The organism is Glaciecola sp. 1036 (assembly GCF_050306235.1).
GTDB lineage: Bacteria > Pseudomonadota > Gammaproteobacteria > Enterobacterales > Alteromonadaceae > Glaciecola.
The window spans coordinates 115,344-230,686 of record NZ_JBLWFH010000001.1; the positions used below are offsets into that span (position 1 = coordinate 115,344).

Annotated in this window: 110 protein-coding genes (2 of these 110 cut by a window edge); 48 read left to right on the top strand and 62 right to left on the bottom strand. The window is 39.5% G+C overall.

Translation table 11 applies throughout. From position 1 onward, the window contains the following. The 3 genes in view from purC to dapA are tightly spaced (at most 15 nt apart) and all read right to left on the bottom strand, a layout consistent with a single transcriptional unit that may run on beyond the window. On the bottom strand, positions 1–552 hold the 5' portion of the coding sequence (gene purC / locus ACNKW3_RS00545; protein ID WP_427397331.1) for a phosphoribosylaminoimidazolesuccinocarboxamide synthase. 171 nt of this gene lie to the left of the window's left edge; 552 of the gene's 723 nt are visible here — the first part of the coding sequence; its start codon is at positions 550–552; the stop codon falls past the left edge of the window. Between the two features lie 15 nt (positions 553–567). After that, positions 568–1,671, bottom strand: a complete 1,104-nt coding sequence (bamC, locus tag ACNKW3_RS00550; protein ID WP_427397332.1) for an outer membrane protein assembly factor BamC — start codon at positions 1,669–1,671, stop codon at positions 568–570. A 4-nt stretch (positions 1,672–1,675) separates the two neighbouring features. Beyond that, positions 1,676–2,554 (bottom strand): 4-hydroxy-tetrahydrodipicolinate synthase, encoded by an 879-nt coding sequence (gene dapA, locus ACNKW3_RS00555; RefSeq protein ID WP_427397333.1) that lies wholly within the window; start codon positions 2,552–2,554, stop codon positions 1,676–1,678. A 149-nt stretch (positions 2,555–2,703) separates the two neighbouring features. On the opposite strand from dapA, the gene ACNKW3_RS00560 reads away from it, so the two are divergent. Both ACNKW3_RS00560 and bcp read left to right on the top strand, forming a co-directional pair. Beyond that, entirely contained in the window at positions 2,704–3,258 is a 555-nt protein-coding gene (locus ACNKW3_RS00560) for a glycine cleavage system protein R (protein ID WP_427397334.1), read from the top strand. After that, positions 3,236–3,697 (top strand): thioredoxin-dependent thiol peroxidase, encoded by a 462-nt coding sequence (gene bcp, locus ACNKW3_RS00565; protein ID WP_427397335.1) that lies wholly within the window; start codon positions 3,236–3,238, stop codon positions 3,695–3,697. The genes ACNKW3_RS00560 and bcp overlap by 23 nt, the downstream gene beginning before the upstream one ends. Before the next feature lie 54 nt (positions 3,698–3,751). On the opposite strand, the gene ACNKW3_RS00570 is transcribed toward bcp, so the two are convergent. After that, the gene (locus tag ACNKW3_RS00570; RefSeq protein WP_427397336.1) at positions 3,752–4,819 is read right to left on the bottom strand and encodes an AI-2E family transporter; all 1,068 of its coding nucleotides are present in this window, start codon (positions 4,817–4,819) and stop codon (positions 3,752–3,754) included. Between the two features lie 157 nt (positions 4,820–4,976). Here ACNKW3_RS00570 and ACNKW3_RS00575 point away from each other — a divergent pair, with 157 nt between their 5' ends. Continuing rightward, a complete protein-coding gene (locus ACNKW3_RS00575; protein WP_427397337.1) occupies positions 4,977–6,440 on the top strand; it encodes a M48 family metalloprotease in 1,464 nt (487 codons plus the stop codon). Here ACNKW3_RS00575 and ACNKW3_RS00580 read toward each other — a convergent pair. Further along, positions 6,418–6,903, bottom strand: a complete 486-nt coding sequence (locus ACNKW3_RS00580) for a TlpA family protein disulfide reductase (protein ID WP_427397338.1) — start codon at positions 6,901–6,903, stop codon at positions 6,418–6,420. The two genes, ACNKW3_RS00575 and ACNKW3_RS00580, sit on opposite strands and share 23 nt — an antisense overlap. A gap of 33 nt (positions 6,904–6,936) precedes the next feature. On the opposite strand from ACNKW3_RS00580, the gene arsC reads away from it, so the two are divergent. From arsC to ACNKW3_RS00600, 4 genes are read left to right on the top strand one after another with little or no spacing between them, the layout of a single operon-like run. Next, positions 6,937–7,302 (top strand): arsenate reductase (glutaredoxin), encoded by a 366-nt coding sequence (arsC, locus tag ACNKW3_RS00585; protein ID WP_427397339.1) that lies wholly within the window; start codon positions 6,937–6,939, stop codon positions 7,300–7,302. Continuing rightward, positions 7,302–7,892, top strand: coding sequence for an NAD(P)H:quinone oxidoreductase (wrbA, locus tag ACNKW3_RS00590; RefSeq protein ID WP_427397340.1), 591 nt, complete (start codon positions 7,302–7,304; stop codon positions 7,890–7,892). The genes arsC and wrbA overlap by 1 nt, the downstream gene beginning before the upstream one ends. Beyond that, a complete protein-coding gene (locus ACNKW3_RS00595; RefSeq protein WP_427397341.1) occupies positions 7,889–8,320 on the top strand; it encodes a DUF2069 domain-containing protein in 432 nt (143 codons plus the stop codon). Before wrbA ends, ACNKW3_RS00595 begins: the two co-directional genes overlap by 4 nt. A gap of 2 nt (positions 8,321–8,322) precedes the next feature. Continuing rightward, entirely contained in the window at positions 8,323–10,242 is a 1,920-nt protein-coding gene (locus tag ACNKW3_RS00600) for a hypothetical protein (RefSeq protein WP_427397342.1), read from the top strand. Here ACNKW3_RS00600 and hda read toward each other — a convergent pair. Both hda and ACNKW3_RS00610 read right to left on the bottom strand, forming a co-directional pair. Then, positions 10,232–10,921, bottom strand: coding sequence for a DnaA regulatory inactivator Hda (gene hda, locus ACNKW3_RS00605; protein ID WP_427397701.1), 690 nt, complete (start codon positions 10,919–10,921; stop codon positions 10,232–10,234). The two genes, ACNKW3_RS00600 and hda, sit on opposite strands and share 11 nt — an antisense overlap. Positions 10,922–10,931: 10 nt before the next feature. After that, on the bottom strand, positions 10,932–12,176 hold the full coding sequence (locus tag ACNKW3_RS00610; RefSeq protein ID WP_427397343.1) for a DUF2066 domain-containing protein: 1,245 nt from the start codon (positions 12,174–12,176) through the stop codon (positions 10,932–10,934). A gap of 146 nt (positions 12,177–12,322) precedes the next feature. On the opposite strand from ACNKW3_RS00610, the gene purM reads away from it, so the two are divergent. The 4 genes from purM to fadE all read left to right on the top strand — a co-directional run bounded on the left by purM (position 12,323) and on the right by fadE (position 17,285). Beyond that, positions 12,323–13,360: a phosphoribosylformylglycinamidine cyclo-ligase gene (gene purM / locus ACNKW3_RS00615; RefSeq protein ID WP_427397344.1), complete on the top strand. Its 1,038-nt coding sequence runs from the start codon at positions 12,323–12,325 to the stop codon at positions 13,358–13,360. Next, on the top strand, positions 13,360–14,031 hold the full coding sequence (purN, locus tag ACNKW3_RS00620; protein WP_427397345.1) for a phosphoribosylglycinamide formyltransferase: 672 nt from the start codon (positions 13,360–13,362) through the stop codon (positions 14,029–14,031). The genes purM and purN overlap by 1 nt, the downstream gene beginning before the upstream one ends. Further along, entirely contained in the window at positions 13,997–14,701 is a 705-nt protein-coding gene (locus ACNKW3_RS00625) for a DUF3108 domain-containing protein (protein WP_427397346.1), read from the top strand. The genes purN and ACNKW3_RS00625 overlap by 35 nt, the downstream gene beginning before the upstream one ends. A 118-nt stretch (positions 14,702–14,819) precedes the next feature. Next, complete coding sequence (gene fadE, locus ACNKW3_RS00630) at positions 14,820–17,285, top strand: acyl-CoA dehydrogenase FadE (RefSeq protein WP_427397347.1); 2,466 nt, start codon at positions 14,820–14,822, stop codon at positions 17,283–17,285. Between the two features lie 29 nt (positions 17,286–17,314). On the opposite strand, the gene add is transcribed toward fadE, so the two are convergent. Both add and ACNKW3_RS00640 read right to left on the bottom strand, forming a co-directional pair. Further along, positions 17,315–18,319 (bottom strand): adenosine deaminase, encoded by a 1,005-nt coding sequence (gene add / locus ACNKW3_RS00635; protein ID WP_427397348.1) that lies wholly within the window; start codon positions 18,317–18,319, stop codon positions 17,315–17,317. Between the two features lie 2 nt (positions 18,320–18,321). Then, positions 18,322–18,957, bottom strand: coding sequence for a response regulator transcription factor (locus tag ACNKW3_RS00640; RefSeq protein WP_427397349.1), 636 nt, complete (start codon positions 18,955–18,957; stop codon positions 18,322–18,324). Between the two features lie 196 nt (positions 18,958–19,153). Between ACNKW3_RS00640 and cmoA the strand changes: the two genes are divergently transcribed. From cmoA to ACNKW3_RS00670, 6 genes are all read left to right on the top strand, one after another. Beyond that, complete coding sequence (cmoA, locus tag ACNKW3_RS00645; RefSeq protein WP_427397350.1) at positions 19,154–19,900, top strand: carboxy-S-adenosyl-L-methionine synthase CmoA; 747 nt, start codon at positions 19,154–19,156, stop codon at positions 19,898–19,900. Positions 19,901–19,925: 25 nt separating this feature from the next. After that, positions 19,926–20,900: a tRNA 5-methoxyuridine(34)/uridine 5-oxyacetic acid(34) synthase CmoB gene (cmoB, locus tag ACNKW3_RS00650; protein ID WP_427397351.1), complete on the top strand. Its 975-nt coding sequence runs from the start codon at positions 19,926–19,928 to the stop codon at positions 20,898–20,900. Positions 20,901–21,021: 121 nt separating this feature from the next. Next, the gene (locus ACNKW3_RS00655; protein WP_427397352.1) at positions 21,022–21,933 is read left to right on the top strand and encodes a kinase; all 912 of its coding nucleotides are present in this window, start codon (positions 21,022–21,024) and stop codon (positions 21,931–21,933) included. After that, positions 21,918–22,775 carry an HAD-IIB family hydrolase gene (locus ACNKW3_RS00660; protein WP_427397353.1) on the top strand — a complete coding sequence of 286 codons (858 nt, stop codon included), beginning with the start codon at positions 21,918–21,920 and terminating at the stop codon, positions 22,773–22,775. The genes ACNKW3_RS00655 and ACNKW3_RS00660 overlap by 16 nt, the downstream gene beginning before the upstream one ends. Next, positions 22,776–24,002, top strand: coding sequence for a glycosyl transferase (locus ACNKW3_RS00665; RefSeq protein WP_427397354.1), 1,227 nt, complete (start codon positions 22,776–22,778; stop codon positions 24,000–24,002). A 3-nt stretch (positions 24,003–24,005) separates the two neighbouring features. Continuing rightward, positions 24,006–25,796 carry a sugar phosphorylase gene (locus tag ACNKW3_RS00670; protein ID WP_427397355.1) on the top strand — a complete coding sequence of 597 codons (1,791 nt, stop codon included), beginning with the start codon at positions 24,006–24,008 and terminating at the stop codon, positions 25,794–25,796. An 11-nt stretch (positions 25,797–25,807) separates the two neighbouring features. Here ACNKW3_RS00670 and ACNKW3_RS00675 read toward each other — a convergent pair whose 3' ends face one another. Together ACNKW3_RS00675 and ACNKW3_RS00680 are read right to left on the bottom strand one after the other, a co-directional pair. After that, positions 25,808–26,602 carry a DUF2189 domain-containing protein gene (locus tag ACNKW3_RS00675; RefSeq protein ID WP_427397356.1) on the bottom strand — a complete coding sequence of 265 codons (795 nt, stop codon included), beginning with the start codon at positions 26,600–26,602 and terminating at the stop codon, positions 25,808–25,810. A gap of 138 nt (positions 26,603–26,740) precedes the next feature. Further along, on the bottom strand, positions 26,741–27,271 hold the full coding sequence (locus ACNKW3_RS00680) for a hypothetical protein (protein ID WP_427397357.1): 531 nt from the start codon (positions 27,269–27,271) through the stop codon (positions 26,741–26,743). Between the two features lie 158 nt (positions 27,272–27,429). Between ACNKW3_RS00680 and ACNKW3_RS00685 the strand changes: the two genes are divergently transcribed. The 6 genes from ACNKW3_RS00685 (at position 27,430) to ACNKW3_RS00710 (ending at position 32,703) form a co-directional block, all read left to right on the top strand. Further along, positions 27,430–28,653: a pyridoxal phosphate-dependent aminotransferase gene (locus ACNKW3_RS00685; protein ID WP_427397358.1), complete on the top strand. Its 1,224-nt coding sequence runs from the start codon at positions 27,430–27,432 to the stop codon at positions 28,651–28,653. Next, complete coding sequence (gene yfbR / locus ACNKW3_RS00690) at positions 28,653–29,252, top strand: 5'-deoxynucleotidase (protein ID WP_427397359.1); 600 nt, start codon at positions 28,653–28,655, stop codon at positions 29,250–29,252. The genes ACNKW3_RS00685 and yfbR overlap by 1 nt, the downstream gene beginning before the upstream one ends. A gap of 9 nt (positions 29,253–29,261) precedes the next feature. Then, entirely contained in the window at positions 29,262–30,578 is a 1,317-nt protein-coding gene (locus tag ACNKW3_RS00695; protein ID WP_427397360.1) for an anti-phage deoxyguanosine triphosphatase, read from the top strand. 54 nt (positions 30,579–30,632) lie between these two features. After that, the gene (gene msrP, locus ACNKW3_RS00700; protein ID WP_427397361.1) at positions 30,633–31,652 is read left to right on the top strand and encodes a protein-methionine-sulfoxide reductase catalytic subunit MsrP; all 1,020 of its coding nucleotides are present in this window, start codon (positions 30,633–30,635) and stop codon (positions 31,650–31,652) included. Continuing rightward, positions 31,652–32,281 (top strand): protein-methionine-sulfoxide reductase heme-binding subunit MsrQ, encoded by a 630-nt coding sequence (locus ACNKW3_RS00705; protein ID WP_427397362.1) that lies wholly within the window; start codon positions 31,652–31,654, stop codon positions 32,279–32,281. The genes msrP and ACNKW3_RS00705 overlap by 1 nt, the downstream gene beginning before the upstream one ends. Before the next feature lie 68 nt (positions 32,282–32,349). After that, on the top strand, positions 32,350–32,703 hold the full coding sequence (locus ACNKW3_RS00710; protein WP_427397363.1) for a hypothetical protein: 354 nt from the start codon (positions 32,350–32,352) through the stop codon (positions 32,701–32,703). Here the strand turns inward: ACNKW3_RS00710 and ACNKW3_RS00715 are convergent. The 14 genes from ACNKW3_RS00715 to yceD all read right to left on the bottom strand — a co-directional run bounded on the left by ACNKW3_RS00715 (position 32,700) and on the right by yceD (position 43,625). After that, entirely contained in the window at positions 32,700–33,296 is a 597-nt protein-coding gene (locus ACNKW3_RS00715) for a pyridoxamine 5'-phosphate oxidase family protein (RefSeq protein WP_427397364.1), read from the bottom strand. The genes ACNKW3_RS00710 and ACNKW3_RS00715 overlap by 4 nt on opposite strands. Beyond that, positions 33,293–34,066, bottom strand: a complete 774-nt coding sequence (locus ACNKW3_RS00720; protein ID WP_427397365.1) for a TatD family hydrolase — start codon at positions 34,064–34,066, stop codon at positions 33,293–33,295. Before ACNKW3_RS00720 ends, ACNKW3_RS00715 begins: the two co-directional genes overlap by 4 nt. 43 nt (positions 34,067–34,109) lie before the next feature. After that, on the bottom strand, positions 34,110–35,030 hold the full coding sequence (locus tag ACNKW3_RS00725; protein ID WP_427397366.1) for an AAA family ATPase: 921 nt from the start codon (positions 35,028–35,030) through the stop codon (positions 34,110–34,112). Between the two features lies 1 nt (position 35,031). Further along, positions 35,032–35,649: a dTMP kinase gene (tmk, locus tag ACNKW3_RS00730; protein ID WP_427397367.1), complete on the bottom strand. Its 618-nt coding sequence runs from the start codon at positions 35,647–35,649 to the stop codon at positions 35,032–35,034. Then, entirely contained in the window at positions 35,649–36,674 is a 1,026-nt protein-coding gene (gene mltG / locus ACNKW3_RS00735; protein WP_427397368.1) for an endolytic transglycosylase MltG, read from the bottom strand. Before mltG ends, tmk begins: the two co-directional genes overlap by 1 nt. Next, positions 36,675–37,496: an aminodeoxychorismate lyase gene (gene pabC, locus ACNKW3_RS00740; RefSeq protein WP_427397369.1), complete on the bottom strand. Its 822-nt coding sequence runs from the start codon at positions 37,494–37,496 to the stop codon at positions 36,675–36,677. A 16-nt stretch (positions 37,497–37,512) separates the two neighbouring features. Next, entirely contained in the window at positions 37,513–38,757 is a 1,245-nt protein-coding gene (fabF, locus tag ACNKW3_RS00745; RefSeq protein ID WP_427397370.1) for a beta-ketoacyl-ACP synthase II, read from the bottom strand. 86 nt (positions 38,758–38,843) lie between these two features. Beyond that, positions 38,844–39,083, bottom strand: coding sequence for an acyl carrier protein (acpP, locus tag ACNKW3_RS00750; RefSeq protein WP_427397371.1), 240 nt, complete (start codon positions 39,081–39,083; stop codon positions 38,844–38,846). A gap of 169 nt (positions 39,084–39,252) precedes the next feature. Beyond that, entirely contained in the window at positions 39,253–39,990 is a 738-nt protein-coding gene (fabG, locus tag ACNKW3_RS00755; RefSeq protein ID WP_427397372.1) for a 3-oxoacyl-ACP reductase FabG, read from the bottom strand. Between the two features lie 20 nt (positions 39,991–40,010). Continuing rightward, the gene (gene fabD, locus ACNKW3_RS00760; protein WP_427397373.1) at positions 40,011–40,910 is read right to left on the bottom strand and encodes an ACP S-malonyltransferase; all 900 of its coding nucleotides are present in this window, start codon (positions 40,908–40,910) and stop codon (positions 40,011–40,013) included. Positions 40,911–40,927: 17 nt separating this feature from the next. Then, a complete protein-coding gene (locus ACNKW3_RS00765; protein WP_427397374.1) occupies positions 40,928–41,887 on the bottom strand; it encodes a beta-ketoacyl-ACP synthase III in 960 nt (319 codons plus the stop codon). Between the two features lie 3 nt (positions 41,888–41,890). Continuing rightward, complete coding sequence (gene plsX, locus ACNKW3_RS00770; protein ID WP_427397375.1) at positions 41,891–42,913, bottom strand: phosphate acyltransferase PlsX; 1,023 nt, start codon at positions 42,911–42,913, stop codon at positions 41,891–41,893. A 10-nt stretch (positions 42,914–42,923) separates the two neighbouring features. Then, on the bottom strand, positions 42,924–43,094 hold the full coding sequence (gene rpmF, locus ACNKW3_RS00775) for a 50S ribosomal protein L32 (protein WP_427397376.1): 171 nt from the start codon (positions 43,092–43,094) through the stop codon (positions 42,924–42,926). A 9-nt stretch (positions 43,095–43,103) separates the two neighbouring features. Next, positions 43,104–43,625, bottom strand: coding sequence for a 23S rRNA accumulation protein YceD (gene yceD, locus ACNKW3_RS00780; RefSeq protein WP_427397377.1), 522 nt, complete (start codon positions 43,623–43,625; stop codon positions 43,104–43,106). A 63-nt stretch (positions 43,626–43,688) separates the two neighbouring features. Here yceD and ACNKW3_RS00785 point away from each other — a divergent pair, with 63 nt between their 5' ends. Further along, positions 43,689–44,282 (top strand): Maf family protein, encoded by a 594-nt coding sequence (locus ACNKW3_RS00785; RefSeq protein WP_427397378.1) that lies wholly within the window; start codon positions 43,689–43,691, stop codon positions 44,280–44,282. Between the two features lie 691 nt (positions 44,283–44,973). Here the strand turns inward: ACNKW3_RS00785 and ACNKW3_RS00790 are convergent. The 9 genes from ACNKW3_RS00790 to ACNKW3_RS00830 all read right to left on the bottom strand — a co-directional run bounded on the left by ACNKW3_RS00790 (position 44,974) and on the right by ACNKW3_RS00830 (position 55,844). Then, complete coding sequence (locus tag ACNKW3_RS00790; RefSeq protein ID WP_427397379.1) at positions 44,974–46,203, bottom strand: nucleoside recognition domain-containing protein; 1,230 nt, start codon at positions 46,201–46,203, stop codon at positions 44,974–44,976. Between the two features lie 75 nt (positions 46,204–46,278). Beyond that, a complete protein-coding gene (locus tag ACNKW3_RS00795; protein WP_427397380.1) occupies positions 46,279–47,394 on the bottom strand; it encodes a pyridoxal-phosphate-dependent aminotransferase family protein in 1,116 nt (371 codons plus the stop codon). Between the two features lie 489 nt (positions 47,395–47,883). After that, on the bottom strand, positions 47,884–48,402 hold the full coding sequence (locus tag ACNKW3_RS00800; protein WP_427397381.1) for a gamma carbonic anhydrase family protein: 519 nt from the start codon (positions 48,400–48,402) through the stop codon (positions 47,884–47,886). A 1-nt stretch (position 48,403) separates the two neighbouring features. Next, positions 48,404–49,264, bottom strand: a complete 861-nt coding sequence (locus tag ACNKW3_RS00805) for an acyl-CoA thioesterase (RefSeq protein WP_427397382.1) — start codon at positions 49,262–49,264, stop codon at positions 48,404–48,406. A 72-nt stretch (positions 49,265–49,336) separates the two neighbouring features. Further along, the gene (locus tag ACNKW3_RS00810) at positions 49,337–51,163 is read right to left on the bottom strand and encodes a protein kinase domain-containing protein (RefSeq protein WP_427397383.1); all 1,827 of its coding nucleotides are present in this window, start codon (positions 51,161–51,163) and stop codon (positions 49,337–49,339) included. 6 nt (positions 51,164–51,169) lie between these two features. After that, positions 51,170–51,967 (bottom strand): 23S rRNA (adenine(2030)-N(6))-methyltransferase RlmJ, encoded by a 798-nt coding sequence (gene rlmJ / locus ACNKW3_RS00815; RefSeq protein WP_427397384.1) that lies wholly within the window; start codon positions 51,965–51,967, stop codon positions 51,170–51,172. A gap of 98 nt (positions 51,968–52,065) precedes the next feature. After that, the gene (locus tag ACNKW3_RS00820; RefSeq protein ID WP_427397702.1) at positions 52,066–53,670 is read right to left on the bottom strand and encodes a dihydrolipoyllysine-residue acetyltransferase; all 1,605 of its coding nucleotides are present in this window, start codon (positions 53,668–53,670) and stop codon (positions 52,066–52,068) included. Positions 53,671–53,679: 9 nt separating this feature from the next. Then, positions 53,680–54,657, bottom strand: a complete 978-nt coding sequence (locus ACNKW3_RS00825) for an alpha-ketoacid dehydrogenase subunit beta (RefSeq protein WP_427397385.1) — start codon at positions 54,655–54,657, stop codon at positions 53,680–53,682. Beyond that, positions 54,657–55,844: a thiamine pyrophosphate-dependent dehydrogenase E1 component subunit alpha gene (locus ACNKW3_RS00830; RefSeq protein WP_427397386.1), complete on the bottom strand. Its 1,188-nt coding sequence runs from the start codon at positions 55,842–55,844 to the stop codon at positions 54,657–54,659. Before ACNKW3_RS00830 ends, ACNKW3_RS00825 begins: the two co-directional genes overlap by 1 nt. 342 nt (positions 55,845–56,186) lie before the next feature. Between ACNKW3_RS00830 and ACNKW3_RS00835 the strand changes: the two genes are divergently transcribed. Next, the gene (locus tag ACNKW3_RS00835; RefSeq protein WP_427397387.1) at positions 56,187–60,353 is read left to right on the top strand and encodes a S8 family serine peptidase; all 4,167 of its coding nucleotides are present in this window, start codon (positions 56,187–56,189) and stop codon (positions 60,351–60,353) included. Here ACNKW3_RS00835 and ACNKW3_RS00840 read toward each other — a convergent pair. The 4 genes from ACNKW3_RS00840 to ACNKW3_RS00855 form a co-directional block, all read right to left on the bottom strand. Continuing rightward, a complete protein-coding gene (locus ACNKW3_RS00840) occupies positions 60,316–61,695 on the bottom strand; it encodes an MATE family efflux transporter (RefSeq protein ID WP_427397703.1) in 1,380 nt (459 codons plus the stop codon). The genes ACNKW3_RS00835 and ACNKW3_RS00840 overlap by 38 nt on opposite strands. Positions 61,696–61,817: 122 nt before the next feature. Next, positions 61,818–62,996, bottom strand: coding sequence for a vWA domain-containing protein (locus tag ACNKW3_RS00845; RefSeq protein WP_427397388.1), 1,179 nt, complete (start codon positions 62,994–62,996; stop codon positions 61,818–61,820). Next, positions 62,997–63,833: an AAA family ATPase gene (locus ACNKW3_RS00850; protein ID WP_427397389.1), complete on the bottom strand. Its 837-nt coding sequence runs from the start codon at positions 63,831–63,833 to the stop codon at positions 62,997–62,999. Positions 63,834–63,987: 154 nt separating this feature from the next. Continuing rightward, positions 63,988–64,113: a hypothetical protein gene (locus tag ACNKW3_RS00855; RefSeq protein ID WP_427397390.1), complete on the bottom strand. Its 126-nt coding sequence runs from the start codon at positions 64,111–64,113 to the stop codon at positions 63,988–63,990. Positions 64,114–64,214: 101 nt separating this feature from the next. Between ACNKW3_RS00855 and cysK the strand changes: the two genes are divergently transcribed. Together cysK and ACNKW3_RS00865 are read left to right on the top strand one after the other, a co-directional pair. Beyond that, positions 64,215–65,183: a cysteine synthase A gene (gene cysK, locus ACNKW3_RS00860; RefSeq protein ID WP_427397391.1), complete on the top strand. Its 969-nt coding sequence runs from the start codon at positions 64,215–64,217 to the stop codon at positions 65,181–65,183. Positions 65,184–65,288: 105 nt separating this feature from the next. Further along, complete coding sequence (locus ACNKW3_RS00865; RefSeq protein ID WP_427397392.1) at positions 65,289–65,741, top strand: hypothetical protein; 453 nt, start codon at positions 65,289–65,291, stop codon at positions 65,739–65,741. Here ACNKW3_RS00865 and ggt read toward each other — a convergent pair. Together ggt and ACNKW3_RS00875 are read right to left on the bottom strand one after the other, a co-directional pair. Beyond that, on the bottom strand, positions 65,735–67,468 hold the full coding sequence (ggt, locus tag ACNKW3_RS00870; protein ID WP_427397393.1) for a gamma-glutamyltransferase: 1,734 nt from the start codon (positions 67,466–67,468) through the stop codon (positions 65,735–65,737). The genes ACNKW3_RS00865 and ggt overlap by 7 nt on opposite strands. 13 nt (positions 67,469–67,481) lie before the next feature. Beyond that, a complete protein-coding gene (locus ACNKW3_RS00875; RefSeq protein WP_427397394.1) occupies positions 67,482–68,243 on the bottom strand; it encodes an enoyl-CoA hydratase in 762 nt (253 codons plus the stop codon). Positions 68,244–68,350: 107 nt separating this feature from the next. On the opposite strand from ACNKW3_RS00875, the gene rrtA reads away from it, so the two are divergent. After that, the gene (rrtA, locus tag ACNKW3_RS00880) at positions 68,351–68,908 is read left to right on the top strand and encodes a rhombosortase (RefSeq protein ID WP_427397395.1); all 558 of its coding nucleotides are present in this window, start codon (positions 68,351–68,353) and stop codon (positions 68,906–68,908) included. Between the two features lie 37 nt (positions 68,909–68,945). Then, positions 68,946–70,253 carry a hypothetical protein gene (locus tag ACNKW3_RS00885; RefSeq protein WP_427397396.1) on the top strand — a complete coding sequence of 436 codons (1,308 nt, stop codon included), beginning with the start codon at positions 68,946–68,948 and terminating at the stop codon, positions 70,251–70,253. Between the two features lie 31 nt (positions 70,254–70,284). Here the strand turns inward: ACNKW3_RS00885 and ACNKW3_RS00890 are convergent, their stop codons facing one another. After that, complete coding sequence (locus tag ACNKW3_RS00890) at positions 70,285–72,777, bottom strand: prolyl oligopeptidase family serine peptidase (RefSeq protein ID WP_427397397.1); 2,493 nt, start codon at positions 72,775–72,777, stop codon at positions 70,285–70,287. Positions 72,778–72,900: 123 nt separating this feature from the next. On the opposite strand from ACNKW3_RS00890, the gene ACNKW3_RS00895 reads away from it, so the two are divergent. Beyond that, the gene (locus tag ACNKW3_RS00895; RefSeq protein ID WP_427397398.1) at positions 72,901–73,446 is read left to right on the top strand and encodes a glutathione peroxidase; all 546 of its coding nucleotides are present in this window, start codon (positions 72,901–72,903) and stop codon (positions 73,444–73,446) included. Positions 73,447–73,541: 95 nt separating this feature from the next. Here the strand turns inward: ACNKW3_RS00895 and ACNKW3_RS00900 are convergent, their stop codons facing one another. Then, complete coding sequence (locus tag ACNKW3_RS00900; protein ID WP_427397399.1) at positions 73,542–74,153, bottom strand: FMN-dependent NADH-azoreductase; 612 nt, start codon at positions 74,151–74,153, stop codon at positions 73,542–73,544. Between the two features lie 118 nt (positions 74,154–74,271). After that, on the bottom strand, positions 74,272–75,510 hold the full coding sequence (locus ACNKW3_RS00905; RefSeq protein WP_427397400.1) for a cystathionine gamma-synthase family protein: 1,239 nt from the start codon (positions 75,508–75,510) through the stop codon (positions 74,272–74,274). Positions 75,511–75,624: 114 nt separating this feature from the next. On the opposite strand from ACNKW3_RS00905, the gene ACNKW3_RS00910 reads away from it, so the two are divergent. Together ACNKW3_RS00910 and ACNKW3_RS00915 are read left to right on the top strand one after the other, a co-directional pair. Further along, entirely contained in the window at positions 75,625–76,392 is a 768-nt protein-coding gene (locus ACNKW3_RS00910; RefSeq protein ID WP_427397401.1) for an NRDE family protein, read from the top strand. Positions 76,393–76,496: 104 nt separating this feature from the next. Continuing rightward, positions 76,497–77,687, top strand: a complete 1,191-nt coding sequence (locus ACNKW3_RS00915) for an aromatic amino acid transaminase (protein WP_427397402.1) — start codon at positions 76,497–76,499, stop codon at positions 77,685–77,687. A gap of 51 nt (positions 77,688–77,738) precedes the next feature. On the opposite strand, the gene ACNKW3_RS00920 is transcribed toward ACNKW3_RS00915, so the two are convergent. After that, positions 77,739–78,083 (bottom strand): carboxymuconolactone decarboxylase family protein, encoded by a 345-nt coding sequence (locus tag ACNKW3_RS00920; protein WP_427397403.1) that lies wholly within the window; start codon positions 78,081–78,083, stop codon positions 77,739–77,741. Between the two features lie 240 nt (positions 78,084–78,323). Here ACNKW3_RS00920 and ACNKW3_RS00925 point away from each other — a divergent pair, with 240 nt between their 5' ends. Then, positions 78,324–78,851, top strand: coding sequence for a rhodanese-like domain-containing protein (locus tag ACNKW3_RS00925; protein WP_427397404.1), 528 nt, complete (start codon positions 78,324–78,326; stop codon positions 78,849–78,851). A gap of 124 nt (positions 78,852–78,975) precedes the next feature. Next, positions 78,976–80,670 carry a GNAT family N-acyltransferase gene (locus ACNKW3_RS00930; protein ID WP_427397405.1) on the top strand — a complete coding sequence of 565 codons (1,695 nt, stop codon included), beginning with the start codon at positions 78,976–78,978 and terminating at the stop codon, positions 80,668–80,670. Between the two features lie 29 nt (positions 80,671–80,699). Here the strand turns inward: ACNKW3_RS00930 and ACNKW3_RS00935 are convergent, their stop codons facing one another. From ACNKW3_RS00935 to ACNKW3_RS00950, 4 genes are read right to left on the bottom strand one after another with little or no spacing between them, the layout of a single operon-like run. Continuing rightward, entirely contained in the window at positions 80,700–81,461 is a 762-nt protein-coding gene (locus ACNKW3_RS00935) for an SDR family oxidoreductase (protein ID WP_427397406.1), read from the bottom strand. 12 nt (positions 81,462–81,473) lie between these two features. After that, a complete protein-coding gene (locus ACNKW3_RS00940) occupies positions 81,474–82,241 on the bottom strand; it encodes an SDR family NAD(P)-dependent oxidoreductase (protein ID WP_427397407.1) in 768 nt (255 codons plus the stop codon). Next, positions 82,241–83,245 carry an NADP-dependent oxidoreductase gene (locus ACNKW3_RS00945; protein WP_427397408.1) on the bottom strand — a complete coding sequence of 335 codons (1,005 nt, stop codon included), beginning with the start codon at positions 83,243–83,245 and terminating at the stop codon, positions 82,241–82,243. The genes ACNKW3_RS00940 and ACNKW3_RS00945 overlap by 1 nt, the downstream gene beginning before the upstream one ends. A gap of 11 nt (positions 83,246–83,256) precedes the next feature. Next, positions 83,257–85,065, bottom strand: a complete 1,809-nt coding sequence (locus ACNKW3_RS00950) for an acyl-CoA dehydrogenase (RefSeq protein ID WP_427397409.1) — start codon at positions 85,063–85,065, stop codon at positions 83,257–83,259. 163 nt (positions 85,066–85,228) lie between these two features. On the opposite strand from ACNKW3_RS00950, the gene ACNKW3_RS00955 reads away from it, so the two are divergent. From ACNKW3_RS00955 to ACNKW3_RS00965, 3 genes are all read left to right on the top strand, one after another. Next, positions 85,229–86,230 carry a GlxA family transcriptional regulator gene (locus ACNKW3_RS00955; protein ID WP_427397410.1) on the top strand — a complete coding sequence of 334 codons (1,002 nt, stop codon included), beginning with the start codon at positions 85,229–85,231 and terminating at the stop codon, positions 86,228–86,230. Between the two features lie 85 nt (positions 86,231–86,315). Then, positions 86,316–88,574, top strand: coding sequence for a TonB-dependent receptor (locus ACNKW3_RS00960; protein WP_427397411.1), 2,259 nt, complete (start codon positions 86,316–86,318; stop codon positions 88,572–88,574). 78 nt (positions 88,575–88,652) lie between these two features. Beyond that, on the top strand, positions 88,653–89,558 hold the full coding sequence (locus tag ACNKW3_RS00965) for a DMT family transporter (RefSeq protein WP_427397412.1): 906 nt from the start codon (positions 88,653–88,655) through the stop codon (positions 89,556–89,558). Between the two features lie 53 nt (positions 89,559–89,611). Here the strand turns inward: ACNKW3_RS00965 and ACNKW3_RS00970 are convergent, their stop codons facing one another. The 3 genes from ACNKW3_RS00970 to ACNKW3_RS00980 all read right to left on the bottom strand — a co-directional run bounded on the left by ACNKW3_RS00970 (position 89,612) and on the right by ACNKW3_RS00980 (position 94,596). Then, positions 89,612–92,779 carry an efflux RND transporter permease subunit gene (locus tag ACNKW3_RS00970; RefSeq protein ID WP_427397413.1) on the bottom strand — a complete coding sequence of 1,056 codons (3,168 nt, stop codon included), beginning with the start codon at positions 92,777–92,779 and terminating at the stop codon, positions 89,612–89,614. Continuing rightward, positions 92,776–93,954 (bottom strand): efflux RND transporter periplasmic adaptor subunit, encoded by a 1,179-nt coding sequence (locus ACNKW3_RS00975; protein ID WP_427397414.1) that lies wholly within the window; start codon positions 93,952–93,954, stop codon positions 92,776–92,778. The genes ACNKW3_RS00970 and ACNKW3_RS00975 overlap by 4 nt, the downstream gene beginning before the upstream one ends. 180 nt (positions 93,955–94,134) lie before the next feature. After that, positions 94,135–94,596, bottom strand: a complete 462-nt coding sequence (locus tag ACNKW3_RS00980) for an Lrp/AsnC family transcriptional regulator (protein ID WP_427397415.1) — start codon at positions 94,594–94,596, stop codon at positions 94,135–94,137. 132 nt (positions 94,597–94,728) lie between these two features. On the opposite strand from ACNKW3_RS00980, the gene ACNKW3_RS00985 reads away from it, so the two are divergent. From ACNKW3_RS00985 to ACNKW3_RS00995, 3 genes are all read left to right on the top strand, one after another. Then, a complete protein-coding gene (locus ACNKW3_RS00985; RefSeq protein WP_427397416.1) occupies positions 94,729–95,469 on the top strand; it encodes a tryptophan 2,3-dioxygenase family protein in 741 nt (246 codons plus the stop codon). Next, positions 95,466–96,578 carry an aminotransferase class V-fold PLP-dependent enzyme gene (locus ACNKW3_RS00990; protein WP_427397417.1) on the top strand — a complete coding sequence of 371 codons (1,113 nt, stop codon included), beginning with the start codon at positions 95,466–95,468 and terminating at the stop codon, positions 96,576–96,578. The genes ACNKW3_RS00985 and ACNKW3_RS00990 overlap by 4 nt, the downstream gene beginning before the upstream one ends. 331 nt (positions 96,579–96,909) lie before the next feature. After that, positions 96,910–97,911 carry a GGDEF domain-containing protein gene (locus ACNKW3_RS00995; protein WP_427397418.1) on the top strand — a complete coding sequence of 334 codons (1,002 nt, stop codon included), beginning with the start codon at positions 96,910–96,912 and terminating at the stop codon, positions 97,909–97,911. A gap of 28 nt (positions 97,912–97,939) precedes the next feature. Here the strand turns inward: ACNKW3_RS00995 and ACNKW3_RS01000 are convergent, their stop codons facing one another. Then, a complete protein-coding gene (locus tag ACNKW3_RS01000; protein WP_427397419.1) occupies positions 97,940–98,866 on the bottom strand; it encodes an electron transfer flavoprotein subunit alpha/FixB family protein in 927 nt (308 codons plus the stop codon). Continuing rightward, positions 98,867–99,616: an electron transfer flavoprotein subunit beta/FixA family protein gene (locus tag ACNKW3_RS01005; RefSeq protein ID WP_427397420.1), complete on the bottom strand. Its 750-nt coding sequence runs from the start codon at positions 99,614–99,616 to the stop codon at positions 98,867–98,869. A gap of 330 nt (positions 99,617–99,946) precedes the next feature. Between ACNKW3_RS01005 and ACNKW3_RS01010 the strand changes: the two genes are divergently transcribed. From ACNKW3_RS01010 to ACNKW3_RS01030, 5 genes are all read left to right on the top strand, one after another. Next, positions 99,947–101,590, top strand: a complete 1,644-nt coding sequence (locus ACNKW3_RS01010) for an electron transfer flavoprotein-ubiquinone oxidoreductase (RefSeq protein ID WP_427397421.1) — start codon at positions 99,947–99,949, stop codon at positions 101,588–101,590. A gap of 8 nt (positions 101,591–101,598) precedes the next feature. Continuing rightward, the gene (locus ACNKW3_RS01015) at positions 101,599–102,396 is read left to right on the top strand and encodes an alpha/beta fold hydrolase (protein ID WP_427397422.1); all 798 of its coding nucleotides are present in this window, start codon (positions 101,599–101,601) and stop codon (positions 102,394–102,396) included. Positions 102,397–102,482: 86 nt separating this feature from the next. Continuing rightward, positions 102,483–102,692: a DUF2788 domain-containing protein gene (locus ACNKW3_RS01020; protein WP_427397423.1), complete on the top strand. Its 210-nt coding sequence runs from the start codon at positions 102,483–102,485 to the stop codon at positions 102,690–102,692. 24 nt (positions 102,693–102,716) lie between these two features. Continuing rightward, positions 102,717–103,241, top strand: a complete 525-nt coding sequence (fldA, locus tag ACNKW3_RS01025; protein ID WP_427397424.1) for a flavodoxin FldA — start codon at positions 102,717–102,719, stop codon at positions 103,239–103,241. Positions 103,242–103,482: 241 nt separating this feature from the next. Further along, on the top strand, positions 103,483–106,335 hold the full coding sequence (locus ACNKW3_RS01030; protein ID WP_427397425.1) for a M14 family metallopeptidase: 2,853 nt from the start codon (positions 103,483–103,485) through the stop codon (positions 106,333–106,335). Positions 106,336–106,387: 52 nt separating this feature from the next. Here the strand turns inward: ACNKW3_RS01030 and ACNKW3_RS01035 are convergent, their stop codons facing one another. From ACNKW3_RS01035 to ACNKW3_RS01055, 5 genes are all read right to left on the bottom strand, one after another. Beyond that, positions 106,388–106,771 carry a DUF3291 domain-containing protein gene (locus tag ACNKW3_RS01035; RefSeq protein WP_427397426.1) on the bottom strand — a complete coding sequence of 128 codons (384 nt, stop codon included), beginning with the start codon at positions 106,769–106,771 and terminating at the stop codon, positions 106,388–106,390. A 104-nt stretch (positions 106,772–106,875) separates the two neighbouring features. Further along, a complete protein-coding gene (locus ACNKW3_RS01040) occupies positions 106,876–107,280 on the bottom strand; it encodes a GFA family protein (protein WP_427397427.1) in 405 nt (134 codons plus the stop codon). Positions 107,281–107,401: 121 nt separating this feature from the next. Further along, positions 107,402–107,800 carry a MotA/TolQ/ExbB proton channel family protein gene (locus ACNKW3_RS01045; protein WP_427397428.1) on the bottom strand — a complete coding sequence of 133 codons (399 nt, stop codon included), beginning with the start codon at positions 107,798–107,800 and terminating at the stop codon, positions 107,402–107,404. A 205-nt stretch (positions 107,801–108,005) separates the two neighbouring features. After that, positions 108,006–108,275, bottom strand: coding sequence for a hypothetical protein (locus ACNKW3_RS01050; RefSeq protein WP_427397429.1), 270 nt, complete (start codon positions 108,273–108,275; stop codon positions 108,006–108,008). A gap of 256 nt (positions 108,276–108,531) precedes the next feature. Next, a complete protein-coding gene (locus tag ACNKW3_RS01055) occupies positions 108,532–110,412 on the bottom strand; it encodes a methyl-accepting chemotaxis protein (RefSeq protein ID WP_427397704.1) in 1,881 nt (626 codons plus the stop codon). Between the two features lie 251 nt (positions 110,413–110,663). On the opposite strand from ACNKW3_RS01055, the gene fur reads away from it, so the two are divergent. Then, complete coding sequence (gene fur, locus ACNKW3_RS01060) at positions 110,664–111,089, top strand: ferric iron uptake transcriptional regulator (protein WP_427397430.1); 426 nt, start codon at positions 110,664–110,666, stop codon at positions 111,087–111,089. 25 nt (positions 111,090–111,114) lie between these two features. Here fur and ACNKW3_RS01065 read toward each other — a convergent pair whose 3' ends face one another. The 4 genes from ACNKW3_RS01065 to ACNKW3_RS01080 are packed head-to-tail and all read right to left on the bottom strand — an operon-like array spanning position 111,115 to position 114,368. Further along, on the bottom strand, positions 111,115–111,978 hold the full coding sequence (locus tag ACNKW3_RS01065) for an aminotransferase class IV (protein ID WP_427397431.1): 864 nt from the start codon (positions 111,976–111,978) through the stop codon (positions 111,115–111,117). 12 nt (positions 111,979–111,990) lie between these two features. Then, complete coding sequence (locus ACNKW3_RS01070; RefSeq protein ID WP_427397432.1) at positions 111,991–112,962, bottom strand: biotin-dependent carboxyltransferase family protein; 972 nt, start codon at positions 112,960–112,962, stop codon at positions 111,991–111,993. Continuing rightward, on the bottom strand, positions 112,949–113,647 hold the full coding sequence (locus ACNKW3_RS01075; RefSeq protein ID WP_427397433.1) for a 5-oxoprolinase subunit B family protein: 699 nt from the start codon (positions 113,645–113,647) through the stop codon (positions 112,949–112,951). The genes ACNKW3_RS01070 and ACNKW3_RS01075 overlap by 14 nt, the downstream gene beginning before the upstream one ends. Continuing rightward, positions 113,637–114,368 (bottom strand): 5-oxoprolinase subunit PxpA, encoded by a 732-nt coding sequence (locus ACNKW3_RS01080; RefSeq protein ID WP_427397434.1) that lies wholly within the window; start codon positions 114,366–114,368, stop codon positions 113,637–113,639. The genes ACNKW3_RS01075 and ACNKW3_RS01080 overlap by 11 nt, the downstream gene beginning before the upstream one ends. Positions 114,369–114,448: 80 nt before the next feature. Here ACNKW3_RS01080 and ACNKW3_RS01085 point away from each other — a divergent pair, with 80 nt between their 5' ends. After that, complete coding sequence (locus tag ACNKW3_RS01085; RefSeq protein ID WP_427397435.1) at positions 114,449–115,285, top strand: CvfB family protein; 837 nt, start codon at positions 114,449–114,451, stop codon at positions 115,283–115,285. Beyond that, positions 115,285–115,343, top strand: the 5' end (the start) of a protein-coding gene (locus tag ACNKW3_RS01090; RefSeq protein WP_427397436.1) for an OsmC family protein. The gene runs 343 nt beyond the window's last position; the window shows 59 of its 402 coding nt (coding positions 1–59); its start codon is at positions 115,285–115,287; its stop codon lies off the right edge, out of view. The genes ACNKW3_RS01085 and ACNKW3_RS01090 overlap by 1 nt, the downstream gene beginning before the upstream one ends.

The following is a 115,343-nucleotide window of genomic DNA, read 5'->3' on the forward strand; positions in this document are numbered from 1 at the left end:
ACCAAACTCTAACTTGTAATCAACCAGCAACATTCCGCCAGATTTAAACAATGGTGAAAGCACATTATTAACTTCAAATGTAAGTGCCTTCATTTGATCAATTTGCGCCTGAGTTGCCCAGTTGAAGGCAATAGCATGACTTTCATTGACCATGGGATCGTGCAATGCATCATTTTTAAAAAAGAATTCAAAAGTAGGTGGTGATAAAACAGTCCCCTCTTCTACTCCTAGACGCCTACAGAGTGAACCAGCAGCATAGTTTCTCACTACACATTCTAACGGAATCATTTTTAACTTTTTAACTAATGATTCTGTATCAGATAACAAGCTTTCTACCTGGGTTTTGATCCCCGCAGCTTCTAACTTTTGCATAATGAAATGATTAAACTTATTATTCACTTCACCTTTGCGATCCAACTGCTCAATTTTTTCACCGTCAAATGCCGAAGTATCATTTCTGAATTCGAGGATTAGTTTGTCATCTTGATCAGTTGTGTAAACAGTTTTAGCCTTACCGCGGTATAACTCACTGACTTTATTTACATTTTGCATTAATGCTTTCCCGAATTAAATATCTAAATCATTAGCCGCCATGTATTCTGAAAATACTGCGTACACTGATTGTGCTAGTTCTTCAGAAAATGCGTTATTATCAGAATCTTTGAAAGTTACTATGGTTTTGTTATCAGAAGATTCGACTGAAAGTCTGTAGTCATCTTCTTCTAAATCCAATTCATCACTGCCGAAAAAGCTTGAAAACCAAGATTCATCCGGCCCATTGTATTTGACGAACATTATGCCTGAGGATTGATCCAAATCGACCACATCAAAATTCATTTTACGTAATACTAGCTGTAATCTAGGCCAAGCATTAGCATATTCAGCGTCAATAACATAAATGGGTTCACCGTCTTCACTTACTTTAAATTCAGAAGCAAAGCCTTCTCTAATTAAATTAATACGCTGATTTCGTTCTAAACGAATTCCAAAATCGTATTCTGCAATTATATAGTTTAAGAAGTTGACTTCATCATTACGGGTATCTAAAGGATCTCTATTTACTAAAATTGAATTACCTTTTTCATCTAAATACTCGACTAATTCAGATTTTAACGCTGCTGTTCTCCCATGAGGCGCCATTTCTAGACTTAGTTTGAAGCGTTTAGCGTGCTCAATATATTCATCTGAAATACTGTACCAGCTACTTTCAATTTCTTTCTTATCAACTACCCAATCAGTAATAAGGGTGTTGTTTTCCTTATCAAACTCTTCCACGCCAATTTGATTAAGCTCTAAATACGCGAGTACAGTGTCCCAAATAGTTTTATCTAAAGATTCATTATCATTGATTTGATCGAATAATACCTTAGCGTCTCTACTTCCCTCTTCTACGTGAGAACCAGCAACTAGAGGAATCACTAAGCGAGGAGACTGTACACTTACTTCCGGACCGATCAATGGTTTTCCTGAAGCACTACTTTCGAGTGTAGGTATAGCATATTGAGTGCTGCTTTCGGGTGCATCGAGTTCTTGAGGAACTTCTAATGTACTTTGAAGTGATTTTTCAAGGTAATCAAATTCACCTGAAGCCTGTTTTCTTGATTGCGATGTTGAACACGCGCTAAGCGCTGACATAGTCAATAAGACTACTAGGACCTTGTGGTTTTGCATTTTATTATATTAATCCTAATTTCGATAATCTTTGTTCGATTACATTTTGCGTAGATAGTTCAGGTTGAACCATAGGTAATCGTAATACTGGTGATGACATCAAGCCCATTTTATATAATGCCCACTTAGGAACAACTGGGTTTGGCTCAATAAACAAATCATGATGTAAGCCAGCTATTTCGTCATCCACAGCCTTGGCTTTATCAAACTCACCCGCTAGAGATAACTTACACATAGTTGCCATTTTATCAGGTACAATGTTTGCCGTCACTGAAATAACGCCATCGCCACCTTGGCACATAAAGCTGCAACCTGTAGCATCATCACCACTTAACAATAAGAAGTCTTTGCCTAGAGCTGCCCTTTCTTCATGTAAACGAGCCAAATTACCAGTAGCATCCTTGAGCCCAACAATATTTTGATGCTTAGCTAAACTTACAACGGTTTCTGTTTTCATATCTGCAACCGTTCTTCCTGGTACATTATACAACAGTAAAGGTAAGTCTGTGGCATCAGCAATTGCATTAAAGTGTGCAATCATTCCAGTTTGTTGAGGCTTATTATAATAAGGGACAACGCTCAAAAATCCGGCTATAGGCAAATGCTCCATCTGCTTAGATAGATAAATTGCTTCATCTGTAGCATTGGCACCATTACCCGCTAAAACAGGCACAGCTCCGGCTGTGTAGTCAGTAATTTGTTTAACAACATCTATGTGCTCTTCCATCGGAAGCGTAGCAGACTCGCCGGTAGTACCAACGGCAACTATCCCATCGGTTCCATTTTCGATATGAAACTCTACAAGTTTTTGTAAACTAGCGTTGTCGATTGTCCCGTCTTCAAGCATTGGCGTGACGAGCGCAACATAACTACCTTTAAACATAGATACTCCCAAATTGTTATGGCGCAATAGTAGTGTTCTAAATTCACAAAAACAAGCATAAAGAATGCTATTTAGTGATAACATATTAAATTATCGACTTTCACCAGATGAATACTGCAGTTTCACCCAGAAGTTAGGATCATTTTTGTATGCAGCAAGAACTCATTATTAACGTATTAGGCACACATAAACTGAACGTGTTGAGTGTTATTGCCAGTTGTATTAATGACAATCATTGTAATATTTTAGATTCTCGGCACGCAATTTATGGAGAAGATTTTTCCATCAGCTTAATAGTCAATGGTGAAGGTTCAAGTATTAATCGCTTAGAAGTAGCTGTGTCAAAATTATGCATGGACCACCAGTTGCTTTGTATGATGAAGCGCACCAAGGGACACGTTAGCCAAAATTTAGAAAAGATGATTTTGTTAAAATTTTCAGGGCAGGATGCCGCTGGAGTTATTCAAAAAGTCACGCACCTTATGACAAAAAATAATGTATCAATCAGTGCATTACGCCAAAAAACGGAACAAAAGGCGCAAAACACTACATTGCAATGTAAAATGGTTTTGTCTGCACCATCTGATCTAGATCTCATTGTTTTCGATACTAAGGTCAAAGATTTACTGAACAGTCTGGGATTGTCCGGACAAATTAGCCATCAAATTACAAAGGAAGACAATGAATACATTGAAAGCTGGTGATAAAGCGCCCGCATTTACCCTAAATGATCAAACTGGCCAGCCGGTTAGCCTATCGGATTTTTCAGGTAAAAAAGTACTGGTTTATTTTTATCCAAAAGCGATGACGCCTGGATGTACAGTGCAAGCACAAGGTCTACGAGACATAGCAGCTGAATTAGACGCTAAAAATACTGTTGTACTCGGCATAAGTCCAGATGCGGTAAAACGATTAGAAAAATTCTATGAAAAAGAATCACTTAATTTTTCATTACTATCGGATGAAGACCATGCTGTAGCTGACGCTTTTGGTGTCTGGGGACTCAAGAAATTTATGGGCAAAGAATACGATGGAATTCATCGTATAAGTTTTCTAATCGATGAAAACGGCACCATCGAAACTGTATTTAACAAGTTTAAAACCAAAGAGCATCATCAAGTGGTGTTAGAAGCGCTAGCCTAGCCAAATTGTTGAAGTAAGTGCACTGTCAACTTTAATGAAAGTGCACTTGTTATTTTACGCTTGAGAGGTATAAATTTCAGGGGAAGACCATGCTGTGATCAGTGCCTTGACCAAGGTTGCCAAAGGAATTGCAAAGAAAACGCCCCAAAACCCCCATAGCCCACCAAAAAGCAAGACCGCAATAATTATATAGAGAGGATGTAAACTTACCGCTTCTGAAAATAAAAGAGGTACCAATAAATTTCCATCTAATGCTTGAATAACCAAATACACTACCATCAACCAACCAAATTCAGCGCTTAGGCCGAATTGAAATAAGCCCACAATGGCAACAGGAACAGTCACTGCGGCTGCGCCAATAAAGGGTATCAGCACAGATAATCCAACCAAGACCCCAAGTAGCACAGCAAATCTTAATTCCAATATTGAAAAAGCAATAGTCGTTACTGTACCGACAATGAGAATTTCAATGACCTTACCTCTGATATAATTTGCAATCTGAGTATTCATTTCTTCACCCACTTGGGTTATTAATCTGCGCTCTTTAGGAAGTATGCGGCTAATCCCATCAACGAAGGTTTGCTTATCACTCAGCATGAAAAAAACCATCAAGGGGACAAGTATCATATAAATAAACAGCGCCGCAACAGTCCCTAAAGAACTGAAAGATACCGACACTATAGTTTCTCCAAAATCTACTAGCTTTTCATTAATTCCAGCCATTGCGGAATTAATGTAGGAAACTTCAATAGTATTGGGATATTTTTCTGGCAAGCTGGCTATCCACTGTTGAGCAGAGTCCCATATCACTGGGATCTCCTTAGCGAGATTAACACTTTGCTTTGAAATAACAGGTAATAAACTCACTGTGGTAATGAAGCATATAAAGAAAAACACTACGATTACAAAGGTCGTTGACAATACCCTACCAACCCCTAAATTTTGCAACTTAGTTACCGGAACGTCCAATAAATATGCAATCACAACTGCTACCAAAACTGGCATCAGAATATTTCCCAATAAATACATCATGAGCGCACTGAACAGTATCAATAGAAGCAACATTAATGCATTAGGATCTGAGAACTTTCTTTTATACCAATCGCCTAACACGGTAAACATTAATTATAAAACCCTGTATGATAAAATTTCGTATAACCTATTCTAAGCTATTTTTTTGTATCCGGACCAAACTTATTGGTTATATTTTGAAACTAATTGATAGCTTCCTATGTCTTTAATATATAAAACAATGATAATGCGCTTTTTGGAATTCTTGATGTCAAAGCCACTTTTCAAAATATGGACTGGTACAATTTTGAGCTTACTGGCATTTGCTAGCTTGGCACAAATTAGTCACAACAATAAAAATCAGCTACCAGAAATTGGTGTAGTGGCCTCTGATGCTCTCACTATTGATAAAGAAAAAATCCTTGGCGATGCCATTATGCGTCAACTTCGAGGTCAGGCGCCCTTACTGAATGATCCAGTGTTGCAAGAATACATCCAAGACATTGGAAACCGGCTTGTGGTCAATGCCGATAATACTCGCTTCCCGTTTACTTTTTTCATAATTAATAATCCAGTATTAAATGCATTTGCTTTTTACGGCGGGCACATAGGCGTACATTCTGGTTTAATTACAAAAGCAGAATCAGAAAGTGAGTTAGCATCCGTATTATCTCACGAGATAGCCCACGTTACGCAAAGACATTTAGCGCGCAGAGCGCAATCCCAGCAAAGAAGTGGTCCATTACAAATTGCTACCTTAATCGGCAGCATCTTAGTTGCCTTGGCAGATGCAGAAGCAGGAATGGCAGCTATTTCAGCGTCAATGGCGGGAAATCAACAAGCACAGATTAACTTCACTCGTCAGAATGAACAAGAAGCCGACAATATTGGCATAAATATTTTGTATCGTGCTGGCTTTGACCCAGAGGGTGCCCCGGCGTTTTTTGGTCGATTGGCCGAACAAAATAGAGGTAGTTCAAACGAATTAGCATTCTTGAGAACTCACCCTCTGCCTAATGACCGAGTCGCAGAAACGGTTACCCGTGCACGCGCTTATGGCAAGCGGAATCTTCCACCTAGTCTCCCTTTCCTATTAGCAAGAGCGAGAATTGATGCACGTTATTTGCTAAACCCAGACTACGCCATCGCTCGCTATCAACAACAGGTAAAATCAAATACAGGGGTTTATTTATCAGCCGCTCAATATGGTTTAGCCATTGCCTTATTTGAAGACGAGCAATATACAGCTTCTGAAACTTTAGTCACAACACTGCTATCTCAGGATAGCGAAAATCTATTTTATTTAGATTTATTGACTGATATTTATCTAAAACAAAACAATCCAACGAAATCAATAAACTTGCTTACGCCATTATGGCAATTTAAACCTCAAAATCGAGTATTGGCGCTTAATCTAGCGAACGCGCATTTGGAGGCTGAAAATTACGGTACTAGCATTCAAATTTTACGAGACCTACTTTTGGTCCACGAAAATGACATTGTTGCTTATCAACTGTTAAATGATGCTTACCAAAGAACGCAAAATAAAAAAGATGCGCATATTACACAAGCGCAAATTTATTCGCTTATTTCAGCTTATCCTCTGGCAATCAATGAATTGCAGTTTGCCTATAATTTTGCTGAAGGTGATGTGTTAGAGCGCCAGAGAATTAAAGGCCTGATAGAGAAAATGAGGATGGCTCAAGAGTCTATTCAGCGTTTGAGTATATAGCTTTATCTTGATTGATACTGTCAATCAAGGATTGCGCCGTCTGTTCTCCAAATAATTTGCCGGCGACACTCCCATCGGGTCTAATGACAAAGGTGGCGGGCAAGTATTGGGGCTTTTCAAACGGAAAAGCTGTTTTGACTTCGGCAACTAGCGGAAATGCCATATTATATTTTTGTTTAATGCTAGACAGTTTTTGTTCGCTAAGAGTATCGTAACTTACTGCAAAAAGGTGCACGTCAGATTGCTTTTGGTTTTGAAATAAAACTAATTCAGGTACCTCTTTTAAACAAGGCGCGCACCATTCTGCAAAGTAATTTACAATGACATAATCGCCTGTAAAGTCATCGAACGAATATTTTTTATTATCTAATGTACGAAAATCGTACGCTTGAGTTGAATATATGAAAAATCCCGTAGATAAGGCTACAATTCCAACAAAAAATAAAAGAGCACGCGACTTCATGTTATTTAACCCCTTTTTCCAGTGGAGAAAATAATGCCTAAATTCACACTGTTACACAACCCAAGATGTTCGAAAAGCAGACAAGCCTTACAAATTGTCGAAGAGAAAAATCATCCTTTAGAGGTGATCGAGTATTTAAAATCGCCATTAACTGAGGCTCAATTAAACGTTCTTTACACTACCTTAGGCGTTGATACGGCTCTGGAAATGATACGTCCTAAAGAAAAAGAATTTATTGAGGCTAAACTCTCCAAAAGCTCGTCTGATGAAGAAGTAATTGCAGCTGTTGCTAAATTTCCTAAATTACTCGAGCGTCCTATTTTAATAAAAGGTAGTCTCGACAAAATAGAAGATGCCATAATAGGTAGACCACCAGAAAACGTACTGGATCTGTTTTAATGACAAATATTTTGGTGTTATATTTTAGCCGTCATGGTGGTACTCAAACGCTGGCATTAGAAATCGCCAAAGGTATTGAATCAACAGGCGCTAGTGCAAATATTCGAACAGTACCTAAAGTATCTTCCGAAATCGAAAAAGTCGCCAGTGAAATACCTAGCGAAGGGTTTCCTTATGTAAGTAAACAAGATTTAGTTACCTGTGATGGTTTAGCTTTAGGCTGCCCAACGCATTTTGGTAACATGCCAGCGGCCATGAAGTACTTTTGGGATAGTACCAGCGACCTTTGGATGAAAGGTGCCTTGGTTGATAAACCCGCTTGTGTTTTTACTAGCACTTCGAGTATGCATGGTGGTCAAGAAAGCACGCTATTGAGTATGATGTTGCCGTTATTTCATCATGGGATGTGTTTAATTGGCCTTCCCTATTCACTTCCAGAATTACATGAAACTCGCACTGGTGGTTCGCCTTACGGTGTTTCTCATCTTGCTAATGATACTGGTAAACTATCAAACGACGAGCAGAAACTAGCGTTTGCTATGGGCAAACGACTGTCTGAGTGGGCATCAAAAAATGGAGTAACAAAATGACCCCTATGTCTGACAAAGTTAAAAGGTTTAGATGGTTAGCTTTAACTTCTCATTTTTTACTTTTACTCTGGATGAGTATTTGGTATTACCTTTTAGATGCTGGTAACGACTACAGTGCTGGATTCATTTTTGTTTTGTTTATTCTGCCTTTACTTTTACCTCTAAAAGGCATAATAGCTGCAAAGCCCTACACTCATGCATGGGCCTGCTTTATCGTGTTATGGTATTTTTTACACGCAATTACCACCTTGTATGCTGAACCGGAGCAAAGACTTTGGGCCACAATAGAGTTAATTTTAGCAAGTGCCATGTTTGCTGGTTGCAGCTTGTTTGCTAGACATCGAGGTCAAGAGTTAGGAACCGGCCTACAAAAATTGAGTAAAGTCATGAAGGACGAAAAAGCCTATTTCGAGCGTAAAGGTAACTAAAAATGCGAATATTATTTGTTTTTATTGGTCTTTTAATGCTTTCTGCATGCGGTGGATCAGGAAACACAGATAATAATCCGCAACCGGCCCCTACACCGCCGTCAATTGGGGAAATTTCTCCGCTTTTCGTGAGTAACGGCATTCAGGTCTATGGACAGCAAGACGCAGTAATTGGCGAGACCGTGGGATTTGTTTTAATAGACGAAAATAACCAAAATTTTTCTGTAGATTGGACCCAAATTTCGGGACCAACATTGGATATTCTAGCAAATAATTCTAAAACTATAGGTGTCACACCGTCGCAAGCAGGAAATTATTTGTTCAGGGCCAATATCCAGAGAAGCAATGCAAGTCTAGCTATTGACATCAATTTTACCGTTTCCAATCAAAGCAGCGCTTCTGCTAGCGTTATGCTAGACCATGCAGTGACAGAATTAGGCAATGTCAGCTTGCACGTTCACAACGCGGAAAATCTTCAATTACAGAGTATTGAATGGACGCAATTGGCAGGACCGCTTATAAGTGAACTTACAGAACAAGACGATTTTTTGTTTTTTGAAGCGCCAGAAGTTACAGAGGACACTTTGCTCGTATTTGAAATGTCAGCTACCTATAATAATGGATCTCAGGCTTCTGATCTGGTTTTTGTTTTAATTCAAAATACCAATTTCGATAGAAATGGTCTGTTTTATAGTAATGGTTACTTTGTTACTCAAGATATGCATGCTTACAATTCCGACAGCCCGCATAAACAAGCACTTGAATCCTGCGTTTATAATAATCAAATTCCGGCAACGCCAACATGCACCTTTGCTGATTTACCGCTCATTGGTACACAAACTACAACCCCCACAGTGGAGGATATACTTGATCGTACATTAGTTTCCCATGACTGGATGGGTGACAGATTTCGTCAATATTTAGAAGGATCTGTTGCTGGTCAAGACATGTTAAACCTTCTCAGAGGCGTGACAGCAATTGTTATCTCTTATGATGTTAGACCATCATTTTATTGGAGTGCAACCGGCGCTATCTACTTAGATGCAAATAATTTTTGGATGTCAGCTTCAGAAAGAGACACCTTAAATGATCAACCTGACTATCGCAGTGACTTTGGAAGTGATCTGCAATTTTCAATATTTTGGCGCTATGTAAAAAATAACGCATATTACCCACTCAATGTATACCCTAAGAACAACCGAGGACCTCGGACTTTTTATGATTTAGAGGCCAGCATTTCTTGGCTGATGTATCACGAGCTAGCCCATGCCAATGACTTTTTTCCTCCCAACAGTTGGAGCAACATGGACCCTAGCACCACGCCATTAGCCTATTTTCGCGCAAATGGCACTAATTCCGATATCTTAAATGACCAGTACCCGTTAACTTCCAGTGAAATGCATGCTCTTGCAGACGTTAGGTTTGGAGGTGAGTCGGCGACCAATCAACAAAGGAATTATACCGCAGCAAATGTGCGTGACTTTTTTGAACCTGACATAGCACCATCATTTTATGCTTATTACACAGAAAGAGAGGATTTCGCGACCCTTTTTGAACGTTTTATTATGTTACATCGATTAGGTGCCGCAGCAGATTTAGGTATTTTAGCGAATCAAAACAATAATAATTACCAAGTTACTTGGGGGCAGCGAAACCGTATTAGTCATCCAAGTTTGGCTGCGCGCACTATATTTGCAGTTGAAAAAGTCTACCCAGAATTGGGAGATGTGACCTCACTCTTGAACAACCTACCTTCCCCAAAAGCATTCTCATTCGGTAGTCCATGGTTTGAAACCTTACAACTTGATCAAACATCAAATGGGTTTGAGTTCAATGAAATGCCTCTGGATGAACGAAAGATGCGGTTGTTGCAACAGCAAAATTATCCCCATCATGGTATCCAGTTAAAGATTAAAGACTAAGGGTTTGCTTAACAAAAGGTATGGTGAGCTTTCGCTGATCTTGTAAAGACGCTTTGTCTAATTGCTCGATTGCATCAACAAGAGAGTTCATGTCTCTGGCGTGCCTTTTGAGCAGGTAATTGACAACATCATCGGATATTTCTAGGCCTTTATTTTTTACCAACAATTTTACTGTTTTTGCTTTTTCAGGTTCACTTAGTTCCTGCACCATGAATGTAGTCCCCCAAGTAAGTCGAGATGCCAAGTCTGGAAGGGAAAACTGACTAGAAGCTACGCTTGTACTAGATGAAAAAATAAGGGTCTTATTACCTAATTCACGACATTTATTTATAAAATCAAAAACACCGACTTCCCAATTTCTATGACCTGCAATTGCATCAACGTTATCCATGCAGATTAAATTACAAGAAATAGCCATTTCGAGCACTTCGGGAGGAAAGTTTAAAAGTTCAGCAAAATCTATATATTGGTTACTTATTTTATGCTTTTCAGCTAACGCGCAGGTCGCCAGCAACAAATGGGTTTTCCCAAGACCATGACTACCATGAATAAAAAGCATTTGGTTATTAATGCCCTTATGAATAGTTGCTAGTTCTTTCAAAGAAGACACTAGGTGAGCATTATCTCCCATAATAAAGGTTTCAAATCGACGTTCAGTTAAGGGGGATACAGGTAACACTAATTGCAATTTAACGATTCCAGAAAAAAGAGATTGTTTGTAGATCGTTTTCTTGAGAAAGATCTCTTGTTAGGCGTTGGTCAATTTCAATCAGCGTCAGAAATTTATCTAATTGATCTACCATGTCAATTTCAAAAATTGCTTTATCAACATTCTGTTGCTTTAAATGCGCCGAACGGACTATTGGCATGGACGAAAATATCTCTTGAACTTCATGTAAAGACTGAAGCGATTTGATATTACTAATTTGAATAATAATGCGTTGGCTTTCTTGAGTGTCAGTGCCAACCACTGCGAATTGTCTGGCCAGTTTGTCTGCAAATTTATGTATTAATTCGGCAGTAACTTCATTTTCAGTGGTCCCGTAAATTCGTCCGACATCGGTTTTAGTATCTTCAATGATGGCATAATTTAAAAATAGACTGGCACCCTCTGGAATTTCAATTTCTTTTATTGCTGCCGTGTTTTCTTCTATCGCATTATCAGATTCTGTGTCTTCAATTGAGTCGAAGGTTTCATCAAGTTGTTCAATTTGATTTTGTACTTCATCAATGACTTCTATTTCTTCAGGATCAATTGGTTGCTCTGCAGAAGCTGTTTGGTTAAGGGCATCCAAGTCAACTTCTGACAGGTCATCTCGTATAGGATTTATTGAAGCACTAATAATAAAGTCTGCGTTATATCTAAAAGACTGAGATTTAATCTTATTAATATTTTGCGTCCAAATATCAAATGCATCTAGAGCCAAGGTGTCTTCTAAATCACCTATCGGCAAATATATTTCAACTCCCCTACTTTGCGCCGTGTTTTTAATAGTATTAGCTAGGCCTTTGCCTGAATTTTGTGAAACCGATTCAATATTCTTATTAATATTACTGGCTAGCCATATAACAGCATTTGGTCTTAATTCGGACCAAACTGGCAGACCAGAGACTTTGAGCAGTTGAATTATTTTTTCCTGATTAAATCTAGCTTCAAAAAACGCGAAATCTTGCTCTTGTCCATACCGGCTAGTAATTAAATATTGTTCGTAATTTTTGATGGCACGCTTAATCACGTCAGCCTCGACAATATTTCTATCCCCTGATATTTTAACAAATACCTGCGATAAAGCAGCTTGACCTAGAGTGACTTGGCGTCCGCGATTTTGCTCAGTAATCTCCACTCTCGCTGTATTTACGCGGACTTGAGCAAATACATTAGAAATTACAAACAATAAAGAGGCAATGAGTACAAGCTTTTCAATCAATCGCACGCTTTTTATTTCTCCTTTTCATACACCTATACATTTTCAGTTATTTTTAACTAATTTGCACCCCAAATTTTAACGCTAAGTTTAGGTGTCAATTTTCTTTGCTTACTGGTAAAATTTCGCCGCATTTTTGTTAGGGGAAAAAGTTAGTGACTGAAAATAAGACATCATTAAGTTATAAAGATGCGGGCGTCGATATTGACGCTGGCAATCAGTTAGTTGACAAGATTAAATCTGTCACTAAACGAACTCATCGCCCCGAGGTTCGGGGGAATCTTGGTGGGTTTGGCGCTTTGTGCGCATTACCTGAAAAATACAAAAAACCTTTGCTTGTATCTGGCACTGACGGTGTGGGTACTAAATTGCGATTAGCTATGGACATGGAGCAACACGCAGGTATTGGCATTGACCTTGTAGCCATGTGTGTAAACGACCTCATAGTTCAAGGTGCAGAGCCTTTATTTTTCTTAGACTATTACGCCACTGGAAAATTAGATGTAGACAAAGCAGTTGAAGTGGTAAGTGGAATTGGTAAAGGCTGTGAAATGTCTAATTGTGCATTAATTGGTGGGGAAACCGCTGAAATGCCTGGCATGTATCATGGCAGCGATTATGACGTAGCAGGTTTCTGTGTTGGTGTGGTTGAATCCGATGAAGTTATCGACGGTTCGAACGTTTCCGTTGGCAATAAAATTATTGCTTTAGGATCGTCGGGACCACACTCTAACGGCTATTCGTTAATTCGAAAAATTATTGAAGTTGCCAAGGTTGATCTAGAAGCAGATTTAGAAGGCAAACCGGTAAAAGAACACTTATTAGAACCTACACGCATTTACGTGAAGAGCGTTCTAGCACTATTAGAATCACACAAAGTCAATGCCATTTCACATATTACAGGTGGCGGATTCTGGGAAAATATTCCTCGTGTATTACCCGAGCATTTATGTGCGCAAATTGACAAAACATCTTGGCAATGGCCAGCTATTTTCAGCTTACTACAGGATGCTGGTAATGTGACTACTCATGAAATGTATCGCACTTTTAACTGTGGTGTGGGCATGGTGTTGTTAGTCGATCAAGATATAGCTGATAGCTGTGTAGATATACTTAGTTCCCTTGGCGAAAAGGCATGGATTATAGGTTCTGTAGTAGAAAACACTGACAACAAACAGGTTACTATAGATTAATGTCTAAAAAGAAAGTTGTCCTGTTAATTTCAGGTAATGGCAGCAATGCTCAAGCGATTATAGATGCTTGTGCTGAAGGTAAAATAAACGCGGACGTTGTTGCTGTCATTTCGAATAAACCAGATGCTTTTGGTCTTGAAAGAGCCGAGTCAGCGAATATACCCGCAATCTTAATTGATCATAAGACATTTAATGATAGACAGGCTTTTGATCAAGCATTAAAAGATAAAATCCTTTCTTACTCACCTGATCTTGTAGTATTAGCGGGCTTTATGCGCATTTTAACCGCAGACTTTGTAAATGCATTTAACGGCAAAATGCTGAATATACATCCCTCTTTATTACCCAAATACCCTGGCCTTCATACCCATAAAAGAGCCCTAGAAAATGGCGATCAATATCACGGCGTCAGCGTGCATTTTGTGACCGATGAACTTGATGGCGGTCCAATTGTCTTACAATCTCGTATTGAGGTACTATCAAACGACACTGAGACATCCTTGGCGCAAAGAGTTGCGCAAAATGAATGGATTATTTACCCTCTCGTTGTCTCTTGGTTTTGTGCCGAAAGATTAAAGATGCAAGAAAATAGCGCATTATTAGACAACAAGAAGCTGTCAAAGACTGGATTACAATATGAAGATTTCGATAATACTGAGTTTAGTACTTAGTTTTCTAATAGTAGCAGTACAGGCTAACGCAGACGAAAATAGAGAATTAAAAACATTCTCGGCTAAGTACACTGCTTATCACGATGAAGACGATGTAGGTCAAGCAAGCTTGAATTTATTCAAAATTGCTGAGGATACTTACAAAGTCGTCTATGACTCTAAAGTATCAAAATTTTTCTTATCAGATAAACGTCACGAAGAAAGCGTTTTTCAGGTGGAAGGCGATAAGTTAATTCCGCAAACTTATGAATATTTACGCACAGGCACTGGCAGAAACAAAAGTTTGTCAGTCAGTTTTGATGCAGAAAGACAAAAAATATTTATTGATGACAAAGAAACCTATGACTGGCAAGGTGAATTAGATAATCAATTGTTTAGAATTGACCTATCTACTCAGTTAGCAAACAAAGTTACCGACCTTAGATACGATTTTATCAACTATCGCGGCGAAAAACGATTTTATGACCTGCAAGTGCTCGACACTGAGACGTTACAATTACCTTATGGTCAAATCGAAGCCACCAAGGTACGCATCAATCGTGAAACCAATAAACGCCTCACCTACGCTTGGTTTGCCCCTTCTCTGGGCTACACCTTAGTTCGACTTCAACAGTTTAAAGAAGGCAAAGAACAGGGCGACATTCAACTTTCTGAATTTTATACAAACTAAATTTCATCCCTAACGTAAATATTTTAGGTGAAAATTAAAGCTTCATTTTTCACCTATACTTGAATTTTTACTAGAATCGTTTTATGTTTACGCATCTGGTCTGACCTTTGGAGTCATTATGTCCGAATTATTTTGGGTACTTTTTATTTTATTAACTATTGGCGTTGTTACTTATCAACGTTATGCTTTGCAATCTTCAGTCGCAATAGTCGGCGTTGCATTATTTATCGCTACTCTATTTGGCGATCTTGGCATCTTCAGCTGGATCCTGTTTTTAGCGGTTTCAGTTCCCCTACTTTACGAACCCATTCGTAAAGACATCATTTCAAAACGATTGCTCGCTTTCTATAAAAAAGTTTCTCCTGAAATGTCATCTACAGAACAAGAAGCAATAGACGCTGGCACCGTTTGGTGGGATGGTGAACTATTCAGTGGGAAACCCGATTGGCAACAATTGCATGGGGTTGCAAAACCGAAATTAAGCGCAGAAGAAAAAGCCTTTTTAGAAGGTCCCTGTGAAGAAGTTTGTTCAATGGTCAATGAATGGCAGATTAATCACGTCGACGCCGATTTGCCGGAAGAAATTTGGGAATATGTGAAAAAACACAAATTCTTCGCCATGATTATTGAAAAGAAATATGGCGGTTTAGCGTTTTCTGCCTATGCACAGCGCTGTGTACTACAGAAATTAGCCGGTGTAAGCGCCGTTTTATCAAGTACTGTTGGCGTGCCTAATTCATTAGGTCCTGGAGAATTGCTACAACATTACGGCACTAAAGAGCAACAAGACTATTATTTACCCCGCTTAGCTGAAGGTAAAGAGGTTCCCTGTTTTGCATTAACCAGCCCAGAAGCTGGTTCAGACGCTGGTGCCATTCCTGATAAAGGCGTTATTTGTAAAGGCACATTCGACGGTGAAGAAGTGATAGGCATGTCACTAACTTTCAATAAGCGCTACATTACCCTAGCTCCTGTTGCGACTGTTGTTGGCTTAGCGTTTAAGCTGTTCGACCCAGAAGGCTTATTAGGCGATAAAAAAGATCTCGGCATTACTTGTGCTCTAATTCCAAGAGATACCAAAGGACTAGAAATTGGTCGCCGTCACTTTCCTTTGAACACACCATTTCAAAACGGTCCCTTAAAAGGTGAAAATATTTTTGTACCTTTGAGTTATATCATTGGTGGCGAGAAAATGGCAGGCAAAGGCTGGCGAATGCTAATGGAATGCTTGTCAGTTGGTCGCTGCATCACCCTTCCGTCTTCAGCCGCAGGCGGCGTTAAGCAGTTGGCTTTGGCAACTGGTGCATATTCGCGTATCAGAAGACAGTTCCGTTTACCCATAGGGCAAATGGAAGGCGTAGAAGAAATGCTTGCTAAAATTGGTGGCAATGCCTACATGATGGACGCAGTTACCTCTTTATCCACCGCTGGTGTGGATTTAGGACAAAAGCCGTCGGTGATTAGTGCAATTTGTAAATATCACTTAACCGAAAAAATGCGTGATTGCGTGAACGCTTCTATGGACGTGCACGGCGGCAAAGGCATATGTCTAGGTCCTAATAACTATCTTGGCCGAGCTTATCAAGGCACACCTATTTCCATTACTGTGGAAGGTGCAAACATACTAACTCGGAATATGATGATATTTGGCCAAGGTGCTATGCGCTGTCACCCTTATGTATTAAGTGAAATTAAGGCCGCAGCACTAGAAGACAAAAACGATCAATTATCATCTTTCGATAAAGCGGTTTGGGGTCATATTGGCTTTGCCGTTAGTAATACTGTGCGGTCGCTATGGTTTAGTTTAACTGGCAATCGTTTTAGTCGAGCGCCTTTCAATGACGAAACGGCTAAATATTACCGAGCATTGCAAGGCTATTCTGCAAACCTTGCGTTGATGACTGATATTTCAATGGGCGCTTTAGGTGGTAGTCTAAAACGCAGAGAGCGTTTATCCGCTCGATTAGGTGATGTGTTAAGTCACTTGTATCTTACCTCAGCAACGCTAAAACGCTTTGATGAAGAAGGTAGATTACACGAAGATTTACCTATGCTGCGCTGGGCAATGCAAGACAGTTTACATAAAATTGATATTGCAATAGATGACTTTATTCGCAACTTCCCAGTGGCCGGCATCCGATTTGTTTTACGCGCCATCGTTATGCCGTTTGGCAAACGATACGATAAACCTAGCGACGACGTGGAACACGAAATAGCGCATATTTTGCAGACGCCATCTAGCGCTAGAGATCGCTTAGGTTACGGCCAATACTTTGGTAATTTATTCGGTGATTTAGAATCCACGCTACGCAATGTAATAGCAGTGGAACCAATATTCGACAAAGTATGTAAGTCGCTTGGTGAAAAATTGCCAATGACTGAATTGGATAAACTAGCAGACAAGGCTTTGGCCGCAAATCTTATTTCAGATGAAGATGCTCAGTTATTAAAAGACACTGAAGCTGGACGTCTTAGAACGATAAATGTCGATGATTTTGATGACAAAGAGTTGATTGCGGCAACTAGCGCGAAAGCAAAACCTAAAAGAGCAAGTACGCGCAAGAAATCCGAAAAAGCAGCTTAGCTAAGATAAACAATTGGATAAAAGCCGAATTATAAATTTCTTAATTCGGCTTTTTTTATAAGTTCGATTTTTTCTTGTGATGAAATATATGCTTGGGCTAAGGCATTTTTTTGTAATTGCGTTAGTTGATTTTCAGATAAACCCAAGGTAGTTTTCGCAAGTTCAAATTCACTTGTCAATGTCACATTAGACACCCCAGGATCATCTGTGTGCAAACTGACTTCAATACCTGCTGATAAAAATTCTTTTACTGGGTGAGTAGCAATATCAATCCAGGTTCCAGTTTGATAATTAGAGGTAATGCAAGACTCAATGCCAATCTGATTTTCTGCCAGATATCCCATCAGTTTTTTATCTTGAATGGCTTTTACCCCGTGCCCTATTCTACTTGCCCCTAATAACTTAATTGCATCCCAAACGCTTTCAGGACCAGCGGCTTCTCCGGCATGAATAGTTGCTTTCAAGCCTTTGTCATGGACTCTCTTGAAATGTGATTGGAATAAGTTTGCAGGAAATCCCGCTTCATCACCGGCCAGATCGACAGCAACAAAATGCTGTGCTGAATCTAAAATCGCATCAAGCTCTTTATTACAATTTTCTACACCGAAGGTGCGGCTTAAAATTCCGATTAAATTTACTTTTACATCAAATTTATGCGTAGCATCTCGTACGCCAGCAATTACCTGTTCAATCACTTCGTGCATATTTAAATGATGGGGTTGAGCCATATAAAAGGGAGAAAATCTGAGTTCGACATAATCTAAGCCCTCAGAATATGCATCCTCTACGTTTTCCCAAGCTATGCGATAACAATTTTTAGGGGATTGTAAAATTGAAATGCCATAATCTAATTTTTTAAGAAATGCCAATAGATCACTGGTTTTATCTTCAATATAAACGAGCTTTTCTATTTGTTCGGGGGAATATTTGGCAAAAGCAGTCCCTTGCTCTTTCGCGAGTTCTAATATTGTGGACGGCCTGACGTTGCCATCAAGGTGACGGTGTAACTCTATTCGGGGTAAATAGGCATTCAAGATCAATCCAATTGAAGCTTTTCAATAGCGACTAAAATTTGTGTTCGCGATTTCACATTTAAGCGCTTAAATATCATGCTGATATGTGCTTTAATTGTTGCTTCAGTAACGTTCAGTTGATCCGCGATTTGCTTATTCATCATCCCCTGCTTGATATATCTAAGCACTTGAAATTGCTTAGGTGTAAGTTCTCTCACCATTTGTGCAACTTTCATAGTGTTGTTATCAACATCAACTAATTTCGATTGAATTTCATCGGGAATCCACTTTTCACCGTCTAAGACTGTTTTTACTGCAACGATTAAATCTGATGTTGGAGTTGTTTTAGGAATAAAGGCATCTGCACCAAATTCCAACACCTGCGAAATAACATCGATTGAATCAGAAGCCGATACAACAGCCACTGGTAAATTAGGATAACTTTCTTTAATTCTTAAAAGACCGTAATAATTTTCACATCCCGGCATATTCAAATCCAATAAAACAAGATTGAGTCTTCTGTTATTACGGATTACACTTAGCGTAGACGAAAACGAGTCAGATTCGAGGTAAACAACACGATCGAATTCAGTCTGAAGTGCGGCTTTTAATGCTTCTCTATAAAGGGGATGATCATCTGCAATTAAAAATTTAAGCATAATGACTACTTCTTCCTATTGTCCATGCTGAAATTCCAACTCGTCAGGAACTTATCAGCCCAAAATTCAGCGTTTTTTATTGTTATAATAGTATTAAATTTTATTCCCGACGATTTGATTGTAATCAGTTTAGCTTTACTATGAAAGTAGCTTTTAGTTTGGAATTACTAAAAATCTAAATTTTAAGAAAATTTTTATGAAAAACATAGGTAAAAACCCCGAAAAAGATCAGCTTTTTGCTGCTCAACGCGAAAATATCGCACCATTTAGCTTTGATCAAAACGTTGCTGACGTTTTTCCCGATATGATCAATAGGTCTGTTCCAGGATACCAAAAGATAATTTCAACCATTCCTGAAATTATAGCTTCCCATTTGAAAAACACATCGATAATTTACGATATTGGATGCTCATTGGGAGCAACCTCTTTGGCCATTGCAAAAAGATTTAATCAATCATCAATACAAATTAAAGCATTAGATTATTCAGAAGCTATGGTTGAACGCTGTAAAAAGAATATTTCTGCTTGGAATTTTAATCATCATATTGAAGTCATTTATGCTGATGTAACAAAAGTTACAATAGCGCCCTGTGATGCAATAATCATGAATTTTACTTTGCAATTTATCTCTCCAAATTTACGTCAAGATGTGATCGACAAATTATATAGCGCTTTAAATCCGGGAGGTATACTAGTCGTAAGTGAAAAACTTTCGTTCAAGGATACTTTAGTAAACAACAAGCTAATAGAAATTCATCATGAATTTAAACGTCAAAATGGTTATTCTGATCTAGAAATAAGCCAAAAGCGCACAGCTCTTGAAAATGTAATGATTACAGATAATCAAGATGGTCATTACGCACGCTTCAAGCAGGCAGGATTTTCTCATTATGCAAGCTGGTACCAAAATTTAAATTTTGCATCCATGTTTGCAATAAAATAAACATAAAAAAGGCTGACGAATTACTGTGAATTTTGATCAATGGACAACTGATTTTTATAAAGCAATTTTAAATACGCCTTTGCAAAAACATTTAGCAGCTTTTGTTGAATTAGCTCAAGAATGGCAGTCGGCGACGCATCACGACAAACAAAAAGTTTGGCAAAAACAAATTTTAAAACTCCCTTCTTCTATACCTTTTAAAACTGAAATTGGAAATACCATTCAGATTGGCGATGAAGAAACTTTGACCGTCAATGAAAAGAAAAAGATCAGCGCTATATTGCAGCAATTTATGCCATGGCGAAAAGGACCATTTAACTTTTTTGGTGTTCAAATAGACACGGAATGGCGCTCAGATTGGAAATGGCAAAGAGTCTTGCCACATATTCAATCATTGGCAAACAAGCGTGTCCTTGATGTTGGTTGTGGGAGTGGTTACCACCTTTGGCGTATGCATCAAGAGCAAGCAGAACAAGTCATAGGAATAGACCCAACCACTTTATTTTTCTACCAATTTCATTGTGTAAAGCGTTACCTACCAAATGCCAACGTACATTTTTTGCCATTAGGAATAGAACAGTTACCCGCTACCAAAGCATTTGATACCCTTTTTTCTATGGGCGTGCTGTATCACCGATTAGATCCTCTGCTATTTTTAAAACAACTTAAGCAGCAGTTAGTCAAAGGGGGCGAGCTAGTATTAGAGACCTTAGTTATTGCAGGTGATGACCAGACGGTTCTACTGCCAAGTGACAGATATGCGCAAATGGGCAATGTGTATTTCATTCCAAGTAGTTTAGCTATGATAAAGTGGTTACAGAAAGTTGGTTTTTCCAATGTCAGGCTAGTAGATGAAAATGATACTACTATCGAAGAACAACGAACGACTGAATGGATGCCAAACCATTCGCTAATAGACTTTTTAGATCCTCAAGATCATAAGAAAACCATTGAGGGTTATCCAGCGCCAAGAAGAGCCACTTTTATTGCGACAGCCTAATTATGTTGTCCGTTTGAATTGTGAATTGGATTTCTGGCACGATATCTGTAGTTGTTAACCTAAAAAGACAAAACAATAGCTTGAAATAGTTGTATATGAAGCCGCAAGAGGTAAAAGCTGAATGCAGCAAGATGAGCAAGATTCAATATTGGCGCAGTTTAAAGAGCAGTTTACGTCAGAACACAAACTTACTAACAGTTACTGGCAAAGCGCACTAAAATGGTTCAAACCACTCGCTGATGACATTATTTCGCACCATAAAAAGGCGAAAAGACCACTATTTGTGGGCGTAAATGGTGCTCAAGGTTCGGGAAAATCAACATTAACTGATTTTCTCGTTGGCTATTTCAATCAAGTCCAAAAAGTATCAAGCGTTGGCTTTTCCATCGACGATTTTTATTTCAGTAAAGAGATACGCGCTGCCTTAAGTGAACAAGTTCACCCTCTGCTTCACACTCGCGGAGTACCAGGAACTCATAATGCAGTAATGTTAAATAAAGTATTAAATAAACTAGCCTTAGGGCAAAGTTGCATCATACCCAAATTTGATAAAGCGAATGACGATTTATATCCAGAAGAAGATTGGACGCCAATAGAAGAACCTAAAGATATTATTGTATTTGAAGGATGGTGTGTGGGTAGTAAATCCGCCGAAAATGATACCTTATCTGTTGCCGTCAATCCGCTCGAAACTGAACATGATCCTGACGGTAGTTGGCGTGGCTATGTGAATCAACAACTGTTACAAAAGTACGAGCCTATTTTTGCACGGCTCGATTTACTCGTAATGTTAAAAGCACCTAGTTTTAATACCGTGTACTCGTGGCGTTTAGAACAAGAGCACAAGCTCAAACAAAAATTAGCGGCTTCTGGTATTACAGGCAACATTGGTATGACGGATGAAGAAATAAAAACCTTTATCCAGTATTACCAACGTATCACTGAGCATAATTTACATTATTTACCGGCTGATTGTGATTATGTGTTTTCGCTGGATGAGAAAAGAAGTATTACTCAATGTATAAAAAAATAACAAAAAATAAAATCCCACTAATATTTACAGATATGGATGGGACACTACTCGATCATTTTAGTTATTCGTTTGACGCCGCTAAACCTTGTATTAGTGCTTTACAGTCTTTGAATATCCCTATTATTCCAAACACCAGTAAAACGTCTAGTGAAGTGAAACAGTTGATGACGGAGATAGGTTTAAAAGGGCCTTTAATAGTAGAAAATGGCGCAGCCGTACTCATGCCAATTGACTTTTTACCCAAAAAACCCAAAGGCGCTGTCTGGGAAGGTGGACACTGGGTTAAGAGCTTTGCCAACAAACGGCAACATTTTAAAGCTATGATAGACAAATTAAGTAAAGAGTTTGATGGCGAATTTGAAACCTTTTCATCTATGTCTATCAATCGTATCATGGAAGTTACCGGATTAAGCCAAGAAAATGCGACCTTGGCATCAACGCGTGAATTTGGTGAGCCTGTTAATTGGTTAGGCAGTGAGGAGCGAAGAGAAGAATTTATCAATCGGCTCAATGCAATGGGCGCAAAACCTGTATTAGGAGGAAGGTTTCTCCATATCTGCGGAAATTGTAGCAAAGGAAGAGCGTTGAAATGGTTAACCAGCGAATATCAACGCCAGTTTCCAGAAACAAAAGTAACAAGCGTAGCATTAGGAGATGGCCCCAACGATATTGCAATGCTAGAAGTTGCTGATTACGCCGTAATTGTCGCGTCGCCAGTGAATCCGCCGCCTATATTACAAAGAACAAATAGAACAATAAACACACAACATCATGGTCCAGAAGGCTGGACTGAAGCACTTGAATATTTAATTCCAAGGCTTGTTGAAAAAGAGGAAAGCTAAATGGCTGATTTTTACCAAAATGGTATTGTAACTACACTGCATAATTTGGAATCTCGCGGTATTGATGATTTAGAACATGAATTAGTGAAATTTTCGAAACACCGCCCTCTCGGTCTAATTCTCCCTTCTCTTTTTTCTGAATTAGAAGGTGATGCATTACCTTCAATTATTAAACAAATAAAAGACGTCCCCTATTTAAATCAGATTGTAATAGGCTTAGACAGAGCCGATGAAAGCCAATATAAACACGCACTTAAATTTTTCGGCGAATTGCAACAACCGCACAGAGTACTTTGGAACGATGGTCCTCGATTAAAAGCTCTTGACGAAGAACTTCAACATTTGGGCGTTGCACCGACGGAAATGGGTAAAGGACGAAACGTTTGGTATTGTATGGGCTACGTATTAGCAGCAGGTAAAGTAGAAAGTGTTGCTTTGCATGACTGTGACATAGTTACTTATGATAGATCACTACTGGCTAGGCTTATCTATCCAGTAGCAAATCCGCAGTTTAACTACGAGTTTTGCAAAGGGTTTTACGCGCGAATTGCCGACGGCAAGATTAACGGTAGAGTCTCCCGTTTATTAGTTACACCTCTGCTTAGAGCGCTTAAAAATACCGTTGGAAACAGTGATTATTTAGAGTTTATGGACAGTTTCCGTTACCCTCTGGCAGGTGAATTTTCGTTCCGAAAAGATGTATTAAACGATATTCGAATTCCAAGTGATTGGGGATTAGAAATTGGCGTATTGTCTGAAATGCACAGAAATTATTCTCATAATCGCCTGTGTCAGGCAGACATAGCGCATATCTATGATCATAAACATCAAGATTTGTCGTTGAATAATGATCAAGGTGGTTTATCAAAGATGTCAATTGACATTACCAAAGCTTTGTTTAGAAAATTAGCGACTCAGGGCACTATATTTACCACAGAAACCTTTAGAAGTATTAAGGCCGCCTATTTTAGAATTGCTTTAGATTTTATCGAAACCTATCACAACGACGCTGTAATGAATGGACTATCTGTAGATATTCATTCAGAAGAAAAAGCAGTAGAAATGTTTGCACAGAATATAATGAAAGCGGGCACAAGCTTTCTAGAAAATCCTATGGAAACGCCTTTTATACCAAGTTGGAACCGCGTAATCAGTGCTAAACCTGATGTACTGTCCTGCTTGAAGGAGGCCGTTGAATTAGACGTGGAAGAATTTTCGGGAAGCTAATACATGCAAGAAGAATTTGACAACCTTGTTGATAAAATCGTTCGACATTTAGAGTTTATCTACGCTGAAGTAGAGCTCGAAAAAGACTACCTGACAGTGGCTAAAGAACTGTTAGATGCCATGCGTTTGACCCCGGTTAACATGCAAACCCCTACCCCACATAGTAACTTGTGGGATGAAAAAGATGTGGTGTTAATCACATACGGTGACAGCGTATATGAACCCGCTCCAGAATTGGTAGAGGCTCCTTTACGGCCACCTCTGAAAACGCTTTCATCGTTTTTACATAAATATTGTATTAACGCTATCAGTCATGTTCATGTGTTGCCCTTTTTTCCCTACAGTTCAGATGATGGATTTTCGGTAATTGATTATTCAACGGTGAATCAAGGTTTAGGAGATTGGTCACATATTGAGAGTATATCTTCTGACTTTGGTTTAATGGCTGACCTTGTTATCAATCATTGTTCGTCAAGAAGCGCTTGGTTTCAGCAGTTTATTAATGATCAACCGCCAGGTAACAAGTACTTTTATACCGCGTCTCCTGATGAAGATTTATCCATGGTGACTCGACCTAGAACCTCTCCTTTATTAAGAGAAACTAAAACTCCTGACGATGTAAAACACGTGTGGTGTACCTTCAGTCATGACCAGGTCGATTTCGACTTTTCAAATCCAGACGTGTTAGTGGCTTTCGCGAAAATTATTCGCCTCTATATGGACAAGGGTACCAAGATATTTAGATTCGATGCTATCGCCTTTCTTTGGAAAAAACTGAATACCAGTTGTATTAACTTACCAGAGACACATGAAGCAGTACGTTTATTACGCACACTCATCGAATATGCTGATAATAAAGTATTGATCATTACTGAAACGAACATCCCCAACAGAGAAAATCTGACCTATTTCGGTAATGCCAACGAAGCCCATGGTATATACAACTTCTCTTTACCGCCTTTATTGGTAAACACACTTTTAACCGGCAACTGTACCTATCTTAAAAATTGGATGATGAGTATGCCGCCGGCTCAAAACGGTACCTTCTATTTCAACTTTATTGCGTCTCATGATGGAATAGGACTGCGCCCCGCAGAAGGCTTATTAGATGAAAGTGAAATTCGACAACTCACTGACTGCGTTTTAGATTTTGGCGGAAAAATTTCGTGGCGTACCTTGCCTGATGGCACGCAAAAACCTTATGAAATGAACATAGCACTCATTGATGCCCTGAAAGGTACGATTCATGGTGAAGATGAATGGCAATTGGAGCGATTTATTTGTGCTCACGCTATAATGTTCGGTTTAGAAGGTATTCCGGGTCTATACATCCATAGTTTACTTGGCACCACCAATGATTACGAGCGTGTTTCTAATACAGGCCAGAATCGAGGTATTAATCGCCATAGATGGGAATATCCACTACTAAAAAGTGCCCTTGATAATGTGAATACCATTCATCACAGAGTGTTAACTAAACTCACTCAATTATTGCATTTACGTCGTGCTCAACGAGCTTTCCATCCGAATGCAATTCAATTTACTTTGCAACTAGGTGAAAAGGTCTTTGGATATTGGCGTCAGTCGTTGGATAGAAAACAAAGTATTTTCTGTATTTCGAATATCACTACTGAAGAAATTGCGATTAACCTTTCAGACATTAACCTTATTGGCACAGATGATTGGATAGACCTTATTACCCAAGAAACGGTTTCAGTTGATCAAGTTTGTTTAAACCTACAACCGTACCAGACTATGTGGATATCCAACGTATTTGAGAAAAAGAGCGCATAAGCGCTCTTTTTTCATTCAAATTTTCTTTCTCTCTTGGTTTCTATGGTATCTATATAACCATGCCAAGAAGCGTAACCAATAATTGGCATTATGACTAAAAACGCCACAAAGTAAGTCACAAAGCCCAACAGAACCGAAAAGGATATGACTAAAGCCCAAACAAACATGGGTAACTTATTTTGCCAAACCGCGTTCATACTGGTTAATATCGCAGTAGCGATATCCACTTTTCTCTCAAGAAGAATCGGCTGTGTAAATGCGCTGATAAAAAATACCACTGTAGTGAAGGCTATACCTACTAATGTTCCAACAATGAGAAATGGCCATAGGTTAGCGAGGTTCGGATCTAGATAGCTTGGATAGAGCGCATGAATAATAGACGCAACTCTCAACCAAAATATCATCAGAATCATTAATATTAAGCCAAAGCCCCACTCGTTAACCGCATTACGTGACATTGCTTTTAACGAATGGCGAAAACTTGGCTTTTTACCTTTTTCAAATTGCCAAGATACATCGTACAAACCGGCAGCCAAATATGGGCCAATTAACATAAAGCACACCATGGCAGGAAAGATAACTAGATACCAAGCTGTACTTTTTACAAGAAAATAGATAGACAGTGGTAACAGGGTGAAAATTAAACCGTAGGCTAAACTAATCATCTTAGCATTTATAAAATCGTTGATCGCTAAGGATATCCACTTAAAACAACTTAAGGTGTCCAGTTCTTTACTCGGGATAACGCGAGCTATATTACTTTGAGTAATCGCATTTTCGCTGGCGTGTTCAATTTTTTCTGACATTGCATTCCCCTTTTAAAATTGCTCATAGAAACCACATAAAAAGAAAAAACACGTATTCTTCTATCTAATACTAGGAAACAGATTAAAAGAGGTCAAAATTTGCACATAGTTTAACAACAAATTTTTTGACAGAAATTATTACCTAAGCGGATAGTCAGCAGGTAACCAAGAGATTCTTTCGTCATAATGTTTGTTTAAAAATGTATTCAATTCGCTAAAACTTGTTATATCAATGCAGATACCGGCTATCATTTCCGCTACAAATCGGTGGCAGTTTTGACGAATAAGGTGGTAATCAAATAAACTGTATAAATGGGATTGCGCACGATTTGAAGCCGTCGTATTTGCTAATGCTACCCCATAATCGTTGCAAGCAACATAAATAGTCGAGCCTGTTCTGTTATCCAAAAAGCGACTAGGACTAATGCACCTGACTAAGCCATTACCATTGAGTTCGTAAATATTACCGTCGACCCATATACCGGTGTGATCTAATACCCCGTAAACCCCGCAGCAAACCACTGAACCATCGGCGGGTTCAACTTTATCCGACTGGTCTCCTGGCATTCCTTTTACAATATTCTTTTGTTTTAAATAGGCAATATTTGCCTTGTCTGAGGCATAAAGACCTAAAACAGCGGCTCCAAGCCAAATCAAGGGGGCTGGCATAAAACTCTCCAAGCAAATAACTTAGTACAATGACTATATCAAATAAAAATATATCAAATCTTAAAAAAGTGTTTCAAAACCTGTCATCTATCCCTTAACAGGATGCCACTTATAGATTACTCTTAGCCCACAATTTTCATTTTTAGTTCAGAATCTCAATGCGCGAAATAAAACAGTCGAAAAAATTACACAATGTTGACTACGATATCCGAGGGCCAATTTTAGAGCAGGCCAACAAAATGGAAGAAGCCGGAGAGCGCATTTTAAAACTCAATATAGGAAACCCTGCCCCCTTTGGTTTTGAAGCGCCAGATGACATATTAAAAGATGTGATTCATCAGTTACCTACTGCCCAAGGCTATTGTGAGTCCCAAGGCATTTACAGTGCTCGAGTAGCGGTAATGCAGTATTACCAACAACGAGGTATTACCAACATCAATATAGACGATGTATTTTTAGGCAATGGTGTCAGTGAGCTTATAACAATGTCTATGCAGGCCTTGTTAAATCAGGGTGATCAGGTGCTAATTCCAAGCCCAGACTATCCGCTTTGGACAGCTTCAGTTAATTTGTCATCCGGACAAGCGGTTCATTATCGTTGTGACGAATCGTCTGACTGGTTTCCAGACCTTGATGACATTAAAAAGAAAATCACCCCCCAAACTAAAGCCATTGTTTTAATTAACCCTAACAATCCAACAGGTGCAGTTTACAGCAAAGAACTCTTACTTGATGTTGCGGAAATAGCCAGACAAAACGATCTCATCATATTTAGTGACGAGATTTACGACAAGATACTCTACGATGGCGTTCAACATCATAGCATTGCCGCCCTCGCTCAAGACCTATTCTGCGTTACCATGGGCGGTCTATCAAAGAATTATCGCGTTGCTGGATTTAGATCCGGATGGATGCTGGTGAGTGGTAATAAAAAAATCGCCAAAGACTACATTGAAGGTCTCACCTTTTTATCCAGCATGCGCCTTTGTGCTAACGTACCGAGTCAACATGCCATTCAAACCGCACTTGGCGGCTATCAAAGTATCAATGACTTGGTTAAACCTGAAGGACGCTTATGCAGACAGCGTGATGTCGCTTGGGAAGGCTTAAATGCCATTGATGGTATCAGTTGTGTTAAACCCAAAGGTGCCCTCTATTGTTTTGCCAAAGTTGATACTGATAAGTTTTCAGTAGAAAACGATGAAGCATTAATCCTTGAGATTTTGCGTGACCAGAAAATTCTTCTGATGCATGGTAGCGCCTTCAATTTACGAGAAGGCTGCTATTTTAGACTGGTATTTTTACCCCACGAATATGTACTTATACCGGCTTTAGAGCAAATTAAATCATTTTTTGACCACTATAGAGGAACTTCAAAATAATGAAATCCAGTCCGTTTTTAGCTTGGATTTTACGTATGCCCTTGATCAAACGTTGGGCATTAATGCACGCAGTAAAACGCGAGAATGTAGCTGAACACAGTCACCAAGTTGCTGTTATAGCGCATTTACTCGCGGTGATAAGAAATACCTATTGCAATGGTGATTTAAATCCGGAAAGAGCGGCAACTATTGCACTTTATCACGAGGTTTCAGAGACCAAGTTGCAGGATATAAATCACGTCACTAAATATCACAACCCAGATCTGACCAGAGAATTTAAAAAAATTGAAGAAATGGCAGAAAAGGAATGTCTGGAAACCCTTCCCTCAGAGTTGCAAGACGTTTTTAGCGGTTTGTTAGTGCAAAAAAATGTAGACGCTGAATATAAGCAGATAGTAAAAGCCGCCGATTTAATTTCTGCGTATTTAAAAGCCTGTGACGAATTAAACTTTCAGAACAATGAATTTAGTCAAGTAAAACCCAGACTTCAAAAGATGATTGAAGATTTTAAAAATGACATGCCGGAAATAGAAATTTTTATGCGGCTATTCGCTGAAAAGTGTTTTGCTAACGTCGATCAATTGTCGGAAACTCACTAGGTTTAATACATGGATGCATGGCAAGCAAGGAAATTAGTAAGAAGTAAACAACAAGATGGCGATATTCGTACCCCATTCCAACGAGATAAAGCCAGAATTATGCATGCAGCTTCGTTTCGAAGACTGCAAGCAAAAACACAGGTTGTGGGTGTTGGCATAAGCGACTTCTATAGAACTCGCTTGACCCATTCCCTAGAAACTGCGCAAATTGGAACAGGCATAGTTGCCCATTTGCGAACCGTACAATCTGAATTATCAAATCAGCTAAATTTAGATGAATACCTGATCGAAACCATTTGTTTAGCTCACGACATTGGACATCCGCCTTTTGGTCATGGCGGAGAGGTCGCATTGCATTATATGATGTCAGAAAATGGCGGTTTTGAAGGCAATGGGCAAACGTTTAGAATTTTAACTACGCTGGAGTCATACTCAGAAGATGATGGCATGAATCTCGCCAGCCGCTCACTGCTAGGCGTATTAAAATATCCTCAATACCTCGATAACTTAATGCAGGATATACAATATCCGGATAAACCCGCACGATTTGCCAAGGTAAATACTGAACAATGGATTCCCCCCAAAGGCATCTTTAGATGCGATCAATTAGCTTTTGATTGGGTATTATCGCCCCTAAGCAGTGACGATAAAAATACATTTATGTCAACTGCAAAAAACGCGAACAATATCCCTAAAACACAATTTAAGTCGGTAGATTGTTCAATCATGGAGCTTGCTGATGATATTGCTTATGCAATTCATGACCTAGAAGATGCTGTAGTCATGTCGTTAATTGACCAAATGAAATACCACAACGAAGTGACCAATCAATTAAAAACCCTGGATATTCCCCTTTTCAATCAACATGCAGCAGAGATTGAAAACAAAATATTCAGCGGCAAAACTTATCCATTAAAAAGTGCCATAGGTGCCCTTGTTAACTTGTTCATCACCGCTATTAGACTCAAAACATTAAATAGGTTTAATGAGCCTCTTTTGAACCATAACGCGTATTTACCTGACAACTATGCATTGGCTTTGAATATATTCAAACACTTCGTATTTAAGCATGTGATTCGAAAACCTGAAATTCAGATTCTAGAATTCAAAGGCCAGCAAATGATTATGGAAATGTTTGAAGTGTTTGCCAATGAACCTACCCGTCTATTACCAGAAAATACTGCAAGACGGTGGCAACTAGCCGATGGAAGCCATATGCAAATGCGAGTGATTGCAGATTATATTTCAGGCATGACAGATGAATACGCTAATCGCGTTTACGCCAATTTATTTTTGCCAAAATCACATAGAATAACAGATAGATGATTTGAAATTTTAATCTCAATTGGCGGTTCTATTATTAAAAAGGGGTAAACATCCATGCTAATAAAAACCAAAAAACCACATGAGATTTCCGAGCATTACGTCACTGATGAATCTTTGGTGACCCAAGAGAACGTTTGGCAAGAACGACGAAGTTTGCTAAAAAAATTAGGTTATATGGGTGCTATGACTGCTCTAGCGACTAGCGCGCATGCTGGCCCGTTTGATTGGTTTAAAAAAGAAGCTAAAGAAGTATTTAAGCGTCGCCCATTAGCCTCAAAAAACACCTTAACCAGCAAAGACAAATTAACTGAAGAATTAGTTGCTACTGCCTACAATAACTTTTATGAATTTGGTACTGATAAATCAGATCCTGTCACTCATTCCCAATCATTTCAAGTTGATCCTTGGCAGATTAAAATTGATGGGTTAGTTGAAAAGCCTATTACTTTAAACTACGAAGATATTTTTAATTTATTCCCACTCGAAGAGCGCATATACAGACTGAGATGCGTTGAAACCTGGTCCATGGTAATTCCTTGGATAGGTTTTCCATTAGCAGCCTTACTGAAAAAAGTTAAACCACTTAGCAGTGCTAAATATGTGGCATTTGAAACCTTACATTCGCCAAGCCAAATGCGCGGACAGCGGAATCGATTTCTTGGCGGCGGCATTGATTACCCTTATGTTGAAGGTTTAAGAATTGATGAAGCAATGCATGATTTAACCTTGCTAAGTGTAGGATTATACGGTCAAACTTTACCGCCACAAAATGGCGCACCTATTCGTTTAGTTGTCCCATGGAAATATGGATTTAAAAGCATTAAGTCCATAGTAAAAATAAAATTAACGGATAAGCAACCCCCAACCACATGGAATATATTGGCATCCAATGAATATGGATTCTATGCCAATGTAAATCCAAACGTTGCTCATCCAAGATGGAGTCAAGCTCGAGAAAGACGAATTTTAGGCACAGGTCTAAATGATCAAAAACGCATAGATACTCAACTTTTCAATGGATACACAGAGGTAGCTGAGTTGTATAAAGATATGGATCTTCGAAAATATTACTAATGATCAAAGCGAAGCGTTTAAAACCAATTAGAATTGCCAATTTTTGGATTAGCCTTACTCGGTATTGCATTCATGGAATAAGCCTCATTTGGTTAATCTACGCCTATTACAGTGCATTAACTGGAAGGGTAAATGGCGATCCAGTGGAGTTCTTAACTAACTTCAGTGGTATTGGCACCCTTAATCTGTTGTTGCTAACCTTAATTGTGTCCCCCCTTGCCCGCACATTAAAATTTGGACAACTGGTAATTTTACGTAAAACCTTAGGCGTTTATGCCGCTATTTACGCACTTTTTCATTTTTATATCTACATAGCTTATGAATTGGAATTTGAATGGTTATTGATCGCAAACGAAATTATTGAACGACCTTATATTACAGTGGGTTTCGTCTCTCTTTTGCTTTTATCTGCACTTTTGATCACATCGTTTACTTTTTTAAAAAGAAAAATGGGAACCCGCTGGCAAAAATTGCATAACTGGATTTATGTGGCCTGCATCCTTGGCTGCGTGCATTTTTTATGGTCTGTAAAGTCAGATATCAGTGAACCTATCATCTACAGTTTTCTATTTTTAATTCTCTTACTAACAGAACACCGTCGACAAAAATTTAAAAAATTATTGAAATAATACTTGCATGTTTATTTATACAGTATTACTGTATATTAAAACAGCATGTATAACTAACCAGGTGCTCTATGACTTTTTTAAATAACTTACATACTACCAATAGTTTCCAAGCAGAGAATGCAGTTCCTTTGTATAACGCTGTTAAAAGTGTAAGTTCAAGCAAAAAGGGTTGGTGGTGTAACCTATCTGAATCTATAAAGCTTACTACGCAATATCCTTATTTATTAAAAGTTAAACGTCGAAACCTCTCCCAGTATGCGACGATTTGTGCGCTTTTGAAGCAAGGTACTTGTGATAAGATTTTTTTTGACTGTGATTTAGACAACCAGCAAGCAGAGTTTTTAGGTAAATTACAAAAGCAAAGCGGCACCCAACTCATTCATGCTAAATTGGCAATGCAATTTAACAGAGCAATCGCTTAAGCTATTACTCTGGAACTTGTCCAATTAGCGTCATCAAATCGATAAAAAATTCGAGTATGAGGCTGGGTTTTTAAATCTAGATAGTCTACAAAAACTGGACAAAGTCTCAGTACTGCAAAGTTAGCAGGAATAACATTGTAGTCGACATCAGGATTTGTCAGCTTTTCATTAGAAGCTTTGTCATCAAATGGAATGCCTGGTGTATGCGAATAAAAAGGCGTTTTAGCAGTATCCGATAGTTTTTCCCACATTTGCCTGACTAGGTCCAGTTGATCCAAGTTTTCAACGGACAAAATTTCAGCGCTAACAGATATACGAAATTGTTCTCTAGTTTTTGTAAAATACCATGCAACTTGAGCATTTGCTGAATGTGTAAGTTCGGATACTTTTGAACTGCGAAGGTCGGTTACCACAAACAAGTTATTGCTATGCTCTTCAAAGCCTCTAAACACCACTGTTCGTAATTGCGGAAGTCCAATTGCACTTACCGTAGCCAGTTGAAAATAGTTGGCTTCTTTTATGTTTTCACTTACACGCAGGCTGCGCTCAAGTGCTTGTCTCCATCTTGGAATACTTACTGTTTCTGCGGTCATATTCTGGGCACTCTTGAAAATAATCGATAGAAATTTTCTTTTGTGGCATTAGCTACTTCATCCACACTAATTCCACGAAGGTCCGCTATAAATTCAGCTACCCGAACAACGTATTGAGGCTCATTCTTCTTACCGCGATGAGGCGCAGGTGCTAACCAAGGGCTATCAGTTTCAATTAATAGCCTATCAAGGGGAATTTGTTTTACAGTTTGTTGCAAATCCTTCGCTGAATTAAAGGTTACAATGCCGGAAATGCTAATGTATAGCCCCATCTTTAGCGCTTTTTGAGCCATATCAAGAGATTCGGTAAAACAATGCAACACTGCACCTGTTTTTGTATCGTAATGATCAGACAAAATTTGTAGCGTATCGTCTTGGGCTGCTCTAGTGTGAATGATCAATGGTTTGTTAACTTGATTCGCTACTTTGATGTGATCAATAAAAGATTGCTGCTGTACTAACTTTGTTTCTTCGCTGTAGTGGTAATCCAATCCAGTTTCCCCAACCGCAATTACATCATCACGGCTTGCATGGGATAACAAGGTGTCATAGTCACAAGCGTCCTCTTGATGCAAAGGATGCACACCACAAGACATAGACACATTATTAAAGTTTGATACTGCCTCTCGCATTTTTTCGAATTCACGAACAGAAACCGCGACGCATAACATATGCTCGACTTTGTTTAACCTTGCGCGCTCGATAATGGCTTCAATGTCTTTTACTTCATCGCTTATTCGATCTAAATGACAGTGTGAATCAACAAACACTCATAAACTCCTTGGGGGATTGATTGACTTGAGGATGTATTTATTACAATACAAAGGATAAGTTAGATTTAAAAGACCCCATCAAATAACTTATTAACAATTGTTTATTGGTGCCTGTTTGTTTAAGTTTTTGTTTAGCTACATTCAATTCTGTTTCTATCCATTGGGCTATTGAACGAGCGTTTTGCGAAGTCTGAGGTTGTTTAATAGATTCTATTTGTTTTTCTAACAGTAATGCGAACAACCAATCTACTACCTGACTAGGGTATTCCTTATATTTTTTTGCCAATTCATCAGTCGAAAGCGCGTTATCCTTTATGGCATTTAAATCTTCCATAAAACCTTGAAAACTGGGCTCTTTATTCACCTTAGCATTAAGATATTTTAACGGCGAATTGCCATAGGCTTTCAATTCGAGTTCGCTTGGCGCCGCTTCTGATTGGGAACTAATATAATTTACACTTTGCGCATAATCAGGCATTGCAATAACATGCTTTTCGCAGCGACTTTTGATGGTCGGTAAAAGAAGATGAGCAGCCTGAGAAGTCATAATTAAAAACGTATTGTTAGTTGGCTCTTCTAGGGTTTTTAAAAAGGCATTGGCCGCGGCCTCGGTCATCAGATCTATATTGGGAACCAGGACCACTTTATTACCGCTTAACTGCGCAGTATTGTTGATTTTTTCTATGGCAGATCGCACCAAATCGACGCCGATTTGTGTTTTGTCACTGACAATTAAATGAAAATCCGGATGAGATTCTGCAGCGATTAAATTGCAACCTTTACAGCTTCCACAAGGTCTTGGACCATCATTAATACATAATAAAGCATGGGCCAGCTCAAACGCCAATTCATCTATGCCCACACCACTTTCTCCATGCAGTAAAATAGCATGATGTAATTTGTGTGAATGAATTCTTTTTTCTAACTCATTAAATTTACTGATTAACCATGGATATAGCATTTTAATCAATCCATCTTGCCAGTGTGGCTACAACATCAGAATGTACTTTTTGCATTTCTTGTTCAGCATTTATCAGCTGTGAATTTTCTATAGTATTGAGCTGATTTTGGTATTCTTGGCGTGCTCTTTGAAAAAACGCCATTCCAGATTGTTCAATTCTATCTAATTCGCCTCTACCTCTTGCTCTAGTTAACCCTACTTCAGGAGAAACATCCAAATATAAGGTAAAGTCTGGATTAAAATTGCCTAGCGTTAAATTTTTCAATTGATGTAAATAATCTAATGGGATTTGTCGACCTCCACCTTGATACGCCAATGTGGAAAGATTATGACGGTCACCAATTACCCAAGTCCCTTGTTCTAAGGCAGGTTTAATCACATTTTCAACTAGCTGGCAACGCGCAGCGTACATGAGTAACAGTTCGGTTTTTTCATTCACTTTTTCTGACCAGTTATGTTTAACGCAATCCCGTATGGCTTCAGCCATAGGGGTTCCCCCAGGCTCTCTGGTCTGAATACAATTTAAACCCCTTTGTTGTAGAAAATTGGATATAGTGGCAATAACGCTGGATTTACCTGCACCTTCTAAGCCTTCAACAACAATAAACTTCCCTTGCATTAATTCCCCTTGTTTAATTGATATTGTCTAACAGCTTGCTCGTGTTCTGCTAAGGTTTCTGAAAATTGATGTGTTCCATCACCTTTGGAGACAAAATAGATATAATCTGTTATTTCAGGGTTCAATGCGGCCACAATTGACGCTCTTGATGGCATTGCTATTGGCGTAATAGGTAACCCTTTAATTCTGTATGTGTTATAAGGTGTAGTGGTACGCAAATGCTTTCTTGTGATATTACCGTCAAAAGCATCTCCTATGCCGTAAATAACGGTAGGATCCGTCTGTAAACGCATGTTAGATTCAAGTCTATTAGTGAACACACCTGCTATTACCCCTCTTTCACTAGCTACGGCTGTTTCTTTTTCAATTATCGAAGCTAAAATCAAACCCTCATAAACCGTAGTGATAGGAATATCAGGAAATCTCTGTTGCCAAGCATCTTCTAAAAACACAGCCATACTTTGATGTGCTCTTTGCACTATACTAGTGGCTGAATCTTGATAAGAATATTGATAAGTATCGGGTAACAAACAACCCTCTAACGATAAATGAGGGTTCTCGCAAAAAGCTTGTAATTCTAATGATTGATATAAATTTTCAAGCGCAGGTAAATCATTCTTTAATGAAGATACATTACTGATTTGTTGATACCACTGTTTAAGTGTCAGCCCTTCTACCAAAGTGATATAGAATTTTTCCGTATCACCTTTGTTTAATTTATCGAGTAATTGGTAAATGCTTAAACCTTGATCAAATTGGTAATATCCTTTTTTCACACTCGCTTTTTCTGGATTCAGTTTTAACCAAATCTTAAACAAAAGCAGATTGAAATCATCTTCACTAGCGACAGGTAGACTTGCCACTATAGTTGTCACAGTGTCGCCAGAATCTACCTTTAATTGCATATTTTCAGCTAAGGCAAATTCAAGTTGCTGGTGAGCTTTTTGGTAAACAAAAATGCCGCCTAATAATGCTATTAGGCAAATAACCAACAAAGAAATGACTACTAGCTTTAGTTTGGTCACTTATTCCACCAAGGTTTTTAGAATGAGACTTCTAATTTTATGACAAGGTTCTACATTCAACGAGTATACGCTATTTGAAGCAACTATTTGAGACACAACCTGTACTATATTTACCGCGTTAGTTAAAAACATGGATTGGACTGCGATTAATTCTGATTCATAGTGAATAGATTCTGCCACACTAATCCCCGCTGCTTGCAAACAACCCAGCACATAGTTACGCATAACCCCTTCAACACCTTGTTTATCTAACTTTGGCGTATACCATTGATTATCAATTTGATAGAAAACATTTGAGGCTGTAGCTTCGATTAAATGGGATGAATAATTAAACATCAATAAATCATCTAGCCCTTTACTTGTTCCCACAAGCTCATTTTTAGCCAGAATCTGTTCTAGTCTATTGTTGTGTTTTATTCCTGCCAATAAGGGTTGTTCGGCTAAACGTGTTTGCGCAAAGCCTAGTATAACTTCAACCTCTCTAACTGAAGTGGCATAACTATAAATGTAAACTTGTGGCTGTGTAATGTCTGGTACTTGATAGCCCCTACCACCTTGCCCCCTGGAGATAACTACTTTAATTATCGCCGAAGCCCCCCCCTGGGAAGCGGCTGACTCAATGTTAGACTTAATTTCATCCCAGTTATTCACTGGAATAAATAAACGTAGACAAGCATCTTGAAGCCTTTTTAGGTGTGCTTGTAACAATAAAGGTTTGTGATTGTTAGAAAGTATGGTGGTGAAGCAGCCATCGCCGTAAAAAAATGAGCGATCCTGGCTGCTTATATTGTCAGGTAGAATGAAGACCTGAGCTTTAGACATTTTGTTTTAACCAAATTTAATCAGGTTGACGTTTAAACAATAATGAACCATTTGTGCCGCCAAAGCCAAAAGAATTACATAACGCATATTCTCCTGACATGTTCGCCGCTTTATGTGGTACAAAATCTAGGTCACAACCTTCACCTGGATTATCTAAATTAATGGTGGGTGGAGCAATTTGGTCACGCAATGCTAAGATAGTAAATATTGCTTCTACTGAGCCAGCTGCACCCAATAAATGACCTGTCATAGATTTGGTTGAGCTTACTTTTAATTTACTAGCATGTTGTTCAAATATGCTTTTAACTGCCGCAACTTCGGCAATATCACCAGCAGGAGTAGAAGTACCGTGTGCATTTATGTATACGATGTCTTGTTTATCTACTTTAGCATCATTAATAGCGTTTAACATGGCAGCTGCTGCACCTTCACCGTCTTCAGGAGGTGAAGTCATGTGATATGCGTCACCGCTCATTCCAAAGCCAACTAATTCAGCGTATATAGTAGCGCCCCTTGCTTTTGCGGCCTCGTATTCTTCAAGCATTACAACGCCTGCGCCTTCTCCCATTACAAAGCCATCGCGATCTTTATCCCATGGCCGGCTGGCTTGTTGTGGTGAATCATTGCGAGTAGATAATGCACGAGCAGAACCAAATCCAGCTACGGCTAATGGTGTAATGCTTGATTCAGCTCCGCCAGCTAACATAGCGTCAGCATCACCATAAGCGATTGTACGTGCGGCAATACCAATATTATGTACACCTGTGGTACAGGCAGTAACAACGTTTAAATTTGGACCTTTAAGTCCCGTCATAATCGACAAGAAGCCCGAAATCATGTTTGTAATAGTGGAAGGTACAAAAAATGGAGATACGCGCTTAGGACCGCTATTTAGTAATTTGGTGTGATTTTCTTCGATTAAAGTCAAACCACCAATGCCAGATCCTATAGTTACGCCTACTCGTCCCGCATTTTGTGCGGTTATTTCTAACCCTGAATCTTCTAGCGCCTGCATTCCCGCGGCAATTCCTAATTGGATAAATCTATCCATTTTTTTGGTTTCTTTTTTAGGAATGTATTGTTCAACATTAAAATCGTCTACTTGCCCTGCAAATTTGGTGTTGTAGCCTTCAGTGTCAAATCTTGTTATCAGATCTATGCCACTTTTTCCTTGCAATATCCCTTGCCAAGTCGAGTCAACAGTATTGCCCAATGGGGATATAAGTCCTAAGCCAGTAACCACTACGCGACGTTTCGTCACTTTAGCCTCCAGAAATACGAAAATTTAATTGAAGTAGGATAAACTAAAAAACGGCTCGTATAGAGCCGTTTTTTTTAATAGATTGATTACGCGTCTTGGTTAGCGTTGATGTAGTCAATAGCTGATTGAACAGTAGTGATTTTCTCTGCTTCTTCATCAGGAATTTCAGTATCGAACTCTTCTTCCAACGCCATTACTAATTCGACGGTGTCTAAAGAATCAGCACCTAAATCATCAACGAACGAGGCTTCAGATTTAACTTCGTCTTCTTTTACGCCTAATTGTTCAACGATGATCTTTTTTACGCGTTCTTCGATATTACTCATAATTACAGGTTTCCTTAACATACCTTATTTTTAAAATTATCGTGTGTAGTTTATTTTGCTAATCCCAGCCTTGCAAGTCTAACGCTAAATTAAACCGGTGGTCAAACCACAATATAAGACAAAAAGCGCAAAATTACACCAATTTGTTGCTATTTTTAGCAACAAACCATTAACTCATGTGCATACCGCCGTTCACATGGAGAGTTTCTCCGGTGATATAGGCAGCAGAATCTGAACATAAAAACGCCACTGCAGCCGCTATTTCTTTAGGATCACCTAAACGATTAGCTGGAATATCTTTAAATATAGCTTCTTTTTGTTCATCAGTAAGCGCTTTTGTCATATCGGTGTCGATAAACCCAGGCGCAACCACATTCACTGTTATGCCTCTGGATGCAATTTCACGGGCCATCGACTTACTAAACCCTATAACGCCAGCTTTTGCTGCAGCATAGTTTGCTTGTCCAGGGTTGCCTGTTGAGCCTACCACTGACCCCACATTTACAATACGCCCATGTTTCTTTTTCATCATGCCACGTAAAACCGCTTTCGAAAGTTTAAATATAGACGTGAGATTGGTTGATAAAATGTCATCCCACTCTTCATCTTTCATGCGCATTAGCAAGTTGTCACGGGTAATACCAGCATTGTTAATCAGAATGTCAGGAGTACCAAATTTTTCGGTAACTTCAGCTAACACCGACTTAATTGATTCATCGTCAGTGACATTTAACGCTAAACCTGTGCCATGTTCACCAATATATTCAGCGATGGCATTTGCTCCATTTTCTGTTGTAGCAGTGCCAATAACTGTAGCGCCTAAGGCGATTAATTGTTCGCTAATTGCTTTTCCAATACCACGGCTAGCACCTGTGACTAAAGCAACTTTTCCAGTAAGATCCAACATTGTTTTTCCAAATTTCTTTTTTAATTAAATGAAGATAATTCAAGTGATTTATTGATGCGTTTATTTAAACCAGTCAGTACCTTACCAGGTCCAACTTCAACAATCTTGGTTACCCCTTGTGCTGACAATGACTCTACTGTCTCCGTCCATCTAACAGGCATATAGAGTTGTCTTACTAGCGCATCTTGTATGCTTTCTGGGCTTTCGCAAATCGCCACATCCACATTGTTTATCACGGGAATACTCGGCGAGTGCCATTCAATGGACGCCAGTTTCTCGGCTAATTGTTCGGCTGCTGGCTTCATCAACATACAATGCGATGGAACACTTACCGCTAAAGGTAGAGCACGTTTGGCGCCTTTTTCTTTTAGCTGAGCGCCTGCAGTTTCTACCGCAGCCTTATTCCCTGCTATTACCACCTGACCAGGAGAATTAAAGTTTACAGCTGCAACTACTTCGCCAGTAGATGATTGTACTTCTGCACAAGTCTGTTTGATAACGTCATCATCAAGTCCGATAATGGCATACATTGCCCCAACACCTGCAGGAACAGCTTGTTGCATAAACTGCCCTCTCAGTTCAACCAGTTTAACGGCATCAGACAGTGTTAATACCTTTGCAGCGACTAGCGCGGTATACTCACCTAAACTATGACCAGCAAGAAAGTCAGGCGTGGCATTTTCTAATGTAAACACTTCATAAGCGGCAATACTTGCTGTTAGCAATGCCGGCTGGGTAATTTGTGTTTGATTCAATTTGTCTTCTGGGCCAGATTGACAAAGATCCCATAAATCATAGCCTAAAGCTTCACTTGCTAATGCAAATGTCTCTTGCACAATAGGATGTGTTTCTGCCAAACCGGATAACATACCTAATGATTGTGACCCTTGACCAGGGAAAACACACGCAAACTTACTCATATCTAAACCTTTTTATTTTAATATTTTACCAGTGCAGATGCCCAAGCGAACCCACCGCCAAAAGCTTCAAGTAACAAGTGTTGACCTCGTTTAATTCTACCATCTCTTATGGCAGCATCGAGTGCAGTAGGTACTGTTGCGGCTGAGGTATTGCCATATTTTTCTAGTGTAATGACCACTTGATCCAATGACATGTTCAACTTTTTCGCAACCGCTTTAATTATTCTAAAATTGGCTTGATGAGGAACCAGCCAATCTATATCAGATTTTTCAAGATTATTAGCTGTTAACGTTTGCTCAACAATTTCACTTAGTTTCGTGACAGCGACTTTAAATACTTCATTGCCTTTCATGACGCCCCAGTTTTCATGCACAGAAGCTTCATCTCCACGAGTTGGGTTACCCACATAAAGTAAATCTTTATAGGATCCTGCTGCATTAATATGGGTCGACAAGATGCCAGGTTCTTCACTCGCTTCGATAATTGTAGCGCCAGCACCATCACCAAACAAAATCACCATACTGCGATCTGCTGGGTCGATTAGTCGTGATAAGCAGTCAGTTCCAATAACTAAAACACGTTTTGCAATGCCACTTTTTACGTATTGATCAGCCACACTTAATGCATAACAATAACCAGCACAAGCCGCAGCCACATCAAATGCGGGAATATTGTCAACGCCCAATATATTCTGGATTTCACAGGCTGTCGAAGGTAACGCGTAACGCCCACTAGTAGTGGCACAAACTATCATGTCTATATCTGACGCTTTTAAACCCGCAGCTTCCAAAGCTTTTTTACTGGCTTGGGCACCCATGGTTGCAGCAGTTTCGTCTGCGCCTATGATTCGTCTTTCTTTTATACCTGTGCGGTCTGTAATCCATTCATCGGAGGTGTCCACCATCAGCTCTAAATCAGCATTTGTACGAACTTCTGAAGGGTAATAACTTCCCGTACCAATAAAGCGTGAAAACATTAATTAATGCTCCAATAGTTCTTGTTCTATTTTTGTTTTTATCCTGCTGGGAACCGACAATTCGATTTCAGAAAAGGCTTGTTTAATAGCAAAATAACAAGCATCTGAGGTCGCGTTCCCGTGACTTTTTATCACTATTCCGCGCAATCCTATCAGACTAGCACCATTATACTGGTCGGGGTTCATTCGTTGATATAAATTCTTTAACAGTGGCAACATTAATTTGCCTAATATTCGCGCAATAAAGGTTTGTTTAGTCAGCTGTTTTATTTCATGCACTACTAATTTGGCAATACCTTCACTGGCTTTTAACGCAATATTTCCGGTAAAACCGTCAGTCACCACAACGTCGACATCGCCAGCGAAAATATCATCACCTTCGACATACCCCACGTAGTTAAGATTCTGGCAACCTTTCAACAAAACGTCGGCATGCTTTATTACCGAGTTTCCTTTGATATCTTCCTCACCAACATTAAGCAAAGCGACCTTAGGATTCTCTACATCTTCACAGGATTGCTTTAATACAGCACCCATTACTGCATATTGCAATAAGTTTTCTGCATCACAATTAATCGAGGCCCCAAGGTCCAGCAACAGTACCTTTTTTTGTTGCATAGTAGGGAGTGAAGATACCAAAGCTGGACGAGAAATACCGGGTAAGGTTTTTAACACATAATACGCCATGGCCATTAACGCACCTGTGTTGCCGCAGCTTACACAACCGTCTGCTTGTTCTGAATTAACTAAATCCAGAGCTACTCGCATAGTTGAGTTTGTCATTTTGCGCAGAGCTGTTGCAGGTTTCATTTCCATATCAACGACTTGATCGCTAATTCTGGACATCAGTCTGTCGTGATATTCTTGAGGAATTTCATTGAATAAATTGTCTGCGGCTTCTTGAGTTGCGCAAACTATAAAAGATAACTGGGGATTTTCAGACAGCATTCGTCTGACAGCAGAAGAAAAAACATGGGGGCCGCGATCGCCCCCCATGATATCTAACGCTATTGTGACTTTAGACAACGCTTATGCCTTATTTGGCAATAACTTTTTTACCTTTGTAAAAACCATCAGCTGTCACGTGGTGACGGCGATGTGTTTCGCCAGAGGTTGAATCAACAGATAAAGTTTCTGCTGTTAACGCGTCGTGAGAGCGGCGCATGCCACGCTTTGCTCTAGTCTTACGATTTTGTTGTACCGCCATAGGTTACTCCTAATCTCGCTTAAGCTCTTTTAGAACCGCAAATGGGTTTTCACGCTCTTGTTCCGATGGAATTTCACCAAACTGCATATCTTGACTTTTCACTTTGCAATCTTCTTCTGCATGAAGCGCTACAATAGGTAAAGCCAGAATCAGTTCATCCTCCAACATTTGGAGTAGGTCAATTTCTCCGTGGTCATTAACCTCAATCGGTTCATAGGCGTCTGGAAGTAATTCAGCCTGCTCATCCCCCTGCACGGGGCTGAAGCAAAATTCAACCTCAATTTCTTGAGAGAATCCTTCATTACAACGCTGACAAATTAATTCAACTGTTACTTCAGCATTTCCTTGGAAGTAAGTAAGACCCTGCGCGTCTTTTGCAAACTCAACATTCACTAGGATATCTGACACAATTGACGCTACCGAGTCACTCAACCTTGGCATATCTGTAGCAACATACACGCCCTTATAACTGGAGCGTTTCTGTGCACTTTTATACGGATCTAGTACCTTTGGTAGTTTTACATTTGTCATAGCGCGCGCATAATATAGTGTTAACAGGCAAGAGTCAAAGATTTTAACTAAGTATTGGGTAATATGTCGCGTAAAATAATTCTAGGATCATCATCATCTTACAGAGCAAGCTTACTAAAACAATTGGGGGTAGAATTTGAACAACATTCGCCCGATATTGATGAGAGTAAACTGGAGGGAGAGACGCCGCGAGAAATGGCAACTCGATTATCAACCCATAAAGCCTTAAAACTACAACCTCTCTACCCTAATCATATAATTATCACTTCAGATCAAGTGGCCTATATTGCTGATAAAAAGAAATTTTTAAGCAAACCAGGTACTATAGATAATGCCATTGAGCAACTAACCTTATGCAGCGGAGCATTTGTTGATTTTTATACCGGACTTTGCATCCTGCCGTCCAATTTGCCAGAAGAAATGCGAGTAGAAGTGGTTAAATATCGCGTTAAATTTAGGTCACTTTCACAGCAAGAAATAAAAGGTTATGTTAAAAAGGAAAAACCGCTAAATTGTGCAGGGAGTTTTATGGTGGAAAATTTAGGCATTCACTTATTCGAGTCAATGGAAGGTAACGACTACAATGCGCTAATAGGCCTGCCGCTGATTGCATTGTCCAAACATTTAAGAGACTTCGGCATTAATCCTTTGCTTTAGAATAATCAGCTACTTGAAGTTTGTTATGGAAAAATTCAATTTTGAAGTAACGCCTAATGTACCTTGTTTTATTTAAAATCTGATCCCCATCAAATGCTTTATTATGTATATCAATCGCACAATTAAGCGGGCTAAGTTTCGCAAGCAATAGACGAGAACCGGTTGCCCTGTCTGTATTCACCCCATCGAACGATGAGAGTCCGATTGTAACTTGTTAGGATTCGTTGAAGCTTCGCATTGCCTTATAAAGTATTATAGTCATTAGGATCGCAAACAAATTTATGATAATGCTCACATCATAAATGGACCAAGTAACATTAAAACTGAACCCTAACGTAAGAGAAAACCCATAATTGGGAGTTTCGAATCCAAACATCTGAATAATATAAATCCAAAATGCGAATTTGATGAACCTAAAACTACCTTTGTGGATTTTATAAGCGACTAAGAGATTGATTAAATTTCTAAAGGTATTAGCAAAGCTAATAGCCAACCCACAAGTTCCATATCTGCTATTTGAGAAATATATAGATACAAACCACTTAGAGTTATTACTCCAAGAACACTTGAGGTTATCAATGCGATTATTGCAAACCGAGTGTACTTATTTTGAACCATTCCCTTTACTTCCAATGTGTGAGAAATCCAATGATTTTATAATCTACACGTCTACTTATGCCCACAAATACCATTAACCAAAGAACCAGTAAGAAACTAAGATAGCGGCAGTAATTCCGGCGAGATCGGCAACTAAACAGCATCCAACGGCATATCGACTATGTTTAACCCCTACTGCACCTAAATATACTGCTAACACATAGAAAGTGGTTTCTGTAGAGCCTTGTAAAACTGACGCCAATCGGCCTGCGAATGAATCAGCGCCATGGAATTGCATGGTTTCTATCATCAACGCTCTGGCACCACTACCACTCAGCGGCTTCATTAAAGCATTAGGTAAAGCGTCGACAAAACGGGTATCCATACCTAGATGGGCAACTACAAAACTAATACCATCAGTTGCCATTTCCATAACGCCACTTGCCCGTAACATGGCGATAGCTACTAACATAGCGAGTAAATAAGGAATAATTGAAATTGCAACGTCAAATCCTTGTTTTGCGCCTTCTACAAATAATTCATAGGTATTTTGTTTTTTTCTGTACCCCGCCACGAGCACAATTACGACAAAACTAAAGAGCGCGCAATTGGCAATCAGACTGGACTGCACTGATAGCTCCTGTGCTGCAAGACTTGAAAAATATAAAATTACCGTCGCCAGCAAACTAAAAATAATAACTAAGTAAGCCAGTATTATTCGATTGAATATGTTTATACCTTGCACTACGCAAGTAAAGATGAGACCAACAAGAGTTGATGCACTTGTTGCAAGTAAAATAGGAATAAATACATCTGTAGGGGATGCAGCCCCCTGCTCTGCTCGATATAAAAATACCGCGATAGGAAATAACGTGACTGAAGATGTATTCAGTACTAAGAACAGGATCTGCGCATTAGTTAAAGTGTCTTTAGTAGGGGTTAACGACTGCATATCTTGCATGGCTTTTATGCCAAAAGGCGTAGCCGCATTATCTAAGCCTAAAATATTGGCCGACATATTCATGGTTATGCTGCCAATTGCAGGATGATCTTTCGGGATCTCTGGCATTATGCGAGTGAGGAAAGGCGCTAACACTTTAGAAAATTTAGCAATTAAGCCAGAGTTTTCTGCGACCTTAAATATTCCGAGCCAAAACGCTAACAGACCAATAAGGCCAAGTGCAATTTCAACACTGGTTTTTGCCATGTCTGTAACAGCTTGCATAACGACCTCGAAATTTCCGAGATCGCCATTTACAAAGACGCTGTAACAAGTCGCTATAAAAGCGCTAAGAATAAATCCTAGCCAAATTTTATGTAACATTTGCCCTCTTTTCTAATTGTTTTAGGCGGACAGATGATTCGAGTTTACGGCAATATTACATAAAATTACAGTGCTTTACCGATTAAGTACGGTTTTTAAACTGGATACGCAATAGTCTACATTTTTTTGGTGACAACCACTGCCCATTAAACCGATTCGCCATACTTTTCCGGCGAGTTCACCTAAGCCTGCGCCTATTTCCAAGTTAAATTCATTAAGCAAACGTTGTCTGACGGCTGCATCATCCACGCCATCTGGAATATTAATAGCGTTTAATTGTGGTAAACGCGCATCCTCAGCCACGGCAAAGCTAAGACCAATGTCTTCAAGTCCTGTTTTAAGTTGCTGATGAAAATGCATATGTCGTTGCCAAGCGACTTCTAAGGTCTCTTGTTGCAACATGAGTAAACTTTCATGCAAAGCATAAATACTGTTGACTGGCGCAGTGTGATGATATGCACGTTTAGCGCCGGCACCCCAATATCCTAAAATAAGGTTTAGATCCAAGAACCAACTAGTCACCTTGCTTTTTCGATTGGTAATTTTATCTAACGCCGCCTGACTAAAAGATACAGGGGCAAGTCCTGGCACGCAGGATAAACACTTTTGAGTACCAGAATAAATAGCATCTATTTGCCATTCATCGACTAGCAAAGGAACGCCGCCTAAACTTGTTACAGCATCAACTATAGTTAAACACTCATACTGTTTTGCAATTTCACAAAGGGTTTTAGCATCGTTTAACACACCAGTGGAGGTTTCTGCGTGTACAAAGGCAACAATTTTTGTATCAGGGTTTGCTTTTAACGCTTGTTCTAACTTTTCTGGTGTTGTTTGAGCACCCCAAGCATCTTGAATATGAATAACGTCGGCGCCGAATCGCTCAGCATTTTCTTTCATTCTGCCACCAAACACCCCGTTTTGGCAGATAATGACTTTATCACCCGGTTCAACTAGATTCACAAAGGTCGATTCCATACCAGCAGAACCCGGTGCAGAAATCGGCATTGTCAGTCTATTATTGGTTTGCAGTGCGTATTGTAGTAATTCTTTGACCTCGTCCATAAGCTGAACAAAGGCTGGATCTAAATGGCCAATAGTAGGTCGACCCAATGCACTCAACACTCTGGGAGAAACATCTGAAGGACCTGGTCCCATTAAAGTACGAGTAGGAGGAATAAAAGATGCCATAACAAGTGCCCTTTTAAAAAGCGATTAATTAAATTGTCATCTTGCTAATGTACTATATAAATGAAGTGATAAGGAAAATGTCAGGCATTTTTTTTGTGAATGCCAATTGTGGATAACTTGTGAGTATTCTGTGGTTGGACTTGTATAAACTGTGCACAACTTTTCACTCAAGTTTTTGATTAATAAGTAATTTGCAAAATCAATCCCAGGTGGGTAAAGTGGTAAATATATGAATAGGAAAATTATTTTTAAAAATCACTTTAAATTTCTGCGAATTATGAGCTATTATGTAAGACCGGATTCTATTCGGTCTAATGCTTCTCCCAAGAGACATTAACGAACGATGTTATGATTATCTCGTGAAATTTTGGTCAACTGCTTTTTTAATTCATATGTTCGGAATTTTCAGTTAGCGCACGGCTCAGTAATGAGCCATTCCCCTAAGCCTGGAACATTTGTTCCGGGCCTTTTTCTTTTTAGACGTTAGAATTATTGTAATTCGAGATTCTCAAGAAAGTGTGCGGCATTTTCGCAGTAATGTTGCGCTGATTCTTCAAGCATTTTTGCTTTATCTTTATCTAATGTTTTTACGACTTTTCCAGGTGAACCCATTACCACAGAATAGTCTGGAATTTCAGCGCCTTCTGTTACCAGAGCATTAGCGCCAATAATGCAATAGCGCCCTATTTTAGCACCGTTAAGTACCACAGAATTTATCCCAATTAAGCTGTAGTCGCCAATAGTGCAGCCATGCAACATTACTTTATGTCCCACGGTAACACCTTTACCTATGCTCATTGGATAACCGTAGTCTGTGTGTAGCACACTTAAATCTTGAATATTAGTGTCTTCTTGAATATCGATTAATTCATTATCCCCACGAATAACCGTATTAAACCAAACACTGACACCTTTATGCAGTTTCACATTACCAATCACATGAGCACCAGGCGCTATGTATACAGAACTATGAGCTTCAACGCTCTTATCAGCTAATTTATACATCATCTTATTCTACTATCCTCACGAGACCTTCTTGCACCGCAGTCGCTACTAGTTGTCCATTTTGATCTAAAATTTTACCTTGCACTATGGCTCTGCCGTTGCCGCTAAAAGAACTTTCAATTTGATACATCATCCATTCGTCAAATTTAAAAGGTTTATGGAACCACATTGCATGATCAATGGTTGCCATGCGCAAACGCTTATCATAGGTTGCTAAACCATGTGCTAGCAATGATGTGCTCAAAAAGTGATAGTCAGACGCATAAGCTAGACTTGCTTGATTAATTGCCAACGAATCAGGCAAAGGATCTCTAGATTTTAGCCAGATTTTTCTAACTGGATCACTCTCTTGGGCGTCAAACCAATTATTTTCACCAATAGTGCGTATGTCTACCGGCTTATGGTATTCCAGTGCCTTACGCACTCGTTCTGAGATTTTAGTACTTTGCTTCTCGTACTCAATTAAATCTTGAGACACTTCTTCGGGCGGTGGCACTTCAGGCATTAGAGCAAACTGGTGAGTTAACTTACTTTCTTCAGGCTTTTGAAACGAAGCCGTCATGTAAAATATTGTGCGACCATTTTGAATTGCACGAATCCGTCTGGCTGAGAAGCTACGTCCATCACGAACATTTTCCACATCATAAACCACTGATTTTCCAGCGTCTCCGGGAAGCAAAAAATACGAATGGAAGGAATGGATAACTCTATCATCAGGCACTGTTTGATAAGCGGCCATTACTGATTGTCCCAATACTTGACCACCATACAAAGCCCTAAAGCCTAAATCCCAGCTATTACCTCGATACAGATTGTGCTCTAAAGACTCAAGGTCAAAAAGAGAAGAAAGTTTAACGTTTGCCAATGTTTCCTCTGATAGATGATTTATTCTTCATATGCATAGAATATCGTAAATTGTTCCCTAAGCGAAAAAAGTTTATCCATTATAAGGATTCTTAGGGTAAAACTTCGTTGGTTGTGATACCTGATGGCTAAAAAAGCGCGTGTCTTTATAAGGAAGTTTCATAAAACCGGAGATACCTAATCCTTCGATAGTAGGCACTAGGGATATAATTTTAGCAAGTAGACTTTTGAATAGATTTTCTTTTGTGTGATCGAGCAAAGTATAGTAATTGTGAATTTTTAAATGATTAGGCAAGGCTTCAAAAATAATGCAGCCTGTATGATGAATACTGTTCAATTCTTTTATGCAGTTTAGCATTTGGGTCGGCAATTTCAGTAGTTCGTCAGGATCTTCACCATCTTCAAAGTAGCTGTGCATGCGGCTTTCGTCTTCTGGAATTGATACTTTACTCATATCGTAGGGAATTGTGGTCTTGCCTGTAGGTTCAAAGGTTTGATTTTCATCATCTCTTTCAAAATGTAGGGTATTTTTGGCATTAAACATACAACATTTAAAAATACCCGTTCGATGAATAGCTCGCGCTAGCAAAATCACATTATCAACTGAACGGTCGAAGGATACTTGCAGTTCGGGATCATACAGCTTTAAGCTTGAATCGACATAGATCCCTTCCGCCTGCCAACGAATAGCTAGACCACCTACAACCGGGAATTTTCCAAGCCTACTCACCGATGAAATAAAGGCTTTTTCAGTGTCTCCCATGCCTTGTAGATAATTTTTATAATAACGTTCAAATTGTGCATCATCTATGTAATTTAATTCCTCTTCATTCACCCCTTCTTGCTGACGCAAAAATGATTTTCGAGAGCTATAAACTACGGTTTCTATGTCTTTAGTTTGCTGACTAATCCAAGTAGGTAATAAACAAACTTTCTTTTCATCGAAGATGGCTTTAAACACTATTCGCTTAAAATAGTGATAATTTTTAATTAAATAATCGCCCGCTTGTTCTCTTGTTTCTCGCTCATCACTCATTAGGGCTTGTAAGCACTCGGCTAGAGCTTGAGGTAATCCCAAAGATAATGGCGATATAGCCTTGCTACCAAAACGGCATGATTGGCCAGAAGCTAAAGCATAAAGAGTACTGGCTAAACCTTGCTCATCAAATCTAGGGGACGACAGTGCACCATTCAACTGATCTTCACCAATAAAATAAACATCACCAAGGCGAGCGTTGGTTTGATGAAGATCCCCTGACATCAAATCCATCACGTTGTCACCTACATACTGATTATTTGCATCAACTTGGGCAAATACGCAACTTCCCCAATCGATCAATGACAACTTTTCTTGGCTTTCATCCCAAACCAAATTAGAGGGTTTTATATCTCCATGCACAATGGGTTTAGCTTTATGATTGAATTGATTTTCACGCAGGGCCACTAGAATGTCACACAATTGAACGAGGATTTTAACTATTGTATGCGCTGGCAAAGGGCCTTTTTTAAGTGAATATTGTTCTAAGTCTATACCTTGCGCTCGTCCCATGACTAAAATTGACTGTCTGTTTACCCGCTGAAACTCTATCATTTTGGGCACGTTAGGGTGATTAACCTGAGACAGCATAAAAGCTTCTTCTTCCAGGCGATCCTGAATATGTTGTGGCAGGGTTATTTTAGAAAATTTAAACACATGGGCTTGTCCAGTAGGCGAAACACCTGAAAATGCAAAGCCAAAGGCGCCTTTACCAATTAATTCAACATCTGAATAACCCAGTTTAATTAGTTGTCGTTCGCATAATTGAAACCAGTCTTTAAGTTTCTTAGCATCTTTATGGGATAACAGATAAACAGATTGATCATCTGGAATGTAAAAATGCTTTAACTGGACTTTCGTCATGGATAGTTAAGCCGCAGTTCTATGCCAAACCAATTTGGATAAACCTTGGCCATTTTCGACTACGTTTTTATCTAGGATTGCCAGCATTTGTTCGAGATTATCAGCCAATTGATATGGCGGATTGATGATTAACACACCAGATCCATACATGCCGGCATTACATTCAGCCGGCGTGTTCAGAAGCTCTATACTAAAGGTTGGCTGATTATGAAAACTGGTCAATTCATCTACCATGGCTTGTGACAATCCAGCTTTAGCCACTGACACAACGTCTGAATTTTTATCAATGCGTTTATCTGCCAAAAGAGGATACCAGATCAAAAAAATGCCATTGGGCCACTTCTTGATTGCTGAAAATATAGCTTTTTCAACAGCGCCGTATTCGGTGGCATTTTCATAAGGGGGATCAATTAACACCAATCCTCTACGCGGCGTTGGCGGCATAAGCGCTGCTAGAGCTTCAAATCCATCTCTTTGATGAATATGAGCGTCGCGTTGGGCAAAGTTACGCAACTCTTGCACCATCTTTTGTGCTAATTCATTTAAGTGGACAGTATCTTGAGGTCTTTTTTTAGCCAACAATACTGCAGGTGAACCTGGATACAAACCCTGATTGACATAAGACTCAACTATATTTATATAATCATCTAACAAACTGGATTGCCCTTTCAAGGCCAATGTTTTCTTAAACGCTAACTCGTCTCGTTTAGCAATCACATCTTGATCCGTTAAAGAATAAGTGCCTTCTCCCGCGTGGGTATCAAGCATGAAAAAAGGTTTATCTTTTTCATGCAGTTTATTCAAAACAGCCAGCAAACATAAATGCTTGAGCACGTCCGCATGATTGCCTGCATGAAATTTGTGTTGATAACTTAGCAACTTATACTCACTATTGAGAAGACTTAGCGTAAGTTTATCAACATTTTTTCTGGCTGACTAAGGTAATCCATCCAAAGGTTATTGAACTTGACCATTGTCGCCCCATCAATAACCCTATGATCACCCGACCAACTTAGGTGCATGATATGTTTGGCTACCACTTTATCTTGCTCATCAAATCTCGGTAATTTTTGTGTTTTACCCAAAGCCACTATTGCAACGTCGGGTTTATTGATTATAGGCGTAGCTGTCATACCGCCAATAGCACCAATATTACTGATGCTAATGCTCCCACCTGATAATGCTTGATTACTGAGCTTCCCATCTCTTGCATCATTGATAATTTGGTTTAACTCAATGGCAATTTGTTTGATGGATTTTTCTTGGACGTTTTTTATATTAGGGACAAGTAGACCTATTTTAGAGTCAACTGCCAAACCAATATTATGGCTTGCTAAATAAGTGATTTCAGTTTCTTCTTCGTTTAATCTGGCGTTTATTTGCGGATATTGCGTCAATGCCAAAGATAATGCTTTGATAAAGAAAGGCATAAAACTCAGTTTAATATTTTCTCTTTCAAATTCTGGTTTTAATTTCTCTCTTAACTGTATCAATGCATCCATTTCCAATTCATCAGTAACAGTAAAGTGAGGGATACTGTAAACACTGGCTTTCATTTTTTTGGCCATTGCCGCCAATACGCCTTTTACCGGAATCACTTTATCTTCAGTTGAAGCTTCAGAAGAAGGGCTAGCAACCTTTTGAGTTGGTTGGTTAATTTGTTCTTTTTCAGTTGAGCTATTCGGTAAATTTTCGTTATGAATTACATCTTGTTTTAAAATACGGCCTTTTTTACCGCTGCCCGAAATGTCTGATAGGTTAATTCCTTGTTCTTTAGCTAAACGCCTAACCGCAGGACTTGCGATAGGTTTAGTAGAGTTTACTGGAGGCTCAAAGGCTTCTCCTTGCTTGTTGGATGAAACACTATCAATTCTTGATTGAGTGGTATTTCTATCATTAGCAGAGGATTGAGCGGGTGCTTGGGTGTTGTCACTAGAATCAACGCCGCGCAAGTCAAATAAAGGTGCATCGACTTTCGCGATATCACCTTGCTTATAATAAAGTTTATCGATTACCCCAGCGTGTTTTGCCGGAATTTCAACAACAGCTTTATCTGTCATTACTTCGACTACTACTTGATCTTCCAATACTTCGTCGTTTTCCGCTACATGCCACTTTACAATTTCACATTCAACGATGCCTTCGCCTATGTCAGGCAATATAAAGGTTTCAACGTTACTGCTTGCGGCTATATTGGCTTCCACTGCTTTACTGTTATCCTGAGCTGGCTGATTTTCAGTTCGCTCTTCGGTATTGCTAACAGATGAAGTATCAGTTTCCATGGCAAACAATGGGGCATGCACCTTTGCAATGTCACCTTCTTGATAATAAAGTTTTTTCACTACACCATCGTGCATTGCTGGAATTTCCACTGTTGCTTTATCCGTCATAACTTCAGCTACTGGTTGATCTTCTACTATTTGATCTCCTTCGCTCACTAGCCATTTCAGGAGTTCACATTCCACAATGCCTTCGCCGATATCGGGTAGAATAAAGTCTTGGTTCATCATATTCTCCTAATAATCCATTGTCCGACGAATTGCTTCATAGGTTTTTAAATGATCTGGCATGTATTCTTTTTCATGAGCAAGAGGATAAGGAGTATCTAAGCCTGTCACCCTTGCTATGGGCGCTTCTAGATACAAAAAGCATTCTTGTTGAATAGTTGCCGCAATTTCACTGGCGAAACCACCTGTCATTGGCGCTTCATGATTAATCAATAATCGACCTGTTTTAAACACTGATTGACAAACCGTTTCCACATCCCAAGGAAGAATACTTTGCAAATCGATAACTTCGCATGAAATCCCATCTTGTTCTGCCATTGACGCTGCTTTTTCGATGACTTCTACTTGAGCTCCCCAAGCCAAAAGCGTAATGTCAGAACCCGTTTTTACCACATCAGCTTTCCCTAAAGGTAAGGTATATTCTTCTTCAGGCACATCTCCTACTGCCGCTCTATAAAGTCTTTTAGGCTCCATAAATAATACCGGGTTAGGATCTTCGATAGAGGACAGTAAAAGCCCTTTCGCTTGATAGGGATTACGCGGAATAACCACTTTTAATCCAGGTACATGAGCAAAAAATGCTTCTGGTGATTGGCTGTGATAATGCCCGCCAGCGATTCCGCCGCCATAAGGCGTACGAATCGTGAGTGAACCACAACTAAACTGGCCACCGGATCTGTATCTAAATTTGGCGGTTTCATTCACAATTTGATCGAATGCGGGAAAAATATAATCGGCAAATTGAATTTCAGCAATTGCATAAGATCCCTGTGAGGCTAAGCCATTCGCAAAACCAATAATTCCTTGCTCAGTTAAAGGCGTATTAAAACAGCGTGATTTGCCAAATTTTTCTTGTAGATTCGAGGTTGCTCTAAAAACGCCACCAAAATGTCCTACATCTTCGCCAAACACCATAGCCGAAGGATGTTTTTGCATACTTAAAATTAATGCGTTATTGATCGCCTGTAACAAATTCATTTTTGCCATTATTTGTTACTCCCTGCAGTTTTAGGATAAGCCTCTGGGTATTTCTTGATATGGCTTTTTAATTCTTTTAACTGTTTTTCTAAATGCCAAGGCGGAGTATCGTAAACGTCGTTAATGATTTCATCTATCTCACAGATAGAAATTTTCTCTGCTACTTTTAAAGCGGCTAAGATTTCTTCTCTAGTTTTAGTTTTATAAGCTTCTAAAGCCTCTTTATCTAACCAATTCTTTTCTTGCATCCAAGTTTCAAAGCGAACAATGGGATCCCGTTCTGCCCATTTTTGTTCTTCTTCTTTGCTTCTGTAGCCGCTAGGATCATCAGAGGTCGAATGGGCGGATAATCTATAGGTCATTGCCTCAACCAACACGGGACAATTTTCTTCTAATGCAATCTTACGAGCTTGAGCTGTTGCCGAATACACAGCCAACACGTCATTGCCATCAACCCTTATAGTTTTAACACCATAACCAATCCCTCTCGAAGCTATGCCATCACCGGCAAACTGTTCGTCTGCTGGTGTTGAAATTGCGTAGCCGTTATTTCTGCAAAAGAAAACGCAGGGGCAATTCAGTACTGCAGCCATATTTAACCCAGCATGAAAGTCGCCTTCAGATGCTGCGCCTTCGCCAAAAAAGCAAATAGTTATTGCCGATTGTCCGGCCATTTTTTGCCCATAGGCATAACCTGCAGCTTGCGGAATTTGAGTGCCTAGGGGTGAAGACACTGTCATAAAGTTGAGTGCTTTATCACCGTAATGAATAGGCATTTGACGACCTTTGTTGGGATCGTCTTTATTACTAAACATTTGATTCATAAACTGCTGTGTTGTGTAGCCTCTATAGACTAGAGCGCCCTGCTCTCGATATTGCGACATGATCATATCTTGAGGTTCTAATGCTGCTGCGGAAGCTACAGTAGCTGCTTCTTCTCCAAGCGAGGCTAGATAAAAACTGATTCTACCTTGACGTTGAGCGCCGATCATACGGTCATCCAATAATCGCGTGTAATGCATACTGTTCAGTATTTTTTGTGCTGTATCACGATCAAAAAACTTCACTTTTTTGGGATTAATTTCAACTCCCTGTTCGTTTAACAGTTGCAACATTGGAATTTCTAAAAGTCCATTTTCAATAACACTGACGTTATGAGAAATTTTGACGTTAGAAAGATGGTTTCTATTTTGCATTAGCGTCTCTTAGTAACATGCTTGGTAAATAAATTGTCATCTTATTTACGTTTCATTTACATGTAATAGTAGTAGAGAAGTCCATATTTGGTTTTGCTAAATTTAGAAAGAGGATACACATTTTGGTGATGATTATTTCAATTACCTCAACCCAATTAGGATACTTGTCCTATTTATCGTTTTTTTGTATTGAAATTATTACATTTTCATAAAAAATTTAATTCACCAGATTCAAATTTCAAGGAAACTTTGCAACTTGTGTTAGTCTTAGTCGTAATTAATTAATCTTTTAAGAACCCGTTGCCGTTTGGCAACAATTTAGAGGGTCGGAGACCAATTTAAATGAAATATTTAGCTCTAATGGTGAGTGTTGCTCTAGCATCGACCAATGTTGAGGGTAAAATTAATGAACATGCATCCACAAACTTGGTGTTAAACGCCAACTCAGATCAAAAAACTCGGGTTATCAGGTCATTCCCAAATACGGAAAAAGCCACCAACCGAAATGTCACCTTTGAATATGAAGCCGAACTTAAAAATGGCGATTATATTTATATAATCGAATTGGAAGACGCTCCTGTTGCCGCAAACCAAAATATGGCCCAGTATTTGGGTAATAGACAAGCGGGCCAACAAAGAAATCAAGCTCAAATAAAATCTTATGTTGCTAAGCTGGAACAACAGCAACAGGTTTTAATCACTAATATTGCAAAACAAACTAATAGCCACAAAGTTGTTGCACAATATCATTATGCCCTTAATGGTATCGCAGTTCGAATGTCCCAAGAGGACGCAGCAAAGGTTGCGAAATTGGCTGGTGTTAAAAGTATTTCAAGAGATAAGATATATAAAAAGGATACCGACAGAGGCCCTGAGTTAGTTGGTGCACCTGCACTTTGGCAAGGCCAGGTTCCGTCACTTTTAGCTAATCAAGGTGAAGGAGTTGTTATCGGAGTAATAGATTCTGGTATCAATACTGACCACCCGTCTTTTGCGGAAATTAGTGGTGATGGCTACACACATACAAACCCTCTAGGTAGCGGGAATTATTTAGGAGATTGCGTCAGTGATGCTGATTTATGTAATGCAAAACTCATTGGCGTATATAGTTATCCCGATATAACTGATGCTTACGCCGACACAGATGTATTTCCACCTAATCTTCCTCAAAATGGAGAAGATTACGATGGTCATGGAAGCCATGTTGCGTCTACGGCCGCTGGTAACGTGTTGTTAGATGTAGCTGAAACGTTTCCAGAATCTGGCGCAGAAGAAAGTGATGGTGTTACCACCGAATTTACCTTTTCGCGTATCAGTGGCGTAGCACCAAGAGCCAATATTGTCTCATACCAGATCTGTTATCCAGGCTCAGAATCAGATGGCGATACCTATAACAGTTGTCCGGGGTCTGCCATTATTAAGGGTATTGATTCGGCAATTGCAGACCAAGTCGATGTTATCAACTACTCTATTAGCGGTGGTGGTAATCCATGGAATAGTTCAACTGAACGCGCATTCTTAAATGCAAATAACATAGGAATATATGTCGCCACATCTGCCGGAAATAGCGGTCCTAATCCATCGTCCAGTGAAAAAAATGCCCCATGGTATACCTCAGTAGCAGCAAGTGAACATGGTCGCCAAAATGCTTTTGTCAAAGAGTTAAACAACTTTACAGGTGGAAATTCAACGCCCCCGGTTACAAGTGGTCAAAGTAATTCTGGCAGTATTCGCGCCCCAATTGTTTATGCGGGTGACTTTGCAAATCCAAATGATCCTAACAATGATTCAGCGCAGTGTTTAGAGCCATTTCCAGCCAACACCTTTAGCGGTCAAATTGTGGTTTGCGACCGCGGCGAAATTGCTCGAGTAGACAAAGCGATTAATGTTGACGCAGGTGGTGCTGGTGGTTTTGTGCTGGCAAATGTTGATGGCGGAGATACATTTTTAGCCAACGACCAGTACGTCATACCTGGGATACACATTAAAGCGGCTGATGGAAACATCTTAAAGCAATGGTTAGCTTCTGGAGCTAACCATATGGCGACAATTACCTCTTCAACACGTAACCAAGCTATCGATCAGGATAGAGTTGATATTATTGCTTCCTTCTCATCCAGAGGTCCAAATGCAACCAATAGTACGTTAACTCCTACCCTGGCCGCTCCTGGTGTAGATATCTACGCTGCTTATGCTGATCAACAGTTTGGTCATGATGGGCACGAACCTGCCGCTGGCGATTTCAGTTATTTGCAAGGCACGTCGATGGCAAGTCCTCACGTTGCTGGTGCCGCCGCACTATTGAGCTCAATTCATCCAACTTGGACACCAGATCAAATTCGCTCAGCTTTATCAATGACAGCAAATTCGTCTATGCGTGCAAATGATGAAACAACGGATGCTGACTATTTTGATATGGGAGCAGGTCGAATTAGAGTAGATTTGGCTGCTCAGGTGGGTCTAGTATTAAATGAAACCTATACAAATTATTTAAACGCTAATCCTTCTTCAGGCGGAGAACCTAAAGCACTTAATATTCCTAGCATAACCGATGATGAATGTTTAGGTATTTGTACTTGGAGTCGAACTTTCACTGCCACTCAAGATGGTAGCTGGACGGTAAATTCCCAAGCATTTGATCCTGATCTCAACATCACGGTTTCGCCAACGTCTTTTGATATATTGGCAGGTCAAACACAAACCGTAACAGTTACAATTGATAGTTTAGCGACGACTAAAACAGAATATGTATTTGGCCAATTAACACTCAGTGCCAGTAATAGTCCTGACCTTAATCTACCTATTTCAATTTTATCAAGTCTTGGGGATGTGCCTACTGAAGTAAATTTCAGCGCATCTCGCTTAAATGACATGTATGTAATTGAAGATTTGGAAACTTTCTCATTAGCTGAATTTTATGCAACACCTTTTAGCTTAACCAAAGCGACAGTAGTTACAGGTGACATTGCGGAAGATACTGATAACAGTGATTATTTAGATGATTTGGACGATGGTGTTACAGTGACAGCCGTTGAAGTACCAGCAAATGCGAAACGCATCATTGCTAAAACAGTGGCTTCTACAGCGCCAGATCTAGATCTATTTTTGTTGTATGATGCAAACAATGACGGTTTCTTATCCAGTTCTGAAGAATTAGCCAGCAGCTTGAGTTCTAATCAATTTGAAGAAGTGATGGTTAATTTCCCTGAAGCTGGCACCTACTATGTTGTGGTGCAAAGTTTCTCCGGTTCAAATGCTGCTACTGATAGCTACGAAATGCACTATGCCGTAGTGACCGATCAAAATGACGGGAACTTACAAGTGGATGCGCCTAGCAGCGTGACTGAAAACACCCCATTTTCTATTGATTTACTCTATGATTTAGCTGAGGCAGAAGAAGGCGACGTGTTCTACGGCGCAGTTGGATTGTCGAACAATGAAACGAATCCAGATAAATTGGGCATGATAGATGTCAATTTAACGCTTTCCACCTTTGATACAAAAATTGATGGTACTCCGACTCGACTTGAGCCTAATGAAACGGCCTCTTTAAAAGTCTTAGTAAATGGAAACACAACGGCTGATACTCGTTCATATAGAATAGAAGTACCGCTACCCGCTAATACCAGCTTCTCCCAATTTACCACAGAAAATGATGGTCAAATGATAGGAAATAGTTTGTTTTGGGTTGTAGAGAAACTTCCGGGTGACACTACTACAACTGAATTAGATTTTGATATTCAACTGTTACCTGAACGAGAGCCAGGGCCAATTGAAGTCTCATTGCTCAGTGAATTGTTAAATCGTAGCTATACTAGTGTGTTAGAGCCTGCCCCTTTTACCAAATTACAGTTAGAAGGTGCTCCGAGCATAGCGGTACAAGGAAATGCGAATAACACCTTTGTTATGCAAGAGACAGAAACGTTAACTATTCCTGTAACTTTCACAGATCCTAATGATGATGAAATTACCGTTACTTGGACGCAAACCTCTGGTCCCACGGCAACAGTCACTCAAACCGCAAGTGGTGCAGATATTGAGGCACCATTTGTGGACACTGATAGTGTCATGAACTTTACAATACAAGCAGTAGATGCTTTTGATAACGCCACTACTGCTGATATCAGTATTAGCGTTACCAATAATGAGGCCCCAAGCATAACCACTATTACTGCACCAACATCAGGAACCGGCGGAACACAGATTAACATTAGTTTTAGTGCCACTGATCCTGAAAATGATGCGTTAACTTATAGCATAGGTGGTGTAAGCGGTAGCTCGAGGAACCTCACGTTGCCAACTACAGGTACCAGTGTTTCTTATGAACTGAGAGTGTCCGATGGTATTAATGTCACTATAGATAGAGTAACGATTTCTTTAACTCAGACAGCCCGTCCAAACAATAATAGTGGCGGCGGTGGTGGTGGTAGTATGGGTATTCTACTACTGACCATTGCTGGTCTAATGAGTGTTATGCGTCGCTATAGATACGCAAACGCCGTTGAATAATTAACACTCTGGCGGTCATTAATATGGCCGCCGTACTTAACCCGACGATAAAACCAAACCAAAATCCTTTTGCCGCCATTGGTTCTCCAAACCAATCAGTCAACCCAAGCACTACAGCTGTCGGAAAACCCACACACCAATAAGAAAATAAAGAAATTATTACCATAGCTTTATTGTCTCTATAGCCTCTTAGGGAATTAGCTCCTACCACTTGAATACAATCTGAAAATTGAAACACTGCGGCCAATAATAATAATTCTGCGGCCATTTGGATTACGGATGAATTACTGGTATATAAACTGGCAATAAAGTGTGCGCCCAAGACAGTAAAAGTAGCGGTAAAGCCCACCGTCGTAAACGTAAGTAACAATGCCGATTTATATGCATAGGAAGTCAGGTGCTTTTTATTTTCTCCCATTAAAAATCCAATACGAATCGCAACCGCCATACCGATTGAAAGAGGTAACATGAAAATAAGCGCACTGAAATTTAACGCGATTTGATGAGCCGCTACTGTATTGGCACCAAAAGGTGCTAATAATAAGGCCGCCAGTGCAAACAATGTTACTTCAGCCAAAAGGGTAAAGGCTATTGGGATTCCTAACCCAATTAACTGCTTTATTTTTTGCCATTTGAAGCGGCGAAAACCATGAAAAACACGGTATTGTTTTAACTCTGGTTTCATCATGGTGTAAGCGACTGTTGCTATGGCCATTATGTAGAATACCAACATGGTGGCGAGTCCACAGCCTGGACCTCCCATTTCAGGTAAGCCTCCAACGCCATTAATTAACATATAATTTGCCGGAATGTTAACGATTAAACCGGCAAACATAATCATCATAGTAGGTCGAGTTCTAGATAAGCCTTCACAGTAATTTCTAAACACTTGATAAACTGCAAACGCCGGCATGGAAAAGAACACATAGCCTATATAATCTAGCGTTTTGCTTTTTAATTCAGCAGACATATCTAAATAGTTGAGGACATTTGGTATAAGTGGCATTAAAAGTAACACAAGAATACTGACTATTAGGGTTAAATAAAGCGCTTGAAAAACCCAATCAGCTGCCATACTGGTCTTGTTTGCCCCATGAATTCTGGCAATTTGAGGGGTTAAGGCTAAACACAATCCTTGGATAAATACTAGAAATGGCAAGGTAACACCAAATCCAACTGCCACTGCAGCCATATCCATAGCGCTATACCGCCCAGCCATCACTGTATCAGAGACACCCATGAGAGTTTGGGTTACTTGTGCAATTAGCAATGGCCAAGTCAATACGGCTAATTTTTTGATTTCAACAAGGAACGCCCCTTTAGCTGGAGCCGCCTGATTCATTGACATTTAGCGTTGCTTCCCTTGGCCGGTTATTTATTAGAATTGTGTTTCCACTATATTCTTCGAACTTACGAATTGAGGTCTTGCGGGGGTGATAATATCGCCAAGTCAGGCTAAATCAATCATTTTTTTAATAAAGCTCGCATGCTATCGGTTAAGCCTTCGAGGGTTAATGGGAACATTCGATCTTGCATTAATTCTCGCATGATATGAATGGAAGCATGATAATGCCAATAGTTCTTTGGCTGTGGATTCAGCCATACAGCGTATTCAAAATGGTTAAGAATTCGTTGCATCCAGGTGGCGCCAGGCTCTTCATTCCAGTGCTCTACACTCCCACCTGGGTAGGTAATTTCATAGGGCCCCATAGTAGCATCGCCGACAAAAATCACCTTATAATCTCGACCGTATTTATGGATGATATCCATTACACTGATATCATTTTTGCCTCTACGTCTATTGTCTTTCCAAACACCTTCGTAAATACAATTATGAAAATAAAAGTACTCTATATGTTTGAACTCTGTATGTGCAGCACTGAATAACTCTTCACACAAATTGATATAAGGATCCATAGATCCACCAATATCAAAAAACAAAAGTACTTTAATAGCATTTCGCCGTTCAGGCGCCATTTTAACGTCTAAATATCCGCCATTTTTAGCCGTAGACGAAATTGTATCTGGAACATCGAGTTGATCACTAGCACCTGTTCGAGCAAACTTACGTAGTCGGCGCAAAGCTACTTTAATGTTTCGAGTACCAAGCTCAACATCATTCGAAAGGTTTTTAAATTCTCGTTTATCCCAAACCTTTACCGCTGAAAAATTGCGATTACCATCTTGACCAACTCTAACACCTTCAGGATTATAACCGTATGCACCAAAAGGCGAAGTACCACCTGTACCAATCCATTTATTGCCACCTTGGTGCCTTTCTTTTTGCTCTTCCAGTCGTTGCTTTAAGGTTTCCATGAGCTTATCTAAGCCACCTAAAGCTTCTATTTGCTTTTTCTCTTCGTCAGTTAGTACTTTTTCTAATTGCTTGGTTAGCCAATCTTGAGGAATTTCAGTATCAAAAATATTAATTGCTTGAACGCCTTTGAAATATTCGGCGAATGCACGGTCATATTTATCAAATTGACTTTCATCTTTTATTAGCAAGGCGCGTGACAAGACATAAAAATCATTAACGTCTCCGCTAATCACTTGTTTTTCTAACGCAGACATCAAATCCAGATATTCAGTGATACTGGTTTTTACCTGATGTTTTCGTAAGCAGAAAAAGAAATTAATGAGCATTTATCGTCTTGCCATAAACATGAGTTTTTCAAACAAATGAATGTCTTGCTCGTTTTTCAAAAGCGCACCATACAGTGGTGGTAAGGCATTTTTTTGCTCTTGATCTGCCAATACTTCCGGCGAAATATCGTCTGCGACTAATAATTTTAGCCAATCGATTAGCTCTGAGGTAGACGGTTTTTTCTTTAAACCACCAATTTCTCTCAATTGAAAGAAGGATTTTAGCGCTTGGTCCAAGAGTTGTTTTTTCAAATTAGGAAAGTGCACATCGACTATTTGCTTCATTTCATCTTCGTTAGGAAAATTAATGTAGTGGAAAAAACAACGGCGCAAGAATGCGTCTGGTAGTTCTTTTTCATTATTTGAGGTAATAATGACTATGGGCCTTTGTTTGGCAGCAATACGTTCTTGTGTTTCATACACAAAAAATTCCATGCGATCTAACTCTAGTAATAGGTCGTTTGGAAATTCGATATCTGCTTTATCGATCTCGTCAATCAACAAAACGGGGCGTTTTTCTGCGGTAAACGCCTGCCACAATTTACCTTTGACGATATAGTTTTTAATGTCTTTAACTCGCTCATCACCTAGCTGACTATCACGCAATCGAGACACTGCGTCATATTCATACAAGCCCTGCTGGGCGCGTGTTGTAGACTTTATGTGCCATTGAATCAAATCAGTATTTAAACTGGAAGCCAACTCTTCAGCCAACATGGTTTTGCCCGTGCCAGGCTCACCTTTTATTAATAATGGTTTCTCCAACGTAATGGCGGCATTGACCGCCAATTGAAGTTCTTTTGTCGCAATATATTGTTGAGTTCCGGTAAACGCCATTTTCTTTCCAATTATTCATTAATAACATATAGCAAAAAAACACTTTCGTTTTTTGGCATAAGGAATAAGCTTAACACTGTAACATTTTACGATCTTTACAAAACTAAAGATTATGAATATTTGCGTTTAAATAAAACTAATGGCTCTGTTCTCGTTAACTTATGAAATAATCTGATGTATAAGGCTTAAAGAAGGTAGCAGTGCCATTTGAAAGACGCTGTAAACCCATCCATGGGCGCTCTACGAAATCATCCATGATTTCGAAGCTTTCAAATGGCACTGCTACCTTCTTTAAGCCCAAGATTAATAGTATGTGTTATTTCATAAGTTAACGAGAACAGAGCTAAGCTAATAGCAAATGATTTAAAGGATAACATCATTATGAGCACATTTGACGACTCTTCACTTTCAATCGGTAATACTCCACTGGTTAAACTTAATCGCGTCTTAGATGGCGCTAATGTTTATGCCAAAATAGAAAGCCGTAACCCCAGCTTCAGCGTAAAGTGCCGTATTGGCGCAAACATGATTTGGGATGCTGAAAAGAAAGGCATTCTGACTAAAGACAAAGAAATTATTGAGGCTACCAGTGGTAATACGGGTATCGCACTAGCTTTCGTTGCCGCTTCACGAGGCTATAAAATTACCCTTACTATGCCTAGCAGCATGAGTTTGGAAAGACGTAAATTATTAAAAGCCCTTGGTGCCAACCTAGTGTTGACTGAGCCACCAAAAGGAATGAAAGGCGCAGTAGCTAAAGTACAAGAATTAATGGATGCAAACCCAGGTAAATATGTACCTATGAATCAGTTTGAAAATCCTGCCAATCCAGAAATTCATGAAAAAACCACTGGTCCTGAAATTTGGGAAGCCACCGATGGCAAAGTTGATGCCTTTATTGCCGGTGTTGGAACTGGCGGTACCTTGACCGGTGTTTCTCGTTATTTGAAAAATACTAAAGGCAAAGCGATAACTACTGTGGCAGTTGAACCCGAAGATTCACCAGTGATTACCCAAGCATTGGCAGGTGAGGATTTGACGCCTGCTCCACACAAAATCCAAGGCATAGGCGCAGGTTTTATTCCTGGCAACCTTGATTTATCATTGATTGATGAAGTAGAAAGAGTCTCTAATGATGACTGTATGGAAATGGCTCGCCGTCTTATGAAAGAAGAAGGCATTTTGGCGGGGATCTCCTCAGGTGCAGCAGTTGTTGCAGCGAAACGCTTTGCAGAACGCCCTGAAAACAAAGATAAAACCGTGGTAGTTATCTTGGCCAGTGGTACTGAACGTTACTTAAGTAGTCCGTTGTTTGCGGGTGAGTTTTCAGAATTAGAAGAAGTACAATAAAGGACTTCCATTTTTGATAAGTTTGAAGGGGCTTTAACGCCCCTTTTTCATTGAAGTAATTTACACCTTGGCCGATAGCATAATAAGTTAACCAGAGAGCCTATTATGCGAAGCAAAATTTTTTTAATCATCTTAATGAGCATTATATTAATCGCTTGCACAGATGAAAATGATGCCACTAATGCTGGACGCTACGGCATGATGAGTAAGGACACACCACAATACACAGCGGTACTTTTTATGCGTGCCGTATATGAAGAAAAAGACATGCAAAAAATCGTTGCACTCAGTGAAAAGCGTCTTGCAAACCGTCTAAAATCTCTCCATACAGCAAAAAACATCCAGCGCCATATCCTTGGATTACGTTTAGATAGTATGACAGCTGAGCCAGTGTCTGGAGGCACTTTGCTGTATTCTGAACTCAAAGATGATGCCACTATTGAAATAAAAATTATTGGGCAGTACAACGGTGACAAAGTTACCGAACTACGTATTCTGGAAATGGTAAAAGAAAGCGGCGACTGGAAAGTCGCCGAAGTAAAAACTGGCGTTTATTGACCGACAGCTATCCCCTCTCTTCGAGGGTCGGCGCCACCAATAAGGGTGCCATTTTCTAGCTGAATGCCATGTAAGCCACTGTTTAAGTCTATGATGCGCACATCGTGGCCTTTAGCTTCTAGAGACGCTTTTAGGTTTTCTATGCTTCTTCCTTTTTCCAGCGCAGTATAATCATTTCGATTAGTGATTCTGGGTGCGCTAATGGCTTCTTGCACGTTCATATCATAATCCAAAACATATAGAAGGGTTTGTGCTACATAATTGATAATTCGACTACCGCCGGGAGAACCCACCACCAATTTTAGGTTATTGTTCTCATCAAACACCATGGTTGGCGACATGCTGCTCCTAGGACGCTTTTTAGGCTCTACCTTATTTAACACCATTTCACCATCGCTCCCCGGATCCAAAGCAAAATCAGTAAGTTGGTTATTCAATAAAAAGCCATCTACCATCAACCCAGAACCGAACATAAATTCAATACTAGTGGTCATGGAAATCGCATTACCTTCTTTGTCGACGATACTCAGATGACTTGTGCTAGGAAGATTGTAATCCGGGCCATTTCTCACCAAAAGGTTATTATAGGGTTTACCCGCTGATGCTTTTGTCCAATTACCCTCAAGTGAAATTAAACTGGCTCTTTCTTTCATATAACCCGGATTAACCAGAGGGACTGCAGACAACCCAAGAAAATCTAAGTCTGCAATGTAAGCTTCTCTATCGGCAAAAGCCAGTGCGCTTGATTGACTAAATAAGTGTACAAACTCAGCAGATGAAGGTGATACAGTGCTTAGGTCAAACTGTTCCAAGCCTTTTAAGATTTGTTGCACACTAACGCCGCCTGAGCTTGGTGGAGCCATACCACAAACACGAAATTTGCGGTATACACCACACATAGGAGAACGCTTAATTGCTTCATAATCACGTAAATCTGCAGTACTCATTTTACCAGGATTAATCGGTGATAACCGCACGGTTTCAGCGATTTTTTCAGCGAGTTCTCCAGTGTAAAAATAGTCTGCCCCCTCATCCGCTATATGTTGCAAGGTTTCCGATAATGCATTGTTTTTTAGCAGAGTACCGGCTTTAATCGGCTGCCCTTGAGGCTTAAAGTAATTATAGCTTTCAGCAAAACTATTTAGGCCCGGATGCAAATCTAAGCTGAGTAATTTTGCTAACCTGGGGCTAACTTCAAACCCATTAGCAGCCTGGTCTATACTGTCGCTGAATAGCTTTTCCCACTCTAATTTTCCGTGATCGGTGTGCGCCATTTCTAACGCCCTAAGCACGCCAGGCACTCCCACTGAATTGCCACCAACCACAGCATCACGCCAGCTCATAGGCTTGCCATCGACAATAAATTTAAACGGATCGCTATTAATAGGCGCTATTTCACGACCATCATAAGTGTACAAACGCTTTTCTTTATTATCCCAATATAAAATAAAAGCCCCGCCACCTATGCCAGAAGATTGAGGTTCAACAAGGGTTAGCATTGCTTGCACAGCAATTGCAGCATCAATTGCACTGCCACCTTGCTCAATGATACGTTTGCCTGCCCAAGATGCATATGGATTTGCGGCGACCACCATATATTCTTTAGAGGTGAAGGCTTTATTTTGGCTTAAACCAGTTGCGGCTTCTGGTTCTCTATCTTCTCGTGGTTGTTGCTGAGCCATTACGTTTAGTGATAACGCACACAAGGCCACATACAATAATTTCATTTTATGCTTCTACCTATCTAAATATGTCAAAGTTAATTGCACGTTTTTCAACAAAAGCCGAAAACGCTTCTTTTGCAGGCGGACTTTGCATTGCCGCCACAAAATGTTTGAGCTCTTCATCTATATGCACTCTTACCTTATCAGTTTCGCTATGTAGCAAACGTTTTGTCTGCTTTAACGCTTCAGCTGGCTTTGCCGCCAATTTTTTTGCAAGCTGATCAACACGATTCTGCAAGTCATTTTCGCACACTTGAGAAATTAAACGACATTCTAACGCTTTTGACGCTGTAAAAACTTCACCTAACATTAATAATTCTGCTGCGGCAAGTTGGCCTGCTAATCGAGGAACCAAAAAACTGGAAGCATATTCAGGCACTAATCCTAAATTGATAAAGGGCATAGAAAACTTAGTGTTTTTATCCGCTAACACGAAATCACAATGTAACAATAAAGTGGTTCCAATACCTATAGCTAATCCCTCTACCTTGGCGATTACCGGTAGCGGGCAGTTTAAAAGCGCTTGCATGAATTGGTAAGTTTCACTTATTTCATTTGCACCTTCTTCAGTCGGCGTTTGCATGAATTCAGTAACATCGTTACCTGAGGTGAATATCCCTTGGCATCCTTTAATAACAACAACTCTAGCCCCCTGCTCTTCAGCACTATTTAAAGCATCCGCCATGCTTTGATACATTGCAGGAGTTAATGCATTTTTTTTCTCAGGCCGATTAATGGTGATATTTAAGATTGATTCTGTTATTTGGCTCGCAATCATTTACTTCTCGAATCTGCTTTCAGTGTTAAGATAGAGTGTACCATTAGACTAACATCTTTCCACGACACTAATAATAATTCCATTGTATGAATTTGCTGAATAAAAACTTGAACACTTTACTGGTAATTGCCTCGATTTGCATAATTACTCAGCTATTTGATCTAAAAAGTTTGTTAGAATTTAACCGAACAGCCATTGAAAACGGGCAAATTTATCGTTTAATTACAGCGCATTTAGTACACCAAAACACTAATCATTTACTGCTAAATTTGGCTGGATTGACTGTATTAATATTATTATTTTCAGATTATTGTACAAATTCCCAGCAACTAATTTTGTTTTTAGTCTGTGGATTTGTTATCAGTTTGTCGATACTAATATTCTCAGATCTGGAAGTATATTTAGGTTTATCTGGGTGTTTGCACGGAATTTTTGCATGGGGTGTATGCCAGGACGTCAAAAAGAAAAGAAAATCTGGTTGGGTTTTGGCTATTGGTCTAATAATAAAAATAATTTATGAACAGTTTTTTTATCAACCCGGTACAACAGAAAAACTAATAGAAATTAGCGTTGCTGTGGACGCACATCTATGGGGTGCAATTGCAGGGGTAATATTCGTTTATATTTCATTGCTTTTAAAAAGAGATATTTTTTCCCGTAATTAATTTGTTTATTTTATCCAAAATGCGCACTGGAGGCGTCATGAAAAATTTCACACAGGGATTAGTCGTTTTTATTTTTCTCTTTTCCCTTTCCTCAGTGTCACTTTTTAGTGTGGCACAAAGTAGCGATGTCGTTCGCGCTAAACATTTGATTAGTCAAGTCGAGCGTGGTTTAAAAACCATCAAACAAAATGACATGAATACTATTAATGGTTTTACAGACAAACTAAAACAAGCCAAAGATATACTAGAAGCTGAAACAAACAAACAAGCACCTTCCTTTAAGGAAGCTGCTGGACAATGGATGGAGGCCCGAAATCAGCTTTATACCACCTTAGATATGTGGAAAAACAATGCGAACGCTTCCAACGCTCAAACCCAACAAAAAAATACCCCTCAAGGGACGTCAAGCTCAGATTTGTATAACCAACTAATCAGTAAATATCAAAGTCAAAACCGTCCCAAATTAGATTCAGATGCTGATGTTCAAACAGCATTAGATTGGCTCAATAAAATGATGAATCTATATAGTGAACAATGGCAAATAGACAATCAAAAAGCGACCCAATTACTAAGTAGCGGACAATTAACTTCTCAAGATTACAATAGATTTAAGCAATGGGTAAATGGTACCTGGCATACTCAAATAGGCGAGCAAATTAATCAACGATACCAAAATTGGAATCAAGCATTAAATGCCAATTTAGCTGAACTTCAAAAGCTATATGGATTTTCCAATGATGATAGAAATAAAGTGATGAACATCGCCGGGGGTGTTCATTTAGAACGAAATCAAATGTTGATTCAACAAAGCCAAGACTTGCTACAAATTTTGAAAGAAGCCGAAAAAACATTAAAAATTCCGCAATCTGATGTTCGAAAACGTCAGCCCTTAGCTATTAATCAAGCAAAAAAGCGACTTAATGAATTAAAACCTTTAGCGCAAGACTATCTTGCTGAGTGGAAAAAAGCGCCGAAAAAATCCCGCATTAATCCAACGAGTCAATATCTATGGTTGAACGGTAGTCGGTTTGCAGAGATAACCCAGGAAGGTGAAGTTTGGATTAACAGCAACTTCGCCGGAAGTATCGGCAAAAACGGTGAAATATATCAACGCGGAAACTATATGGGTAAAATAGACGACAGCGGCGAAGTCTGGCTTTCTAAACAGAATAGATCTGCTACTTTCACTGACAGTGGCGAAGTTTGGATAAGCGGTTCTCATGTAGGTACTATAGAAGAAGATGGCACTGTATGGGGAACTAGCTCTGCGGCTTCTGTTGAAGGGCCTGGCGATTGGCGAAGAGCCGCAGTAGTGTATTTTTTACAAGTATTTCCAGTTCAATAGCAGGCGAATAATCGCCTGCTAACCTCTTTAACTAAAGGTTTTCTTCAAACAGTTTATAAATTCTACGGTATTCATCTAGCCACGAACTAGGTTGTACAAATCCGTGGGGTTCAACCGGATAAATGGCTGTTTCAAAGTCCTGTTTTTCCAATTCAATCAAACGTTGCACAAGGCGCACAACATCAACGAAAAAGACATTATCGTCTACCATAGGTGCATTTATTAACAGAGGTTTTTGCAGACCTTCAGCAAAATAAATCGGTGAACTGCGTTCATAGGCTATGGGATCATTGGTCGGTAGATTTAAGATATTTGAGGTGTATGGCGTATTATAATGGGCCCAATCTGATACAGGTCGCAATGCTGCTCCTGCTTGATATAACGAAGGTTCAGTAAATAACGCCATAAAGGTTAGGAAACCACCGTATGACCCACCATAGGTACCTACTCTATTCGGATCTACATTTGCATTTTCAACCAGCCAATTAACACCTTGTATATTGTCTTCAATTTCCACTTTACCCATGTGTCGATAAATAGCCGTACGCCAATCTCTTCCGTAACCAGCTGAAGCTCTGTAATCCATGTCTAACACCACATAACCTTGGGACACCAAAAAGCTGTGGAACATGAACTCTCTAAAATAACCAGACCATCCTAGATGAGCATTTTGTAAATAGCCTGCACCATGGTTGAATACCACTGCCCTGCGCTTCTCAGACGCTACATCTTGAGGTAAATAAACCCTTGCATATATTGGCTGTTCGCTATGTTCAGACGGAATCGCGACTATGCTAGGTTGCACCCAATCAATGGATAAAAATTCGTCACTAACTGTATGGGTTACCTGTTCCACTTGACGCGTCGACATAGACATTAAATAAAGCTCGGGAGGCATAGTAATTTTTGAATGAGTGAGGACTAAAGTTGATTCGTCAGGACTGATAACGTATTCAGTCATACCATTTAGATCTGTGAGCGCATTGTGCTCTTGGTTTTCAATATCATATTGGTAAACTTCATAAATTCCCGGGTGCTTTTTATTTGCTTTGTAAACAAAAAAGTCATCATCTTGAGAAAGGTAAATATCTTCAACAATATAATTGCCAGACGTTAACTGTTGCACATCACCGTTTAAGGGCTTGGTATACAAATGTGAATAACCGGAAGTTTCACTTAGCCAATAAAGGGTGTTTTGATTGTGAAACCATCCAAATTCATTAAATCGATAATTCACCCAAGCATCGTCATGCATACGTTCCTGGGTTACCATTTTGGGAGACCTTGGGTCTACAGTTACTATCCAACGATCTTTGTTATCCCAAGCTTCGAGCATTAAAGCAACCTGAGATGAGTCATGTGACCATTTAATTGGCGTTTTAGTGGCATACCAATTTAACAATAAACCTATATCTCTTGGTAAACGGTTAACCGTATACGTTTGACCTTTTGCTTTTGCATTTTCAGCTTTAACATCTGCCAAAACGTCTTCGTTATATCCCGGTAATTGTTTATACGACAGACTAGTAGTTCTACCGGTTGCCACATTAACTAAATATAATTCATGGCTCACTGGTTTTGCGTCAGCAACACGTTGTCGCACAGATTTAAACCCAATACGCCCATTTTCTTCAATATAATCAGGCATTAAATCAGTGTCGTTTCGCGTTGGTTGATTGAGCGTTGTTGCAATAATCGCCCATTGACCATCGGGAGATAGACTCGCTGTAAGGGTCTTATGTTCTTTGTCCAAATAAATTGGACTAGTTGACGTGGTTTTATTCGATGCTTTTAAAGCTTGTTCGGCATTGAATTTATCTTGTTTGTATTTTTTAACGACATTTTCATATTGAATAAGCTTTAATTGTTCTTGGGCAATGTAGTCAGAGGGCGCTTGTAACGCAGTCGGCTGTTCAGCAAATTGCCAAGACAAAACAGGATATTGTAGTCCCGAAGCTAATTCAACTACATAAAAACTGTCACCTTTTCTGTATGCAACCCCTGTATCCTTAAAATATTGCAGACTTGTTGCAGGCGAAAGGTCTTTGGTTACCTGTTTGATAATTTTAGTATTGCGGTCTTGAACAAAAATATTACCTTCAAATATCCAAGCCACAAAGGTTTGAGATTTGTCATCAATATAATGCTCAATATCAACTTCATGCATGTTCGCAAGGGTTGCTTTTTCGTTTGGTTGTTGGTCGTTTGACACTAGATAGGTGTCTCTTAGCTGACTACCCAATTGCTTGCGCTTGTAGACCACTTGATTGCTTAGCGGAGCAAACTTTGGATTTTCAGGTTGTCGACCTAACCAATCAGGATCTGACATTATCTGTTCAATACTAAGCTCAACTTTAGCTCCACTGGTATTAGTCGGCTTTTGAACTTGTTGTTGAATGGTTGTCGTGGGGAATTTGTTAGTTGACACTGTTGTGGGAGCGGAACTGTTATTGGTTGCAGTCGCTGTGCAACCAACCACCATGCTAAATAGCACTGATATACATATTATTTTGATTTTTTTCATAATCTATCTTTTGTATTAGTTTTTTTTTGTAATCTGCCTGTATAGTTTACACTGAAGTGATCTAAAAAGAACAATTTGACCATAATTACAACAACTCATTTATTTTCATTTATTGGAATTACCATGAAATTATTAATCAGTACTTTTTTGTTATTAATAACGACTAGTGTATTTGCGGCGCAAGAATGCCCCGATGTGCTTAAACATATGAAGCGTAAATTAAACTCGCAAGAAACTGTGAATTTTTGTGAAGAATACGCGGGAAAAACAGTTCTTGTCGTAAATACAGCCAGCATGTGTGGCTTCACGCCGCAATTTAAAGATTTAGAAAAACTCTATGAGAATTTTAAACAGGAAGGTTTAGTAGTCATGGGGTTTCCGTCCAATGATTTTGAACAGGAATATTCTGACGAATCTAAAACTGCTGAAAAATGTGAGCTCGAATACGGTGTCAGCTTCCCAATGTTTGAACCTCTCTCGGTCAGAGGAGAAAACGCGGATCCACTTTATCGACAATTAGAAAAACAAACTGGAAAGTCTCCTAAGTGGAATTTTAATAAGTACTTAGTGGATAAAAAAGGCGTTGTTGTTGGTTATTACGGTAGTCGCGTAACACCTGATAATGCTGATTTTATGAAAGATTTAACAAAAGCCCTTTCAGAAGAATAAGACATAAAAAAGCCCCACAATTGTGGGGCTATATCAACACACTCAACTAGGAACACACTCTGGTTAAGCACTGCTTTTCTTAACCAGTGTTATTATTAGTGTTCAACTACCGAAAAAAGTTCATTAATTTTTTCTTTATATTCTTTCCATGCTTTGTTAGCTGACTCTTCGCCCATGGATAATCCTTCTACGTAGTAAAAAGTAATGTCTTCAAAACCGATAAATTGCAAAAAATTAGTGATGTATGGGGTTTGAGTATCCATTGGCGAACCACTGTAAACTCCACCTCTAGCACAGACAACGGTTGCTTTTTTACCCGTCACATGACCTTTAGGACCGTTTTCAGTATACGAAAACGTAACACCTGCTCTGGCAATGCGGTCGAAAAAAGCTTTTAAAGTAGAAGGTACATTTAAGTTATACATGGGTACAGATAAAACAATTTCATCTGCGACTAATAATTGCTTAACAAAATTATCAGAATAAGCCGATAATGCTTTCTGCTCTGAGCTTCGCATATCTGCAGGTATACCCCAAGCTGCCATTTCCGCTTGAGACAAATGTGGCAAATTAAATCTATTTAGATCAATTGTATCTAACCTGATATCTTCTGCGTTTTGCATTTGCTCAAGATAATAATCAGCAGCTTTATAGCTCTGCCCTGCTTCGCCATTTAGACTTGAATAAACAACTAAGACATTCTTCATTTGTTAAAAATCCCCTTAAAAAATAAACCTATTCTGTTTTCAATGAACACATTATACATTCATATTTATTGATAAATAACGGCTATTTTTCGCTAGTAATCTTCTATATTTTAGAAAGTTAATAATTTAATGCTTGGGAAAAATCGTCAATCAAATCATTTATGTCTTCTATGCCAACTGACACTCGGACCAAATCTTCCGAAATGCCCATTTTCATTCGTTCAGATTGCCCACTTTCATAAAAGATCGTTGATGCAACAGGCAATGCAAGGGTGCGGGTGTCGCCTAAATGTGTTGCTCTTAATACCAATTTAAGTTGATTTAAAAAGGGACGGTAATGATATTCATCTGCCAATTCAAAACTTAAAATTCCACCATACACACCTTCGAATAAATCAGTCGCTCTTTGGTGATGCGGATGTTGTTCAAGACCGGGATAATTTACTGTTTTAAAGCCAGGATGTTGTTGCATAAACTTGGCTAATGCCAACGCGTTTTCACAGGTTTTTTGCAAACGCAAGTTCATGGTTTCTATCCCAAGTGCAATGGGATGAGCGGACGCCGGCGCTAAAGTCGCACCTATATCACGGAGTCCTCGCTTGCGAATTTGAGTCATTCCCCACAAAGAAGTATCCGCGCCTCGATATTTTTCAAGAATATTGTCGTATTTTTGCCAATCAAAACACCCAGTATCGATAACAACGCCGCCTAACACACTGCCATGACCAGCAACATATTTGGTTAATGAAGTAATCACCAAAGAGGCATTTATTGCAATCGAATCTAACATTACAAACGGCGTCATTGTGTTATCTAACACAAACAATATTTCATGTTTTTGACAAATTTCACCAATTTCTTTTAACGCACCAACTTGGGTAACAGGATTTGCGATACTTTCGCAAAATATCATCTTGGTATTTTGATTAATTGCGCTTTCTAACGCAGTTGCATCACTTATATCTACAAATGAAATAGAAACACCAAAATCCATCAATGCCTGCATGAAACTGCGTGTATTGCCAAATAAATAACGACTACAGACAATGTGATCACCTTGCTTTAGTAAACTCAACAAGGTTGCACTTATTGCCCCCATGCCGGTAGAAAAACAAGTTGCCGCCACTCCACCTTCCAGCGAACACAGCATATTTTGTAAGGATACTACAGCAGTTGACGATGACCTTGAATATACATGGCCGGCCTTTTTTCCTTGGAAAACGGCTTCTAAATCTGCCACATCGGCAAAATCAAATAAAACGGAATTAGTAGTAGACTGATGAACAGCGCCATCCTGAGGGTGGTTTATGGTTCTATCGCAATGGACAAGCGTTGTGTCCGGAATTCTGCGCTTCACGCGGGATTTTCCTTTTACTCATTTGTGATATAAATTTGATTTGATGTTAGCCCAAGTTGTCACTATTGTATACCCAGCAATTTGGCATATCTTATTGAAAACAAAATTAACTCTATGTGCATTTTATTTATCGCTGTTAATCAACACAAAGACTACCCCCTTATCATAGCGGCAAATCGTGATGAATTTCACGCAAGACCTACATTAGCGTCACATTGGTGGCAGCCAGAAAGCCATTTACTTGCAGGTAAAGATGAAATGGCGAGTGGCAGTTGGATGGGTATCAATAGAAGAGGTAATATTGCTGCAATCACCAATATTCGGGCGCCCGGTAGAGAGCGACCTAATGCTGTTACGCGCGGTAAATTGGTAATAGATTATCTTCAACAATCACCTGATTTTGAAACTTATTCAACCCAATTAGCAGCGACTAAAGATAGCTACAACGGCTATAATTTATTGTTTGGCAGTTTTAATAATCTTTATGTCTATAACAATTTCGAGAATGCCGTTCAGTCTCTTACCACTGGGGTTTACGGTCTTTCTAACGCAATGTTAAATACCCCTTGGCCTAAATTGGATTTTGGTAAACAAACCTTAGCTGAGTACTGCCAGTCTTCATCGCCATTACAAAAGCAGCACTTATTTGAACTTTTACGTAATCAAACACCAGCTGAAGATGAACGCTTGCCCAAAACCGGCGTACCAATTGAGTGGGAGCGTAAACTCTCGTCCATTTTTATTAAAACAGATGACTATGGCACCCGTTCTAGCACTGTACTTTTAGTCGATCAGGATAAGCATGTATATTGGGAGGAGCATAGTTTTAATAATCAAGGGAAAATAGTGAATGAACAAGGCTTTGACTTTAGTCTGCAATAGCTAAAAATTTATCGTTTTGCAGCTAAATTATTAGATATTTTTTCAGCATTGTGCATAATGACCAACTTCACAATTTGGCTCACTTATAGTTTAGGAATAAAAACGTGTTTGAATCCTTGTCCCCTCTTTCTCCGGATCCAATTTTAGGTCTATCTGCAGCATTTAAACAGGACAATAATCCCCACAAAATTGATTTAGGTGTGGGTGTTTACAAGGATGAAGCTGGCAATACACCGATTTTAGAATCTGTTAAAGCGGCTCAGCAAATTCTACAGCAAACAGAATCGTCAAAGGTGTATATCACACCTCAAGGTCATCAAGGTTTTATTGATGGCATGCTTAGCTTGCTTTTAGGCAAAGGTAGTAAAGCTTTACTAGAAGGCAGAGTCGCGGCCGTACAAGCACCTGGTGGTTGTGGCGCTCTACGTATTCTGGCTGAACTTATAGTCCGAGCAAATAAGGGCGCTACCGTGTGGGTAAGTGATCCTACATGGGCAAACCATATTCCTCTATTGGGCAATTCTGGTTTAGCACTTAAAGAATATCCATATTTTGATAAAGCCTCTGCCAGCATTAAATTTGATGAAATGATGTCATGCTTAGAAAATGTAAAAGCCGGTGACGTAGTACTTTTACATGGATGCTGTCATAACCCAACGGGTGCAGATTTAACCAAAGAACAATGGCAAGCAGTTGCTGAGTTAGCGCAGAAAAATGGCTTCCTACCATTTGTAGATATCGCCTATCTAGGCTTCGGTGATGGACTAGAAGAAGACGCCTACGGTCTTCGTTTATTAGCAGAATCAGTTGATGAAATGATTATCGCAGCTTCTTGTAGCAAGAACTTTGGACTTTACAGAGAGCGCGTTGGTTTAGCGGCTATTGTAACTAAAGATCAAAGCATGGCGTCAATTGCCCAAGCGCAAATTCAATCTGTTGCAAGGGGAATTTACTCCATGCCTCCGTCATACGGCGGTGCATTGGTTGATATAATCCTAAACGATGAAAAGCTTTTCCAAACATGGGCAACTGAAGTAAAAGAAATGCGTGAGCGAATGATTACGCTACGTCAGTTGTTGGTGGACAACTTATCCAACCAAAATGTTGATAGAGATTTCGGTTTCATTAATCAACAAAAAGGCATGTTTTCGTTCTTGTGTATTGCACCAGAAGAAGTACAAAAGCTTCGTGCTGAGAAAAGCGTGTATTTTGTAGATTCTAGCCGTATAAACATCGCAGGTATTAACAAACAAAACGTTGGTACACTAGCTGAGGCAATTGCTTCTGTAATTTAATCGGATAAATAGTTAACAAGCCCCCATGCACAATGTGTCTGGGGGCTTTTTTTATTTTTCGCTAAACTCTTTATAGGCTTGCATAGCATCCGCAGCATACATTAATGAAGGACCACCACCCATGTAAATCGTCATCCCAAGGGTTTCTTCGATTTCTTCTTGAGTCGCGCCTAATTCAACTAATGCTTTCATGTGAAAACCTATGCAACCATCGCAACGAGTGGCAACACCTATCGCCAATGCAATAAGCTCTTTTGTCTTCTTATCTAGCGCACCATCCGCAGTTGCCGCTTTTGCCATCGCCGAAAAACCCTGCATGGTATCACTGATATTTGATCTCAATGGTTTCATATTGCTTGAAATGCGCTGAGTTATTTCTTTATAAGATTTGGTCATCTCTTCTACTCCGTTTTTAATTAAACTGGTAATCTTGGTAACATGTTGGGTAAAACTATCATAGCGCGACTTTGTAAAGGAAGGCATGGCAATTTAAAAGCTTCGAAATCATGGATGATTTCGTAGAGCGCCCATGGATGGGTTCACAGCGTCTTTTAAATTGCCATGCCTTCCTTTACAAAGTCGCGCTATAGAGTTCGAAAATGTTAGCTAACCATAGTTTAGTACAGTGAAAAATAGATGACGATTAAATCAGTTGATGCAAATACATTACAAAAATGGATAGATGATGATCAGGTGGAATTAATTGATGTGAGAGAACCCATGGAATTTCATGGGCAGCACATTCCTGGAGCGACGCTAGTACCATTAGGCACTATTAGCAGTAAATCATTGCCTAGCACGAACAAAAAAATAGTTATTTACTGTCAAAAAGGTATTCGTGGAAAATCTGCTTGTCAAAAAGTGGTCCCAACGGACCAAGAGCACGAGATTTACAATCTTGAAGGCGGCATTTTATCTTGGATAGAGGCTCAACATCCTGTTAAACAATCAAAAACTGAAATAGCCTCACTGAACAAACAAGTAACAATTAGTTTTTTAGTCATAACCTTGTGTAGCTTGTTCGCCGCAATTTACGTGAATCCAGCTTTTGTCTTATTCATCATAGTACTTGTTGGTATGTGGCTACGTTTTGCCATTACTAAATCATCTCCTTTAGCAGTGCTGCTCGCTAAAATGCCTTGGAACCAAAAGTTAGAAAGCTAAATAAAATGGCTGCTTTGCCATAATATTGTCATCACGTTGCAACCAAAACGTCACTTAAATACCTCTAAGCTGTCATATCTTGTACTTAAGCTAATCGTTAGATTCATCTATTTAAATTTTAGCAATGTTAAATACTCAAAATGTCATTCAGCGTCACTTTCCAGCGGTTGCACAAAATAAACTGTTGATGCGCCCTACCAATCTGGTGTTAAAGAAACTACTGTGCGAAGAAGAAATAAATGCCTTTGAACGAGAATACCCACACCTTACTGGTTTTGATTTTGTTGAACAGGTTTTAGATTATTTTTCTTGTAGTTATACGGTGTCAGATAATCACCGCGAGCGCATTCCAGCAACGGGTAAGTTAGTTATCATAGCTAATCATCCCATTGGGTCTATCGACGGGTTGGCATTGATAAAGTTAATACGAGAAATCCGACATGATATAAAAGTTGTTGCTAACTCAATGCTGATGGCCATTGATGCTTTACATGATATCTTACTGCCGGTAGATAACATGTCTGGAAAAACCAAAAAACAAGAGTTACAAAATATTAGTAAGCACCTTCAGCAAGAAGGTGTAGTGATCATATTTCCTGCAGGTGAAGTGTCACGATTAAGACCTCAAGGCGTCAGGGATACAAAATGGCAATCTGGATTTTTGAAAATAGCAAAAACCAATCAGTGTCCCATATTACCAGTGTTTATTGATGCCAAAAATTCTGCATTATTTTATGGCGTATCTATGTTGTTTAAGCCAGCCGCAACAGCTCTCCTAGTAAAACAAATGTGGCACCAAAAAGAAAAAAGTATCCCAATGAAAATCGGCGAAGTCATCCCTTTTGAAGGATATGCTTCCCTCACTTTGCCGAAAAAAGAATTAGTCAATTTATTTAAAAAACATATTTATCGAATTGCTAAAAATAAAAAGCCGGTATTGCCAACTCAATCAGCAATAGCGCTACCTGAAGACAGACGGGTTCTTTTTCATGCACTAAAAGCAGAAGCTGAAGTGATCGGTAAAACCACTGACAGTAAAACTATCTATTTGTACAAACCGACAAAATCATCAGTGATCTTAAGAGAAATTGGGCGACTACGAGAAATTACCTTTAGAGCTGTTGGGGAAGGAACCAATAAACGTCGTGATATCGACAAGTTCGATTTGCATTATTTCCATTTAATTTTATGGGATGAAAAAGATCTAGAAATTGCAGGAGCATATCGATTTGGTTCTGTAGACAATTTGGCGCAAATTGATCATTTATATTCTTCTACATTGTTTGACTATCAGGCCCCAATGGATGAGATAGTTGCACAAGGACTAGAATTGGGTCGTAGTTTCGTACAGCCTAAATATTGGGGAAACCGAAGCCTCGATTATTTATGGCAAGGTATTGGAGCGTTTTTAGTCAAGCATCCAGAATATCGCTATCTATTCGGACCAGTAACTATTAGCGCCCGATATCCAGCCCAAGCGATGTCTCTATTAATCGCTTTTTATTCCCATTATTTCCCTGATGATCGCAAAGTGGCAAAAGCTAAATTACCCTACAACAATTCACTGACTAACGGGCAGTTTGAGGGAAAAGAGTATTCAGAAAGTCTTGAATTACTGAAAGTACAGTTAAATGAAATGGGAGTTTCTATACCCACCTTGTATAAGCAGTATGCTGATGTTTGTGAGCCAGGTGGCGTTAGCTTTTCAGCCTTTAATGTTGACCCTGAATTCGAATATTGTGTGGATGCATTTTTATTGGTGGATACACACCTCTTAAAAGCCAAGAAGAGACAACGATATTTTAAAAGCCAGCAATAGCTGGCTTTTAAATGTTCAATTAAGGATATTTAAGCTAGCATTCCGCCGTCGACAATAACAGTGGTTCCAGTGGTATAGCTAGAAGCATCAGATACTAAGTACAGAACAGTTCCCGCCATTTCATCTGGATCTGCTACACGACCAAGAGGTATTAGCTTTAACGCCTTTTTCAAGATGTTGTCATTAGTCGTTAGAGCACTGGCAAATTTGGTATCAGTTAAACCCGGTAGTAGTGCATTACAGCGTATGTTTAACGGTCCACATTCTTTTGCAAAGGCTTTTGTCATATTAATAACAGCGGCTTTTGTGATGGAATAAATACCCTGCATATCACCCGGTGAGATGCCATTTACAGATGCAGTATTTAAGATCACACCTCCACCTTGCTCGCGCATGATTTTCCCTGCTTCACAAGACATGAAAAAGTAACCACGAACATTCACATCAACCGTTTTACTATAAGCCGCTAAATCTGTGTCTATAATATGCCCGTAATATGGGTTAGCCGCAGCGTTATTCACCAGAATATCGAGCTTGCCAAACGTGGATTTAATAAAATCAAATATTTCAGTAATTTGCGCCATTTCCCCTACATGACAAGCAAAAGCTGTCGCTTGACCGCCGGCCTCTCGAATTTGCGCCGCAACCGCTTCACAACCATCAATTTTTCGGCTAGATACAATAACGTGAGCACCTTTACTTGCGAGTAATTTAGCAATAGATTCGCCGATACCACGGCTAGCACCTGTGACTAAGGCCACTTTACCTGTTAGATCAAATAAGTCTTTCATCTTGTTCTCCAATTATGCCAACATGCCGCCATCAAGGGTCATTGCATGACCGTTTAAGAAACTACTTTCATCACTGGCCATCCATGCGATTGCCAATGCAATTTCTTCAACTTTACCTAGTCTACGCATTGGACTGGCATTAATTATTGCTTTGCGTTTACGTTCATCAACATTGGCCAACACGCCTTGCACCATAGGGGTATCGGTAAAACTAGGACAAACAGCATTAAAGCGTAAATTAACTTTGGCATATTCAACTGCCGCTGAGCGCGTTAATCCAATAACACCATGTTTAGCTGCACTGTAAGCTGTTATGGTTGGAGCTGAGCGCAAACCTGCAACCGAAGCCACATTTATCACATGCCCACCACTTTGTCCCATACAAGCGATTGAGGCACGCATACAATGCCAAACACCTTTTAGATTAATGTTGATATTGCGATCAAAATCTTCGTCTGTCAGCAAGTGCATCGGGGCTGGCGTATGATCCACACCAGCGTTATTCAAAACCACATCCAATCCACCTAACTTTTCCATCGCAAAAGCAAATAAGGTTTCTACAGACGACTTATCAGCAACATCCACTTTACTAAAATAGATTTCAGCACCTGCAGCTGATAACTCTTGCGCGAGCTTTTCACCATCCTTTGTATTTAAATCTGATATAACAACACGTGCTCCGCGAGCTGTAAGTATTTTAGCGGTGGCCGCTCCAATGCCTGAGGCTCCACCAGTAATTAAAACTCTTTTTCCTTCAACATTCGCCGCTTTTTCGAACATTATTCATCTCCAACTTTAAGCATTAATTTGCCGAAATTTTTACCCGTAAATAACATCATTAATGTGTCAGGAAAGGTTTCAATCCCTTCAACAATGTGCTCTTTTGGCTTTAATTTACCTTCAGCAATCCACTGCGCTATTTCTTTCATTGCAATGGGATATTCCTTGGCATTATCAAATACCACAATCCCTTCCATTCTTGCTCTATTGACTAGCAATGAGAGATAATTTGATGGTCCTTTTACAGGGGTTGTGTTGTTATATTGACTTATAGCACCACAAATTACGATACGCGCTTTAAAGTTTATCTGCGTTAGTACGTCGTCTAAAATGTCACCGCCCACGTTATCAAAGAACACATCCACACCTTTGGGGCATGCGGCTTTTAGGGCTTTTTTCACATTTTCATTTTTGTAATCAATAGCAGCATCAAAACCTAACTCATTGATCAAAAATTCACATTTATCCTGACCGCCAGCAATCCCCACAACATGACAGCCTTTAATTTTAGCAATTTGACCTACCAAACCGCCTACTGCACCTGCTGCTCCAGAAATGACTACAGTTTCACCTTCTTTAGGTTCACCTGATTTCAACAATCCAAAGTAACCCGTCATACCAGGCATTCCTAAGACACCTAAATAAGTTGAAAGTGGCGCTAACGTCGGGTCAACCTTATGTAGGCCTTTACCGTTGGTTATCTGGTACTCTTGCACACCAGCATAGCCTGCCACATAGTCACCTTCTGCAAAGTCTGGGTGCTGACTTTTTATTACTTTACCCACGGTGCCTGCGCGCATTACGTCGCCAACCTGTACTGGCTCAATGTAGGATTTAGCATCGTTTAACCAACCACGCATGGCAGGATCTAACGAAATATAGAGCACTTTTACTAATAGCTCACCTTGTTTGGGTTCAGGTACTTCTGATTCAGTAAATTCCCAAGTGTCTTCGCTAGGCTCGCCTTTTGGACGAGACTTCAATCGCCATTGTTTGTTCAACATTACATTACTCCTTAAAACCAGTCTGCTTGCATGTCCGCACAGACTGCATTGTTTTCAGTTAAAATCGCAAGATCTCGGTCAATCAGTGGCAACTCCCACGTCACATAGTATCTTGCCGCTTGAATTTTGCCTTGTAAGAAGGCTTTTTTCGCATCTGAGCCAACATTTACTAATTGCTCAACAGCTACATTTGCTTGTCTTATCCACATCCAGCTTACAACGATAGACGCCAGAATATTCATCATGGCTTGAGCATTGGCACTTAAGGTCCTTTGGGTATCAGCCTTGGCCAGTTCACTGGCAAGTTGTTGTAAAAGTGGTTGTAACTTTTCAATATAGGCAGACGTTTTGGCCACCAAATCTGCAACTTCACTTGACGTCGTTTTGGCGAAATCTTTCCCCATCTCTGTTTGCAACGCTTTTAACCCTAATCCATTGTTTTGCCACAGCTTACGGAAGGTTAAATCTAGCGCTTGTATACCATTTGTCCCCTCATGAATCGGATTCAAGCGGTTATCTCGCCAATATTGTTCTGCTAAATATTCTCTGGTGTAACCGGCACCACCAAGCACCTGAATGCCCAGATCATTAGCTTTTGGACCAAATTCTGAAGGCCATGATTTAAATATGGGGGTGAGTAAATCCAGTAATTCTGAAAGTGTTTGTTTTTCCTTTTCATCTTGACAAATCTTTATCCGATCAACCAAGTTTGAACCATACAAACAAAGGGCCATTCCACCTTCTGTATAGGCTTTTTGCGCCAATAACATACGTTTCACGTCACCATGTTGGATAATGGCAGCGGGCGGATCATTAGGACCTAGATTAGGTGCAGCTCGCCCCTGAGTTCGTTCTTTGGCATACTCTAATGAATATTGATAGCCTCGATAACCTATCATTGCCGCACCAAAACCTACGCCTATCCTAGCTTCGTTCATCATCATGAACATGTAACGTAAACCATGATGTTCTTGTCCAACTAAATAGCCATGACAATCATCTTTTTCACCAAAACTTAATACTGTCGAGGTAGTTCCTCTATAACCAAGCTTGTGAAGTAAGCCAGCAAGTTGAACATCGTTTCGTTGATCTGGCTCCCCGTCTTCTCCTAAGCGGAATTTAGGTACCACAAACAAAGAAATACCCTTCACACCCGGCGGTCCGCCAGGTATTTTAGCCAAGACTAAATGCACTATATTTCGTGACAATTCGTGATCTCCACCCGAAATATAGATTTTTGAACCCTTAATTCTATAGGTGCCATCTGCTTGTTTAGTTGCAGTGGTTTTGATATCTGACAACGCAGAACCAGCATGAGGTTCAGTCAACGCCATGGTGCCAGTAAATTCACCCGTTAACATTCTAGGCATGAATTGTTGTTTTAGTTCATCCCCTGCAAAATGATGGATCACGTTTGCTGCCGCCGCAGTTAAAAATGGGTAGCCAGTAGATGAAGGGTTAGCCGCCATAAAATATGCGCTAACACCTTGCATTATGGTCTCTGGAAGTTGCATGCCGCCGTCTTCAAAATCGTAGCGTCCAGCAATGAAACCGGCTTCTCTAAAAGCATCAAAGGCGACTTTAACCTCATCTATCATATGGACTTTTTGCCCATCGAATGTAGGCTCGTTTTTGTCTGCAATGTGGTTATGCGGTAAAAACAAATCCGTTGCTATCTTTTCAGCCGTCGAAAGCACAGCATCAAAAGTCTCTTTGTTATGCTCTTGAAATCTCTCAGCCGCACACAATTGCTCCACATCGAGCACGCCATAAAGTTGAAAATCCAACTCGAATTCATTTATTAGACGATCAGTTGCCATAATTTCTCCGATGACAATTGTAAATAATTTGTAAGTGTAGATGAGATAGGGGTAATATAAGAGTGTCCCATATGACATAATGCATGCCAAATGAGACAAAAATAAATACGATTAATAACTGCTCAGCAATGAACGTTATGTTGAAAAAGTAAAGAGAAAGCCTGTGCCATACTTTAAGAAATATAAAGTTGTTATTTTAGCCTTTGATGGTGCCCTCGCCTCTGCAATTACCGGAGCTATGGATATATTTTCCTTTGTCGGTATAAGCTGGCAAAGATTTAATAATACGCCTTTAGAACCAAGATTCGAGGTCAGCATTGCCAGTCTTCATCAACAGCCAGTGCGGTGTACTAATCAATTATTATTACAACCTCAACAGGACATAGCCCAAGTAAATGGTATTGATATACTTTTGATTCCCACCATAGGTGGCGATATCGATAAAGTATTAGAAAATAATCGTCAATTACTGCCCTATATTCAGAAAATCGCTAATCAAGGCAGTGATATCGCGAGTAATTGTTCGGGTACATTTTTATTAGCATCAGCAGGACTTTTAGATAATCGCAAAGCGACAACGCATTGGGGATATGCGGATAAATTCAGAGCAATGTTTCCCCAAGTCAATTTAAAAGAAAGAGATTTAATTACTCAATCCGAACAGTTTTTTTGTGCCGGCGGCGGTGTTGCTTTTAATGATTTATGCTTACTTCTAATTGAACGCTATTGCGGTAGAGATATCGCGAATCAAATGGCCAAAGCCCATGTCATCAATCGACAATCTGGCTTTCAAAGTACTTATGCAAACTTGCACTCATTTAAACAACATAAGAATGACGCTGTAATCAAAGTTCAAGAGTTTATCGAACAGCATTATCAAGATAAGTTGAATATTCGTGAATTGGCGAAAATGATCAATGTCACGGAACGGACCCTTAACCGCAGCTTTCAAAAACATGTGGGCATGACGCCCAGCCGCTATATACAATCAGTGCGCTTAGAAAACGCAAAACGATTGTTAGAACAAGGCATTAACAACACTCGACAATTAGCCTCTTTAGTTGGCTATGAAGACCCTGCATCCTTTGGTCGCTTGTTTAAACAACAAAGCGGTTTTACCCCAGTAGAGTACCGCTCAACATTCCAACGAAACTTCATAAATTAGCAAGATTTTCTATTTATTATTTGCTAATCTTTGGCATGAAGCCGTACACAGTTGCGGTGATTAAATCAACGCTAGGGAAAATAAAATGAAAGTCTTTACATATAAAGCTATTGCGGCTTGTGTTGCAATGGCCTGTTCTTCTGCTGTGCTTGCTCAGGAATCTGAAACGCCTGCAACGGAAGAAGGTCTTGAACGTATAGTTGTTACCGCTCAAAAGCGAGTGGAATCTATACAAGATGTACCTATCTCAATTGCTACCATGTCAAATGATGAACTTAGTACAGTGCTCGCCGCAGGTGATGATGTGCTTGCTATTGCCTTAAAAGTACCAGGATTATATGCAGAGACATCCAATGGTCGAGTTGCGCCAAGATTTTACATCCGTGGACTTGGTAATACAGATTTTGATTTAGCGGCATCACAACCAGTATCCATAGTAATGGATGATGTTGTTATGGAAAACGTGGTACTTAAAAGTTTTCCTTTGTTCGACGTGCAGCAAGTGGAAGTAATTCGTGGTCCTCAGGGTACTCTTTTCGGTCGAAATACTACCGCTGGTATCGTCAAGTTTGACAGTGTAAAGCCCACTGAAGATTTCGATGCCTATGTTAAAGCAGGTTTCGGCACCTACAGTACCAAAAATATTGAAGCTGCTATCGGTGGCGGATTAACTGATGAAATTTCAGCTCGATTGTCCGTACTTTCTCAGCACAGAGACCACTACATCAACAACCTAAATGACCCAGACAATGGCCCTACCATGGGTGGCTTCCAAGAAAATGCTTGGCGAGCGCAGTTACTCTACACGCCGTCTGATGAATTAAGCATTTTAGCTAATCTACATGGACGAGATTTAAACGGAACTGCTTCAATTTTCAGAGCCAATGTATTTACCAACGGCTCTAATGATCTTAACGATAATTTTGACCGTGACGCTGTTTACTATGATGCCAATTTAAACGGCAATGGCTTTGACAATAACCCTCAAGAATATGAAGGTTTTGGTGGTTCATTAAAAATCGACTATGACTTCGGCGACGTGACATTAACCTCTATAACCGCGTTTGAAGAAGCCGAAGGATTAAGTTTAGGGGACATAGACGGTGGTGTTGGAAGTGGTGAAACTTCTTTTCCAGGTTTTATTCCATTTACTGCAGTTACGCAAGATAACCTCAACGATTTAGAACAATTTACCCAAGAAATTCGTTTTGCCAGCGATACCCAAGATGCAATGTCATGGCAAGTGGGTGCTTTTTTCTTTGATTCTTCTTTCAGTGTTACCAGTATCGACGGTTTTTACGGAGCAACCACGGTTTTTCATGATAACAAATCATGGGCAATTTTTGGTCAAAGCAGCTATGAGCTGACAGAAGACTTTACCTTAACTGGTGGAATTCGTTACACCTATGATGAAAAGAGCTTGTCTGTCGGTGATCAGAATGTAGATGGCTTTGCCGTAGTGATAGGCGCTGCTACAATTCAAGACTATGAGCCTGTTGATGTTGATGATGGTCAAGTCAGTTTTGAATTAAGCGCACATTATGATTTGAGCGATAATATGGCGTTGTTTGCGCGATACTCTAATGGCTTTAGAGCTCAATCAATTCAAGGTCGCGATATTGCCTTTGAAGGCTTACCTTCAGTTGCAGAAGCTGAAACCATTAACTCTGTCGAAGCTGGGATAAAAGCCGATTTATTGGATAACAAACTCCGTGTTAACGCAGCAGTATTTGCTTACCGCATCGATGATATCCAATTATCCGCTATCGGTGGCCAATCAAACGGTAACGCTCTGCTAAATGCTGACAAAGGACAAGCTTTCGGGTTTGAAATTGATGCGAAATACTTAGTCACTGAAAACTTGGTATTAACTGCTGGATTTAGTTTAACTGACACAGAATTGAAAGACGCGAATCTACTTGTGGCGCCTTGTGGCTCTAACTGTACGGTATTAGATCCTATTGTCACCAATGACAACGGTACTTTCGCGGCGGTTGACGGTAATCCATTCCCTCAAGCGCCAGAAACCACTTTTAACTTTACTGCTCGTTACAGTTATCCTGTGAGCGACGATGCTGAGTTGTTTGCCTATACAGATTGGGCATTCCAAGGTGATACTAATCTGTTTTTGTATGATTCAGTAGAATATAGTAGTGATGATAATTATGAAGGTGGACTTCGCGTTGGTTATCAAAACTATGCAAAAGGCATAACTGTAGCAATATTTGGTCGCAACATTACCGATGAAGAAAATGTTAAAGGCGCTATCGACTTTAACAATTTAACCGGTATTACCAACGAACCTCGTATTTGGGGCGTGGAATTTAAGGCTGAATTTTACTAATTTTTAGTCCTCAGTTTAAAGCCAGTCCACTTATAATAAGTAGACTGGCTTTTTTATTTTTTAGGATGCTTAAGCAGCATGCAAATCTTTTCGTCAAACACTTTTTTATTTGCTATTTGCACTCTCATTTGGGGCTCAACTTGGATAGCTATTACCTTTCAAGTCAATGAAACGGCATTAATGTTTTCCGTTGGACTACGCTTTGGGATCGCAGCCATGCTGATGGGTTTTTGGTGTCTGATTGCCAGAAAAACCCTCAAAATCACATTTAAACAACACCTTTTAATGGGGACTGCTGGGATCTTTCTCTACACCTTAGATTATACGTTTTTATATGCTGCTCAACAGCACATAGTAAGCGCGCTACTTGCGGTATTAAGTAGCGCCATGATTTATTTTAACGTGGTATTACGTAGGATCTTTTTGAAAAAACCAATACGGCTGGATGTAGTTGCGGGAGCGACCTTAGGTTTAATTGGTATTGTGTTAATTTTTTCTCCAGAATTTGAAGGCATGAGTACTAATCAAGGACTGGCTATTGGCTTATTATTTTCATTGGGTTCTTTTTTATCTGCATCTATTGGTAATGTGCTTTCTGAAAAAATCCTAGATAAAGATACATCGGTACTTCAATTGAATTTTTGGGCCATGACTTACGGTGTTATTTGTACCTTTATTGTTTTAGGTCTGAGTGGCTCGCAAATAATAATGCCTGATAAACCAAGTTATTATATTGCCCTTATTTATCTAGCAATTTTTGGCTCCATCATCGCCTTTGGGGCTTACATGCGCTTATTGAAACAAATCGGTTCAGATAAGTCGGCCTATGTAGTTTTACTCTATCCTATAGTTGCACTTGCAGTTTCAACAGTGTTTGAAGGTTATATTTGGACCCTATCCTCAATTTTAGGCGTCATCATTGTTTTATTTGGAAATGCCATCGCGATGGGAAAATTGAATCGACTGTTTCATCGGTTTGCTTAGAACAAACAGGAGAAAGCACTAAGGATATCAATCTTAGTGCCTTCTTTGTTTAACTAATGATTTGATTGGCTTTGTAAATCATTTAATTGTTGTGACCGTTTGGCTGCTTTTTTCGCTTTATTGCCCTTCATTACCCGTTTAAAGTCATCTAACAATAGATACAAGGCTGGCACTAATATTAAAGTGATAACTGTCGCAAACAAAATACCAAACGCTAAGGAGATTGCCATTGGGATAACGATTTGCGCTTGTAAGCTTCTTTCAAGCAAAATCGGGAACAAGCCAAAAAAGGTGGTTAATGAGGTTAAGATTATTGCTCTGAATCGTTGTGTTCCAGCTCGTGTGACTGATTCAATTAAGGAGTAACCTTGTTTTCTAGCAGTATTGATAAAATCTACCATGATCAAGGAATCATTCACCACAACACCGGATAAAGCTATGATGCCACAAATAGATAGCACACTTACGTCTCGCCCCATGACCATGTGCCCTATAATTGCACCAACAATACCAAATGGAATGATGGACATGATAATTAACGGTTGCGAATAAGATCTCAATGGAATAGCCATCAGCGCATAGACTGCAAACATTGCAAAAGTGAAACCTTGTAACAAGGCAATTAGACCCTCACTTTGCTCACGTGCGCCGCCTTGTAAGGCAAATTTAACTTGAGGATATTTTTCTAACATCGCTGGCGTAACATTGGTCATTAAATCACGCAAAATTTCAGTTGGTTCAACAATATCTGTATCCAACTTTGCAGTGACAGTAATTGCTCTTTCGCCGTCAACTCGGGTAATTGTTGAATAACCTTCTGCCAGACGAATATTGGCAACTTGTTCAAATGGAATATCATCACCGTTTGGCGCCCTTACGCGCATATTCTCTAAATTCCCAACGGAATTTCTTTCTTCTTTAGGGTAGCGAACCATGACTCTAACTTCTTCATCGTCACGCTGAATTCGCTGAGCTTCGGCGCCATAAAAACCATAACGAACTTGTTGGGCCAACTGAGATAGAGAAATTCCTAAAGCTTCAGCTTCTGGTTTAAGTTGCAGTTGAATTTCATCACTGCCACCACTAAAAGTGTCATTCACTTCAGTGACACCATCATAGGACTCTAGATAAACCGTTAATTCATCTGTTAACGCTCTTAATGCACCTACATCGCTAGAACTAAACTCTAAATCTAAATTATTGCCGCCAGCAGGTCCGCCTTCACTTCCTACTGTAAGTGTACGAATGCCAGCCATTTCAGGTATATGTTTGCGCCACACCTGTTGAATATCTTTATCGGTTATTTGCCGCGTTTCACCTTTACTTAATTCAATAAGTATTTGTCCACCAAGCGCGCCATCACCGAAGGCTAATATATGTTTAATAACTTCTTCACCCGTTTCTTCAGCCAGTTCCTGATTCATTTTATCAGCGGCAGTAAGCATGTTACGTAATACTTCATCTCGTTGTTTGATGGAACTACCTTGTTCCATTTCCACTGACGCATTAATAAAATCAGATGGTATTTCTGGGAAAAACACAAAACGCACAATGCCGCCAGCAAATAATCCACTGGTAATTATTATTAATGCCAAGAAACTGGCAATGGTGGTGCCACGATAGTGTAAGGCTTTTTCTAAAAAGGGTTTGTAAATACTGTGGATGAAGTATTGTAATTTGTCATTGAAAGAGACGCGTATTTGCTGCCATCTATTTAATTGGCTTCCCTCAGGTTTGACTTTCATATTTGCTAAATGCGCAGGCAAAATTAATTTAGATTCAATGAGGGAAAATGTCAGACAAAATATAACAACCGCACCTATTGTTTTCCAGATCACTCCAAAGGTACCTGACACCATCATCATGGGTGAAAACGCAGCTATTGTCGTAAGAACCCCAAAAGTAGCTGGCATAGCCACACGCTGCACCCCGGTTATCACGTTATCAACACTGTGACCTTTGTTACTTATTTCGGAATAGGCTGATTCCCCCATAATAATCGCATCGTCCACCACTATACCTAGAACCAGGATAAAGCCGAATAGACTCATGAGGTTAATTGAATAATCATTCATTGGCAGTAACATAAGGGTACCGAGAAAACACACCGGTAAGCCTACCATTACCCAAAACGCAAGTTTCAGTTTTAAAAATAAGGTTAAAATTAAAAAAACTAAAATGGCCCCTTCCAACATGTTCATCAACATCATGTTTAGTCGGTCAGCTAAGTAAAAAGACGCATCTCCCCAAGCATCGGCTTCAATATTTGGCGGGAGCGTTTTCTTTCTTTTTTCTAGATACTTGTTTACTTCCTCAGAAATTTCTAACGCGTTTTGATCACCAATCGCTTGCACTTGAATACTCACGGCTTCTTTACCGTTAAAAGTAGCGAAATTATTATCTTCAACAAATCCATCATTGATACTGGCAATATCACTAAGAAGTAATCTTGTGCCGTCCGGACGATTTATTAACGGAATTTTAGCGAAGTCGTAAGCGTTATATGCCTGCCCTTTTGCTCGTAGCAAAATATCGCCATTGTCTGAGCGAATAGAGCCACCAGGAATATCTACAGATGTTCTGCGAATCGCATTGACAACTTCATCGAAGGTAAGATTGTAAGCCTGTAACTCTTGTTCAGCGATTTCAATGGATATCTCGTAATCCCGCGCGCCAACAACTCTAACACTTGAAACACCGGGCAAATTAGCCATGTCATCACGTAAGAAGTTTGCTGTTTCTTTCAATTCTCGTTCACTGGCATTGCCATATACTGAAACCCAAAGCACGCTCTGAGTTGCTTTAGAACGATAAACCACAGGCTTTTCGGTATTTTCTGGAAACGATGGAATAGCATCTACTTGGGATTTAATCTCGTCCAATACCACTTGAACATCGAAATCATCTACGACTTCAGCTCTTACCGTACCTAAACCTTCACGGGCAAAAGAAGTAAGTTTTTCAATCCCTTCGAGATCTTTTATCGCTTCTTCAATTTTGAGAATAACACCTTCTTCTACTTCTTGGGGAGCTGCACCTAAATACGGTACTTGCACAGTGATGATGTTGAATTCAAATTGCGGAAAAACCTTTTTCTGGACACCTAAAACACCAAAAATACCGCCCACGATAATTGCTATCATTAATAGGTTGGCGGCCACACTATTGCGCGCAAACCAGGCAATTATTCCCTTGTTTACATCTATGCGAGTGTCACTCATATGCTGTCCTCACTAATAGCGTTTTCTGGGGTAATTTCTGGCTCTTTTTCTTCAAGTACCCGCACTGGCATACCATTATAGGGAGAAGAAACGGCGCTCATGATCACTTGATGATTGGCTTTTAATCCGCCGCTTATGTACACGAAGTCTTCATCAGTTCTTACCACATCGACTTCATTAATATGAATTTTGTTTTCTTCATCAACAGTCAATATAGTGCCATCTAATCTTGCGACATAACGAGGTAACTTAACAACGTTGTCGACGCTTATTCCGCTAATATCAGCGCTGACAAATCGACCGAAATTTAAGGGGATTGCATGCGCATTACCGGCTAGGTTATAGGGATCTTGAACTTCTACTACACCGTAAATCACGCGACGACTTTCATCTAAAACAGCTTCATCACGAATTAATTTACCTTGCCAATAACGGGTTTCGCCCGCGACATTTGCTTTTAACGTAACACTTGGTGTGCGATCATCAATAGTCCCGATAAAGGAAACATCACTGTCGGTAAGAGGCAGACGAATTTCAGCAACATCGGTAGAGAAAATCTCCCCAATTTGACCGCCAGTAGGCACAAATTGGCCAAGATCGATGTTTCTCGATTTCACCAGTCCGTCATAGGGCGCTCTTATTCGGGTACGTTCTAAATTACGCTTTGCTCTTTGAAGTTGCGCTTGAGCTGCTTGTAAATTGGCTTTTTCTCTCGCCAATTGCGGTTTTCGTAAACCTAACTCTGGCACAACACCTGTGTTTACTGAACGCCATTCTTTTTCCGCGACCTGCCCCCTTGCTACTTCCTCATCAAGAGCTGCTTGTGCTCTGGCTAATTCGGCTTCAGCTAATAATAAATCAGTTCGATAATCGGCACTTTCTAATTCAACTAATACATCACCCTTTTTAAAGAAACCACCTTCGATAAAATCATCTGCAATAGCGATTACCTGGCCGCTAACTTGGGCACTTAACATGGTACTATTTTTGGGTTGAACACTACCTTGTGCATAAACTAAGAAATCAATGTTATCGAATACGACCGGACTAGCTTCCACAAGAAATTCGTCTATTTTAGGTTCTTTTTTCTCGGGTTTTGGCTTAGTAATCACTAAAGCCATAAGAATAACAATAGAAACAACTAAAATTATGATTGGAATACCGACTTTTTTCATCTATCGCACAACTATGTAAATTAGTTTTATAAATGCCCTTAGTATAACCTCAATATTTATAAGGTAATAATCCGTTTTTCGAAAAATCAGTACTTTAGTGGAGAAAAGTTGTGTCTAAATGTTTCAAACCGAGCAATTATGTATCCAAAAAATGTACTGATAATATGAAAATAGACGCCATTATGTCCGCAGAAGTAGAGATAATTTCTTGCCCGTATCTTTTACTTCTCTAGTCGCTATGGAAGTACTAAAACGGTTAACACCCGGCAAGCGCGACAACTCATAGCGCAACAAATGGTCAAAACTCTGCATATCGGTTGATAAAACCTCAAGTACATAATCAAAATCGCCAGTGACGGCGGCACATCTTACGATTGAGGGATTGGCTTTCACGGCTAATTCAAACTCTTGATATTGCGCAAAATCTACCACTACATGCAACATTGCGCTTATCTGCAAACCAAGTTTATGACTATCCAAGATTGTGGTATGTCCCTTGATAATCCCTTGTTGTTCCAACTTTTTAACGCGATTCCAACAGGGAGTTTTAGAGAGTCCAACCGCTTCAGCTAAGTCAGCGAATGAAATTCTGGAGTCTTGTTCTAAATAACTTAGTATTTGCCCATCTATTTTACTAATCATATTCTATTTTTAAACTCAATTTAAAAACAACATTCTATATAATAGACAATATTAAGAACATATAGAAACAATGTTTTGGAAAAAGCTAGCCATAATGTCTTTTGAAACTAATGTTATTAGTGAGGAACCATTATGCGACGCGAAAAATACTATGACTTAATAGAGCAACCTGAAATGTTAGATTATGGTGTTTATCTGCAATGCGATAAATTACTGCAATGCCAAAAGCCTCTGAATCAACTCTCCACCAGTGATGAACTTCAATTTCAAATTGTCCATCAAGTCGAAGAACTATGGATGAAGTTAATGTCCTTCACACTTGTTGAAATTATGGATTACATGACGGACCAACAAACCCATAGAGTCATCACATTGTTTAAGCGAGTGCACGGCATTCAGCAGATGATGATTGACCAGTTAAGTTTGCTAGAAACTATGTCACCTAAAGAATATCAAAAAATTAGACTACAATTAGGTAATGGTAGCGGTCAGGAATCACCGGGATTTAGATTATTGTTAAAAATGCCCCAAGATATTTGGCAGCATTTTGAAAAGTACTATCTGGACGGTGGCAAGGTTACGCTGAAGCAAATTTATGATGACGAATACAGTCATGATGCTCGTTATGCGGTAGCAGAAGCATTAATCGAATTTGATGAGTTATTCCAAATATTCCGTTGGCGACATCTTTTTTTGATTAATCGTTCCATCGGAATGGCGGCAAACTCTTTAAAAGGTAGACCTGTAGATTTATTGAAAAAAGGCGCAAGTCACAGATTTTTTCCAGACTTGTGGGATATACGAAGTCAAATGACTGACGATTGGGGCGGTGAATATGGGCGTAAGCGCCCCTCTATTAGCGGAAAATCATGAGATTTCAAGATCATTTTAGTTCACCTTCGGGAATATATTTACTCTCACATTCAGTGGGACCTATGACCCGTGCAGGTTTGTCAGCTAACCAGGCTTTTCTTAAGTCATGGACTGAATATGGTGGAGATGCGTGGCCCGAATGGTTGAATTTCATCGATCGTTTTAGACTTCAATTGTCATTGTTGTTGAATTGTAATAAGTCGTATATATGCCCACAACCCAGTGTTTCTATGGCGTTCACACAATGGCTTAGCGCTGCCTGTAAAAGTAAACCCAAAAAAAATAAACGCGTTGTAATGCATCAAGATGCATTCCCATCCATGGGTTTTGTGGTACAAGGACTCGCGGCAACTTACAATTTGCAATTAGTATTGGTAAAAGGTCCATTGAACGATACTGATGTTTGGCAAAAAGAACTAGAACACCCTTATACTTTTTGTTGTTTGTTAACCCACGTGCATTCAATGACAGGGGAACTTTGTGATGTTTCTCGTTTATCAGAGTTATGCCAAGAACTCGGCATAATGTCAGTAGTAGATATTGCGCAATCAGTGGGAATAATTGACATTGATTTAGATAATTGGTGCGTAGATGCTGTTGTCGGCTCTTCGGTAAAATGGTTAAGCGGAGGGCCCGGCGCAGGCTTCTTAATCACTGATGTCACCGACCAAGTAAATCTATTCCCTGATCACATTGGCTGGTTCTCACATCAAAACCCATTTGAATTTGATATACTTCATTTTGACGCCGCGCCTGATGCATTAAGATTCTGGGGAGGTACACCAGATGTGTTACCTTTCGCTATCGCAGGTGCTTCAATTTCTATAATAAATGCAATTGGCGTAAACAATCTCGCAACCAAAAATAAAACCTTTCAAGCTATGTTTTTAAATCAGCTTTCAAACAGCAAAATAGACGTAAATGCCATTGGTGGCACAATTTGTTTGCCCATAAAAGACGAAAAAACACAAGCTTGTGAGCAATTTTTAAAAGATAATCGGGTGAGATTTGATATTCGTGATGCTAAATTAAGGTTGTCATTTGGTGCTGTTTGCTCAACTAAAGATGTGCTACTTGTAGCAGATTTAGTCACTCCGTATTGCAAATGATTTAATTTGCATAATGATACTGCAAGCGTATTAATTTGCTACCAGCGCCCCCAGATGACAGGACGCAACATTACTATACTTATAAAACCATAAACCAAAGCAAACCACGACATACCAGCATCTATGCCATTTTTATATATGCTGTAAATAAGGAACCCGAGTAAAACGAACCCAGGAAAACTTACAAGTAATATAAGGACTCTAACATTCGCAGGTAAAATTCCTTTAGATCCTGTGCTTGATGCAGTATTTTTTTCCATAACAAAAGTGTATTTTTAGATTGTTAGAAAACAAGCTATCATCATCAGAGAAGCAGCACAAGCGACGCATTATGTTTAAATTGTCATCGAATTCAGAAGTCAGATTTTTGCTACTAATGAGTGGTTCTATTATGTTAGCGATGATCCCTTTTGTATTTATTCGTTTTTTTCAACATGATTACCCAGTCGCATTTTTAAACCTGACGTCTGCAATTTTAACGGGTAGTTCGTTTTTTGTTGTACTAATTACTAAAAAAACCGAAATGGCAAAAATAAGCCTTTCAATTGTGTGTTTCATTTTAGCGATAACCACCACAATTTTAAAAGGTTGGCATCAAATTATCTGGGTATATCCAGTACTCACATTATTTTTTGCGGTATTAAAGCCAACCCGTGCATTACAAGTTTCTATAGTCTTAATTATTTCCATCAGTTTTCTTATTTACACAAAAGTTAGCAATTTATATGTATTGGGATTCATAGTATCTGCTACCGCGACTATGATTTTTGCCTTTGCATTTACCTCACAAATGCATAGCCAATCAGACATACTTAAAGACTTGGTAATCAAGGATCCTCTAACAGGCATCGCTAATAGAAGAGCTTTTGAAGAAGACATGAAAAAATATTCCGAGCAAATGAAAAATGGCACTATGCAAAGTGCTGCTATGGTAATGCTGGACATTGATTACTTTAAAAAAATAAATGATGACTTTGGGCACAGCGTTGGGGATTTATTGTTACGTGAATTTGCCATGGCAATCATTGCCAAAATAAGAAAAAAGGATAGCCTTTATCGCCTAGGTGGCGAAGAATTTGTGGTCCTTTTACCTCATACTGATAGCAAAGAAGCCTTTATCATAGCAGAAGGTTTACGCATTGAAATTGAAAACACAGATTGGTCCGATCCCAAATTATTTATTACGGTATCTTTAGGCGTTGCCGAATGTATTGCAGGACAAAACGTATGGGGATGGTTTGAAAGAGCTGATAAGGCGATGTACAAAGCTAAAAAAGAAGGTAGAAACAAGAGCATTCAATGCAATGAAATAAAAAAAAGCATCGAACAATAAGCTCGATGCTTTAATGTCTTATATAAATTTACAGTTTGCTTTCTAATTCTGGAAGCACTTCGAAAAGATCTCCCACTAAACCGTAATCCGCCACCTGAAAAATTGGCGCTTCTTCATCTTTGTTAATAGCAACGATGACTTTAGAGTCTTTCATACCAGCAAGATGCTGAATAGCACCAGAAATCCCAACTGCAATGTAAAGTTGAGGCGCAACAATTTTACCCGTTTGACCAACTTGCATATCATTAGGTACAAAACCAGCGTCTACGGCCGCTCTGGAAGCGCCAATAGCCGCTCCAAGCTTGTCAGCTATACCATTTAACAGTGAGAAGTTTTCGCCATTTTGCATGCCTCTTCCACCAGAGATAATGACATCAGCAGCGGTTAGTTCTGGACGCTCAGACTTAGTCAACTCTTCACCAACAAAGCTAGATTTACTTGTGCCTGCATCCACTGAAATTGCTTCAACTGAAGCTGAGCCGCCATTTTCGGCGGCATCAAAGGCCGCGGCACGCACTGTCACCACCTTTTTATCATCTTCACTTTGTACTGTAGCAATCGCATTGCCTGCGTAAATTGGACGCACAAAGGTGTCGGCCGATTCTACGGCAATAATATCGGATATCTGCGCCACATCTAATAAAGCAGCAACCCTTGGCATAAAGTTTTTGCCTGTGGTGGTAGCTGCTGCGAAGATATGCGTATAATCATTTGCTAGATCAACTACGACCTTGGCAACAGTTTCTGGTAACTGGTGTTCGCATTCTGCTGAGTCAACAACAAGAACTTTATCTACACCTGTTATTTGCGCTGCCGCTTGGGCAACTGAATCACAATTTGCGCCCACGACTAACACTGTGACACTGTCACCAACAGCAGTTGCAGCGGTTACCAGTTTGTTGGTTTCTGTTTTTAAACTACTATTATCGTGTTCGGCATATACTAAAACTGTCATTTAGATCACCTTCGCTTCATTTTTTAACTTTTCAACTAATTCATCTACGTCTGCGACCTTAATACCACCTTGTCTTTGCGGTGGCGGCGTTACTTTTAAGGTTTTCACTTTAGATTCTAATGCAACACCCATATCAGCAGCAGATTTCACATCTATGGGTTTTCTTTTCGCTTTCATAATGTTAGGTAAGGATGCATAGCGAGGTTCATTTAATCTAAGATCAGTAGTAACAACTGCTGGTAAGCTTAGAGATACCGTCTGCAAACCACCATCGATTTCACGAGTAACCTCTACCTTACCTTCTTCTACTACCACTTTAGAGGCAAAAGTGCCTTGTGGCATATCCGTTAATGCTGCGAGCATTTGCCCAGTTTGGTTATTATCTGAATCAATTGATTGCTTACCTAAAATAACTAAATCAGGCGCTTCTTCTTCAACCACTTTCTGTAGCAATTTCGCTACTTGCAGCGAATCAAGTGCTACATCAGTTTCAATATGAATACCACGGTCAGCACCAAGGGCTAAGCCCGTACGAATTTGTTCTTGGCAGGTTTTTTCACCAATAGAAACCACTATAATTTCAGTTGCTATGCCTTTTTCTTTAAGGCGAACAGCTTCTTCAACAGCAATTTCGCAAAACGGGTTAATCGCCATTTTCACGTTGTTTAAATCAACACCGCTATTGTCTGGCTTCACTCGCACCTTAACGTTGTAGTCTATTGCGCGTTTAACCGGAACTAATATCTTCATAGTTACCCCTGTATTTGTTTACTGTATGGACAGTAATTTAAATATTCATTTTATCAATTGCATATAGTTATGAAAAAAAATATTAATCGCTAAACTAGATGCTATAAGGATATTTACCTGCTTTGCAGGTAAATTCGAATAGGTCGCAATCTTACGACAGTTGACGTAAACTTCAACCTACTTTACCTTTTGTCGCACACATAAATTTTACATTGTTTTGACGACTTGTAATATTCGTTTGGCGAATATTAACCAATAAACGACAAGCAATGTTGATTGAGTCTAATGTTAAATTGCGATTCACGATCAGCCTAAAGAGTGGAGATCACCGTGGAAAGAGAAGTAATGGAATTTGATGTTGTTGTCGTTGGCGGCGGACCATCTGGACTTTCAACAGCTATTAAACTTAAACAGTTAGCAAATGAAAACAATACTGAATTAAATGTTTGTGTAATTGAAAAAGGATCTGAAATAGGCGCACATATTCTCTCTGGTGCTGTTTTTGAACCTAAAGCACTAAATGAATTAATTCCCAATTGGCAAGAACTCGGCGCCCCGGTCTCTACCAAGGTAACTGAAGATCACATTTATTTGTTAAATAGTGAAAGCAAAGCAACACGTTTACCTAATTTCATGACACCTAAAACCATGCATAACAGCGGGAATTATATTGTCAGTATGGGTAACTTATGCCGCTGGCTTGCAGAACAAGCTGAAACGCTTGGGATAGAAATCTACCCAGGATTTGCTGCGGCTGAAGTACATTATGATGAGGATGGAAAAGTAGCTGGCGTTATCACTGGAGAGATGGGCCGCAAGGCCAGTGGCGAAGAAGGCGCTGATTTTGTTCCTAGCATGCTATTGTCTGGAAAATATACTGTGTTTGCTGAAGGCTGTAGAGGTCATCTTGGTAAACAATTGATCAGCAAATTTGCTTTAGATAAAGATGTTTCACCACAACATTACGCTATTGGATTTAAAGAAATCTGGGATATACCGGCCGAACAGCATCAAGAAGGGCTAGTGGTTCACACCGCGGGTTGGCCGTTATTCGACGCAACCGGTGGTAGTTATCTATATCATGCGGAAAATAACCAAGTGTTTGTTGGATTAATTGTCGACCTTAACTACCAAAATCCTCATTTAAGTCCGTTTGATGAATTCCAACGTCTGAAGCATCATCCTGTCATTGCTGAAACCTTAAAAGGTGGCACTAGAGCGAGCTATGGTGCTAGAGCTATTGCCAAAGGTGGTCTTCAAAGTCTCCCTAAAATGACTTTCCCTGGTGGTATGATGGTCGGTTGTAATGCTGGTACGCTTAACTTTTCGAAGATTAAAGGTAATCACACCGCAATGAAATCAGGCATGATAGCGGCAGAATGTATTTTCGAGTTGCTACAATCTGGTAAAACCGGTGAAGAACCAACTATTTACACCGAAAAATTTGAGCAATCTTGGGTGTATGATGAACTTTACCGTTCACGTAATTTTGGTTCTGCCATCCATAAATTTGGTAATTTCGTCGGCGGCGCATATAACACCCTAGACCAAAATTTCTTCGGTGGAAAATTGCCGTTTACCTTTACAGATACCAAACCCGATTACGCATGTCTGAAAACAGCAGCTGAAATGCCTAAAATTGAGTATCCTAAACCTGATAATACATTGAGTTTTGACAAGCTATCTTCGGTATTTATTTCCAATACAAACCATGAAGAAGACCAACCTTGTCACTTAAAATTAAAAGATCCAAGTATTCCAATTTCCGTAAACTTATCTAAATACAATGAACCTGCACAACGGTACTGCCCAGCCGGTGTTTACGAAGTTGTTGAAGAAGGCGATGAGAAAAAATTTCAGATTAATGCGCAAAACTGTATTCACTGTAAAACCTGTGACATTAAAGAGCCAAATCAAAACATCAATTGGGTTGTACCTGAAGGTGGTGGTGGTCCAAATTACCCTAATATGTAAGGACAGTTTTGACACAAAGTTCTCTTAATTATGAATTAGTAAATAAGCAACAAGGCGATTCTATATCGCCTTGTTTAGTGCTTATCCATGGCCTTTTCGGCAGTTTAGATAATTTAGCTGTTATTCGGCGCCATTTTGAAGATAAATATTCTGTATTGAGTATCGATCTTCCTGATCATGGCAAATCATACCGCAGTGACACCTTCAGTTTCGATGATTATGCGCAAAGTATTTGCTCTCTTATTCAAAGTTTAGAACTAACACAAGTATACCTTGTGGGCCATTCTTTGGGCGGCAAAGTTGCTATGTTGGTGGCCCATAAAATACCAGACATTGTTAAGCGTTTGGTAGTAATGGATATTGCGCCAGTGGCATATTCTCCGCGCCATCAAAATGTTTTGAACGGGCTGAATAATGTTAAGCTTGATCAAATATCCGATCGAAAAGATGCTCAAAAACAACTTGCTGAATATGTGCAAGATTCTGGAACTCAAGCCTTTCTATTAAAAAGCTTATATCAAAATGAAAGTGGACATTGGCAATGGCGTTTTAATGTTTCATTGATTGAAAAAGACTATGACAAACTTAGCGCTTGGACGGAAACTGAAAATCTCTACTCAGGCCCTACACTCTTCATTAAAGGCGCTGAAAGTGATTATATTCTTGCTGAACATCAAGATACCATTATGCGACAACTTCCCAATGCTTCAGCAAAAATTGTACAAGCAGGTCATTGGCTTCACGCGCAAAAACCACAGGTAATTAACGCATTAATTACAAATTTTTTACCTGAAAAGGATAATTGACATTTTTTTCGCCGATAACTTGCGTTTTCGTAGAAAAAGTCTTTGATTATGCTAGTATTCGCGCTCTTTATTAAGAGGTTGTGTAGATGTCTCCAGAGACTTTTCAAACATTAGAATCGATAGCCCTTGATGTCGCTTTAGTTGTTTTATTCATACTAATGTTTTTTGCTGTCCATGATGTAATGAAAAAAAATGACGTTCCTGTGTATGGTCGATTGGTCGCCTATGGCGTATTAGGGCTAGGTGCGTTAGGATTCGCAATCAAAGGCATTATTAAATTAGTTTACGGTATTTAAATTAGCGTTTTTCGAGGTATGTAAATGGCAAGTGTTGGATTATTCTTTGGTAGTGACACAGGTAACACTGAACATGTAGCAAAAATGATTCAGAAAGAACTAGGCAAGCATCTAATTGATGTGCATGACATTGCAAAAAGCACTAAAGAGCAAATTGCCGAATTTGACCTGCTAATTTTTGGTATTCCCACCTGGTATTATGGTGAAGCCCAATGCGATTGGGATGACTTTTTCCCAGAATTAGAAGAAATTAATTTTGAAGATAAGCTTGTAGCGATCTTTGGTTGCGGTGATCAAGAAGATTATGCTGAATATTTCCTCGACGCCATGGGCATGATACGCGATATTGTTGAACCTAAAGGCGCAATAATTATTGGTCATTGGCCGACAGATAGCTACGAATTCGAAGCATCTAAAGGCATGGCTGATGACGACCACTTTGTGGGTTTAGGCATCGACGAAGATAGACAACCTGAGCTTACTGATGAACGTGTAATTAAGTGGTGCGCACAAATTCGCGAAGAAATGTGTTTATCTGAACTTGAATAATTAATGAAAACATCTGGCTTCTTCTTAGAAGCCAGACAATTACCTAGCTTGTATTTAGTCCAACCCCACAATATTAACCTCTGCTAATGACTGTTAATATCGCTAAAATAAATCGGTACGCTTTTCCTTTAAGCCACACCACATAAATTCATTAATTGTTGCACCTAAGATATTTCAATACTTACCGAAGATTGCTATTCTGACCTTGCTCCAATTCCTATAACAATAACGAGACAGATCTATGAAAAAACGCTTAATTGCGGTTGGCTTGTTTTGCTCATTGCAAGTCAACGCGAGTCTATTAATGAAGCCTACCTATCATCCTGATATCGACTATCAAGGGAAAATTTTAACCGGGGATTATGTATCGACATTGACCCCTCCAGAACAAATATTAGGTTTTGAAGTAGGTCAAAGAGTTGCCGACCCAGCGCAAATTAGCCAAGCATTAAAAACCTGGGAAACTCAAACCGATCGCTTGCACTTAGTTGAATATGCAAGAAGTCATGAAAACCGTCCTTTGTACGCCGCGTTTATTTCAAGTCCAAAGAATTTAAATAATCTTGAAGCCATCAAAACCAAGTTAAATCAACTAGCTGATCCACGTAGCATCAATGACGGTGATGCAAAAAAAATCATTGATGAGTTACCGGCAATCGCCTGGATGGCCTATTCCATTCACGGTAATGAAACCTCTGGCGCCGATGCTGCATTAGCTGCCATTTATCATTACCTAGCAGAGCAAGGTGACGATGTGTCTAAGATGCTAGATGATATGATCATCATCATAGACCCAATGATGAACCCTGATGGTCGAGCTAGATTTGCCAAGTCGCTGGAGCAATATAGAGGAACAGCGCCAAATGTAGACGATCAATCCTTGTTGCATAGAGGCGATTGGCCTTATGGACGCACTAACCATTATTTGTTCGATCTGAACAGAGATTTCGTTTACTTAACACAGCCTGAAACCAAAGGTCGAGTGGCGCTGATTAACAAATGGCGTCCGCAGTTAATGATTGATGGTCATGAAATGGGCTCTCAGGACACTTTTTTAATGGGCCCTCCTCGACAACCGTTAAACTTCAACATAGCCCCTAGCGTGCAAAAATGGGCGAATAACTTCGCTCAAGAGCAAGCAGAGGCTTTTGACGCAAAAGGTTGGCGTTACTATAACGGTGAATGGTTTGAAAACTGGTATCCTGGATATTCAAACTACGCTGAATATCGAGGTTCTATGCATATTCTTTATGAACAATCACGGATGGCAGAAGATGGCGTAAAACGTCCTGAAGGCACAATCCAAACATATAAAGAATCTGTACATCATCAGTTTGTGAGTACCATAGCCAACCTTGAATCACTGCAAAAATATTCTAAAGAAATGTACAAAGACTATTGGCAAGACCGCAAAATGTTAGTGTCTAGCAAAAGTCCATTTGCTGATAAAGCCTTTGTCATTATGGCCAACGACAATCATAGCCGAACGCAATTATTAGTGGAAAAACTGCAAGCTCAAGATATCGAAGTTAAACAAACCACCGAGAAAATGACCTTGCGTGACGCTAAAGACCAATTTGGCGACACTGTTGAAAAATTATCGGTACCTGTAGGTAGCATTATCATCAATAACAGACAACCCGAGGCTCGGTTACTTTCTGCTATCATGGAATTTGATGCCAAGCTCAAACCCGAAACCATTCAGGAAGAACGAGCAAAGGTATTAAAAGAAGGCGGTTCTATCATGTATGACACTTCAGCTTGGAACTTCACCATGATGTATGGTTTAGAAGCTTATGAAGTGAGTGAAGAAATTGACAACAAGGTCAAAGATTACACGCCTGTGTCCTTTTCCTCAAATTCAGTCGATACAAACGCCATTGCTTGGTTGGTGGATGGCGCAGACGATAAATCAGTCACCTTTGCGGCACGTTTAATGGAATTAGGTGTACAAGTTCGGGTGATAAAAAAAGCCTCCACGTTAAGCGAACAGACCTTCAATCGTGGTACTGTTATTATCACAACCACAGACAATCCGGCTCAAACCAATTTAGCGCAAACAGTTGCTGATATGGCAAACGAGTTAAGTTTACCTTTAGCATCCATTACCAGTGGTTTTGGTGCTGGCGACTTACCTGATTGGGGTGGTGAAAACTTTGTTTTATTACAAAAACCTCAAATTGCCATAGCGTCACAAGCCGGTACCAGCAGCGGTGATGTGGGTTCTACTTGGTGGTCAATTGACAGTAACCTCGGCATTCGTCATTCACATTTGGATTCAAGCGCTTTCGGTTATAGTGATTTGAGACGTTACAATGTCATCATTTTACCTAATCGCTATCGTTTGGATAATGGTGCTGCAGGCGCTTTAAAAGAATGGGTAAGGCAAGGTGGTACCTTGATCACTCATGACAATTCCAGTGCCTTAGTTAGCAAATTAGAGGGTTTTACCGATGTAAAAGTCCTTGCCGACATTTTTGCTGACGCAGAGAAATTCGATACCGCACTACAAAGACGACTTCTGGCCAGAGAAGATTATGCTGTCACTGATAGTTTATCCTCCTCTACCCTATCAACAGACGTCAGTTACCCTTGGGACGAAACGCCAAAAGCGCTGTCTGAAAAAGAACTCGAAAAGCGTGATAAATGGCAATCTTTGTTTATGCCAGCAGGTGCTATGGTCGCCGGTACTGTAGACCAATCACACTGGTTAACCTTTGGTACCAATCCTATATTACCGTTGATGTACGAAGATCAAACCATATTAGTAGCACCAGAGTCAGCAGAATCTGTGATTGATGTAGGCGTTTACCAAGATGATGCAAATGCCGAATACAAAGATGCCCTTGGCTGGTATTCAATTCCAAATGGGCAATCACTTAAGGTTCGCATGAGTGGATTAGTATGGCCAGAAGCTCAACAGCGTATTGCCAACTCTTCATTTCTGACGCGTGAATCAATAGGTAAAGGTCAGGTAATTCAATTTTCTGGACAACCTAACTTTAGGGGAGCAACAAGAGGCACCAATCGCCTTCTGCTAAATGCCATTGTCTACGGACCAGGATTTGGTAGTCGGCCTAAAATTGATCTCTAGGTATTAAAATTAAAAAAGGAGCTAATTAGCTCCTTTTTTTCCCGCTTTTATTTTATTCAAGAGGATGTTTAAAGTTACTTTTAAAGCTGAACGCTTGTGAACTTTCACCATGAGCTCTTAAATAATCTAATTTTTCAAAAGCCTCTTGTACGGTGGGAATATGCCCGTTTGGTACCCACCACAGAACATAAGAAGCTTGTTTAATAGGCTTAAACCATTCTTTTTTACGTTTAAGAAAGTCGATATGATGGGTTTTGAACATAAAACTTTTCAACGACTCAACATTTTCCCAAACCGACATATTGACAATAATATCGGGGTGTCCCTCGACGGATATATCAGTCGCGTCCCCACTGTCATCCTGCAAGCGCCAAACAAAGCCCTCACTGGACTCAGCAATGGCATTGATAGGGTCTAAATTGTTGACAAATTCCATATTAGCTTTTATCGCCTGAACACCTTAACTTCTATAGTAGAGTAGTAAGATTAACTTGTTAAATAATTTAAAATGGGCATTTAGACCCTTTCATCACAGAATGATTATTGTTTCGGAAACTCACTAAATTGCGGTAGATTGTCGGTTATTTCATACCAATCAGCCTTCGAAGCTACATGCATATGGGCTTGTGGCAACAATGATGGACTAGCATCTAATGCGCCATATCTAACATGCACTAACCCAGTTTCAGGTTTTTCCCCATACAAGGTGGAACCGCAATTGTCGCAAAAGCATGATTCCGTTTGTTCACTGCGTTTAAATGATTTGATATTTTCCAAACCCTTAGTTACAGAAAAGTCTTGTTTCACTAACCCTCCGATAGCTGTACCAGACGCCCCTGAGGATTTTCGGCACAGGGAACAATGGCAATATCCAGCATAAAGAAACTTATCCTTCACTGTAAATTCCACTTTACCACAAACACAACTTCCGCTAATTACTGTCATCTTTTCACCCTTTGACTATAAAAATACTAAAATGCCAGCCTTGGCCTACACTTCATATTTACTTGAGCTGTGAAGTATATTTAAAGTATCAGTTTTGTCAAATGGATTTTCGAGGCATTCGTTAAGCAAATTTATTCTTTGGATAAAAATGCTTCCTTTTCAAAACTATTATTATTAGCCCTATAAGTCCTAAAATACTGCCAATTGGAATCATGAATACTAGCAATGTCGAACTCGTAAGAGTGATCCAGAATAACCAATATGGTCTATATCTGCAGACTGTAATTGCAATCAATAAAAGTACTAAACCTGGAAAACACATGACTAAACCAAGAACTGTCGTTACCAATGCTGAAGACAAGCCTGCGGCCATCAATTTGGGATCGCCAGTACCTGCTACGGTAATCTCTTGAAACAAATTATAAATCGCGTAAAAGGTATTAGCGATTCCCCACGGCAGTGCTAATAAAAACACAACACCTAAAATTGCTACATATTTACCTATATCCTGTTTATTCATCCGCTAATCCTTGCAAAATTACAAAACCTTTAAAAACGTGGGACAAACCAGAGATCGATTTTTCTTACGTGAAAGTTCTCGTTTCAAATTTATTAGAGCTGGGGAAAGCATCTGGCACTTAACTGGCGAATAAGTCTGAAATAATAAATAGAGCTTAATAGAGAAGCTGCCTGCGTTTTTCTGTCCCAGCGAGCTTGCGGGTGCTCTAATGCGATTGTGTGCATTTTAGATTCTTAAACTTGATCGCCACATAAGCAGCTATCGGGGCGAGTGCAAGCAACGAAATTGACTCTGAATTTTTACCAACAACAAACAGGATAATACTCCCTGTAATACTAATAACTGCAATACCCGCCCACCCGATGCTGACCATTAGCAACTTTTCAACGTTATATTCTGCTTTCCACAAGCGTAGCGACAATATACTAAACACCAATAACATCAACATTGGCAAGTAAATTGATAATAATTCCATTTAGTTATCCTTAAGCAAATAACACCTAATTAGCGAGCACCTCGCGCATACACAAACTTGGTGTAGATTCTCCACTAATAATTCGTTTATCTAAAGAATTGTTTTACAACATTTAATTTTGCAAGATCAACTTTAGTTGAGGTGGTTTAGCGTTGGAATTCGCTTGGCTGTATTTAGCAGCGTTATAAGCAAAGATACAGTGATAGGTTTATTAAGTGTTTAAATCGACATTTTTAGACAAATTAAAAGTCGATTATTAGGCTAGTCTAAACTGTTTCACTGCATCTGAAAGCTCATTTACCAAGTATTCAATTTGGTGAGTGGCATCGTTTGATGCCTGAGTGCTATCAGCACTGTCTTTACTTAAATGCACTATGGTTTCCAATCGTTCAACCATTTGTGCTAAAAGCTCATCTTGTTGTTGACTGTCCGACACAATTTGACGGTTTACATTGGCCAACTCTTGAATTAAGTTCTTAATCTGAGATACCTGAGTAGATACCTGCTGTGTGATCTCAACCCCTTTTTCTACCTGTTCTTCTCCTCGGTTCATGGCGCTTATAGCCTGTTTAGCATCTCGTTGTAATGAGGCAATCATATTTTCAATTTCTTCGGTAGAATCATGAGTGCGAGTTGCTAAGGTGCGCACTTCATCAGCAACCACGGCGAATCCCCTGCCTTGTTCACCCGCTCGTGCGGCTTCAATTGCAGCATTCAACGCCAGTAAATTGGTTTGTTCAGCGATGGTTTTAATCACATCCAGAATACTACCAATCTTTTCTGTATTTTCACCTAAGCGATTGACAATGGCTGCGGATTCTTTGGCATGAGCCGACTGCTCTTGCATCTGCTGAGAACTGCTGTTTGAAAGAGTCATTACACTTTCGCTTTGCTGTAATGCTTCAACAAGGTGTTTATCCGCCATCGATATTTGTTCTACGTTAGACACACTTGTTTGTCTGACTCTATTGGTGTTTTCAAAAGTGGCATCAATTTGCTCTTGCTGCTGAGCAACTTGAGCTAGTGACTTGTCTCCCATGTCTACACTTTTTACCATGACTTCTCGTAACAATTGCTCTTTTTCTTTTATCCCTGCAATTAAGGTGTTCAGTGATGCGATCAGACTATTAATACTTTTTGCCAAGATTGAAAATTCATCGTTAGATTCTTCGTGAAGTTTTTGCGTTAAATCACCTTCACTGACTAATGCCAGTTTTTCATTTACGTAAGATAAAGGTTTTGAAATGCTGCGCGTAGCGATTACTGCCAACACTATAGTTGCAATTAAGCCAAACACTGATGCGATGGCACTTTTAATAACATTACTTTGCACTGAAGACAGAATAGATTCTTGGCCATTCAATGTGTCAGTATCAACAATCCTGGCTAACTCGCTGAGTTCAGTAATGGCATCGTTCACTGCCATTTTAGTGCTATCACTGTGTTGTTTAGCTTGTTCCAAGTAAGCCATTTGGGCTCGTTTTTCTGCAAAAACACCTTGCTCACCAGTCAATGCGTTAATCATATTCATGTGTTCAGTATCGAACATTACGAAAATGCCTTCATCATCGATATTGCTGGCAATTCGTTTGGCGTAGTCGACATCCACTTGTACATTGCTGATGTTATATTCAATATCACCTATGTTTTGTTCTACTTTTTCAGGGTTAAATGAATTGACTAATTCTTCAATGGTGTTGAGCATTACGCTCAATTTATTGTCGATATTATTGGTCATACCTAGTAGATTTTGAAAGTCTGCAGAGTCATTTTCTAAATAACTTAAATCTAGCATTAAGGCACTGGCTTCATTGGTATGGTTTAAAGCATTAGTTGCTACTTTTTGTAAATTATCTGTGCTTGATATCACGTCAAATTTCGCTTGGAACATGTTCAAGCTTGCCTGCTGATACTGGCTAGAGGTGGTTTCTATCTGTTTGACTATGCCAATATTTTGCTCGTCTACCAAGGTCTTTAAGCTCGCTAAAATACTGCTATATTGGTTAAACTCCGAGTCAAAGTCAGATTTATATTTTTTAATTAAAGATAAATCTTGCTCATAATAGGCATTGGTTGTTATGGTGCCGAGTCGCAAAATTTCGAGATTTAAACTGGCAACTTTACGTTGAATTGGCATTTTCACAAAAGCCACTTCCTGAGCTGAATGTCTAATTTCGTATAAACCGAGATAAGATAATCCACTCGTCAGTAGTAAAAGGAAGGCAAGTAGACCAAATCCTATGATCATTTTTTTTACGACTGTTAATTGCATACTCCGAAGCTCAACTAAATTAAAATGGCTTTATCGTTATTATATTTACGGCAATTAGTGTTAAATCTTTAAATCTTCCTTATAATAAGCGAAGCTTTTTAAATGACAGGACTATCATGGATCAAAATAGAGAATTAAAAAAAGCGGGACTAAAAGTTACTCTTCCTAGGCTTAAAATCCTTGAAATACTGCAAGAACCGGAAAATCAGCACATTAGTGCTGAAGATGTTTACAAGAAACTTATCGATCTTGGCGAAGAAATTGGTTTAGCCACTGTTTACCGAGTATTAAACCAGTTTGATGATGCTGGTATTTTGAATCGTCACCACTTTGAAGGTGGTAAATCCGTTTTTGAAATTAGCCATAAAGCTCACCACGACCACCTCGTTTGCTTAAAATGTGGCAAGGTTATCGAGTTTGAAGACGAAGTTATCGAAAAACGACAAGAAGAAGTGGCTAAGGCCAATAACATGAAGTTGACCCACCATAGCTTATATCTTTACGGTGAATGTACTGACGGAAATTGTGACGCAGATCTTTAATCTGCGTCTTTCATCGAATCGTTATCTACACAAAAACATCAAACTTATGCCTATTGTAGGCACGTTGCGCTCGTAACCACATTTCACCTGGTTTGCCCTCGCCTATCACAGTATCGTCCACTTTCACCACAGCGCCGATTTCTTTGCTAGAACTGGTAATCCAAACTTCGTCTGCTTGTTTAATTTCGTCCATTTCAATGGCTCTTTCAGTTACCTTAAATCCACCTTCACGTTTTAATGCTTCCAAAATAATATGGCGTGTAATTCCGGGCAATAACTGGTTATCTAGCGGTGGCGTTAGGATTTCATCATTTTTAACAATAAACACGTTACAAGCTGCCGCTTCGGTAAGTTGCCCATGGCGGTTATGCAAAAGCACTTCATCAACACCTTCATTTTGCCCTTCTTGGAAATGCATAACATTCCCAAGTAACGAGGTCGATTTAATGTGACAACGCTGCCAGCGTAAATCTTCTTTGGTCGCTACAACAAAGGTTTTGGCTTTGTCTCTATCTAATGTAGTTGATGGCGCAATTTCAAACCCATAGGCAAACACAGTAGGCGTAACGCCCTTAGGATAAGCATGAAATCTTTTACTGTCTGCGCCTCGACTTATGTGGATGTATATTCCAATCGCTTCTTGTTCAAATGGTGCTAAAAGCGAATCGACAATTTTGCGCCATTCGACCAGATCAATTTCGTAATTGATGTTTATTTCATTTAGCCCACGTTGCATTCTTGCCAAATGCAATTCCAAACCCACCGTCTTTTTATTGTAAGATGGAATAACTTCATAAATCCCATCACCAAACAAAAATCCCCTGTCCATTGGCGAAATTTTGGCATTTTCTAACGGTAAGAATTTTCCATTTAAAAAAACGTCATGCATTTATGTGTGCCCTTATTGATGAATTGTCCGATTTACACTTTGTATATTTAATAACATATTTTCGGCTAACAGTCGTTGTTGGCGAAATATTTCATTGTCACTAAGTTCAAAAACTATTTTATCCCCTGGTTTTGCCTGCCCTAATCTAGCAAGTCCTAAGCCCCCGACAGCGCCGATTTTGGGATAGCCGCCAATGGTTTGTCTATCCGCCAGTAAAATCATAGGTAGGCCATCTCCAGCAATTTGAATGGCGCCATTACAAATGCCTTCTGACAGCATATTCGTTAGGTTAGAACGAATGTTTTGCCCTGATAATCGAATCCCCTGTTTACCGGATTGAGGGCTGACTTCGTACTCAGAGGACAAAAACAAGGCTTTTTGACCGCGTGAAAAACTTTGGTGTTGATAGCAAAAGTGCACTGGAATAGCCTTATTTGTTAGATTGCTCCATGCCACTAGACTATTTAACATGCAGTTATCTACTGTAAGTGATTTATTGGGCGGCGAAGGTTTAAGCTTAATGATGTCTCGGGACTTTAAACCACTGCCATCCTGATGCAGACCACCTAAGGTTTCTTTTGCTACATCACAACAGCTTCCGTGGACTTCTGGCACTTCAATACTTCCCTGAATAGCCACGTAAAATCGACAAGCGCCGTTAGGTAATATTTTAATTATTTGTGATTGGTTGACCACTAAGGGCTGATTTATTTGATGGGTTTGATTGTCTATTAGTACTTGAGGAATAGTCTGCTCTGACGCATACCCAATAGCGATCACCATTTTTGATTGTGCTTCAAAAATGATACCTCCAAAACTAACTTCTATTGCACTAGCTTCTAACGGATTACCCACTAATGCGTTGGCGAGTTTAAAACTAACCCAATCCATAGCCCCAGACTGACAATATCCTAAATGCTGGGCAAATTGACGGCCCTGATCAACCAATTGAGCATTAAAGTCTACTTGCTTAATTTGCAGCACTGGTCTCACCATTTTTCATTCGATCGTAAGTCGGTAAATCTATTGGATAAAATTCCACATGGTCACCTACAGAAAACCCCTCATGCTTTCTAAGATCAACCGGAGTATAGCCTAAGATTTGCCAGCCCCCTTGAGAGCGTTGTGGATAAATTGCAGTTTGCCGATCAGCTATGGCTACAGCGCCAGCTGGAACATAAGTTCGAGGTGTTTTCAGCCTAGGCGTCGCTATATCACTCATCAATTCACCCAAGTAGGCAAAGTTGGGCAAGAACCCGACAGAAAAAACCCGATAAGGACGTTGTTGATGGCTTTTTATCACCTCTTGCTGAAACATTTTGTGAACATCAGCCACATTTTGTAAATCTAATGGATATTTATCTTCAGGCGCACCATAAAACACTGGGATCTTGTGTGTTTTTCCTAGGTGATTTGATGCAATCAATTGAAGTTCTTTTATCTTGTTGATAACAAAGTAACTATCAACTTGTCGCCAATCAAAATAGATCAATAACGTATCGTAAGATGGCACTAAATCGGTCAGCCATTTAGGAGGTGATGACTTCAGCACTCCGTTTAATAAAGCAACAAGTTCATTTCGTTCGACTAACGCTAGTTTTGGATCTCTGACGCTAACTAATATCGCCTCTTCAGACACAGCTTCAAACCTAAATAACCTATTTTCCATTCAGCATTTGTCTTATTTTTTGCACTACTGATAGAGCTTCAGGATTATCTCCGTGCACGCAAATTGTGTCAGCTTTTAACATGATATGCGTGCCAGCATCGGTTAATACCTGACCTTCTGTAATTAACATCACTGCTTGCTCTAAGGTTTGCTCATTATTGAGAACTGAATTTGGGAAACTACGCGCTTGCAGAAAACCTCTGTCGGTATAACGCCTATCAGCAAAGGCTTCAAACAATAATTCTATTTGGTACTTATTGGCAATTTCTTGATAAGGCTCACGATCGGCTAAGGCTTGAATCATAAGGGGTAATCGCACATAAAATGATGCCATGGCAGCGACTACATCTTCAAAAATGTCTAAATTGCGCATCATATCGTTGTACAAAGCACCATGTGGTTTAACGTAACCTATTTGAGTTTGTTGACATTTGGCCATGCCATCTAGGGTTGCAAGTTGTGCATGCAACATTGCACCTAATTCTTGCGCTGGAATCCTCATACTGCGCCGACCAAATCCTTGTAAATCTGGATACGATGGATGAGCCCCTATTACCACACCGTATAATTTGGCCAATTCAATGGTTTTTTGCATGGTGAGTGCATCACCCGCATGATAGCCACAAGCAACATTGGCCATATCAATATAAGGCATAATGTCGGCATCATGATTGTGTTGCCAATTACCGTAACTTTCGCCTAAATCTGCGTTTAGTTTCATAATCTTAAGTGACCCAATAGCGCTTTAGTTGCTATACTTCTTGTTCGTATTAATAGTAATACTAACATGAGAAATTTTGGATGCTAACGGTAGGTAAAAAAAATCGCGTTAAGGTAACTGAAGTCATGCCCATGGGGGTTATGGCTGTAAGTTTAAATAATCAGCCGGAAACGGTTTTTGTTCCCTATGCGCAGCAAAGTGTTAAGCAAGACGATATTTTAGAAGTCTTTGTGTATTTTAATGAAGACGGTGATTTGCAAGGAAGTTTGGAAGACATAAAACTCAGTGTAGATCAGTTTGCTTCACTTAAAGTTAAATCTATTATAAAGGCCGGTGCTTTTTTGGAGTGGCAACTTAAACCAGATTTATTTATGCCTAGAATCCACATGCATAACCAGATTCATGAGCACATGGCGGTGGTGGTAACTTTATTAAAAGATCCCTTTAAACCTCAATTAATCGCCTCTAGCCAAATTGAAAAACATTTAGCGTCGCCGCCAACAGAATTCAATCCACAAGAACAAGTAGAATTGTTGGTGTACGCTGAAACGCCATTAGGTTTTAAAGCCATTGTTAACCAGAGTTTTGCTGGGCTTCTATATAAAAATGAGCTGTTTAAACCTTTAAGAATTGGTCAAAAACTTGATGGCTTTATTAAACATATTCGTGAAGATGGTAAGGTTGACTTGCAATTACAGCGACATGATAAAAAAGCGCGAAAGTCACTTGCCGACGCTATTATTGATGATCTGCAAGCCCACGGCGGAATTTCAAGCCTAACCGATAAAAGTAGCCCTGAAGATATCCAACATAGATTTAATGTAAGCAAAGGCGCGTACAAAAAAGCCATTGGGGAACTTTATAAATCTCGCAAAATTCTAATTGAAAAAGACTATATAAAATTAGCGGAGAAGTAATGAAAGCAAGAGTAAATTGGCAACCCAGTAAACAAGGCTTAAGTTTTGATTGCACCAT

Coding starts and splice junctions, on each gene's coding strand:
- ACNKW3_RS00925 (WP_427397404.1), top strand. CDS start 78,324: ATGACGATTAAATCAGTTGATGCAAATACATTACAAAAATGGATAGAT.
- cysK (WP_427397391.1), top strand. CDS start 64,215: ATGAGCACATTTGACGACTCTTCACTTTCAATCGGTAATACTCCACTG.
- ACNKW3_RS00965 (WP_427397412.1), top strand. CDS start 88,653: ATGCAAATCTTTTCGTCAAACACTTTTTTATTTGCTATTTGCACTCTC.
- ACNKW3_RS00695 (WP_427397360.1), top strand. CDS start 29,262: ATGGATGCATGGCAAGCAAGGAAATTAGTAAGAAGTAAACAACAAGAT.
- ACNKW3_RS00830 (WP_427397386.1), bottom strand. CDS start 55,844: ATGCAAAATAGAAACCATCTTTCTAACGTCAAAATTTCTCATAACGTC.
- msrP (WP_427397361.1), top strand. CDS start 30,633: ATGCTAATAAAAACCAAAAAACCACATGAGATTTCCGAGCATTACGTC.
- ACNKW3_RS00685 (WP_427397358.1), top strand. CDS start 27,430: ATGCGCGAAATAAAACAGTCGAAAAAATTACACAATGTTGACTACGAT.
- ACNKW3_RS00885 (WP_427397396.1), top strand. CDS start 68,946: ATGAAAAATTTCACACAGGGATTAGTCGTTTTTATTTTTCTCTTTTCC.
- tmk (WP_427397367.1), bottom strand. CDS start 35,649: ATGCAAGGGAAGTTTATTGTTGTTGAAGGCTTAGAAGGTGCAGGTAAA.
- ACNKW3_RS00975 (WP_427397414.1), bottom strand. CDS start 93,954: ATGAAAAAAGTCGGTATTCCAATCATAATTTTAGTTGTTTCTATTGTT.
- ACNKW3_RS00765 (WP_427397374.1), bottom strand. CDS start 41,887: ATGTTTTCACGCTTTATTGGTACGGGAAGTTATTACCCTTCAGAAGTT.
- ACNKW3_RS01080 (WP_427397434.1), bottom strand. CDS start 114,368: ATGAAACTAAACGCAGATTTAGGCGAAAGTTACGGTAATTGGCAACAC.
- ACNKW3_RS00835 (WP_427397387.1), top strand. CDS start 56,187: ATGAAATATTTAGCTCTAATGGTGAGTGTTGCTCTAGCATCGACCAAT.
- ACNKW3_RS01050 (WP_427397429.1), bottom strand. CDS start 108,275: ATGGAATTATTATCAATTTACTTGCCAATGTTGATGTTATTGGTGTTT.
- ACNKW3_RS00725 (WP_427397366.1), bottom strand. CDS start 35,030: ATGCTATATCCATGGTTAATCAGTAAATTTAATGAGTTAGAAAAAAGA.
- ACNKW3_RS00705 (WP_427397362.1), top strand. CDS start 31,652: ATGATCAAAGCGAAGCGTTTAAAACCAATTAGAATTGCCAATTTTTGG.
- dapA (WP_427397333.1), bottom strand. CDS start 2,554: ATGTTTAAAGGTAGTTATGTTGCGCTCGTCACGCCAATGCTTGAAGAC.
- fur (WP_427397430.1), top strand. CDS start 110,664: ATGGATCAAAATAGAGAATTAAAAAAAGCGGGACTAAAAGTTACTCTT.
- ACNKW3_RS00990 (WP_427397417.1), top strand. CDS start 95,466: ATGAGATTTCAAGATCATTTTAGTTCACCTTCGGGAATATATTTACTC.
- ACNKW3_RS00575 (WP_427397337.1), top strand. CDS start 4,977: ATGTCAAAGCCACTTTTCAAAATATGGACTGGTACAATTTTGAGCTTA.
- ACNKW3_RS00660 (WP_427397353.1), top strand. CDS start 21,918: ATGTATAAAAAAATAACAAAAAATAAAATCCCACTAATATTTACAGAT.
- ACNKW3_RS01065 (WP_427397431.1), bottom strand. CDS start 111,978: ATGCATGACGTTTTTTTAAATGGAAAATTCTTACCGTTAGAAAATGCC.
- ACNKW3_RS00950 (WP_427397409.1), bottom strand. CDS start 85,065: ATGGCAACTGATCGTCTAATAAATGAATTCGAGTTGGATTTTCAACTT.
- bcp (WP_427397335.1), top strand. CDS start 3,236: ATGAATACATTGAAAGCTGGTGATAAAGCGCCCGCATTTACCCTAAAT.
- ACNKW3_RS01030 (WP_427397425.1), top strand. CDS start 103,483: ATGAAAAAACGCTTAATTGCGGTTGGCTTGTTTTGCTCATTGCAAGTC.
- ACNKW3_RS00810 (WP_427397383.1), bottom strand. CDS start 51,163: ATGACGAAAGTCCAGTTAAAGCATTTTTACATTCCAGATGATCAATCT.
- ACNKW3_RS00890 (WP_427397397.1), bottom strand. CDS start 72,777: ATGAAAAAAATCAAAATAATATGTATATCAGTGCTATTTAGCATGGTG.
- ggt (WP_427397393.1), bottom strand. CDS start 67,468: ATGAAATTATTGTATGTGGCCTTGTGTGCGTTATCACTAAACGTAATG.
- ACNKW3_RS00595 (WP_427397341.1), top strand. CDS start 7,889: ATGACCCCTATGTCTGACAAAGTTAAAAGGTTTAGATGGTTAGCTTTA.
- ACNKW3_RS00665 (WP_427397354.1), top strand. CDS start 22,776: ATGGCTGATTTTTACCAAAATGGTATTGTAACTACACTGCATAATTTG.
- ACNKW3_RS00940 (WP_427397407.1), bottom strand. CDS start 82,241: ATGTTCGAAAAAGCGGCGAATGTTGAAGGAAAAAGAGTTTTAATTACT.
- ACNKW3_RS00850 (WP_427397389.1), bottom strand. CDS start 63,833: ATGGCGTTTACCGGAACTCAACAATATATTGCGACAAAAGAACTTCAA.
- ACNKW3_RS00785 (WP_427397378.1), top strand. CDS start 43,689: ATGTCGCGTAAAATAATTCTAGGATCATCATCATCTTACAGAGCAAGC.
- ACNKW3_RS00655 (WP_427397352.1), top strand. CDS start 21,022: ATGCAGCAAGATGAGCAAGATTCAATATTGGCGCAGTTTAAAGAGCAG.
- ACNKW3_RS00600 (WP_427397342.1), top strand. CDS start 8,323: ATGCGAATATTATTTGTTTTTATTGGTCTTTTAATGCTTTCTGCATGC.
- ACNKW3_RS00715 (WP_427397364.1), bottom strand. CDS start 33,296: ATGACCGCAGAAACAGTAAGTATTCCAAGATGGAGACAAGCACTTGAG.
- ACNKW3_RS00845 (WP_427397388.1), bottom strand. CDS start 62,996: ATGCTCATTAATTTCTTTTTCTGCTTACGAAAACATCAGGTAAAAACC.
- ACNKW3_RS00825 (WP_427397385.1), bottom strand. CDS start 54,657: ATGGCAAAAATGAATTTGTTACAGGCGATCAATAACGCATTAATTTTA.
- ACNKW3_RS00675 (WP_427397356.1), bottom strand. CDS start 26,602: ATGTCAGAAAAAATTGAACACGCCAGCGAAAATGCGATTACTCAAAGT.
- fadE (WP_427397347.1), top strand. CDS start 14,820: ATGTCCGAATTATTTTGGGTACTTTTTATTTTATTAACTATTGGCGTT.
- ACNKW3_RS00875 (WP_427397394.1), bottom strand. CDS start 68,243: ATGATTGCGAGCCAAATAACAGAATCAATCTTAAATATCACCATTAAT.
- ACNKW3_RS01055 (WP_427397704.1), bottom strand. CDS start 110,412: ATGCCAATTCAACGTAAAGTTGCCAGTTTAAATCTCGAAATTTTGCGA.
- pabC (WP_427397369.1), bottom strand. CDS start 37,496: ATGTCTAAAGCTCAGGTCTTCATTCTACCTGACAATATAAGCAGCCAG.
- ACNKW3_RS00985 (WP_427397416.1), top strand. CDS start 94,729: ATGCGACGCGAAAAATACTATGACTTAATAGAGCAACCTGAAATGTTA.
- ACNKW3_RS00795 (WP_427397380.1), bottom strand. CDS start 47,394: ATGGCATCTTTTATTCCTCCTACTCGTACTTTAATGGGACCAGGTCCT.
- ACNKW3_RS00840 (WP_427397703.1), bottom strand. CDS start 61,695: ATGAATCAGGCGGCTCCAGCTAAAGGGGCGTTCCTTGTTGAAATCAAA.
- ACNKW3_RS00790 (WP_427397379.1), bottom strand. CDS start 46,203: ATGTTACATAAAATTTGGCTAGGATTTATTCTTAGCGCTTTTATAGCG.
- yceD (WP_427397377.1), bottom strand. CDS start 43,625: ATGACAAATGTAAAACTACCAAAGGTACTAGATCCGTATAAAAGTGCA.
- yfbR (WP_427397359.1), top strand. CDS start 28,653: ATGAAATCCAGTCCGTTTTTAGCTTGGATTTTACGTATGCCCTTGATC.
- ACNKW3_RS00640 (WP_427397349.1), bottom strand. CDS start 18,957: ATGCTTAAATTTTTAATTGCAGATGATCATCCCCTTTATAGAGAAGCA.
- ACNKW3_RS00680 (WP_427397357.1), bottom strand. CDS start 27,271: ATGCCAGCCCCCTTGATTTGGCTTGGAGCCGCTGTTTTAGGTCTTTAT.
- ACNKW3_RS01045 (WP_427397428.1), bottom strand. CDS start 107,800: ATGAATAAACAGGATATAGGTAAATATGTAGCAATTTTAGGTGTTGTG.
- ACNKW3_RS00865 (WP_427397392.1), top strand. CDS start 65,289: ATGCGAAGCAAAATTTTTTTAATCATCTTAATGAGCATTATATTAATC.
- ACNKW3_RS00970 (WP_427397413.1), bottom strand. CDS start 92,779: ATGAGTGACACTCGCATAGATGTAAACAAGGGAATAATTGCCTGGTTT.
- ACNKW3_RS00910 (WP_427397401.1), top strand. CDS start 75,625: ATGTGCATTTTATTTATCGCTGTTAATCAACACAAAGACTACCCCCTT.
- ACNKW3_RS00570 (WP_427397336.1), bottom strand. CDS start 4,819: ATGTTTACCGTGTTAGGCGATTGGTATAAAAGAAAGTTCTCAGATCCT.
- ACNKW3_RS01005 (WP_427397420.1), bottom strand. CDS start 99,616: ATGAAGATATTAGTTCCGGTTAAACGCGCAATAGACTACAACGTTAAG.
- fabG (WP_427397372.1), bottom strand. CDS start 39,990: ATGTTGGATCTTACTGGAAAAGTTGCTTTAGTCACAGGTGCTAGCCGT.
- ACNKW3_RS01085 (WP_427397435.1), top strand. CDS start 114,449: ATGCTAACGGTAGGTAAAAAAAATCGCGTTAAGGTAACTGAAGTCATG.
- ACNKW3_RS00930 (WP_427397405.1), top strand. CDS start 78,976: ATGTTAAATACTCAAAATGTCATTCAGCGTCACTTTCCAGCGGTTGCA.
- purN (WP_427397345.1), top strand. CDS start 13,360: ATGTCTAAAAAGAAAGTTGTCCTGTTAATTTCAGGTAATGGCAGCAAT.
- ACNKW3_RS00625 (WP_427397346.1), top strand. CDS start 13,997: ATGAAGATTTCGATAATACTGAGTTTAGTACTTAGTTTTCTAATAGTA.
- ACNKW3_RS00560 (WP_427397334.1), top strand. CDS start 2,704: ATGCAGCAAGAACTCATTATTAACGTATTAGGCACACATAAACTGAAC.
- ACNKW3_RS01035 (WP_427397426.1), bottom strand. CDS start 106,771: ATGGAATTTGTCAACAATTTAGACCCTATCAATGCCATTGCTGAGTCC.
- arsC (WP_427397339.1), top strand. CDS start 6,937: ATGCCTAAATTCACACTGTTACACAACCCAAGATGTTCGAAAAGCAGA.
- ACNKW3_RS00900 (WP_427397399.1), bottom strand. CDS start 74,153: ATGAAGAATGTCTTAGTTGTTTATTCAAGTCTAAATGGCGAAGCAGGG.
- rpmF (WP_427397376.1), bottom strand. CDS start 43,094: ATGGCGGTACAACAAAATCGTAAGACTAGAGCAAAGCGTGGCATGCGC.
- ACNKW3_RS00980 (WP_427397415.1), bottom strand. CDS start 94,596: ATGATTAGTAAAATAGATGGGCAAATACTAAGTTATTTAGAACAAGAC.
- ACNKW3_RS00895 (WP_427397398.1), top strand. CDS start 72,901: ATGAAATTATTAATCAGTACTTTTTTGTTATTAATAACGACTAGTGTA.
- ACNKW3_RS00710 (WP_427397363.1), top strand. CDS start 32,350: ATGACTTTTTTAAATAACTTACATACTACCAATAGTTTCCAAGCAGAG.
- ACNKW3_RS01000 (WP_427397419.1), bottom strand. CDS start 98,866: ATGACAGTTTTAGTATATGCCGAACACGATAATAGTAGTTTAAAAACA.
- ACNKW3_RS00960 (WP_427397411.1), top strand. CDS start 86,316: ATGAAAGTCTTTACATATAAAGCTATTGCGGCTTGTGTTGCAATGGCC.
- ACNKW3_RS00935 (WP_427397406.1), bottom strand. CDS start 81,461: ATGAAAGACTTATTTGATCTAACAGGTAAAGTGGCCTTAGTCACAGGT.
- ACNKW3_RS01075 (WP_427397433.1), bottom strand. CDS start 113,647: ATGGAAAATAGGTTATTTAGGTTTGAAGCTGTGTCTGAAGAGGCGATA.
- ACNKW3_RS00670 (WP_427397355.1), top strand. CDS start 24,006: ATGCAAGAAGAATTTGACAACCTTGTTGATAAAATCGTTCGACATTTA.
- wrbA (WP_427397340.1), top strand. CDS start 7,302: ATGACAAATATTTTGGTGTTATATTTTAGCCGTCATGGTGGTACTCAA.
- ACNKW3_RS01040 (WP_427397427.1), bottom strand. CDS start 107,280: ATGACAGTAATTAGCGGAAGTTGTGTTTGTGGTAAAGTGGAATTTACA.
- ACNKW3_RS00995 (WP_427397418.1), top strand. CDS start 96,910: ATGTTTAAATTGTCATCGAATTCAGAAGTCAGATTTTTGCTACTAATG.
- ACNKW3_RS01020 (WP_427397423.1), top strand. CDS start 102,483: ATGTCTCCAGAGACTTTTCAAACATTAGAATCGATAGCCCTTGATGTC.
- ACNKW3_RS00820 (WP_427397702.1), bottom strand. CDS start 53,670: ATGAACCAAGACTTTATTCTACCCGATATCGGCGAAGGCATTGTGGAA.
- fldA (WP_427397424.1), top strand. CDS start 102,717: ATGGCAAGTGTTGGATTATTCTTTGGTAGTGACACAGGTAACACTGAA.
- fabD (WP_427397373.1), bottom strand. CDS start 40,910: ATGAGTAAGTTTGCGTGTGTTTTCCCTGGTCAAGGGTCACAATCATTA.
- ACNKW3_RS00580 (WP_427397338.1), bottom strand. CDS start 6,903: ATGAAGTCGCGTGCTCTTTTATTTTTTGTTGGAATTGTAGCCTTATCT.
- bamC (WP_427397332.1), bottom strand. CDS start 1,671: ATGCAAAACCACAAGGTCCTAGTAGTCTTATTGACTATGTCAGCGCTT.
- ACNKW3_RS00945 (WP_427397408.1), bottom strand. CDS start 83,245: ATGTTGAACAAACAATGGCGATTGAAGTCTCGTCCAAAAGGCGAGCCT.
- ACNKW3_RS00800 (WP_427397381.1), bottom strand. CDS start 48,402: ATGATGTATAAATTAGCTGATAAGAGCGTTGAAGCTCATAGTTCTGTA.
- ACNKW3_RS00920 (WP_427397403.1), bottom strand. CDS start 78,083: ATGACCAAATCTTATAAAGAAATAACTCAGCGCATTTCAAGCAATATG.
- acpP (WP_427397371.1), bottom strand. CDS start 39,083: ATGAGTAATATCGAAGAACGCGTAAAAAAGATCATCGTTGAACAATTA.
- cmoA (WP_427397350.1), top strand. CDS start 19,154: ATGAAAAACATAGGTAAAAACCCCGAAAAAGATCAGCTTTTTGCTGCT.